106 protein-coding genes, 2 tRNA genes and 1 other RNA gene (2 of these 109 cut by a window edge) are annotated in these 115,343 nt (G+C 39.4%); 61 read left to right on the top strand and 48 right to left on the bottom strand.

Annotated features, from left to right (window positions below):
• Nucleotides 1-668 carry the 5' portion of a 3-hydroxybutyryl-CoA dehydrogenase gene (locus ABXG83_RS05805; protein ID WP_353550541.1) on the bottom strand. It extends 229 nt beyond the left edge of the window, so 668 of the gene's 897 nt are visible here — the first part of the coding sequence; it begins with the start codon at nucleotides 666-668; its stop codon lies off the left edge, out of view.
• A gap of 89 nt (nucleotides 669-757) precedes the next feature.
• Nucleotides 758-1,405, bottom strand: coding sequence for a carboxypeptidase-like regulatory domain-containing protein (locus ABXG83_RS05800; protein ID WP_353550540.1), 648 nt, complete (start codon nucleotides 1,403-1,405; stop codon nucleotides 758-760).
• Nucleotides 1,406-1,548: 143 nt separating this feature from the next.
• Here ABXG83_RS05800 and ABXG83_RS05795 point away from each other — a divergent pair, with 143 nt between their 5' ends.
• The 7 genes from ABXG83_RS05795 (at nucleotide 1,549) to ABXG83_RS05765 (ending at nucleotide 8,188) form a co-directional block, all read left to right on the top strand.
• Nucleotides 1,549-2,643, top strand: a complete 1,095-nt coding sequence (locus ABXG83_RS05795) for an Mrp/NBP35 family ATP-binding protein (RefSeq protein ID WP_353550539.1) — start codon at nucleotides 1,549-1,551, stop codon at nucleotides 2,641-2,643.
• A gap of 90 nt (nucleotides 2,644-2,733) precedes the next feature.
• Nucleotides 2,734-3,366, top strand: a complete 633-nt coding sequence (locus tag ABXG83_RS05790) for an FMN-binding negative transcriptional regulator (protein ID WP_353550538.1) — start codon at nucleotides 2,734-2,736, stop codon at nucleotides 3,364-3,366.
• Nucleotides 3,363-4,253, top strand: a complete 891-nt coding sequence (locus tag ABXG83_RS05785) for a glycerophosphodiester phosphodiesterase family protein (protein WP_353550537.1) — start codon at nucleotides 3,363-3,365, stop codon at nucleotides 4,251-4,253. The genes ABXG83_RS05790 and ABXG83_RS05785 overlap by 4 nt, the downstream gene beginning before the upstream one ends.
• A gap of 55 nt (nucleotides 4,254-4,308) precedes the next feature.
• Nucleotides 4,309-4,878 (top strand): fasciclin domain-containing protein, encoded by a 570-nt coding sequence (locus ABXG83_RS05780; RefSeq protein WP_353550536.1) that lies wholly within the window; start codon nucleotides 4,309-4,311, stop codon nucleotides 4,876-4,878.
• A 128-nt stretch (nucleotides 4,879-5,006) separates the two neighbouring features.
• Nucleotides 5,007-5,552 (top strand): fasciclin domain-containing protein, encoded by a 546-nt coding sequence (locus ABXG83_RS05775; protein WP_353550535.1) that lies wholly within the window; start codon nucleotides 5,007-5,009, stop codon nucleotides 5,550-5,552.
• 95 nt (nucleotides 5,553-5,647) lie between these two features.
• On the top strand, nucleotides 5,648-6,328 hold the full coding sequence (cmk, locus tag ABXG83_RS05770; RefSeq protein WP_353550534.1) for a (d)CMP kinase: 681 nt from the start codon (nucleotides 5,648-5,650) through the stop codon (nucleotides 6,326-6,328).
• A 309-nt stretch (nucleotides 6,329-6,637) separates the two neighbouring features.
• Nucleotides 6,638-8,188 (top strand): hypothetical protein, encoded by a 1,551-nt coding sequence (locus tag ABXG83_RS05765; protein WP_353550533.1) that lies wholly within the window; start codon nucleotides 6,638-6,640, stop codon nucleotides 8,186-8,188.
• A 2-nt stretch (nucleotides 8,189-8,190) separates the two neighbouring features.
• Here ABXG83_RS05765 and ABXG83_RS05760 read toward each other — a convergent pair whose 3' ends face one another.
• The 5 genes from ABXG83_RS05760 to ABXG83_RS05740 form a co-directional block, all read right to left on the bottom strand.
• Nucleotides 8,191-9,390, bottom strand: coding sequence for a hypothetical protein (locus ABXG83_RS05760; protein WP_353550532.1), 1,200 nt, complete (start codon nucleotides 9,388-9,390; stop codon nucleotides 8,191-8,193).
• A gap of 75 nt (nucleotides 9,391-9,465) precedes the next feature.
• Nucleotides 9,466-10,311, bottom strand: a complete 846-nt coding sequence (locus tag ABXG83_RS05755) for a GMP synthase (protein WP_353550531.1) — start codon at nucleotides 10,309-10,311, stop codon at nucleotides 9,466-9,468.
• Between the two features lie 80 nt (nucleotides 10,312-10,391).
• Nucleotides 10,392-11,513 (bottom strand): M42 family metallopeptidase, encoded by a 1,122-nt coding sequence (locus tag ABXG83_RS05750; protein WP_353550530.1) that lies wholly within the window; start codon nucleotides 11,511-11,513, stop codon nucleotides 10,392-10,394.
• 31 nt (nucleotides 11,514-11,544) lie between these two features.
• Nucleotides 11,545-12,465 (bottom strand): hypothetical protein, encoded by a 921-nt coding sequence (locus tag ABXG83_RS05745; protein WP_353550529.1) that lies wholly within the window; start codon nucleotides 12,463-12,465, stop codon nucleotides 11,545-11,547.
• Between the two features lie 35 nt (nucleotides 12,466-12,500).
• Nucleotides 12,501-12,959, bottom strand: a complete 459-nt coding sequence (locus tag ABXG83_RS05740) for a hypothetical protein (RefSeq protein WP_353550528.1) — start codon at nucleotides 12,957-12,959, stop codon at nucleotides 12,501-12,503.
• A gap of 28 nt (nucleotides 12,960-12,987) precedes the next feature.
• On the opposite strand from ABXG83_RS05740, the gene ABXG83_RS05735 reads away from it, so the two are divergent.
• The 6 genes from ABXG83_RS05735 to ABXG83_RS05710 all read left to right on the top strand — a co-directional run bounded on the left by ABXG83_RS05735 (nucleotide 12,988) and on the right by ABXG83_RS05710 (nucleotide 18,985).
• Nucleotides 12,988-13,971: an acyl transferase gene (locus ABXG83_RS05735; protein ID WP_353550527.1), complete on the top strand. Its 984-nt coding sequence runs from the start codon at nucleotides 12,988-12,990 to the stop codon at nucleotides 13,969-13,971.
• Nucleotides 13,972-14,058: 87 nt separating this feature from the next.
• Nucleotides 14,059-14,142, top strand: a tRNA-Leu gene (locus tag ABXG83_RS05730).
• Nucleotides 14,143-14,427: 285 nt separating this feature from the next.
• Nucleotides 14,428-16,671 (top strand): ABC transporter substrate-binding protein, encoded by a 2,244-nt coding sequence (locus ABXG83_RS05725; RefSeq protein ID WP_353550526.1) that lies wholly within the window; start codon nucleotides 14,428-14,430, stop codon nucleotides 16,669-16,671.
• The gene (locus tag ABXG83_RS05720; RefSeq protein ID WP_353550525.1) at nucleotides 16,664-17,068 is read left to right on the top strand and encodes a response regulator; all 405 of its coding nucleotides are present in this window, start codon (nucleotides 16,664-16,666) and stop codon (nucleotides 17,066-17,068) included. The genes ABXG83_RS05725 and ABXG83_RS05720 overlap by 8 nt, the downstream gene beginning before the upstream one ends.
• A gap of 595 nt (nucleotides 17,069-17,663) precedes the next feature.
• The gene (locus tag ABXG83_RS05715; RefSeq protein WP_353550524.1) at nucleotides 17,664-18,290 is read left to right on the top strand and encodes a response regulator transcription factor; all 627 of its coding nucleotides are present in this window, start codon (nucleotides 17,664-17,666) and stop codon (nucleotides 18,288-18,290) included.
• Between the two features lie 275 nt (nucleotides 18,291-18,565).
• A complete protein-coding gene (locus ABXG83_RS05710) occupies nucleotides 18,566-18,985 on the top strand; it encodes a response regulator (RefSeq protein WP_353550523.1) in 420 nt (139 codons plus the stop codon).
• 8 nt (nucleotides 18,986-18,993) lie between these two features.
• Here the strand turns inward: ABXG83_RS05710 and ABXG83_RS05705 are convergent, their stop codons facing one another.
• From ABXG83_RS05705 to ABXG83_RS05680, 6 genes are all read right to left on the bottom strand, one after another.
• Nucleotides 18,994-19,731, bottom strand: coding sequence for a response regulator (locus ABXG83_RS05705; protein ID WP_353550522.1), 738 nt, complete (start codon nucleotides 19,729-19,731; stop codon nucleotides 18,994-18,996).
• Complete coding sequence (locus ABXG83_RS05700; RefSeq protein WP_353550521.1) at nucleotides 19,712-20,773, bottom strand: histidine kinase; 1,062 nt, start codon at nucleotides 20,771-20,773, stop codon at nucleotides 19,712-19,714. Before ABXG83_RS05700 ends, ABXG83_RS05705 begins: the two co-directional genes overlap by 20 nt.
• Nucleotides 20,774-20,776: 3 nt before the next feature.
• Nucleotides 20,777-21,136, bottom strand: a complete 360-nt coding sequence (locus ABXG83_RS05695) for a DUF4288 domain-containing protein (RefSeq protein ID WP_353550520.1) — start codon at nucleotides 21,134-21,136, stop codon at nucleotides 20,777-20,779.
• A gap of 17 nt (nucleotides 21,137-21,153) precedes the next feature.
• Entirely contained in the window at nucleotides 21,154-21,912 is a 759-nt protein-coding gene (locus tag ABXG83_RS05690; protein ID WP_353550519.1) for a hypothetical protein, read from the bottom strand.
• 111 nt (nucleotides 21,913-22,023) lie between these two features.
• Nucleotides 22,024-22,995, bottom strand: coding sequence for a DMT family transporter (locus tag ABXG83_RS05685; protein WP_353550518.1), 972 nt, complete (start codon nucleotides 22,993-22,995; stop codon nucleotides 22,024-22,026).
• A 10-nt stretch (nucleotides 22,996-23,005) separates the two neighbouring features.
• On the bottom strand, nucleotides 23,006-23,818 hold the full coding sequence (locus ABXG83_RS05680) for a 2,3,4,5-tetrahydropyridine-2,6-dicarboxylate N-succinyltransferase (RefSeq protein WP_353550517.1): 813 nt from the start codon (nucleotides 23,816-23,818) through the stop codon (nucleotides 23,006-23,008).
• Nucleotides 23,819-23,906: 88 nt separating this feature from the next.
• Between ABXG83_RS05680 and ABXG83_RS05675 the strand changes: the two genes are divergently transcribed.
• From ABXG83_RS05675 to miaA, 6 genes are all read left to right on the top strand, one after another.
• Nucleotides 23,907-24,479, top strand: a complete 573-nt coding sequence (locus ABXG83_RS05675; protein WP_353550516.1) for an L-threonylcarbamoyladenylate synthase — start codon at nucleotides 23,907-23,909, stop codon at nucleotides 24,477-24,479.
• A 153-nt stretch (nucleotides 24,480-24,632) separates the two neighbouring features.
• Entirely contained in the window at nucleotides 24,633-24,848 is a 216-nt protein-coding gene (locus ABXG83_RS05670) for a hypothetical protein (protein WP_353550515.1), read from the top strand.
• A gap of 37 nt (nucleotides 24,849-24,885) precedes the next feature.
• Nucleotides 24,886-25,884: a glycosyltransferase family 9 protein gene (locus tag ABXG83_RS05665; RefSeq protein WP_353550514.1), complete on the top strand. Its 999-nt coding sequence runs from the start codon at nucleotides 24,886-24,888 to the stop codon at nucleotides 25,882-25,884.
• Between the two features lie 20 nt (nucleotides 25,885-25,904).
• The gene (locus tag ABXG83_RS05660; protein ID WP_353550513.1) at nucleotides 25,905-27,323 is read left to right on the top strand and encodes an HD domain-containing protein; all 1,419 of its coding nucleotides are present in this window, start codon (nucleotides 25,905-25,907) and stop codon (nucleotides 27,321-27,323) included.
• Nucleotides 27,324-27,396: 73 nt separating this feature from the next.
• The gene (locus ABXG83_RS05655) at nucleotides 27,397-27,960 is read left to right on the top strand and encodes a hypothetical protein (RefSeq protein ID WP_353550512.1); all 564 of its coding nucleotides are present in this window, start codon (nucleotides 27,397-27,399) and stop codon (nucleotides 27,958-27,960) included.
• A gap of 41 nt (nucleotides 27,961-28,001) precedes the next feature.
• Entirely contained in the window at nucleotides 28,002-28,916 is a 915-nt protein-coding gene (gene miaA, locus ABXG83_RS05650) for a tRNA (adenosine(37)-N6)-dimethylallyltransferase MiaA (protein WP_353550511.1), read from the top strand.
• A gap of 5 nt (nucleotides 28,917-28,921) precedes the next feature.
• Here miaA and ABXG83_RS05645 read toward each other — a convergent pair whose 3' ends face one another.
• Together ABXG83_RS05645 and ABXG83_RS05640 are read right to left on the bottom strand one after the other, a co-directional pair.
• A complete protein-coding gene (locus tag ABXG83_RS05645) occupies nucleotides 28,922-30,451 on the bottom strand; it encodes a hypothetical protein (RefSeq protein ID WP_353550510.1) in 1,530 nt (509 codons plus the stop codon).
• 76 nt (nucleotides 30,452-30,527) lie between these two features.
• Nucleotides 30,528-31,304, bottom strand: a complete 777-nt coding sequence (locus tag ABXG83_RS05640; protein ID WP_353550509.1) for a hypothetical protein — start codon at nucleotides 31,302-31,304, stop codon at nucleotides 30,528-30,530.
• Between the two features lie 138 nt (nucleotides 31,305-31,442).
• On the opposite strand from ABXG83_RS05640, the gene proS reads away from it, so the two are divergent.
• Both proS and truB read left to right on the top strand, forming a co-directional pair.
• Entirely contained in the window at nucleotides 31,443-32,921 is a 1,479-nt protein-coding gene (gene proS, locus ABXG83_RS05635) for a proline--tRNA ligase (protein ID WP_353550508.1), read from the top strand.
• 36 nt (nucleotides 32,922-32,957) lie between these two features.
• Nucleotides 32,958-33,689, top strand: coding sequence for a tRNA pseudouridine(55) synthase TruB (truB, locus tag ABXG83_RS05630; RefSeq protein ID WP_353550507.1), 732 nt, complete (start codon nucleotides 32,958-32,960; stop codon nucleotides 33,687-33,689).
• On the opposite strand, the gene ABXG83_RS05625 is transcribed toward truB, so the two are convergent.
• The gene (locus ABXG83_RS05625; RefSeq protein ID WP_353550506.1) at nucleotides 33,660-36,050 is read right to left on the bottom strand and encodes a BamA/TamA family outer membrane protein; all 2,391 of its coding nucleotides are present in this window, start codon (nucleotides 36,048-36,050) and stop codon (nucleotides 33,660-33,662) included. The genes truB and ABXG83_RS05625 overlap by 30 nt on opposite strands.
• Before the next feature lie 5 nt (nucleotides 36,051-36,055).
• Between ABXG83_RS05625 and ABXG83_RS05620 the strand changes: the two genes are divergently transcribed.
• The gene (locus ABXG83_RS05620) at nucleotides 36,056-36,781 is read left to right on the top strand and encodes an RNA methyltransferase (protein WP_353550505.1); all 726 of its coding nucleotides are present in this window, start codon (nucleotides 36,056-36,058) and stop codon (nucleotides 36,779-36,781) included.
• Here ABXG83_RS05620 and ABXG83_RS05615 read toward each other — a convergent pair whose 3' ends face one another.
• Complete coding sequence (locus ABXG83_RS05615; protein WP_353550504.1) at nucleotides 36,782-38,059, bottom strand: FtsX-like permease family protein; 1,278 nt, start codon at nucleotides 38,057-38,059, stop codon at nucleotides 36,782-36,784. It abuts the gene before it with no gap.
• A gap of 53 nt (nucleotides 38,060-38,112) precedes the next feature.
• Between ABXG83_RS05615 and ABXG83_RS05610 the strand changes: the two genes are divergently transcribed.
• The 3 genes from ABXG83_RS05610 to fsa all read left to right on the top strand — a co-directional run bounded on the left by ABXG83_RS05610 (nucleotide 38,113) and on the right by fsa (nucleotide 40,252).
• Complete coding sequence (locus tag ABXG83_RS05610) at nucleotides 38,113-39,396, top strand: DUF5103 domain-containing protein (RefSeq protein ID WP_353550503.1); 1,284 nt, start codon at nucleotides 38,113-38,115, stop codon at nucleotides 39,394-39,396.
• A gap of 59 nt (nucleotides 39,397-39,455) precedes the next feature.
• An RNA gene (gene ffs / locus ABXG83_RS05605) (signal recognition particle sRNA small type) lies at nucleotides 39,456-39,555 on the top strand.
• A gap of 46 nt (nucleotides 39,556-39,601) precedes the next feature.
• The gene (gene fsa / locus ABXG83_RS05600) at nucleotides 39,602-40,252 is read left to right on the top strand and encodes a fructose-6-phosphate aldolase (RefSeq protein WP_353550502.1); all 651 of its coding nucleotides are present in this window, start codon (nucleotides 39,602-39,604) and stop codon (nucleotides 40,250-40,252) included.
• A 66-nt stretch (nucleotides 40,253-40,318) separates the two neighbouring features.
• On the opposite strand, the gene ABXG83_RS05595 is transcribed toward fsa, so the two are convergent.
• Nucleotides 40,319-41,362, bottom strand: a complete 1,044-nt coding sequence (locus tag ABXG83_RS05595; RefSeq protein WP_353550501.1) for a Gfo/Idh/MocA family oxidoreductase — start codon at nucleotides 41,360-41,362, stop codon at nucleotides 40,319-40,321.
• A 150-nt stretch (nucleotides 41,363-41,512) separates the two neighbouring features.
• On the opposite strand from ABXG83_RS05595, the gene ABXG83_RS05590 reads away from it, so the two are divergent.
• The 3 genes from ABXG83_RS05590 (at nucleotide 41,513) to ABXG83_RS05580 (ending at nucleotide 44,486) form a co-directional block, all read left to right on the top strand.
• Nucleotides 41,513-42,202: a response regulator transcription factor gene (locus ABXG83_RS05590; protein ID WP_353550500.1), complete on the top strand. Its 690-nt coding sequence runs from the start codon at nucleotides 41,513-41,515 to the stop codon at nucleotides 42,200-42,202.
• Nucleotides 42,199-43,563 (top strand): ATP-binding protein, encoded by a 1,365-nt coding sequence (locus tag ABXG83_RS05585; protein ID WP_353550499.1) that lies wholly within the window; start codon nucleotides 42,199-42,201, stop codon nucleotides 43,561-43,563. The genes ABXG83_RS05590 and ABXG83_RS05585 overlap by 4 nt, the downstream gene beginning before the upstream one ends.
• 194 nt (nucleotides 43,564-43,757) lie before the next feature.
• Nucleotides 43,758-44,486 carry a hypothetical protein gene (locus ABXG83_RS05580; RefSeq protein ID WP_353550498.1) on the top strand — a complete coding sequence of 243 codons (729 nt, stop codon included), beginning with the start codon at nucleotides 43,758-43,760 and terminating at the stop codon, nucleotides 44,484-44,486.
• Nucleotides 44,487-44,577: 91 nt separating this feature from the next.
• Here the strand turns inward: ABXG83_RS05580 and ABXG83_RS05575 are convergent, their stop codons facing one another.
• The gene (locus ABXG83_RS05575; protein WP_353550497.1) at nucleotides 44,578-45,000 is read right to left on the bottom strand and encodes a hypothetical protein; all 423 of its coding nucleotides are present in this window, start codon (nucleotides 44,998-45,000) and stop codon (nucleotides 44,578-44,580) included.
• Nucleotides 45,001-45,216: 216 nt separating this feature from the next.
• Between ABXG83_RS05575 and ABXG83_RS05570 the strand changes: the two genes are divergently transcribed.
• The gene (locus ABXG83_RS05570; protein ID WP_353550496.1) at nucleotides 45,217-45,642 is read left to right on the top strand and encodes a hypothetical protein; all 426 of its coding nucleotides are present in this window, start codon (nucleotides 45,217-45,219) and stop codon (nucleotides 45,640-45,642) included.
• 71 nt (nucleotides 45,643-45,713) lie between these two features.
• On the opposite strand, the gene ABXG83_RS05565 is transcribed toward ABXG83_RS05570, so the two are convergent.
• Nucleotides 45,714-47,981, bottom strand: coding sequence for an aconitate hydratase (locus ABXG83_RS05565; RefSeq protein WP_353550495.1), 2,268 nt, complete (start codon nucleotides 47,979-47,981; stop codon nucleotides 45,714-45,716).
• A 268-nt stretch (nucleotides 47,982-48,249) separates the two neighbouring features.
• Between ABXG83_RS05565 and ABXG83_RS05560 the strand changes: the two genes are divergently transcribed.
• Complete coding sequence (locus tag ABXG83_RS05560) at nucleotides 48,250-48,471, top strand: PspC domain-containing protein (RefSeq protein WP_178886775.1); 222 nt, start codon at nucleotides 48,250-48,252, stop codon at nucleotides 48,469-48,471.
• A 141-nt stretch (nucleotides 48,472-48,612) separates the two neighbouring features.
• On the opposite strand, the gene kdsA is transcribed toward ABXG83_RS05560, so the two are convergent.
• Nucleotides 48,613-49,437, bottom strand: coding sequence for a 3-deoxy-8-phosphooctulonate synthase (gene kdsA / locus ABXG83_RS05555; RefSeq protein WP_353550494.1), 825 nt, complete (start codon nucleotides 49,435-49,437; stop codon nucleotides 48,613-48,615).
• 128 nt (nucleotides 49,438-49,565) lie between these two features.
• Here kdsA and ABXG83_RS05550 point away from each other — a divergent pair, with 128 nt between their 5' ends.
• Nucleotides 49,566-50,516 carry an NAD-dependent epimerase/dehydratase family protein gene (locus ABXG83_RS05550; RefSeq protein ID WP_353550493.1) on the top strand — a complete coding sequence of 317 codons (951 nt, stop codon included), beginning with the start codon at nucleotides 49,566-49,568 and terminating at the stop codon, nucleotides 50,514-50,516.
• 150 nt (nucleotides 50,517-50,666) lie between these two features.
• Here ABXG83_RS05550 and ABXG83_RS05545 read toward each other — a convergent pair whose 3' ends face one another.
• From ABXG83_RS05545 to ABXG83_RS05515, 7 genes are all read right to left on the bottom strand, one after another.
• Nucleotides 50,667-51,404 carry a hypothetical protein gene (locus tag ABXG83_RS05545; protein WP_353550492.1) on the bottom strand — a complete coding sequence of 246 codons (738 nt, stop codon included), beginning with the start codon at nucleotides 51,402-51,404 and terminating at the stop codon, nucleotides 50,667-50,669.
• Between the two features lie 24 nt (nucleotides 51,405-51,428).
• Nucleotides 51,429-51,839 (bottom strand): Rrf2 family transcriptional regulator, encoded by a 411-nt coding sequence (locus ABXG83_RS05540; RefSeq protein ID WP_353550491.1) that lies wholly within the window; start codon nucleotides 51,837-51,839, stop codon nucleotides 51,429-51,431.
• Nucleotides 51,840-51,927: 88 nt separating this feature from the next.
• Nucleotides 51,928-52,644 carry a 4-hydroxy-tetrahydrodipicolinate reductase gene (gene dapB / locus ABXG83_RS05535; RefSeq protein WP_353550490.1) on the bottom strand — a complete coding sequence of 239 codons (717 nt, stop codon included), beginning with the start codon at nucleotides 52,642-52,644 and terminating at the stop codon, nucleotides 51,928-51,930.
• A 66-nt stretch (nucleotides 52,645-52,710) separates the two neighbouring features.
• Nucleotides 52,711-53,370 carry a DUF5683 domain-containing protein gene (locus ABXG83_RS05530; protein WP_353550489.1) on the bottom strand — a complete coding sequence of 220 codons (660 nt, stop codon included), beginning with the start codon at nucleotides 53,368-53,370 and terminating at the stop codon, nucleotides 52,711-52,713.
• Between the two features lie 7 nt (nucleotides 53,371-53,377).
• Entirely contained in the window at nucleotides 53,378-54,301 is a 924-nt protein-coding gene (locus tag ABXG83_RS05525) for a ParB/RepB/Spo0J family partition protein (protein WP_353550488.1), read from the bottom strand.
• Between the two features lie 37 nt (nucleotides 54,302-54,338).
• A complete protein-coding gene (locus tag ABXG83_RS05520; RefSeq protein WP_353550487.1) occupies nucleotides 54,339-55,139 on the bottom strand; it encodes an AAA family ATPase in 801 nt (266 codons plus the stop codon).
• A gap of 39 nt (nucleotides 55,140-55,178) precedes the next feature.
• Nucleotides 55,179-55,859 (bottom strand): metal-dependent hydrolase, encoded by a 681-nt coding sequence (locus tag ABXG83_RS05515; RefSeq protein ID WP_353550486.1) that lies wholly within the window; start codon nucleotides 55,857-55,859, stop codon nucleotides 55,179-55,181.
• A 258-nt stretch (nucleotides 55,860-56,117) separates the two neighbouring features.
• Here ABXG83_RS05515 and ABXG83_RS05510 point away from each other — a divergent pair, with 258 nt between their 5' ends.
• Nucleotides 56,118-57,368, top strand: a complete 1,251-nt coding sequence (locus ABXG83_RS05510; protein WP_353550485.1) for a metallophosphoesterase — start codon at nucleotides 56,118-56,120, stop codon at nucleotides 57,366-57,368.
• 104 nt (nucleotides 57,369-57,472) lie between these two features.
• On the opposite strand, the gene ABXG83_RS05505 is transcribed toward ABXG83_RS05510, so the two are convergent.
• Together ABXG83_RS05505 and ABXG83_RS05500 are read right to left on the bottom strand one after the other, a co-directional pair.
• The gene (locus tag ABXG83_RS05505) at nucleotides 57,473-58,048 is read right to left on the bottom strand and encodes a DUF2911 domain-containing protein (RefSeq protein WP_353550484.1); all 576 of its coding nucleotides are present in this window, start codon (nucleotides 58,046-58,048) and stop codon (nucleotides 57,473-57,475) included.
• Between the two features lie 36 nt (nucleotides 58,049-58,084).
• Nucleotides 58,085-58,360 (bottom strand): TIGR03643 family protein, encoded by a 276-nt coding sequence (locus ABXG83_RS05500; protein ID WP_353550483.1) that lies wholly within the window; start codon nucleotides 58,358-58,360, stop codon nucleotides 58,085-58,087.
• A 116-nt stretch (nucleotides 58,361-58,476) separates the two neighbouring features.
• Here ABXG83_RS05500 and ABXG83_RS05495 point away from each other — a divergent pair, with 116 nt between their 5' ends.
• On the top strand, nucleotides 58,477-59,067 hold the full coding sequence (locus ABXG83_RS05495) for a porin family protein (protein ID WP_353550482.1): 591 nt from the start codon (nucleotides 58,477-58,479) through the stop codon (nucleotides 59,065-59,067).
• A 68-nt stretch (nucleotides 59,068-59,135) separates the two neighbouring features.
• Here the strand turns inward: ABXG83_RS05495 and ABXG83_RS05490 are convergent, their stop codons facing one another.
• Complete coding sequence (locus tag ABXG83_RS05490; RefSeq protein WP_353550481.1) at nucleotides 59,136-61,364, bottom strand: DUF4954 family protein; 2,229 nt, start codon at nucleotides 61,362-61,364, stop codon at nucleotides 59,136-59,138.
• Nucleotides 61,365-61,426: 62 nt separating this feature from the next.
• Nucleotides 61,427-63,265: a glutamine--fructose-6-phosphate transaminase (isomerizing) gene (gene glmS / locus ABXG83_RS05485; protein ID WP_353550480.1), complete on the bottom strand. Its 1,839-nt coding sequence runs from the start codon at nucleotides 63,263-63,265 to the stop codon at nucleotides 61,427-61,429.
• 95 nt (nucleotides 63,266-63,360) lie between these two features.
• Between glmS and ABXG83_RS05480 the strand changes: the two genes are divergently transcribed.
• From ABXG83_RS05480 to ABXG83_RS05465, 4 genes are all read left to right on the top strand, one after another.
• Nucleotides 63,361-63,969, top strand: coding sequence for a GNAT family N-acetyltransferase (locus ABXG83_RS05480; protein WP_353550479.1), 609 nt, complete (start codon nucleotides 63,361-63,363; stop codon nucleotides 63,967-63,969).
• Nucleotides 63,970-64,078: 109 nt separating this feature from the next.
• Nucleotides 64,079-66,502, top strand: coding sequence for a TonB-dependent receptor (locus ABXG83_RS05475; RefSeq protein ID WP_353550478.1), 2,424 nt, complete (start codon nucleotides 64,079-64,081; stop codon nucleotides 66,500-66,502).
• A gap of 24 nt (nucleotides 66,503-66,526) precedes the next feature.
• Nucleotides 66,527-67,654, top strand: coding sequence for a PepSY-associated TM helix domain-containing protein (locus ABXG83_RS05470; protein ID WP_353550477.1), 1,128 nt, complete (start codon nucleotides 66,527-66,529; stop codon nucleotides 67,652-67,654).
• Between the two features lie 162 nt (nucleotides 67,655-67,816).
• Nucleotides 67,817-68,242: a hypothetical protein gene (locus ABXG83_RS05465; RefSeq protein ID WP_353550476.1), complete on the top strand. Its 426-nt coding sequence runs from the start codon at nucleotides 67,817-67,819 to the stop codon at nucleotides 68,240-68,242.
• Between the two features lie 10 nt (nucleotides 68,243-68,252).
• On the opposite strand, the gene mgtE is transcribed toward ABXG83_RS05465, so the two are convergent.
• A complete protein-coding gene (mgtE, locus tag ABXG83_RS05460) occupies nucleotides 68,253-69,644 on the bottom strand; it encodes a magnesium transporter (RefSeq protein WP_353550475.1) in 1,392 nt (463 codons plus the stop codon).
• 106 nt (nucleotides 69,645-69,750) lie between these two features.
• Between mgtE and ABXG83_RS05455 the strand changes: the two genes are divergently transcribed.
• Nucleotides 69,751-70,134, top strand: a complete 384-nt coding sequence (locus ABXG83_RS05455; protein ID WP_353550474.1) for an SET domain-containing protein — start codon at nucleotides 69,751-69,753, stop codon at nucleotides 70,132-70,134.
• Here ABXG83_RS05455 and ABXG83_RS05450 read toward each other — a convergent pair whose 3' ends face one another.
• Nucleotides 70,135-70,833 (bottom strand): response regulator transcription factor, encoded by a 699-nt coding sequence (locus ABXG83_RS05450; RefSeq protein WP_353550473.1) that lies wholly within the window; start codon nucleotides 70,831-70,833, stop codon nucleotides 70,135-70,137.
• A gap of 397 nt (nucleotides 70,834-71,230) precedes the next feature.
• Between ABXG83_RS05450 and ABXG83_RS05445 the strand changes: the two genes are divergently transcribed.
• Nucleotides 71,231-71,689 carry a DUF6265 family protein gene (locus tag ABXG83_RS05445; protein WP_353550472.1) on the top strand — a complete coding sequence of 153 codons (459 nt, stop codon included), beginning with the start codon at nucleotides 71,231-71,233 and terminating at the stop codon, nucleotides 71,687-71,689.
• 7 nt (nucleotides 71,690-71,696) lie between these two features.
• Here ABXG83_RS05445 and ABXG83_RS05440 read toward each other — a convergent pair whose 3' ends face one another.
• Nucleotides 71,697-72,578: a bestrophin family ion channel gene (locus ABXG83_RS05440; RefSeq protein ID WP_353550471.1), complete on the bottom strand. Its 882-nt coding sequence runs from the start codon at nucleotides 72,576-72,578 to the stop codon at nucleotides 71,697-71,699.
• Nucleotides 72,579-72,710: 132 nt separating this feature from the next.
• Here ABXG83_RS05440 and ABXG83_RS05435 point away from each other — a divergent pair, with 132 nt between their 5' ends.
• The 3 genes from ABXG83_RS05435 to ABXG83_RS05425 all read left to right on the top strand — a co-directional run bounded on the left by ABXG83_RS05435 (nucleotide 72,711) and on the right by ABXG83_RS05425 (nucleotide 76,365).
• Nucleotides 72,711-74,072 (top strand): GH1 family beta-glucosidase, encoded by a 1,362-nt coding sequence (locus ABXG83_RS05435; RefSeq protein WP_353550470.1) that lies wholly within the window; start codon nucleotides 72,711-72,713, stop codon nucleotides 74,070-74,072.
• Between the two features lie 66 nt (nucleotides 74,073-74,138).
• Nucleotides 74,139-75,806 carry a DUF3472 domain-containing protein gene (locus ABXG83_RS05430; protein WP_353550469.1) on the top strand — a complete coding sequence of 556 codons (1,668 nt, stop codon included), beginning with the start codon at nucleotides 74,139-74,141 and terminating at the stop codon, nucleotides 75,804-75,806.
• Between the two features lie 148 nt (nucleotides 75,807-75,954).
• Nucleotides 75,955-76,365, top strand: a complete 411-nt coding sequence (locus ABXG83_RS05425) for a hypothetical protein (RefSeq protein WP_353550468.1) — start codon at nucleotides 75,955-75,957, stop codon at nucleotides 76,363-76,365.
• Between the two features lie 27 nt (nucleotides 76,366-76,392).
• Here ABXG83_RS05425 and treF read toward each other — a convergent pair whose 3' ends face one another.
• From treF to ABXG83_RS05410, 3 genes are read right to left on the bottom strand one after another with little or no spacing between them, the layout of a single operon-like run.
• On the bottom strand, nucleotides 76,393-77,892 hold the full coding sequence (gene treF / locus ABXG83_RS05420; RefSeq protein ID WP_353550467.1) for an alpha,alpha-trehalase TreF: 1,500 nt from the start codon (nucleotides 77,890-77,892) through the stop codon (nucleotides 76,393-76,395).
• Between the two features lie 2 nt (nucleotides 77,893-77,894).
• The gene (locus tag ABXG83_RS05415; protein WP_353550466.1) at nucleotides 77,895-79,142 is read right to left on the bottom strand and encodes an MFS transporter; all 1,248 of its coding nucleotides are present in this window, start codon (nucleotides 79,140-79,142) and stop codon (nucleotides 77,895-77,897) included.
• Nucleotides 79,143-79,158: 16 nt separating this feature from the next.
• On the bottom strand, nucleotides 79,159-80,280 hold the full coding sequence (locus ABXG83_RS05410; protein WP_353550465.1) for a lactonase family protein: 1,122 nt from the start codon (nucleotides 80,278-80,280) through the stop codon (nucleotides 79,159-79,161).
• A gap of 160 nt (nucleotides 80,281-80,440) precedes the next feature.
• Between ABXG83_RS05410 and ABXG83_RS05405 the strand changes: the two genes are divergently transcribed.
• Nucleotides 80,441-81,664 carry a TlpA disulfide reductase family protein gene (locus tag ABXG83_RS05405; protein WP_353550464.1) on the top strand — a complete coding sequence of 408 codons (1,224 nt, stop codon included), beginning with the start codon at nucleotides 80,441-80,443 and terminating at the stop codon, nucleotides 81,662-81,664.
• 36 nt (nucleotides 81,665-81,700) lie between these two features.
• Here ABXG83_RS05405 and ABXG83_RS05400 read toward each other — a convergent pair whose 3' ends face one another.
• Together ABXG83_RS05400 and ABXG83_RS05395 are read right to left on the bottom strand one after the other, a co-directional pair.
• Entirely contained in the window at nucleotides 81,701-84,115 is a 2,415-nt protein-coding gene (locus tag ABXG83_RS05400; RefSeq protein WP_353550463.1) for a prolyl oligopeptidase family serine peptidase, read from the bottom strand.
• Nucleotides 84,116-84,156: 41 nt separating this feature from the next.
• Entirely contained in the window at nucleotides 84,157-84,930 is a 774-nt protein-coding gene (locus ABXG83_RS05395) for a glycoside hydrolase family 16 protein (RefSeq protein WP_353550462.1), read from the bottom strand.
• A 245-nt stretch (nucleotides 84,931-85,175) separates the two neighbouring features.
• Here ABXG83_RS05395 and hisG point away from each other — a divergent pair, with 245 nt between their 5' ends.
• From hisG to hisB, 6 genes are read left to right on the top strand one after another with little or no spacing between them, the layout of a single operon-like run.
• Nucleotides 85,176-86,030, top strand: a complete 855-nt coding sequence (gene hisG, locus ABXG83_RS05390; protein WP_353550461.1) for an ATP phosphoribosyltransferase — start codon at nucleotides 85,176-85,178, stop codon at nucleotides 86,028-86,030.
• Nucleotides 86,031-86,043: 13 nt separating this feature from the next.
• Nucleotides 86,044-87,315, top strand: coding sequence for a histidinol dehydrogenase (hisD, locus tag ABXG83_RS05385; protein WP_353550460.1), 1,272 nt, complete (start codon nucleotides 86,044-86,046; stop codon nucleotides 87,313-87,315).
• 25 nt (nucleotides 87,316-87,340) lie between these two features.
• A complete protein-coding gene (hisC, locus tag ABXG83_RS05380) occupies nucleotides 87,341-88,405 on the top strand; it encodes a histidinol-phosphate transaminase (protein ID WP_353550459.1) in 1,065 nt (354 codons plus the stop codon).
• Between the two features lie 43 nt (nucleotides 88,406-88,448).
• Complete coding sequence (locus ABXG83_RS05375) at nucleotides 88,449-89,735, top strand: PQQ-dependent sugar dehydrogenase (RefSeq protein ID WP_353550458.1); 1,287 nt, start codon at nucleotides 88,449-88,451, stop codon at nucleotides 89,733-89,735.
• A gap of 7 nt (nucleotides 89,736-89,742) precedes the next feature.
• Entirely contained in the window at nucleotides 89,743-90,174 is a 432-nt protein-coding gene (locus ABXG83_RS05370; RefSeq protein ID WP_353550457.1) for a cytochrome c, read from the top strand.
• A gap of 3 nt (nucleotides 90,175-90,177) precedes the next feature.
• The gene (gene hisB, locus ABXG83_RS05365) at nucleotides 90,178-91,308 is read left to right on the top strand and encodes a bifunctional histidinol-phosphatase/imidazoleglycerol-phosphate dehydratase HisB (RefSeq protein ID WP_353550456.1); all 1,131 of its coding nucleotides are present in this window, start codon (nucleotides 90,178-90,180) and stop codon (nucleotides 91,306-91,308) included.
• 69 nt (nucleotides 91,309-91,377) lie between these two features.
• Here hisB and ABXG83_RS05360 read toward each other — a convergent pair whose 3' ends face one another.
• Together ABXG83_RS05360 and ABXG83_RS05355 are read right to left on the bottom strand one after the other, a co-directional pair.
• Entirely contained in the window at nucleotides 91,378-92,769 is a 1,392-nt protein-coding gene (locus ABXG83_RS05360; protein ID WP_353550455.1) for a sugar transferase, read from the bottom strand.
• A 3-nt stretch (nucleotides 92,770-92,772) separates the two neighbouring features.
• On the bottom strand, nucleotides 92,773-93,747 hold the full coding sequence (locus ABXG83_RS05355; RefSeq protein ID WP_353550454.1) for a Gfo/Idh/MocA family oxidoreductase: 975 nt from the start codon (nucleotides 93,745-93,747) through the stop codon (nucleotides 92,773-92,775).
• Between the two features lie 239 nt (nucleotides 93,748-93,986).
• Between ABXG83_RS05355 and ABXG83_RS05350 the strand changes: the two genes are divergently transcribed.
• Together ABXG83_RS05350 and ABXG83_RS05345 are read left to right on the top strand one after the other, a co-directional pair.
• Nucleotides 93,987-94,631 carry an FkbM family methyltransferase gene (locus tag ABXG83_RS05350; protein ID WP_353550453.1) on the top strand — a complete coding sequence of 215 codons (645 nt, stop codon included), beginning with the start codon at nucleotides 93,987-93,989 and terminating at the stop codon, nucleotides 94,629-94,631.
• Nucleotides 94,631-95,794, top strand: coding sequence for a glycosyltransferase family 2 protein (locus ABXG83_RS05345; RefSeq protein ID WP_353550452.1), 1,164 nt, complete (start codon nucleotides 94,631-94,633; stop codon nucleotides 95,792-95,794). The genes ABXG83_RS05350 and ABXG83_RS05345 overlap by 1 nt, the downstream gene beginning before the upstream one ends.
• A gap of 78 nt (nucleotides 95,795-95,872) precedes the next feature.
• Here the strand turns inward: ABXG83_RS05345 and ABXG83_RS05340 are convergent, their stop codons facing one another.
• Nucleotides 95,873-97,381 carry a RagB/SusD family nutrient uptake outer membrane protein gene (locus ABXG83_RS05340; protein ID WP_353550451.1) on the bottom strand — a complete coding sequence of 503 codons (1,509 nt, stop codon included), beginning with the start codon at nucleotides 97,379-97,381 and terminating at the stop codon, nucleotides 95,873-95,875.
• 21 nt (nucleotides 97,382-97,402) lie between these two features.
• Nucleotides 97,403-100,369 carry a SusC/RagA family TonB-linked outer membrane protein gene (locus ABXG83_RS05335; protein WP_353550450.1) on the bottom strand — a complete coding sequence of 989 codons (2,967 nt, stop codon included), beginning with the start codon at nucleotides 100,367-100,369 and terminating at the stop codon, nucleotides 97,403-97,405.
• Nucleotides 100,370-100,978: 609 nt separating this feature from the next.
• Between ABXG83_RS05335 and ABXG83_RS05330 the strand changes: the two genes are divergently transcribed.
• From ABXG83_RS05330 to ABXG83_RS05305, 6 genes are all read left to right on the top strand, one after another.
• Complete coding sequence (locus tag ABXG83_RS05330; RefSeq protein ID WP_353550449.1) at nucleotides 100,979-103,957, top strand: T9SS type A sorting domain-containing protein; 2,979 nt, start codon at nucleotides 100,979-100,981, stop codon at nucleotides 103,955-103,957.
• A 176-nt stretch (nucleotides 103,958-104,133) separates the two neighbouring features.
• Nucleotides 104,134-105,282 carry a hypothetical protein gene (locus tag ABXG83_RS05325; RefSeq protein ID WP_353550448.1) on the top strand — a complete coding sequence of 383 codons (1,149 nt, stop codon included), beginning with the start codon at nucleotides 104,134-104,136 and terminating at the stop codon, nucleotides 105,280-105,282.
• A 66-nt stretch (nucleotides 105,283-105,348) separates the two neighbouring features.
• Nucleotides 105,349-106,206 carry a hypothetical protein gene (locus tag ABXG83_RS05320; RefSeq protein ID WP_353550447.1) on the top strand — a complete coding sequence of 286 codons (858 nt, stop codon included), beginning with the start codon at nucleotides 105,349-105,351 and terminating at the stop codon, nucleotides 106,204-106,206.
• Nucleotides 106,206-106,748: a sigma-70 family RNA polymerase sigma factor gene (locus ABXG83_RS05315; protein ID WP_353550446.1), complete on the top strand. Its 543-nt coding sequence runs from the start codon at nucleotides 106,206-106,208 to the stop codon at nucleotides 106,746-106,748. The genes ABXG83_RS05320 and ABXG83_RS05315 overlap by 1 nt, the downstream gene beginning before the upstream one ends.
• A gap of 1 nt (nucleotide 106,749) precedes the next feature.
• Nucleotides 106,750-107,376 (top strand): hypothetical protein, encoded by a 627-nt coding sequence (locus ABXG83_RS05310; protein WP_353550445.1) that lies wholly within the window; start codon nucleotides 106,750-106,752, stop codon nucleotides 107,374-107,376.
• 34 nt (nucleotides 107,377-107,410) lie between these two features.
• Nucleotides 107,411-107,614 carry a hypothetical protein gene (locus tag ABXG83_RS05305; RefSeq protein ID WP_353550444.1) on the top strand — a complete coding sequence of 68 codons (204 nt, stop codon included), beginning with the start codon at nucleotides 107,411-107,413 and terminating at the stop codon, nucleotides 107,612-107,614.
• 7 nt (nucleotides 107,615-107,621) lie between these two features.
• On the opposite strand, the gene ABXG83_RS05300 is transcribed toward ABXG83_RS05305, so the two are convergent.
• Nucleotides 107,622-108,473: a hypothetical protein gene (locus ABXG83_RS05300; RefSeq protein ID WP_353550443.1), complete on the bottom strand. Its 852-nt coding sequence runs from the start codon at nucleotides 108,471-108,473 to the stop codon at nucleotides 107,622-107,624.
• 482 nt (nucleotides 108,474-108,955) lie between these two features.
• On the opposite strand from ABXG83_RS05300, the gene ABXG83_RS05295 reads away from it, so the two are divergent.
• Nucleotides 108,956-109,801: a metallophosphoesterase gene (locus ABXG83_RS05295; RefSeq protein ID WP_353550442.1), complete on the top strand. Its 846-nt coding sequence runs from the start codon at nucleotides 108,956-108,958 to the stop codon at nucleotides 109,799-109,801.
• Between the two features lie 178 nt (nucleotides 109,802-109,979).
• Here the strand turns inward: ABXG83_RS05295 and dapA are convergent, their stop codons facing one another.
• Both dapA and ABXG83_RS05285 read right to left on the bottom strand, forming a co-directional pair.
• A complete protein-coding gene (dapA, locus tag ABXG83_RS05290; RefSeq protein WP_353550441.1) occupies nucleotides 109,980-110,861 on the bottom strand; it encodes a 4-hydroxy-tetrahydrodipicolinate synthase in 882 nt (293 codons plus the stop codon).
• Nucleotides 110,862-110,993: 132 nt separating this feature from the next.
• Nucleotides 110,994-111,971, bottom strand: a complete 978-nt coding sequence (locus tag ABXG83_RS05285) for an acetyl-CoA carboxylase carboxyltransferase subunit alpha (RefSeq protein ID WP_353550440.1) — start codon at nucleotides 111,969-111,971, stop codon at nucleotides 110,994-110,996.
• A gap of 126 nt (nucleotides 111,972-112,097) precedes the next feature.
• Between ABXG83_RS05285 and ABXG83_RS05280 the strand changes: the two genes are divergently transcribed.
• From ABXG83_RS05280 to ABXG83_RS05270, 3 genes are all read left to right on the top strand, one after another.
• A tRNA-Asp gene (locus tag ABXG83_RS05280) sits at nucleotides 112,098-112,171 on the top strand.
• A gap of 138 nt (nucleotides 112,172-112,309) precedes the next feature.
• Complete coding sequence (locus ABXG83_RS05275; RefSeq protein WP_353550439.1) at nucleotides 112,310-113,494, top strand: site-specific integrase; 1,185 nt, start codon at nucleotides 112,310-112,312, stop codon at nucleotides 113,492-113,494.
• 27 nt (nucleotides 113,495-113,521) lie between these two features.
• Nucleotides 113,522-114,049, top strand: coding sequence for a hypothetical protein (locus ABXG83_RS05270; protein WP_353550438.1), 528 nt, complete (start codon nucleotides 113,522-113,524; stop codon nucleotides 114,047-114,049).
• A gap of 424 nt (nucleotides 114,050-114,473) precedes the next feature.
• Here the strand turns inward: ABXG83_RS05270 and ABXG83_RS05265 are convergent, their stop codons facing one another.
• Nucleotides 114,474-115,343 carry the 3' portion of a hypothetical protein gene (locus ABXG83_RS05265; protein ID WP_353550437.1) on the bottom strand. The gene runs 156 nt beyond the window's last position, so 870 of the gene's 1,026 nt are visible here — the last part of the coding sequence; its start codon lies beyond the right edge, outside the window; it ends in the stop codon at nucleotides 114,474-114,476.

Below are 115,343 nucleotides of genomic sequence, written 5' to 3'. Positions count from 1 at the left end.
ATTCCCAACTTCATGATGGTGTCAATGGCTTCAACATCTGCGATACCTTCATATAAGCTGCAGATGGCTTCATTGATCATAGGCATTAAGATCTTGTTCGCAATAAAGCCCGGATAATCATTCACCACACAAGGCACTTTGCCCAATGTTTTGCTAAGTGTTACAATGGTATTTGTTACCTCTTTTGTAGTCGCATACCCGTTGATGATCTCTACTAGTTTCATCACAGGAACCGGATTCATAAAATGCATACCGATCACTTTTGCCGGTCTTTTTGTTACAGAAGCTATTTTGGTGATCGAAATGGATGAAGTATTGGATGCAAGAATCGCATTTGCAGGAGCTGCTTCATCTATGATTTTAAAAATGGAGAGTTTCAATTCTACATTCTCAGTGGCCGCTTCCACCACCAGATCTGCTTGTGAAACTCCTTTTTTTAGGTCGGTCTCAGTTTGAAGGTTAGAAAGAGTGGTCTTCTTTTGTTCCTCGGTCAGTGTCCCTTTTGAGATCTGGCGATCGAGGTTTTTAGAGATGGTTTGTAAAGCTTTTTCCAGTTGAGCAGCATTCACATCAATGAGCTGAACAGAAAATCCATTTTGAGCAAATACATGTGCAATTCCATTACCCATGGTTCCGGCACCGATCACACTAACATTTGTAACTGGCATATTCAATCGTTTTAAGTATGCGCAAAAGTAAAGCCGCTACCCGTAACGAAAGAAAATCTGTAGAAAAAACAATAAATAAAACCGGAATATCAGTCCTTACGTTTGAAATCACCTCTTTTCCAGGCTTTGATAAAATCAGCCCATGCTGCAGGATTCAGGATATTCATCGGAGGCAGTTGTCCTGAATAGTAATATTTATTGGCTTGTTGCCTTAATTGATAATTGATGGCTTCTCTGCCGTCTGCAGGTAAACTATTGATCAGAATACGTCTCTGAGCCTCATCGGTATTCTTTCTGGCGATCTCATAAGCATCATCAGCGATCTTCATATTCACAAAGTCCCGCTCGAATTGCTCTCGTGTAGGTCGGGGTTTTAGGATGGTAGCAGGTAAATAAGCAGTATCACTCACCAATAATTGGATCACGCTGTATTGATTATCAGCAAGATCTCGCGGAATCTCAATACTTCTATTTTTGAATCCAACACAGGAAAATGTAATACGATCCCCCTTTAATACTGCTATAGAAAATACCCCGTCAGGATTGGTAATGGTACCTCTGCCTTTTCCTTCAACGATGATACTGGCTGAAGGAATAGCCATCAGACTATCTGCTGTCATAACCACACCATACAGTTGTACAACTGAGTCACGGTATTCATTTCGCTGAGACATGGCTTTACCAGCAATGAGCAAAAAGAACGCGGTAATAACAGATAATCGTAGAAATATTTTCATCTCGGTAAAAATACAAATGGTTTTCCCAAAATCGACAACAACCAACGGTACAGATTGTTGAAAACTAACCTGAATTCTGACAAAGTAAGGTTGCGAGCGGTTAACTTTGCAGCCAAATTGATTTTTTAACAAAAACTTGCGTGATGACAGAAGCTGCTATACTGAGTGCACTGAGTAATGTACAAGAACCTGATCTAGGAAAAGATCTGGTGACATTGAATATGGTAAAAGATATTCAGATCAAGGATAAAGAAGTGAGCTTTACGATTGTACTCACAACCCCGGCTTGTCCAATGAAGGATATGATGAGAACGGCCAGTGAAAACGCAGTTAAATTATTAGTAGATAAAGAAGCAAAGGTTACTGTGAACTTTACTTCTAATACGTCTTCTACTCGCAAAGACAATCAACAGGTATTATCCGGGGTAAAGAATATTATCGCAGTAGTGAGTGGTAAGGGTGGCGTTGGTAAGAGTACCGTATCTGCTAATCTGGCACTTGCTTTAGCAGAAGGAGGGGCATCAGTTGGATTAATGGATGCAGATATATATGGACCTAGTGTTCCCATCATGTTCGGCGTTCGAGGGGAGCGTCCTATGATGAAAGATGTGAATGGAAAAGGAATGATCATTCCATTGGAGAAATATGGAATCAAACTGATGAGTATTGGATTACTGGTGGATGAAAAGAATGCAGTTGTTTGGCGTGGTCCGATGGCCAGCAGTGCTATACGTCAGTTTGTGACAGATGTTGATTGGGGTGAGTTGGATTATCTGGTGATCGATATGCCACCGGGAACGGGTGATATTCACCTGACATTGATGCAAACAGTACCTGTTACTGGAGTGATCATTGTAACAACCCCACAAAATGTGGCATTAGCAGATGCGAAAAAAGGGATCGCGATGTTCGGACAGGCTCAGATCAATGTACCGATCATTGGATTAGTTGAGAATATGGCTTATTTCACTCCTGCAGAATTACCCCAAAACAAGTATTTCCTTTTTGGAAAAGATGGTGGTAAGAACCTGGCTGAAGAGTACGACCTGCCATTCCTGGGACAAATTCCGTTGGTACAGGAAATAAGAGAAGGCGGTGATTTGGGAATACCTGCCATGGCCGGAAATGAAGAAGTAAGTAAAAATGCACTTCGTCAGTTTGCAGGCAATGCAGTTCGAAATATTGCAATCAGAAATGCGAGCACCCCTAAAACGCAAACTGTTCAGGTGACAGAATAATGATGCTCAATCGTTCATAATGGTATGAATGGTACATCTGAACGATCTAGGTGCAATAATTTTGTTCGAAACCTAAATCAGATCTGTTGTATGTACCATCTTCCCAGTTTTCAGGAAAAAAATCAAGATGAAATCATTGCATTCATCAAAGCGCATCCATTTGCTACTCTGATCGGAGTATCGGCAACTAATGAGCCTGTTGCTACACAAATTCCGGTTTTAGTGAAAGAGAGAGCAGGTGTTTTTTTCTTGCAAGGTCATTTTATGAAGCAAACAGATCATCATCATGCATTTTTGCAAAATGACCATGTATTGGTTTTGTTTTCTGGTCCACATGCTTATGTAAGTGCCAGCTGGTATGAAAATACAAAGCAGGCTTCTACCTGGAATTATATGACTGTTCATGCCCGTGGAAAAATGCATTTACTTGGCGATGAAGCATTGCCTGAAATGCTGGAAGAACTAACAGCACACTTTGAACAGAATCCATCTTCGCCTTCACAGTATAAAGAACTTCCTGAAGAGTATATCAGTCGTCTATCAAAAGCGATCGTTGCATTTGAGATTAAATTATTGCAAACAGATGCTGTTTTTAAGTTAAGCCAGAACAGGGATGAAAAAAGTTTTGATAATATTGTATCGAAACTCAGTTCCGGTAATTGGGAAGAGAAAGCAGTTGCAGAAGAAATGAGCAAACGCAAACAACAATTCTTTACATCATGAATAAAGCTTGGTTGCTGATATCGTTGTCTCTGTTCACTTCTTGTTTTTCCTCTAAAAAAAGTCAAACCATATCACAATTATTCGATAAGCAAGGACATCGCGGATGCAGAGGGTTAATGCCTGAAAATACAATACCTGCAATGCGGAAAGCGATCGATTTGGGTGTTACGACCCTAGAGACTGATGTGGTGATCACAGCTGATAATCAAGTCGTATTGAGTCACGAGCCTTTCTTCAGTCATGATATTACTACTAAACCTGATGGAAGCTATGTGACTGCTGCAGAAGAAAAACAGCTGAATATTTATCGGATGGATTATGCAACTGTTCGTAAGTATGATGTTGGATTAAAGCCCTTCTCACGTTTTCCCAAACAACAAAAAGTAGCTGCTTACAAACCACTATTAGCGGAGATGATCGATTCTGTGACTGCTTATTGCGAAAAAGTGGGTAAGCCAATACCCGCATTTAATATTGAAACAAAGTCTCAACGAGCAACTGATGGCATATATCATCCAGCACCGGCATTATTTGTAGACCTTATCATGGAAGTGATCGAGCGAAAGCAAATACAAAACAAAGTCACGATCCAGTCATTTGATATTCGCACACTTCAATACTTACATCAAAAGTATCCATCCATTCAAACTGCTTTATTGATCGAAGAGAATCACCCTCAAACATTTGCACTCCAATTGAAAGAGCTGGGTTTTGTGCCTACAATTTATAGCCCATATTTTTCGCTGGTAACCCCATTGCTCATAAAGCAATGCAAGGATATGGGTGTTAAGTTGATTCCTTGGACAGTCAATGACAAAACAAAGATTCAGGAGCTTCGAAACCTGGGTGTTGATGGCATTATTTCAGATTTTCCGGATCTTTTTTAAAGAGACAACAGCTCTTTGTAAAATTCTCCCTAAGTTAGATGTTAAATAATGTGCCATGAAGAAATTAATTTTTTTCCTGTTAACCTTTTTCAGTCTAGTTACCGTGCATGCGCAAATGGTGGTCATGCGCGAAATGTCCATGGCAGGTGGAAATAGTGCAAACTCCGCTGCGTTAAACATGTCATCTCAAAAAAATATAATTGAAAATCTGGGTTCTTCGGGCGGGTATACAAGTCTTGTTATGGCAATTCAATCGGCAGATTTGATTGAACTGTTACAAAAAGAGGGCCCCTATACTTTTTTTGCGCCATCCAATGAATCTTTTACGAAGTTTATGCAAGCTGATATCGGTTCTACAGATGATGACAAGAAAAAATTGAGTTATTTGATCAAAAGTCATATCGTCTCCGGCAAATTTGATGTGGACGCATTAACAAAAATGATCAAAGAAGCTGATGGGCCGGTTTCTCTAACATCCTTATCAGGAGAGGTTTTGCAAGTAACTAAAAAAGGGAAAAAAATTATTGTGACCGATGCGAAAGGGAAACAATCTACAGTAGTTACATCCAATTTGGAACAGAGCAATGGTGTTATCCATATCATAGATAAAGTACTTACTCAATAATATATTCATCTTACTGAATACTCAAAGCCTCAAGATAATGAGGCTTTTTTTATGATTTGTAAAACCGATCGGTAACGTACATCGTATGTAGACTGTACATATCAATCAAGAAATAAAATCAACAGATCATGAAAAAAATTCTTTTTATTCTTTGTACCGTATTGGGTACGCAGTTCGTAATGGCTCAGGAAAAAACAGTAGAAGTAGGAGGTGCACCTATGTATCCTTCCAAAAATATTGTTGAAAATGCAGTAAACTCAAAAGAGCATACCACATTGGTTGCAGCGGTAAAAGCCGCAGGATTAGTTGAAACACTTCAAAGTGCGGGACCATTCACAGTATTTGCACCTACCAATGCAGCTTTTGGAAAATTACCAGCCGGAACGGTTGAGACGTTGATCAAACCAGAAAATAAATCTACCCTTACAAAAATATTGACATACCATGTGGTATCAGGTAAGTATGATGCTGCAGCAATTGCTCAGTTGATCAAAGAAGGAAAGGGTACAGCGGTATTGAAAACGGTTTCCGGTGGATCATTGAAAGCTTCCATGAAGGGTAAAAAGCTGATATTGACTGATGAAAAAGGATCTAGTGCTGAAGTAACCATTAGTAATGTGTACCAAAGCAATGGAGTGATACACGTAATTGACAGTGTTGTTCTTCCAGGATAATAGAAGCAGCTTAATAATAAAAAGGTCGGCAGTACTGCCGACCTTTTTTATTAATAATCGGTTTTTTGGTGCAATTTTGCGGCATACACATATTCATGAGGAAAATCATCATAACATTAGACGGGTATTCATCTTGTGGCAAGAGTACACTGGCCAGACAATTGGCAAGGGAGCTGAATTATGTATTTATAGATAGTGGTGCGATGTATCGTGCGATAACCCTCTATTTCCTCAGAGCGCATATTGATTGTGCAGATACCGAAAAAGTGATCAAAGCACTTTCAGAAATAGCGCTATCCTTTGAATACAATCCTGTAACAGGTCAGAGTGATATGTACCTGAATGATGAGAATGTGGAGTCTCTGATCCGTGAAATGGTCGTAAGTGAACATGTTAGTGAAGTCGCTGCTTTAAAAGAAGTGCGAGAGTTTGGTGTTACACAACAGCAACTAATGGGAAAGAAAAAGGGTATTGTAATGGACGGCAGAGATATTGGTACTACCGTTTTTCCGGATGCGGAACTTAAAATATTCGTTACTGCCGACCCTGCTGTGAGAGTCGAGAGAAGGTTTAAGGAGCTTTTTGAAAAAAATCCATCCATTACCATCGAAGAAGTAAAGCGTAATCTGGAAATGAGGGATTACATGGATAGCAACCGTGAGTTTAGTCCACTCAGACAGGCCCCCGATGCTGTAATTCTGGATAATAGTAATCTGACAAGGGAAGAACAATTGCAAGTAGCATTGGCCTGGGCAAAAGAAAGGATCAATGCTTAAATAATATTGGCTGATTTCAGTATATTGCAAAAAAAGGGTCCCTCCGTGGAAACGGAACGACCTCTACGATTGCTTGCCATACGAAAATTCTTTTGGGATGAAAGTCCCGATATTTTGAACGCAACTGCGTTAATTACGATTGTTTGTTACTCTTCGATTGTCTTGCTATATGAAAGAAATCTTCTAACCGAAGGTACAATACCATTATGGTGGTATGAAGACAAGTTTTTAGTTTCTTTTTTATCTTAAAAAGGATATAGGCGGTCTGAAATACCTGATTTTATTGGTTTTTTGGTAAAAAATGATATGATGCCCAACCGTTCGCAAGACCCCTTATTTCAATTGATCAAGTCGCTTCAAAAAGCGGAAAAAAGGCATTTTAAACTTTATATCAAACGTAATTCTGCAAAAGATGATCTTAAGGTTATACAATTGTTTGATGCGTTAGAAAAGCTATCTGATTTTGATGAAAAAAATCTACTCAAAAAGATACCGGGTATTGAAAAGCCACAACTCGCCAATTTAAAGAATCATTTATACCGTGAACTACTTTCCAGTTTAAGACTATTGAAGAGTAATGACAGTATTGATATGCAATTGCATGAGCAGATCGATTATGCCCGTATTCTTTATAATAAGGGGTTGTATCATCAAAGTCTCAAAATACTGGACCGGGCCAAAGAACTCGCACATCAATATCATCAGGATAGTTTTTTGATTCAGATCATATCTCTCGAAAAAAAGATTGAGACCCTCCATATTACCAGAAGTATGCAAGACAGGGCTGAACAATTAACAGCCGAAGCCAATGTAGTGAACGAGAAAAGGAGAGTGATCACTCAATTATCAAATCTTGCATTGCAATTGTACAGCTGGTATGTTAAAAATGGTCACGCAAGAAATGAAGCTGATGAAAAAGATATTAAAGCTTTTTTCAAGCATCAATTACCTCTTCATGCGGATAAGCTTGTCGGTTTTTATGAAAGATTGTATCTCTATCAAAGCTATTGCTGGTATGCCTTTATTCGACAAGATTTTTTGATGTACTATCGGTATAGTCAAAAATGGCTGAGTCTTTTTGAGAAAGAGGCATTTATGATTGAAGTTGAAACAGGTCATTACATTAAAGGGTTGCACAACTTACTGAATGCGCATTTTGATCTAAGAAACTTTAAAGAATTTAGTACTGTTCTAAAAAAGTTTGAACTGTTTGCAGCAAGTGAAACGGCAAATAAGCATGATATTTTTCGAGTCCATAGTTTTATCTATATCAATAGTGCTAAACTGAATCAGCATTTGATGCAGGGAACATTTCAGGAGGGGCTGACCTTAGTAGCTGATCTGGAAAAACAACTATCAGCAAATGCATTGTATATTGATCAGCATCGCATATTGGTGTTCAATTATAAGATTGCTTCGCTTTATTTCGGTAGTGGAGATTATAATACCTGTATTGATTATTTAAGAAGGATCATTAATGATCATGTTGATTTACGTAACGACTTACAATGTTATGCACGTCTTCTACATTTGATCGCACATTATGAGTTGGGTAATGCAGAGTTGATCGAAACTTCATTGATCAAATCTGTTTATCGATTCATGGCAAAGATGGATAATCTAACCATCGTAGAAGAAGAGATGTTCCGTTTCCTAAGACACTCTTTTCAAATACCTGCCAAACAGGTAAAAACTGAGTTACGATCTTTTCTGGAAAAGATCAAACAGTATGAAAAGAGTCGATTTGAGACCAGATCCTTTGCTTATTTGGATGTGATCTCATGGGTTGAAAGTAAAGTCTATGGAAAGACCATGAGTAAGGTCATACACGACAAATACTTATCGAGTAAACATCGATAGTTTTATTGCTGAAAGTAAGCCAGACTTCCACCGACCCATTCTTTATCCTTGTTGTAACGAACGCCAATCATCTTGCCTTTACTTAAACGAGCCAGATTGTTGGTAGCAATTGGTCTGCTTTCACCATCTTTCCAAAAATAAAAAATGCGGATCTCTACTTTAGCCGGTGAATCAGGTGTTTCGATCACCTCGGCATATTGTACCTTCTTTTGTAATATCCAGTTTTCCGGATCTGTGATCTTATCAATATCGGCTTTCGTCACATCGATCACTACTCCCTGACCCGCAAAGGAGAATAAAGGTTTCAATACATACTGATCAAGATCCTGCGGGATATCTTTAAGTTCACTCAAGAACACTGTTTTGGGAACATAAGGATGGTCAATAAAGGGGAGTGTGTATTTACTGATGCGATAAAACCAATTCGGATGTGGAACCCATTCTACATCGAGATCTTCCAGCATCAATTTTCCTTTGTTGCGCAGTTCTTCAGTTTGTTGTTGCAGATCATCAAAAATGATGCGGTTATAGATTCTGTGAACTTTGATCTTTTTACCTGCTGCATCATGATAGAATAATTGCCTGCCTTCTTTTTGTAACTCAGTCAAGCATACAACAGGTATACCTGTATATTCACTCGTACAGTAAAAATCTATTTTTGTTTTTTGCTGATGTGGCAGTAGTTCCAGTAATATTACATTTTCAGCTTTATGGTTGCCAAGAATGATCTCTTTCAATAATGATAGATAGCTGGTGCGATCAAATCCATTGAGATAAGTACTGTATCCTTCGGGTACGGCAAAGTGATTTCTGGTTACATCATCCTGCCAGACCTGGTAGCCAAACAAAGTAGGGAAACCTTGCATTTCAATCAGCTGGGGTTCATATTCTCCTGCTTCATTGATGCAAACACCAAAATCAAAAGCGATAAAATGAGTATGATCGTTTTCATTCGGAACATTTAAATCTGCAGGAATGGCATGATAGCTTAATGTTTTAAAATTATATTGAGTGATCACATCTACAATATGTTCACAGGCAGATAATATTTTGTCTTTGAAATCACGATCAATGAATACCGGTGTTTCTGCAACACGAAACTCGATTGCATCAGGAAACTTGCTATTCAATTCTTCCAGATAAGCTTTGTATTTATCGGTAGTGAACTGTTGATTGAATGCCTGTCTGATAGTAGATACCATACATATGAAATTAGGTATTTGAAAGTAAAAAAACCTTTTGATACCTGAAAGAGAATCAACGGGATAAACGTTAATTTAACCTTGTTGTGATAAGATTGATTCCTGAACAGACAAATTCAGAAAGTTGGGAAGAATGGTATGATAGGTAAAAAGTATTTTTTCCGGGTCTTGTAGTTGTTCAACCATACTTTGCCATTTGGCTTCACCATGGTTATCGATAACAGTTTTCTTTTTATCCTCACGCATTAAATACATGTGCATACCCACTGCATCTGCTTCAGGATGAAACTGTGTACCAATAAAATGGTCATTGAATCGGATGGCCATCACAGCACGTTCATAAGGTACATGGGGTCTGTTCTTTTCGATCGCCAATATGGAGGCTCCCATTGCAGTAAGCTTGCTGATATCCGGCTCTATCACCTGGTAATCTCTGCTGTCTACACAGTAAAATGGATCTCTCAATCCATCGAATACGGGCTCTGTTGTGCCTGGGTCTAGCATGTGTACAGGAAATACACCGAATGCAGTAGATCTTCTTTTACAAACATTCCCTATTCCATAATGTCTGCATACCAATTGAAAACTATGACAGATAAAGAATACGTTTTTCTTATCAGCTTCCGAAGCCGTTTTATTAAAGCCTTCTACATTACTCAGCCAACCGAAATAAGCTGATTCCCATGCAGAGCCTTCTGTTTCCAATGGAGAACCGGGACCACCACTCGAAATATAAATATCGAATGAGGTATCGGGTACGGAGAGATTTTGTCTGACATCGAATTCTTGATAGACAAGTTCAAATCCTTTATCTGAAGCCCAGGCATGTACAATTTCTTTGATACAACGCATACCCTGATTGGCCTGGCCTTCATACAGATCCAGTACCGCTATTCTTATTTGTTTTTTTTCAGACCACATGGGGGGAGGAAGTTTGATTTTTGATCTTTGATTGCTTGATTTGTTTTGAATCAAAAAATCAAAGACCATCAAATCATCGATCAAAGATAACTCAGGTTTGTTTTCGGTGTCAATGTTAAAAGGGTATGATACATCAGTTTGATCGTTTCTTCAATATCATTTTTATGCAACATCTCAACTGTTGTATGCATATACCTTAACGGAATTGAGATCAATACTGATGGACAGCCATCATTTGCATAGGCAAAGCTATCGGTATCTGTTCCGGTACTTCTGCTCAGTGTTCTAAGTTGAACAGGTATCTTGTTTTTTTCTGCAACATCCTCCACGATTTTCAATAGTTTGTTATGGATCGCAGGTGCATAGGCCAATGATGGTCCTTTACCACATTGAATATCTCCTTCAATGATCTTACTGATCATAGGTGTACTGGTATCATGTGTAACATCTGTTACAATAGCAATATCCGGTTTGATTCTTCTGGCGATCATCTCAGCGCCTCTTAGCCCGATCTCTTCCTGAACCGCATTCACTACATACAAACCAAAAGGTAGTTTCTTTTTGTTTTCATGTAATAAGCGAGCAACTTCTGCGATCATAAATCCACCGATACGATTATCAAATGCGCGTCCGATAAAGAAATCATTCGCGAGTTCATCAAATCCTTCCTGATAGGTAACAACTGCGCCAATATGGATGCCGAGTTCTTCTACTTCTTTTTTACTGCGTGCACCACAATCGAGACAAAGATTATCTACTTTAGGTTGAGGTTCTTTGGCATCTGGGTTACTTAAACGAGTGTGAATAGCAGGCCATCCGAAAACGGCTTTTACCGGTCCTTTTTTACCGTGAATGAATACACGCATCGCAGGTGCGATCTGATGGTCTACGCCACCATTTCTTTTCAAATAGATCAAACCCTGGTCATTGATATAATTTACAAACCAACTGATCTCATCGGCATGAGCTTCGATCACAACTTTGAATGGAGCTGTCGGATTGATAACACCCACTGCTGTTCCGTATGGGTCCGTAAAGAAACTGTCTGTATAAGGTTTTACATAATCGAGCCAAACGCGTTGCCCGCTGCTTTCAAAGCCAACAGGGGAGGGCGTATTGATATATTTTTTCAGAAAATCAAGGGATTTATCTGTTAAGATAGATTTGGGCTTTGTCTTAGCGACTGTTTTTACTTTTGCCATAATTCTTCAATTAAAAAATGATTGGTTCTGTTCAGGAGTGGTGGATAAAACTTCCGCAAATACCACAAAGAGCTTTCACCAGCATTAACCCGTCAATGATTGCAAGATAATAGAGAATGCTTTTACGACGGTGCATCTGGTAGGTCACAATTATCAACAAAATAAATGGGATAGTGTTGATGATCATCCTAGACGCCGGAAAATGATGTGAGAAACCATAGGTTAGAAATGTACCTAAGCCAATGGTGGTCAAGGGTATAATGATAAAAAAAAGTGTTTTACGAAGACCAAATCGTACCACAAATGTCTTTAGTTCCTCATTGTAGTCCGTTGCGTAGTCTTTTATATCAAAAAGAATACATAACATGGCAATGAACATTCCATTCTTTAGAAATAGTAAAAAATGAAAGATGTCAGGCTCATAACTGCTATGGGTTTCCATTGCAGAAAGAATGGACGGATAAGTATTAACCGTGCCTGCCCAGATAAAACCAATCACAAAAGGTTTGATCCATCCTTTGGATCGTAAACTTGATCTGCGAAACCAAGGAATCGCATCACTATAATACCAAAGCGCCAACAAGGGAAATAAGAAGATGGATATTAGCTGCCATCCATTAATGAACTGAAGACCTGATCTATTTTGAATCAGTAAATAAATCCCAGCCGACAAGCCTATAAGAATGAGGATCTGCTGAGATGTCTTGATCCATTGCTGATGTTGTTTATACCAAATCGTTCTTGGATTGATGCTGGTAGTTTTTTTCTCATGTAGATAAGCAACAGTGTAATAGACGACAGTGCCTGCAAATAGCAGTACATACCATAATGGATGATTGAGTGGATGATTTTGTTGCAGAGAAGCTTCTATCGATAATGCTACGGCACAAATGCCATAGAAATAATTACCGAAAAAAAAAGTATTGAATAATCTTTCAGACGCTTTCAACATAATCTATTGAGCCCATGCAGTTGATCACTGCAAGATCATCTTCTGATGATAATATTGGGCGAAACAACTGTATCACTTTTATTTTTTGCGATATCACTGGCCCAAAAACGGAAAAAACAAGTGTCAGTCTTGCTGCAGGTTGGGATAACGGTAAAATTGCTTCCAGGTACATTGCCGGTACTATACCCGATCTCGAAAGTACCTTTTAGATTATTGGTAGCTGTGAAGGACGGAATTTTTACACGGTCACTGAAATTGTTACATCCGCTTACTCTTGTTACTTTCTGAACCCAGATGCTGTCCTGAATATCCCCTTCCTTGTCTGTAAATTCAATGGAAAAAATAATGGCCGAGTTAGGGCCAAAACTGGTACCATTCACACTTTTAAAGGTCAACTGAGGTTTGGTGGTATAGGTATCTTTCTTGCAGGCAGCCAATGCCAGCATAATTGTACTTATTATCAATAATTTTGCCTTCATTCGTACTGCTTTCATATCAAATTTAGTTAAAACATCACAATAGATGACCGGATTACCATTCGATGTTAACAATATTTTCTCTCTTTCTGTTGACCATTTTGATGAAGTGTGCATGGATATTTTCCGTTTTCAGTACCAACACAATCCGGTATATCATCAGTGGTGTCAATTGATCGGTAAAGATCCGTCTGTCGTTAAGACACCCGAACAAATACCCTCGTTGCCTGTGTCTTTCTTTAAACAGAAAAAAGTATTAACCGGTGGGGATGCCATTCAATTCTTTGAAAGCAGTGGTACCACCAATACCCAAAACAGCCGACATTGGGTACGTGATATGAGTCTTTACAGACAAAGCTTCATCGCAGGTTTTGAAAGATTTTATGGAAATCCGGATGAATGGTGCATACTCGCACTTTTACCTGCCTATCTTGAAAGACAACATTCATCATTGGTAATGATGGCGGAAGAATTGATCCGGATGACCGGACATCCCAAAAGCGGATTTTATCTCTACAATCACGAGGAACTTGATCATACATTGAAAGAACTGGAAGCTGCAGGCCAAAAGACCCTTTTGCTAGGCGTGACCTTTGCACTGCTGGATTTCGCAACTGCATTTCCTCAACAGTTGAAACATACCATTGTGATGGAAACGGGTGGAATGAAAGGAAGACGAAAAGAGATGACGAGGGTTGAAGTACATGCTTTTCTTACCCAACAGCTAGGGGTTGCACAGATACATTCTGAATATGGGATGACTGAATTGCTGAGTCAGGCTTATTCAGCAGGAGAGGGCATTTTTGAATGTCCGCCTTGGTTGAGAGTGATGGTAAGAGATGAAGAAGATCCTTTGGGAACAGGACAAATGGGGAGGGGTGTGATACAGTTGATCGATTTGGCTAATGTGTATAGTTGTTCATTTATTGCAACCGAAGATGTGGGGCGGGTATTTGAAGACGGGCGATTTGAAGTTTGGGGACGATTGGATCACAGTGATATCAGAGGTTGTAGTCTGATGGTACTTTAGATAATTCTAAAATTTACTTTGGCGGAAAGGCTGCTTTGCTATTATATTTGCAGCCCTGAAACGATAGCCTGATGGCTATAAACACCTGCCCAGGTGGCGAAATTGGTAGACGCACTGTGTTCAGGTCGCAGCGCCTTCACGGGTGTGCTGGTTCGAATCCAGTCCTGGGCACTTTAAAATGGCCGCTAAAAATAATTAGCAGCCATTTTTATTTTAGGCTCAACCGCACTGATGTTCGACGCGATTGTCTTGTACCTTTTATCTGTAATCTAAAACTGTTTTGATACACGAGGCCTACGGTGCTATTTAAAAACTATCTTGATACAGGATGTCATAGCATCAAAATTTGCAATTTCAATTCCTGATTTTGAGGACACAAGCAGACAATTGAAATTATTTTCGGATATAAAAATAAGTGGAACAAAAAAAGTATATTGAGTAAGTAATTCGATAAACGTGTTTGAAGGACGTCTTTACAATCATAAATGTCTTATTGGTTTTTTGCTGGTTTTGATCAGCGCTTCACCGTTATTCGCAGCAGATGATACTGTTCGTGTACAGTTAAAGTGGTGGCATCAGTTTCAATTTGCAGGATATTATGCGGCAGAAAAAAAAGGGTTTTATAAAGAGCAAGGACTCAATGTAAAACTGATATCGGGAGACCCATCCCATGCGCCTGTGCCACAAGTATTAAACAACAAGGCTGATTTTGGAATCACAGGTTCGGATCTGGTGGTTGAGTATACAAACGGAAAACCATTGGTAGCTCTCGGTGCGATCTTTCAACATTCTCCCTACACCATTTTATCGCTTAAAGAGAAAGACATCCATGTGCCCTCGGATTTGATCGGTAAGCGTTTGATGGCATCACCTGATCAGGGTTGGACCGAATTAAAAGCTGTATTTCTTCGTGAAGGCATTGCTACTGATTCTTTAAAGCTCTTATCGCATAGCTGGAAAAATACAGATCTGATAGAGAATAAAGCAGATGCGATCACGGCTTACACAACTGTAGAGGTGAATCAACTTCGAAAACTAGGTGTTGAGCCTTCTTATATACTTCCGATCAATTATGGTATCGATTTTTATGGGGATGTGTTGTTCACCAAAAAAAACCTGGCCGAATCAGAACCCTTACTCGTCAAAAAATTCACGGAGGCGAGTTTCAAAGGATGGGAATATGCCATGAGCCATACCGGAGAGATAGCCGATTATATTCTCACATTACCGGGTGTCAAGGAAAGAGGTGTTACCAAAGATGATTTATTGGTTGAAGCAGAAGCCATGCGTAAACTGATATTGCCTGATCTTGTTGAGATCGGTCATATGAATGATGGTAGGTGGAGACATATTATTGAGGTTCACAGACAGTTAGGACTTATTAAAGAAGTGCCTGATCTCACCGGTTTTCTGTATGATGGTACCCAGAAAGTGAGCTCCAAATTTTTCAGGAATGCAGTTTATATCTCGATCATCGTTCTTTCTTTATTATTGATATCAGTGTTGTATGGTTTTTCTCTTCGCAAAGCGGTTAAGAAAAGAACACAACAACTAGAAGCAGAAATCGCCGAAAGAGCACATGCACAACAACTATTGCGCATGAGTGAACAACGATTGGAAATGGCTACCGTAGCTGCCGGACTTGGTATATGGGATTGGAATATCAAAAATGATGATGTCTATTTTAATGATCAATGGAAATTGATGTTGGGATATCAGCCGAACGAATTGGCAAATCGATTCTCCACTTTTGAACAGTTATTACATCCCAATGAGAAATCAGGCCTGATGAAACTGCTCAATGACCATTTGGAAGGCAAGAGTGAAGTGTATCAGGCAATGATTCGAATGCGTACAAAGGATAGGAGATGGAAATGGATACTTACCATGAGTAAAGCAAGTATGCGGGATGAAGCTGGTAAGCCCATTCGTTTGTCGGGGATACATTTAGATGTGGATGATATCAAACAAAAAGAAATTGAATTAAGGCAGTTGTCACAGGAATTGATGCATAGTAACAGAGAGTTGCAACAATTTGCATACATCACTTCTCATAATTTAAGAGCACCTGTAGCCAATCTGATTAGTTTATTGAGTTTGTTTGATAAAGAACATTTATCAGAACGAAACCATGTCTTTCTTGAAAAAATGGAAATGAGCGTAGAAAGATTACATTCAACACTGAATGATCTGAATGAAATCTTGTCTTCACGAGCGAATATGACAGAAAAAGATGAGGTTTTGTATTTCGATCAAGAGTTGAAAAAAGTGGTAGAATTGATTTCAGAGGAAATACGATTGAAGGAAGCTGTGATTCATGTTGATTTTTCCAAAGCGCCGGCCATTTTGTTTTCACGAAAGGTTTTGCACAGTATTTTATTGAATTTATTGACGAATGCCATCAAGTATCGTAAACCTGATGTTCCTCCTGAAATTACTGTCAGCACTGAAGAAGACGGTGAATATGTCATACTTTATGTAAAGGATAATGGTATGGGAATCGATTTAGAAAAATATGGCAACAAAATATTTGGACTATATCAGCGTTTTCATGACAATAAAGACGGAAAAGGTCTGGGATTGTATATCATTAAAAATCAGATCGAAGCATTAGAAGGTAAGATCGCCGTTGAAAGTATTGTGAATAAGGGTAGCATGTTTCATGTGTTCCTGAAGAAAAAAAAGTTATCCTATGAGTAAACCTGCTCATCATATTTTGCTGGTGGATGATGATGATGTAACCAACTTTCTGAGCAGGGAAATGTTGCGGATCTACATGCCTTCCCCTAAAATCGATACGGCCTTGAACGGACAAGAAGCCATCAATTTCTTGAGTTCCAGGGCTGATCAGCCTGAAGAATTGCCGGATATTATTCTACTGGACATTAATATGCCTGTCATGGACGGCTGGGAGTTTCTGGCAGAGTTTGAGAAACTCAAAAGACCCGGATTTGAAAAGATCCATATCATTATGTTCACTTCCTCGGTATATTATGAGGATATCGACCGGGCCAGAACCTATAGCATCGTAAAAGACATTTTCTCGAAACCTCTGGATGAAGGCAAGATCAAAGCAATTATTGCCTGTTGTGAATGATCCTCTTCGATTTTCAAATTCTCTATTTATTGAATATAATCATTATTCTTTTTATAAATAATTAATAATTAATGATTTGTGTTCATTTTTACCATATCTCGGATTTATTTTTGGATTAAAATTCGGTGTTTTTAACGGGATAAATCAGTGAAATAAACACATGACTACGCCTCAGACGAATGTATCTTGCATATAGTAAATGATTCGAAAGAGTTGTTTCGCCGATATCCAAAAAACCAAAAAAATGTAATAATCTCTTATTACATTTTTCCTTCGATCCAATTTCCTTTAGCATATTAATCCTATACCTCGTTGTAAAGACCAGAGAGTGGGGCAATCAGTTGCCCCACTCTCTTTTTTTCATTCATCTTCAAATTTCTTTTCTTCTTAAAAAAGAAGTAATTTACTATTACTGTTCACGGATATTGAATGAAGGATCATTTGATTTTCGCTTTTGATCGGATATGATTAGCTGTTGTTAAAATAATTATGTCCGTTAAAACAATAATCCCATTTAATAATCCGTGTATAGATAGAATAGATGTGTATTTTTGAATGCATAGTTTAACCATTACTTACTGAAAAGGAAATATCAATGAGAATTTTGATTGCAGATGATCATAGTTTAATCAGAGAAGGTTTGCGAAAGATACTGATGGAAGCCATGCCTTTAGCTGAAGTGCAAGATGTTGCTGATTCTGCTGATCTTTTTAAAAAAGCAATTAGTGAGAAATGGGATATTATCATTTCTGATATCAGCATGCCGGGATATTCCGGTATTGAAATTCTCAAGCAGATCAAAGAGCATGCTCCTAATACACCCGTGCTGATGTTAAGCATGCATACTCCGGAACAATATGCAGTAAGGGCTATTAAAGCCGGTGCATCCGGATATCTTACAAAAGAAAGTGCTCCTTACGAGTTGGTTAAAGCTGTTCAGCAAATTATCAGTGGTCGTAAATACATTACTAGTGAAGTTGCAGAAGTACTGGCAGGATCTCTGGAACAAAAAGACCAGCGTGCTCCACATGAGCAGCTATCTGACCGCGAATTTGAAGTGTTTAAAATGATCGTAATGGGAAAGAGTATTTCCGAGATAGGTGAAATACTGTCTCTGAATGTAAATACAATTAGTACTTATCGGGCCAGGATCATGGACAAAATGAAATTGCATAACAATGCAGAACTGGTTAAATATGCGATCCAAAACAATATTGTCTAACCTGAACCCATGCATGATTTGTAGTGATATCACTACGCAGATTTCACGATTCATGGTATAGGACCTTACCATTTATTACCAGTCCTTTGTATGATCGAGCTTTCCCCCACCAGTAGCCGATTATCTTTTTAAAATTCCTCTATCCTTATCAAAATCCAAAACTGTCGCCTGTAAAGGTTGATATTAACTTATTGTCCTGGAAAAACCTTATAGCCTTAGGCTATATGAGCTTTGCAGGTATTTTCCTGCAAAGCTCTTTAAAATTTTTTTGAAAGATGTCTGTATCCGTTATGATAGGGAAAATGCTGAAAATATTACTGGTGGACGACTCAGAATTTATTCTGCAGCGTGTTCAGCATTTGTTATCCGGCATGGGGCAGGTTCAAGAAGTAAGAACTGCTACCAGTGCTGAAGAAGCAGATGGTTGGATTGAAGCATATAATCCCGACTTAATTTTTCTGGATATCAATCTGCCCGGTAAAAATGGTTTACAGATGTTGAAAGATATCCGTACAAACAAAGCCATAGATCCTGTCATAGTCATACTCACCAATAATACTTTATCAGGCTACAGAAATGAGTGCATGCAAGCCGGCGCTGACTACTTTCTAGATAAAGCCAAAGATTTCGCCAGCATCCCTGATATCATCATTGAAACAGCGGAGAAATACTCTTTCAAGAACAGGTCTAATTGAGTACCCGATTAGATACCTAGTACCGTTTTTAGTTTGCTATAACCACTTTTGCTTACCGGTAATCGAATACCGATGCTAAGAATAGCCAGATGGCCATCTTTTTCATAAGGCTCTATTCTGCTTATCAGGTGGATGTTGACCAGATAAGAACGATGAATCCTCACAAAATTGCCAGCATCCATTTTTTGCTCGAAAAATTGCATCGTTTTATTTTTCAGAAATATGCCTTCTGCAGTATGAATCTTTACATAGTCATCTGCTGCTTCAAAATATTGTACTTGTTGGGTTGGAATAATTTTAATCTTACCATTATCCTTCAAGACAATACGATTTTGTTGTTGAGGTGATATAGCGGCAGCATCGATCAATTCATTGGTTTGACTTTGCTGATGTCCATTTTCAGCCTGTTTCCATTTTTCAATTGCTTTCTGAAATCTTTCCTTGCTAAATGGCTTTAACAGATAATCCACAGCATGTGTTTCAAATGCTTTGATGGCAAACTCTTCAAAGGCTGTAGCAAAAATAATAGCAGGTGGATTTTCAATTAATTCCAACATCTCAAAGCCATTGATCTTTGGCATCTGAATATCCAATATCACAAGGTCAGGTTGATGTTGCTGAATGGCTTTTACACCTTCAAAACCATCACCACATTCCTGCACCACCTCTAGGTCAGGATATGTTTGTAAGTATTCTTTAACAATGCCTCTTGCGAGTGGCTCGTCGTCAATGATGATTACTTTCATGGTGGAATTGTGGGATAGAAATATAGGTTGAAAATAATTGGTCTTGTTTCTCAGTTCGGATCAGATCTTGTCGCGCATACATCAGGTAAAGCCTTCGTGCAATAGATGCCAGTCCAAAACCGGTTCCATGCGTATGAACCGTTGTTAACGGGTCAAATGGATTCTGAATCAAGATCTCTAATAACTGATCATTGCTTGCGTCTGCTTTGATCCGTATCAATACTTCTTCTGTAGTATCATACAATCCGAATTTGATGGCATTTTCTACAACCGGCTGTAATAACAAAACCGGTATCAGCATGTTTGATGCTTTTTCATCTACTTCTAGGATCGTTTGCAAGCGATGACCGAAACGTACTTTTTCAATATCGAGGTACAGCTGTAAATGATGGATTTCTTCGTGCAGACTTACCAGCTGATGCTCTTCTTTTTTTAATGTGCCCCTTAAAAAATCTGATAATTGCTGAATCATATGTCTTGCTTTTTCCGGTTGTGAACCTGCAAGTGCACTGATTGAGTTTAAACTGTTGAATAAAAAATGCGGTTGTAGTTGTTGTCTGAGTTTCAATAACTCAGCATCTTTTGCAATTTTTTCTGCTTCTTCTTTTCTTTGTTCATTTTCCTGTTGTTCTTTCAGCGTATACCATAACAAGCTGATCATTGACATACAACCGATCATCAGAAATCCGGTGATATACCTGATATAAAAGGATTGTTTCAGTAAGAGCAAATACACTTCATCTTCCTTGAAAATGAATCGAAGGATCAGTCTGCTGATGAAAAGATACATGCTGCTCAATACAAGGCTCACGATCAGGATATACCAATACCTTTCTTTTCGTGGGAGATAGTATTGCATATTGTTTACGACCAACAAACAGAACGAAGCCAATAGAAAATTCGAAATGAATGCATCAGTAAACGCCGATAATAAAGGGATCTGGTATTCATCCAAAACCCATATATGAATGATGGTCCATACAACCCACCAGGAAGTAAAAGCCAGATAAAAACTTCGTCCTTTTGTGATGGATGTGACCATGGATTATCTTGATTGAAGGAATTGTTCGGTACAGTTTGCTAACAAATATCCTGCTTTTAACCTGATATTTTTCTGATATACTTCCGGCTCAGTTGTTTTGTAAGATTGTGAAAGTACTTCAGCGCCATCCATCATTTGTTGGAGTTTTAAGAGTTCTGTTACATCAATAAAGTGCCAATGAATATTGCCGGTGGAGTCATCTTCTAAATGGCATTCTTCCTGCGTACCTATTTGTTGGGCTTTATGAAAAGCATGTAAATCATCTTCCGCCTCAACAAGTCTGATCTGTTCCTCAAAATGAACAGTGCCATTGATTGTGTTGGGTTGAAAGCGATAGACAAGTTTGGCTAGATACCATTCCATGATGAAAGCAGGTTAGATTAAAAACTTTTGATCTCAATACCACCAAATACCGAGGTTCCTTTTATGATCAGTACTTTATTGGGATCAAATCTGCTACCGGGTAATAAGTTTCTTTTGTCTTCAATACCGGCAAAAACAGCTACCGATTCTGATCTCACTTCCCAATTCGGTGGTACGACCAATTTGGTTCCTCCGAATACGATGGTCACTTCTAAAAATACAGGGCCATGTATGTCTGCCTGTGACAGATTGATCTGGGAACCTCCCATAAAACATACGATCTCTCCTCCTTTGAAACTTTTTGAAGTGACCATTTTCTTTACCTCACCAAAAACGGATGTACTGTCTATATAGTCATCTGTCGCCACATTTATTTCAGTATCATAAGGTTTTATTTCTGTTACAACCGGTGGTATCCCTTCCTCTGCATCTTGAATATTGATGGTTTTTCTTTTTGGTCTGAATAAGAAAATAAGTCCAATGCCAATGATGAGGGCAGGCCAGATGAATGGACGAATATTCATGTCTTTTACGAGTTCGTCGAGCATAAAAAATACACCGATAGCGGTAAAAATGATCCATGACACACCTTTGAATCGGACTTTAATACCTGAGATCAAACCGATCAGGATCATGATCGCTGACCAATCATACAACCAACCGGGAATTGGAACTCCTAATCGTTTTAAAAGGATGGTTCCACCTACTAGTATCAGTACAACACCTGTAAAAAATCGGTCATTATAGTTTCTGATATCGTAACCATTATTTTTCATAACATTCATATTTAGCACGAAACTAATGCTGTTATGATCCGGTTAAAAGTGGAAATAGGTAATATGAAGCAAGGGGGCGGTAAGTGGCGGAAAAATGTCGGTAAAAAAAGATCAGCTAGGTTCTGTAGCAATTTTTGATTGCCATCCGATCAATATCACTCCAATAATGACAAGAGCAGTTCCTATTATTTGTTCCGGTATGATGTTTTCGCCCAGGAAAAAGTGAGCCTGGAGGATCGTAGACACGGGGCCGATACTTGTTATTATGGCTACATTATTACTACCAATTTTTTTCATCCCGACACTCATCATGAATGATGGTAAAACAGTAGCAACAATCGCTAGTGCAATTCCATATCCAGCTAATGAAGAAGTCATTTCAATACTGCTGATAGGGGTTACAACTATAAAATGGATGAAAATGCCAAGTGTAGCGGCGAGCATGGCATATGCAGTATATCTGGTGGCACCAACAGCGTTTACAAGTCTGCCTGTACCCACGAGATACAATGAGTATGTAACTGCGCATAAAAAGATCATGAATGATCCGAAGAAAAACTGAGGGCCATACTGTGCCAATCTGATCTCGCCCCAATACGCAGTTCCAATACCGATATAAGTCAATACCAATGCCAATAATTGTATACGACTTAATCTTGTTTTGAAATAAAAAGTATTGATCAAGACAGCAAATGTGGGATATAGAAAAAGGATCAATCGTTCCAATCCAGCGGATACATATTGCAGCCCTATGAAATCAAATAGACTGCTTAGGTAGTAACCCAATATTCCCATGGTTAGTACCCATATCCATTGTTTTCTGGTAAGTTTTACAATGCCTTCTTTTCGATGAACAATCCAGGCTGCGCCAATATAAAAAGGAAGAGAAAAAAACATCCGTAAACACAATAGTGTCACGGCATCTACTCTTGTATCCTGAAAAGCCAGCTTCACAAAAATGGCCTTGGTTGAAAAGAAGATAGCACCACTAATGGTGATGAGGAAACCGAGGGTGTTTATTTTTTGAATTTGATTATTCACTCGCGTAGTTAAGAAGACCATGGTCCATAGTCCATGGACCATGGTCTATGAACTAAACACTCACATTAAAATCTCTCAATGCATCATTCAGACTAGTTTTCAGATCTGTGCTGGCTTTGCGTTGTCCGATGATAAGAGCGCAGCTTACCTGATATTCTCCGGCATTGAATTTCTTGGTATAACTTCCGGGAATCACCACACTTCTGGCAGGTACTCTTCCTTTGTACTCAATAGGTTCCGGACCACTTACATCAATGATCTTAGTAGATTGAGTCAGCACAACATTTGCGCCTAACACAGCTTCTTTCTCAACGATCACACCTTCTACTACAATACATCTGCTGCCAATAAAACAACCATCTTCTATGATCACCGGGCTAGCCTGTAACGGTTCCAATACACCACCAATACCCACACCTCCACTTAAGTGTACACCTTTACCGATCTGTGCGCAACTTCCAACGGTGGCCCAGGTATCCACCATTGAACCTTCATCTACATATGCACCAATATTGACATAGCTTGGCATCAATACCACATTACGCGCCACATATGCACCATAACGTGCAACAGCATGCGGAACAGCTCTCACACCTAATTCTTTATAATTGCTTTTCAGCAACATTTTATCATAAAACTCAAATGGAGGAAGAGTCCATGTTTGCATTTGTTGGATACCGAAATACATAAGGATGGCTTGCTTCACCCATTCATTCACGACCCATTTATCTTCTTCAGGAGATGCTACTCTTAATCTCCCTTTATCTACCTCTTCAATTACTGCTCTAACCGCATCACTATATGTATTGTTTTGTAACAACTCCCTGTTTGACCAGGCTTCTTCAATGAGTTTTTTCAGTTCCATTACCTAAAATTTTTGCAAACATACAGGTTCATAAGAAAGTATGAGACTTGAAAATCATATTGGGCACAATTTGTACATTGCAATGACAATGCTTCCGTTTCAAAACGATATTGATGCCTGCCTGGATATTTTGGATAAAGGAGGACTTATCCTTTATCCCACTGATACCATTTGGGGAATTGGATGTGATGCTACCAATGAATTGGCTGTTGAAAAGATCTATCGTTTGAAACAACGTCCTGATCATAAACCGATGGTAGTATTGATGGCAGATGAAAGAGAGATCCTTCAATATGTAACACAGCCCGATCTACAGGTATTTGACTATATCAAAGGGGTGAGTAAGCCGATTACAGTCGTTTATGAAGGGGGTGTTGGGCTTGCTGATCAACTATTAGCAGAAGACAGATCGGTTGCTATACGCATTACAACAGATTCATTTTGTAAACACCTGATCAAACGTTTCAGGAAGCCAATTGTCAGTACTTCAGCCAATCTTTCCGGATACCCGGCGCCCAGATCCTTTCAAGACATTGATCCATTGATCAAAGAAGGTGTCGATTATGTGGTTCGTTACAGACAGGCAGACGATAACTATTATAAGCCCTCTTCAGTAGTTCGATGGGATAAAAATGGCGAATTGATCATCATTCGGTCCTAATTGTGCATAAACCTGTGTGAAAGTCTCAAAAATTGTTAATTAGCTGTAATTGAGCGTTTTAGCCTGTTTTCGCTGATTTTCGGCAAAAAGTTTGTTGAACTTTTAATTGCTTTTCTTGTAATAAAGTACAAACTTAAAGTAAGCAAATAAACTATGGCACGTGTAATACTTGATGTTCCTAATGAGAAAATGCAGCCTTTTCTGCAGGCCATCCTCAATTTGGGGCTAGAGCGCCATGCCATTAGCTCCGACAAATTCAATCGAACTACCGTTTCAGCAAGAAGAAAAAGAAGAGGGTTTAGACAGCTCATTTCTACCTATCTACTATTTGATTGGGAGTTCTTCAGTAATGAACTCGAATACGAGTAAAGAATCGATACAAGTTCCTTTGTATTAGCTTTGTGCCATGCAGCGCATTCTGGTCATTCAAACTGCTTTTATTGGTGATGTGGTACTTGCCACTGGTCTCTTAGAAAAAATTCATCAACATTATCCTGATGCTGAATTGGATATCGCCGTACGAAAAGGCAATGAATCACTTTTTGATGGACATCCTTTTTTACATAATGTATTGATCTGGAATAAACGATCGTCGAAATACCGACACCTCTTTCAATTATTAAGAAGTATACGCCAAAGAAAATATGATCTGGTGATCAATGTGCAACGTTATTTCGCTACAGGATTTCTGACTGCTTTTTCCGGCGCAGACAAAAAGATCGGATTTGATAAGAATCCGTTTCGTCTTTTCTTCACAGATGTTATTCCGCATCAATTTTCAGGGGAAGGAGATGCGGTACATGAAATACAACGCAATCATGCACTCATTCGTTCTTTAACAGATAACAGTGCTGCCAAGCCGGTATTGTACCCAACGAAAGAAGCTTTTGAGAAAGTACAACCTTATCAACAGTGTCCTTATATCTGTATAGCCCCTGCATCGGTTTGGTTCACGAAACAATATCCTGCAGACCAATGGGTGCAATTGATCAAACAACTACCTACTAATTATACTATTTATCTATTGGGTGCACCCGGTGATAAGATCCTTTGTGATCAGATACGAGTAGCGTCGGGAGATAAAGCGATCGATCTTAGTGGACAACTATCTTTTCTTGAATCAGCGGCATTGATGAAAAATGCAATGATGAATTATGTCAATGATTCAGCACCAATGCATTTCGCTTCTGCTATGAACGCACCTGTAACAGCCGTTTATTGTTCAACCATACCCGCATTTGGTTATGGACCACTTTCTGATAAAAGTATTGTGGTGCAGAGTGCGGAAAAGCTTACCTGCAGGCCTTGTGGCTTACATGGTCATGCGGTTTGTCCGGAAAAACATTTCAAATGTGCCCGTACGATCCAAACAGAACAGTTATTGAATAGCCTCACTTCTTTATAAACAAATTACCTTTGCAGCGCATGGATATTGTTTGTACCGATAAAGAAGCACTTATTTTTCAGCAGATAGGAAAAGCAGCGGCGTCACTGAATATGCCCTGTTACCTGATCGGTGGGTTTGTGCGTGATAAGATCATTGGCAGGGCTACCAAGGATATTGATATTGTTTGTATCGGAGATGGGATCACCCTGGCTCATAAAGTGGCAGAATCATTCCACCCTAAACCCTATGTTTCTTTCTTCAAAAATTTCGGAACGGCACAGATCAAGATCGAAGACTTGGAAATTGAGTTTGTAGGTGCACGTAAAGAAAGTTATGCGCAAAACAGTCGTAAACCTGAAGTGGCACCCGGAACTATTGAAGACGATCAAAACAGACGTGATTTTACCATCAATGCGATGGCTATTAGTTTGAATGATCATGATTATGGTTCACTCATCGATCCGTTCAACGGTATTCAGGCCATCCAAGAAAAAAAGATCATCACTCCATTAGAACCATCTCAAACATTTAGTGATGACCCTTTGCGTATGATGAGGGCTATTCGGTTTGCGGCACAACTTAACTATACGATCGTGCCTGAAACATTGGCCGCCATCTCATCAAATGTGCATCGGATCAGTATTGTATCCCAAGAGCGGATCACAGATGAACTGAATAAGATCATGCTTTGTGAAAAACCTTCAGTAGGATGGGATCTCTTATTCAAAACCGGTTTGCTGCATAAGATCTTTCCTCAAATGGTGGATCTGCATGGAGCAGAATATATTGATGGCTTGGGGCATAAGGATAATTTTTATCATACACTACAGGTATTGGATAATATGGCTGCATCAACCGATGATCTTTGGTTACGATGGGCAGCTCTTTTGCATGATATCGGCAAGCCCGCAACAAAAAGATTTGAAGAAGGTCATGGCTTCACGTTTCATGGACATGAAGTGGTAGGTGCCAGAATGGTTCCTAAGATCTTTACAAAATTGAAATTGCCTTTAAATGAAAAGATGAAGCAAGTGCAGAAGCTCGTACTGCTTCATCTGAGACCGATAAGTCTTACAAAAGAAAATATCACGGATAGTGCTGTGCGAAGATTACTCTTCGATGCCGGTGAAGATATCGATGCATTGATGATGTTATGTTCGGCTGATATTACCAGTAAGAACAAGCATAAGGTAAAAAGGTATCTTCAAAATTTCGAACTGGTGAAAGAGCGACTGTTGGAAGTAGAGGATGCGGATCGAATCAGAAATTGGCAGCCACCGATCACCGGGGAAATGATCATGGCAACATTTGGATTAACCCCGGGCAGACAAGTAGGCATCATCAAAGATGCTATCCGCGAAGCCATATTGGATGGCCTGATCCCCAATGAATATGAAGCGGCAAGGAAATTTATGTTGGAAAAGGGTAGGGAGCTGAACTTGGAAGCCGTTGAATAAATTGTATTTTAGCATTTCTGATAACAGCAATACGGTTGTTATCCATTATTATTAATTGACTTAAGCATTTGGAATGGCTGTTCTGAAATTCAGGGTTTATTTGGAAGAAGATGATGCGGTGTATCGCGATATTGTGATCAAGCATACACAATACTTTATTGATCTACATTTTGCGATCCTGAAAGCCTATGAGTTTGATCAGAAGCATCAGGCTACTTTTTTCCGGAGCAATGATAACTGGCAACGTGGTCGTGAGATCAGCTTTGAGCGATACGATAAATCTTATATAGCCGAGCCACTCCTGATGAGTGAGACAACCATCGGTAGTGAGATCCGTGATACCAATCAAAAGTTTATTTATCTCTATGATTTCGCAAAAAACTGGACTTTCCTTGTTGAGCTGATCAATGTAAGTAAGGAAGAGAATAATAAACTCAGCTATCCTGCAACTTCCAGAGTAGAAGGTATTGGTCCACAGCAATATGGTACCAAAAGCCTGTTGGGCGATAAATTCGCAGATATTGAAGAGAAATATGATCTCACAGAAGCATCGGATGGTTTTGGCGAAGAAGGTGAAGAGGGTGAATCCGATGGTGATGATTTTGGAGCGGAAGAAAGTACAGAAGAAGATTTTTAATAAAGACATCTTTTAGCAGTAGTCAAGATATTCAGTAATCATTGTCGTCTCATACAGCCATATTGATTGTTGGTCCAACGGCTGTAGGTAAAACTGCGGTTGCCATTGCATTGGCGCAAGTCTTTCAAACAGAGATCCTATCTGCCGACTCAAGGCAATGTTATCGTGAAATGAATATTGGGGTTGCGCGTCCTTCTGTTGACGAACTTAAATTGGTACCTCATCATTTTATTGCTTCTCATTCGATTCACGAAGAGGTAAATGCAGGTTTATATGAGACCTATGCATTGGAAAAAGCAGCTAATATCTTCCAACAACATGCTACACTGGTGCTAACCGGTGGCACGGGGTTATACATTAAAGCATTTTGTGAAGGGATAGATGATATGCCTGAAATAGATCCATCTGTCCGGAAGCAATTGAATGATCATTATCAAACAAAAGGATTGACCTGGCTGCAAAATGAAGTGGCAACACGCGATCCTCTTTTTTGGCAAATAGGTGAACAGCAAAATCCACATCGCTTATTGCGGGCTTTGGAAGTGTTGGAGGGTACTGGTACATCGATCACAAAATTCAGGATCGGTAAAAAAGTTGAAAGACCTTTTCGGATCATCAAGATCGGACTTGAGATGGAAAGGGCTGCACTGAATGAAAGAATCAATCTTCGTGTCGATCAAATGATGAAGCAGGGATTATTGAATGAAGTAGAAGCATTGTATCCGTACAAACAGCTGAATGCATTACAAACCGTCGGATATCAAGAACTCTTTGATCACTTGGATGGCAAATTATCTTATGAAACAGCCGTTGAATTGATCAAGCAACATACCCGGCAGTACGCTAAAAGACAAATGACCTGGTTTAAAAAAGACAGCAGCATTCACTGGGTAAATGCTGCTGCAGATCCTGTTCTGCAGATCCAAAAAATACTGCATGAACAAGGTATTGTTTAATGCGATCAGAACTTAAATCCAAATGTCAACATCACCGAACCTCTAGATCCTCTTTGCTCAGCAAAAGTGTTGGGTTTATCATTGAGACGATATGCAAACTGTACATCACGATTAAATGCATGTGCATAGCTAAGGTCGATGAAGATACCTTTATCACGATACCCAATACCACCGGTAGCCAGGATGCGATTGGCTTTTAGTTCATCCTCTGCATATGGACTTCCGTAAAATGCACCACCCAAACGGAACATAACGGTATGAAATTTCAATTCACCCCCTAAGCGGAAATTGATGTTTCCTTTATATGTGTCTTTGATAACATCGTTTAAGAGGTTATAATAATTTACAAGTGCCTGATCATTCTTGTCTTCTGCTGAAAATCTTGAACCACGATAGTTCACATATTCCAGATCTGCACTGATGAATGCTCTTTGTCTGCGTGTATCCTTGATCTCTCTGAATACATAGCTGGCACTTACAATGGCTCTCCAGGGTGTAACCAGATTGTAGTTGCTGTTGCCTGGATTACCGCTATTCAGGTTATCGCTATTCTCTGAACGTATACCGGCATAGCTTTCTGTATTGGCTGTCATAGAAGCACGCACCCTGTCTTTAAAAGTGATGAACTGTGGCGTGTGAAACGCAAAACCAATTCTCCAGTGCTCTTTGGGTTTATAAATGGTACCAATTTTGGCTCCAATACCTAAACCCTGGGACGTAAAATTTTCACGAAATTCAAAACTGCTAAACTGATTATTAGGATCGTTGGTTGCATCTGTTTCACGGTAAACAAGGTCGCGTGAATAGCTGATCACGGGGATGGTAAGACTACCACCAACATACATTTTATCTTCCATATTACCTGCCACACCAAGTGCGATCTCATGGTATCCGCCTCTTGTCGTAGCATCATAAGATTGATTTACGCCGGTTGAGATCGGAACCAAACTCTGATAACCGATGAAGTTACCACTGGCATTATTCGCTGTATCCACTAAGAAGGTCCTGAAAGCCAGAGAAGAACCGAAAATGTAGTTGCTCAATGCTGCATTGGTATCGGCAAGATCACGCGTCAGTTCTTCGAGATATTGTTCTGAGAAAGAACTCATGTTATTGAATCCCTTGAACTGTATTCTGTTGTTATAACTAGCCAGTTGATTTACAGAGAGGGCAAAGGCACTACTGGTCCATTTACTTTTTCTGTTAGTACCGGTGCTTAAAATGATACCGGAAGCACCATACCCAAAATTATTTTTGTTATTGAGTGTATCCGTACCGCGGTACTTGAATTTATTATTGTTCAATAAAAATCCTGGAGATAAAACAAATTCATTGGTTTTGAATAATCCAATACCTGCAGGGTTTACGTGGTTGGCTGTGATTTCGCCTCCTAATGAACCCATCACACCACCTGTTGCAATGTTTCTGGCAGAACCATTCTGTGTGAACCATGCAGTTCTTAATGAGTAATCAGGATTTTGTGCTGATGCAAACAATGTTATCATCAGCGTCAGGGATAGTAAATATATTTTCATGTTATAATCTGTTTGGGTATAGGTTTAGTATTAGGTGAGTTGCACCTGATGTTTGTTATTGCCCTAAGAATAAATGTTAATTACCTCTTCCTCCTCGACCGGAAGTAGCGCTACTACCTGAACTTTTCACACCGCCGCTATTACCCCCTGCAGAACTACTTGGAGTTGCAGATGAGCCATTGCTGTTTGAGAAACTCCTTACAGGTCTGTCGAAACTAGAACCTAAATCTGAGTTTGCTGGACTGCTGGTGAATACACGTTTCAATAAACTTCCAAAACTGGATGAGCCATTGTTAGTATTCATGTATGATCCTGTTTTGGCATTATAGTATCTGCCATTGGTATTACTGAATCCTTTGGTATTGCGGTAAGCAGAAAGATTGCTTCCTGAAGTTCGTCCACCTGAGTAGAATTTAGGTGATGCATAAGCTATTACAGTATACATTGGATTGTTCCATCCCCATCCAAATCCAAATCCCGGCTGCATTCTCCAGAAGCCATAGTTGAAAGAAGGATTCCATGGATTGTTCCAGGTATAAAAACTATTCCAATTACTAAAGCCATTGTATCTGCCAAAGTCATATCGGCTATCGTGCCAATAATCAAAATCATCGATGCCTGACCAACGATTTCTGTTCGCTACTTTCATACGCAGGTAGCGGTCATCCTGGCTGCTGAGATATTCTTCATAGCGTTCCTGCTGCTCTTTAACCTTCTCTTCTTCACGCTTATTGCCGCCATCTCTGCCGGGTGAATAATAAACATCATCAGGGGTTTGTCCACTCTGATAAGCTGTCGAACATCCCGAAAGGAGTCCGATGGTGAGTAATGAGCCAAGTAGCATTCTTTTCATAACATCGGTATTGAGAAGGTTATATAATGCGAAGTTACATACATTTGCGCTGTTGCAGACTTCGTGTAAATAGCGGCAATTAGTTTGCCAACTAACAACTGTAAGCAATCTATTTTGTTAAGAGAACTATAAATTATTATGAGTAAGGAAATCACTTCCCGGGCGCAAGACTATTCTCAGTGGTATAATGACCTGATTATTAAAGGCGGATTGGCAGATTATAGTGCCGTTAGGGGTTGTATGGTCATCAAACCATATGGCTTTGCACTTTGGGAGAATATGCGTGATGTTATGGATCGTATGTTCAAGGAAACGGGTCATCAGAATGCGTATTTCCCACTCTTTATTCCCAAAAGTTTATTTGAAGCTGAAGAAAAGAATGCAGAGGGTTTTGCAAAGGAATGTGCGGTTGTTACCCACTATCGTTTGAAAACAGATCCTGCTAATAAAGGAAAGCTGATCGTAGATCCTGAAGCTAAGCTGGAGGAAGAACTGGTCGTTCGTCCAACCAGTGAAGCTATTATCTGGAATACTTATAAAACATGGATTCAATCTTACCGTGATCTTCCCATTCTGGTGAACCAATGGGCGAATGTGGTGAGATGGGAAATGAGGACTCGTTTATTTCTTCGTACAGCAGAATTTCTGTGGCAAGAGGGACATACGGCTCATGCCACAAAAGAAGAAGCTGTTGAGGAAACAGTAAAAATGCTGAATGTATATGCCGATTTCGTAGAAAATTGGATGGCTGTTCCTGTGATCAAGGGTGTGAAAACCCCGAATGAACGTTTTGCAGGAGCAGAAGATACTTATTGTATTGAAGCTATGATGCAAGATGGGAAGGCATTACAGGCTGGTACCTCTCATTTTCTTGGTCAGAATTTCGCAAAAGCATTTGATGTAAAATTCAGTGATAAGAACAATAAACTGGAATATGTGTGGGCTACCAGTTGGGGTGTGAGTACCCGTTTAATTGGTGCCTTGGTGATGGCGCACAGTGATGATAGTGGCTTGGTTTTACCGCCACGCATTGCACCATTACAGGTGGTGATCGTTCCAATTTTTAAAGGAGAGGAGCAGAAAGCACAGATCGATGCACGTGTACATCAGTTGATGAAAGAACTCAAGGCCTTAGGGATTTCTGTTAAGTATGATGATAGTGATAATTCCAGACCAGGATGGAAATTTGCAGAATATGAATTGAAAGGGGTTCCTGTTCGCGTGGCAATCGGCGCTCGCGATCTTGAAAACAATGTAGCAGAGATAGCAAGAAGAGATACCAAGGAAAAGAATACGGTTTCTTTGGAAGGACTTTCAAACTATATTCAAAATCTGTTAGAAGAGATCCAGCAAAATATTTATAACAGAGCAAAGCAATTTCGTGATGAACATATTACTCCTGCGAATAGTTGGGATGAATTTGTACAATTGCTGGATACCAAAGGTGGATTTATTGCTGCTCATTGGGATGGTACCGCTGAAACAGAGGATAAGATCAAAGAATTGACCAAGGCTACGATCCGTTGTATCCCATTGGATAATCAACCTGAAGCAGGTGTTTGTATACTCACCGGAAAACCATCGGCACAAAGGGTTTTATTTGCAAGAGCATACTAGTATTCACGGCATTCGTGCAAATAAATCAATCCGCTGATGCGACAAAAAGAAATACATCCTGCATTACAACCTTATCTTGATGGTAAAGTAATTCTGATAGATAAGCCATTGGAATGGACTTCTTTTGATGCCGTAAAAAAAGTGCGTATCCTCACGCGCATTTCAAAAGTTGGGCATGCGGGTACCCTAGATCCACTGGCCACAGGTTTATTGATCATATGTACCGGAAAATTCACGAAGAAGATCAATGAATATATGGGGATGGAAAAAGAGTACACCGGAACATTTACGCTCGGTGCTACAACTCCGACCTATGATCTGGAATCAACTCCTGAAAATCTGAAAGACATCAGCCATCTAACAGCGGAACAAATAAATAATGCCACAGCATTATTTACAGGTCCTATCATGCAGGTTCCACCTGCGCATTCCGCCATAAAAAAAGATGGGAAACCGGTATACCTGGCAGCACGAAAAGGAGAGAATGTTGTTTTAGAACCTCGACCTGTTACGATTCATCAGTTCGTGATCGAAAAAATAGAGTTACCCATCCTGCACTTTCGCGTTGTATGTTCAACAGGTACATATATCAGGAGTTTGGCAAATGATTTTGGCGCCGCTTTAGGAGTAGGTGGCTATATGAGTAGTTTGCGTAGAACCAGAATCGGGATCTTTTCTGTGGAAGATGCACTCAGTCTTGATGCTTTTGAACAAGAGATCGCAACACTCAAACAGCAATCAGAAGGGAAGACCAATACCGAACTGTAACGCCATATTATTGATCTTGAGTCCGGAAGGTCTCGTCTCCGACCATACAAAATCTTTAATGCTCATCCAACCACCATTACTATTTCTAGCAGGGTCTTTTACCCGATAAGCAAAATCAAATCGTATCAGAAAATAAGAGAAGTCGAACCTGAGTCCTGTACCTACACCAATGGCAAGATCACGAGCCAGATTACTGAAAGAGAATTTTGAATCAGGATCCTGATTGTTTCTTTTGATGTTCCAGATATTGCCAATGTCTGCAAAAAAGGCACTGCCCACTTTGAACGATCCCAATGACAATAGTGTGAAACGATATTCGATATTACTCTCCAATTGAATATCTCCAAAACGATCACGATAGGAACTGTTTACGGTATCACTGAAAATAGAACTACCCAGTCCTAATTGTCTAAGCCCCCATGCACGCATGCTGTAAGGTCCACCAGCAATGAACTGTTTGAAGAATGGTAATGTTCTTCCGATACGTGGATCATTGCCATAATTATATCCTACACCTGCAAATGCTCGATAGGCTAATTCAGATTTATCATAACGGGTCACAGAACGATATTCTGTTTCGGTTTTGATATAGCGGTAAATGTTATTTTTTAACCCGGGTAATAGTCCAAATAATCCACCGGCTTCTTCTATACCGACTCTGAAATAGTGACTTCTGTTTCTGTTAACTCTACTGGTACCTGTGCGGATGAAAGATAAACTTTGACTAACAATATTTCCTTCATTGAAGGATGCTTGGAGGAATGGATTTTTTTGAATCAGAGTGTCCAATCCGGCCAATCGGGTAATACCATACAATTCAACATTCAAAGGCTTATACAGCCATAGATGATCACCATTTCTTTTTCTGCTTCTCCACTCATAACCAATACTGGCAGTAAAGGAATTTACTTTGTAAAAATTTCTTCGATCAATATAAGAGCTATTAAGGGTCAGTAAGGTCTTTTTATTTTCTATTTTTTTTGAAGTACCCCAATTACGAAAAGGAGTGAGGATACGTGGAAAAGCATAAGTATGACTTGCGCTAACCAAGAATGTCTGCAAGAGTGGATTGTTGGCCTGATTGAGTAAGTTCAGTTCAACACCAGTTCTCAGTACTGTTTGTTGCTGTATGGCTTGTCTCCATCTGTTTTTATTGTTATAACTAAGATTCATGGAAATACCGAGTGTATTACCCGTTATGACATCTCCTGAATTTCGACTGCCTTCCAGTTCCGCTGCTACCGATTGTTTGATGGCGGGTACCATGAATAAATGAACATCCAGCGAGTCTTTGTCTCGAGGTTCTAGAATGGCATCTACCTGTTGCCAGGCACCCAATTGTCCAAGGGTATTGATGGTTTTGAAGTAGTCAGCCTCATTATATTTATCTCCTCTTTTGAAGTACGTATGTTCACGCATAGGTCTGAAGCGAAACAATCCTTGCTTGTATTTAACGATGCCACTTCTAAAAGTATCTACAAGGAAATCAGTTTTTCTCTTTACACTATCAGGAATATCATACAGATTGGTTTCAGGATAATAATAAATGTTACCGAAACTGAATTGTTTCAATCCTGTTGAATCAATCTGATTGTTTGTGCTCGTGATGGTGATATCCCAACTGGGATTTTCATTTCTTTTCTTTGCTGCATCAGCAATCAGTTGTGCTTGTTTGAAAGGATCCAATGTTAATTGTAACAGTTCGCTATCCAATGTATCAACAATTGCTCTCAAGCCATCTCTGCTAAAATTGTAGTATCCATTTTGGCGAAATAAATTTGTAAGCCTGTCTAATTCATCACTGATCACTTGTTTGGTATACCGCCCGCCTTTTTTTAAAAGGCTTTTTGAAATTTCAGCGTCAACCAACTTTTTTAATCCAGAATCTTGAAAATTATAGGAAACAGAATCGATCGTTATGTTCTTTCCTGTAGTAATGTCCATTATGACATTTGTTCGTAATTGACTTTTAACTGTGTCAATAAAAACAGAATCCTTGAAATTTGAATAGAAATAACCCTGACTATTCAGGTAGGCTTTCATGAAGTTGATCGAACGATCGATATTGCTGCTATCGAATACCGGTGGCTTTTTAAGTAAATAGCCTACCAGATATCGCTGCACTAATCTGACTTGCAGACTATCATCCCAATAATTCTCTAGTTCATAAGTTAATCGTTTTTTCTCATCTTTGGGAAGGTCATTGACGATATTGATCTTGTTGCTATAGACAAAAGGTTTATTTGTGGGGTAGTCTCTAACTGTGGTACGTTGCTGAACGGAACAGGAATTGAGCAGGATCATTAACAATACAGTCAAGATGCCATATTCTAAAACAACTCTTTTTCCGATCAAAAGCATAATCAATGTTAAGCAAGAATGAACTCAAATATATTCAATCTTTGTGCCACAAAAAACAAAGAACGGCTGAGCGGTTATTTATTGTGGAAGGGGTGAAATTGGTTCAGGAGCTGATCAGTGCAGGTTATCCTATTCGGAATATCTATGCAACTGACCAATGGGCAATACCTGCGGGCAATTATGATGTCACCCGAATTTCAGAACAGGAATTGGAAAAGATCAGTACCCTGCAAACGCCCAATCAGGTGCTCGCCATCGCTCAACAACAAGAACCTTCTGATGAGCCTCAATGGAATCATAAACTCACACTGGTACTGGATGGTATACAAGATCCGGGCAATATGGGTACAATTATCCGCATAGCAGACTGGTTTGGGATCGATCAGATCATTGCCAGTCAGGATACAGTGGAGTTGTACAATCCGAAAGTCATTCAGTCAACCATGGGAAGTTTTATGCGTGTGAAAGTATGGTACCGTGATCTCGCACCTTTATTGGGTCAGATAGCAGTACCTGTATACGGCGCTTTTCTCGATGGAAAATCAATGTATGAAGTACCGCCACCTGATACAGGCGTGTTGGTTATTGGCAATGAGTCTAAAGGGATCAGGGATACGTTACAATCTTTGATCAATCATCGTATCACTATACCCAGGATCGGACAGGCGGAATCTTTGAATGCTGCGGTGGCATTGGGTATCTTATTGTCACAATTCAGAAGACCTCATTAATTATCTGAACTGAATGGCTTTCACCGGATTGAGTTTGCGGATCAAAAGTGAAGGGATGATCAGTGAAGCATAACATACGATCGCAGTGCCCGCACTAATTGCCAAAACCTGCCACCATATAATGATCATAGGTGCTTCGCGGACATAGTATGAAGTTTCGTCTAATTTGATGAATCCTGTTTGCTGTTGTAGTAAACAGATCCCAATACCTAATAACAACCCCAGGACAATACCCATTACTGTGATCACTGATGCGTGATAGAGAAATATTTTTTGGATGGTCCAGTTATTTGCACCCAATCCTTTCAAAATACCTACCATTCTGGTTCTTTCCAAAATGAGAATGAGTAAACAAGTGATCAGATTAATAATAGCTACTGCAGACATTACAATAAAGATCACATCCCGGTTTACATCCTGAATACTTAACCAATCGAATATATTCGGATAGACATCGCGGATGGTTCTGCTCATCCAGGTTGGAGGTAACTGATCTGATAGCTGCTGATTCACAGAATCCATTTTTGTATAATCATTTACAAAAATTTCATAACCACCAATTTGATCATCATTCCATTCATTAATACGTCTGATCAACCTGATATCTCCGATTACAAACAACTTATCATATTCTTCAATACCTGTGTTATAGATGCCGGTCACTTGCAGCTTACGATAGGTGCGACTATCATCAATTGAAGAAACGAAATGTACTTTTAAAGTATCATTCAATCCAATATTCAACTGATCAGCTAAAGCTTTTGAAACAATGATTTGTTTGCTGTAATTACTGTCTTGAAACTGAAGCCAATTTCCTCCGGTAAAAAATGATTTTAGATCAGAGCTGTCATAGCCTGCATCAATTCCTTTCAATAGTACACCCTCGATCTCACCTTTGGATTCAATAACTGCTGATTTTGTAGCAAAAGCCTGTATGCGAGAGATCTGGTCATTCAACCGAATGGTACGGGTTATACTGCTATCATATGTAAAGGGGGTTTCTTCTGCAATGAGTGATTTGCCTGATTCATATTGTTGTACTCTGATATGTCCCCAAAAACTGAAAATCTTCGAAGCAACTGTTTGTTGAAACCCATTTACAAAAGCGAGGGTAATGATCATAGCAGCAACGCTCAGTGTTGTAGCGGCAACTGATAAACGTATAATGAACCTCGAAAAAGACTTCTGTCGGTTAAATGCAATCCGTTTCGCTATGTCAAATGCAAATCCCAATGGCATGATTTTGGTAAAAATACGAATGGCAGAGCAATCCGGCATGTTTAGATGCTGCTAATAAAAGTCTTTGTATTATTACATTATCATCTTCTTACATGAAACAACGATTTTTTTTATTCTTTCTCCTTTTCAGTACTTATCATGTATCTGCTCAGCGTGAGCCTGACCGCATTTATATGGAGGGGATACAGTCTGTCAAACTCTTTCAGCAAAATGATCAGCAATCTGTTCCTCTCATTCGTTTGGGTAGCAGTGATCTGTTGGAATTGCATTTTGATGATCTCAGTGGTACTGTACGAAACTTCTTTTATACCTATGAATTGTGTAATGCTGATTGGAAACCGGCTTTATTGAATCCATTTGATTATCTGAAAGGGTTTACACAGAATCGTTTAACACAGTATCGGATGTCTTCCATTGCGATGACCAAATACATGCATTACCAGGCATTGCTTCCGGAAAGAAACTGTTTGCCTATAAAAAGCGGTAATTATCTGTTAAAGGTGTTTCTGAATGGAGATACTTCTAAATTGGCATTTACCAAAAGGATCATGGTCGTAGATGACAGGGTCAATATCGGAGCCAGAATATCTCAGCCCTTTAATAGTTCGCAGATCCGAACGCATCAGAAAATACAAGTAACTGTTGGAACGAAAGATCTGAATATCATGAGTCCGCAGCAGCAAACCAGATTGGTGATCATACAAAACAATAGATGGAGTGATGCTACTTATAATTCACAACCGAGTTTTATTCGTGGAAATGCATTGGAATATAATGGAGAGCAGGATGCTGTTTTCCCTGCAGGTAAAGAATTCCGGTGGGCAGACCTCAGGAGTTTTCGCTTTGAAAGTGATAGGGTAGAAAGGGTTGATCGTACTGAATTTCCGCATCACATTTACATACGACCCGACTTGCAAAGAAATGATCTGCGGTATGCTTTTTTCAATGACCGCAATGGATGGAATGAAATATCTACGACTGAATCCATTAACCCATGGTGGCAAGGTGATTATGCGAAAGTAGAGTTCACACTGGTACCATCCGGAGGAAAGCCATATGTTGGAAAAGATGTTTTCCTGGTTGGTGAGATGACCGGAAACCAGGCAGGTGATAGTTCCCGAATGGAATTTGATACCGAAAAAGCGGTCTATAAAAAAACACTCTTTTTAAAACAAGGCTATTACAGCTACCAATACCTGACCAAGGATATCAGGGATCGTCTTGCAAAAGCAGACCCTTCACTAACAGAAGGGAATTATTGGGAAACGGAAAATGAATACCTTATCCTGTTTTATTTTAGACCATTCAATGGGCGGCATGATGAATTACTTGGTGTAACCAGACTTAATTCGCGAAATTTTGGCAATGGCTTCTGAGGATCGGTGTATTGATTCAAAAAATTAGGGAAAATAGGTCTCAACCCTTACTTTTGCACCGGCAGGTCTTACACGACCAGCTCCTGCTGAACCTCCCCAGGGCAGGAATGCAGCAAGGATAGGCGGTTGTAGCGGTGCGATGTGAGTAGCCTGCCATTTTTTCTTTCTCCCCGAAGTGATCACTGAGGGGTTTAATACAAACTATATGAAATTTTTCATCGACACCGGTAATCTTGCGCAAATCAAAGAAGCCAATGATTTAGGGATCTTAGATGGCGTTACTACCAATCCTTCCTTAATGGCCAAAGAAGGCGTAAAGGGAGAGGAGGCGATTGCCAATCATTACAAAACCATTTGCGAATTGGTGGATGGAGATGTGAGTGCAGAAGTATTATCTACTGATTTTGCTACGATGGTAGAAGAAGGTAAGAAACTGGCTGCTATTCACCCGAATATTGTTGTAAAGGTGCCGATGATCAAAGACGGTGTAAAAGCCATCAAATGGTTTACTGATAATGGTATCCGTACCAATTGTACATTAGTATTCTCTGCCGGACAAGCTATCTTGGCTGCTAAAGCAGGCGCTACTTATGTATCACCTTTTATTGGTCGTGTTGATGATAGTGGTTGGGATGGTATGGATTTGATCGGTCAGATCCGTCATATTTACGACATTCAAGGATTTAAAACTGAGATCCTCGCAGCATCTATTCGCAATGCTTTACATATCACTAAAGCAGCGGAATTGGGTGCAGATGTTTGTACTTGTCCATTGGATTCTATCCTCGGTCTGTTGAAACATCCGCTGACCGATATCGGATTGGCCAAATTTTTGGAAGATGCTAAGAAAATGTAATTGAATAGTTGATATTAGTGAAAAGCCATCCGCCTTAAACGGATGGCTTTTTTTTGGAGAAGTCTTTTATAGTGTAATGACTGTTTGTGTTTCATGACTGTGCATGGCTGCTTCGAGTAGCTGCATTACATGGATACCTTCATTCGCTGTTACAGGCGCAGTTGTGTGATGAATTATTGACTGATAAATTCGATCATAATAAATACCATAATTACCAGTTAGGGTTCTCACTTTTTCTTCATGATCTTTCCCATCGATCATAGTATATATCGATCCATCAGCAGTTTCCGGTTCTATTCCCCAATCAGCACTGCCGGGTTGTTTACCCGCAATAAGATCTGCTTCTTGAACATCACCACGATTTTTTATAAAAGATCCTTTGCTACCATGTAGTATGAAAGAAGGAATCGGCTTTTTTACCAATAAACTCGATATCAATCGAACCCTTAATGATGGATAGTATAATAGCAAATCAAAATAATCATCTACCAAAGAATCCGGCCGAAGTATTCTGATATCGGCGAAAATTTTTTCAGGCTTTCCAAATAACACCAATGCCTGATCGATCAAATGAGGCCCCAGATCATTCAACAGGCCTGCTCCCGGACCAGGTTGCTCCTTATGTGTTTTATTACCGATGGTATTTTTGAAACGATCAAAACGGAAGGATACTTCTTTGAGTTCTCCTAAAACGCCATCTTGTATGATCTTTTGTACAGTTTGGAAATCGCTGTCCCATCTTCTGTTCTGATACACCGATAATAGTAATTTTTTTTCTTTCGCTAATGCAGCAAGTGATTGTGCTTCTGTTGTTGTTGTGGTAAATGCTTTTTCAACTATGACTGATTTTCCTGCCTCTAACGCTTTTTTGGCATATTCATAATGTGTATGAGTAGGTGTATTGACTACGATCAACTCAATACTATCATCTTCTAACAATGCTTCCAGTGATCTGACTATTTTGATCGTAGGATATATTGCTGCAGATTCAGACTTGGAGCGCTCCCAAACCGCGTAAAGTTCAAATCCGGCATGTTGATCAAGAAAAGGGGCATGGAATACTTTTCCTGACATTCCAAAAGACAATAAGGCAACTCTTATTTTTTTCATGATAGTATCTTTAATCGAACTTGTTGATCTGTCAAATTTCTGTATGGTTCTAAAAGTTCAACAAGATTCGAACAGTTGTCAATATAAAGTGTTTCAGTGTTTTCTTTTAAAAATTCTTATTTTGTTGGTGTGCAAACAAGCGAGTAACAAATGAAGATATTGTTGATTGAAGATGAAGCTGCCGTTATTTCATTGATTGAGAGAGGGTTGAAGGAGATCGGTTTTGAGGTGAGTGTAGCAATGGATGGCCATACCGGACTGCAGATGGTACGAAACCATGATTTTAACATGGTGATTTTGGATATCATGCTTCCCGGTGTAAATGGTATTCAGGTGTGTAAGGAGATGCGATCTCAGGGTATTTCCATCCCTGTACTGATGTTGACGGCATTGGGTAGTACGGAAAATATTGTCACCGGTCTTGACAGCGGTGCAGATGACTATATGGTAAAGCCTTTTAAGATCACAGAACTGGTAGCAAGGGTGAATGCTTTAGGAAGACGCATGACGCGAAACACCACTGTACCGGATACGCATATCTTAAAAATATCGGACCTGCGGTTGGATACAGATGCCAAAACAGCTTTCAGAGGTGACGAAGCTATTTCTTTGACTTCTACGGAATACAAGTTATTAGAGTTCTTCATGAAAAATCAATCCAGGGTATTGTCTAGGATGGAGATACTGGAAAATGTATGGGATATTGATTTCAATATGGGTACGAATGTTGTAGATGTATACGTCAATTATCTCCGTAAGAAGATCGATAAAAACAAAAATGATAAACTCATACATACTATGATTGGTATGGGTTACATGATGAAAGAAACAGCTTCATGAACATCCGTAATAAGATCACCACCTTATTTACTTTACTTACTGGTGTCATTATCTTGATGCTGAGTGTTTTTATTTATCACTTCTCAAAACGTTCTATTGATCGTGAATTTTTTCATCGCCTGACCGTTAGGGGAGGTATTGCAGCACAAGCGCATTATGAAGAAGGAATTCTCGGACCTGTCGTGTATAATGAGATCCGTCAAAAACACTTACAACGGTTACCGGATGAGAAGGAATACTTCTTTGATAAGATCCCTGATTCCTTATTTCTATCCTCACATCATATAACGCTTCCTCCCAATTTTGAAGAGCAACTCAATGCGGGAAAAACCGTACAGTTCATACAGGGGTTGACTTATTACTCAGTGATCCCATACAAGTATAGCGGGAAGCGGTATATCGTGATGATGTCTGCACGTAATGATTATGGTGAAGAAGGATTACGGGATATGCGTCAAAACCTGATCCTGGGGATCATACTGGCCGTCATTATAGTATTCGTAGTAGGAATGCTTTTTTCTGCAGAGATCGTGAATCCTATTTCCAATATCATTCAGCGGGTAAAACGAATCAGTGTTACGAATCTGGATATGCGATTACCTGAGCAACCCATTAAAGGTGAGATCAGTGATCTTACACAAACCTTTAATGATATGCTCGATCGTTTAGAGACCTCTTTCGAGACCCAAAGAAATTTCGTGAATAAACTCTCTCATGAGCTGCGAACACCTCTTACAGCGATCCTTGGAGAAGCTGAATTGGCATTGAGTAAAGAAAGAGATCCCGGTGAGTATCGTGCTGCATTGGCAGTGATCGCCCGGGAAGCAGATCAACTGCATCATTTAACTACCAGCTTATTAGAGCTAGCACAAGCAGGTAATAGCGTTAAGGAAGAATTCATGGGATCGATCCGTTTAGACGAATTGATCTTATCGGTCAAAAAGATCATCGATTTTACAGATCCCGGAAATCATATACAGATCAATTTTGAAAGTTTGCCGGAAGACACTGAATACATCACCATTTTTGGGAATCAGAATTTATTGAAACTGGCGCTTACGAATGTGGTGCAAAATGCTTGTAAGTACTCGAACAATGATAAAGTAACGATCTCATTGCACGCGACCGATTCACAGTGTATTGTGGTGGTAGAAGACAGGGGAATCGGAATTCCTGAAAAAGAACTGCGTTATATTTTTGATCCATTCTTTAGGGCATCTAACACTTCAGCTTACAAAGGGTATGGGGTAGGTTTACCGCTTGCGCAGAAAATCATCCGCATACACCGGGGCGAGATTCGTTTTACATCCATGGAAGGCGCCGGCACCCGTGTTGAAATGCGGTTCCCTATTCGTTCATAACCCTATTTCCTTGTGCTTGGCACAGCTTGTAAAAAGTTGTTAGAACGGCATTAGAATTTCTTAGATTTTCTAATGCCACTCTTAAAGACTTCTAACGGTCTCTTAATATGTCTCTTAGACCGTCCCAATACTCCTCATGTAGGTTTGCAGGATGATACAGTATCATCTGTTATCATCACTCAAAAACTACAGGTATGAAAAAGATCATTATTCCAACCAGATGTACTGAGCATGCAGTTAATCTGTTCCGATTGGCTACAAGATTGTACAAATCGGAAAGTTTTTATTGCACTTTTTTGCAGGTGGTACCCATACCTGACAATGAGAGTGATTTGATGACTTTGAGCAGACAAGCACATGGCTACAAGTTTTCTCCTGAAGCACTTGAGTCTATCCGCAAGATCGAAGAAGAAAATCCGCAATCGGTTAAAGGATATAGTATCGACAGAATATTTGGTGATTCACCTGCTGTATTCAAGCAATACATTGATGAGTTTGGCTGTGATATTGCATTTTATTCAAGAGAAGAATGGTATGAGACAGGAAAGTCTACCGGATTGGATGTTTTTAGAATGTTGTGTCGCTCTCGTTGTACAGTGATGTATATCGCAAAATCTGATCTTGCTAATATCTCCGAAGAGTTGTTACAACCAGAAACAAGAGCATTCCATACCGCCAGAGAAATGTCAGAAGCAGTTTCATTACTGGATGCTCCCAACACAGAGCAGCAGCATGTTCCATCTTCATTGGTATATCAATTCAATGCAGTAGAAAAAAAGTTATCCAATTTTTCAGAAATGATGCAGTCGCAGAATATTCCTACTGTTAAGATGGGGACTTTGTCGAGCTACTTTATGCGCGAACAAAGACTGGAAAGAATTCTCATGCAGTCTAATATGTCTTTGCTATTGTTGACTATTTAGGGGGTTAACCAATAGTATATGGTCGATGGTCCATAGCCCATGGGTAAGATATGATACCATGGACTATGGACCATTGGCTATTTACACTCGTTTAAATTAGTTTCAATCCGTAATATCCGATCGCAGTAAATAATGCACAACGGGTAATTACACCGATACAGCACCAGATCAATAATTTTTGCAAAGGCACATTAAAGCCAACACCTACTCCGATACTAACGGGAGCTCCAACGGTCATGGTTCCGAAGAAACCCAATCCAATGATCCCATATTTATCCCATAGCGTATAGATCAATCCTGTCTTTGGTTTTTCCGGCTTGGGTTTACGGTATTTTGCAAGAAACTTTTTGATCTTATCTCCCAAAAATGTAGCAACAAAAACACCTACTAATCCGCCCGTCATGCTGGATAAAAAAATGGTCCATGCCGGTAGTCCAAATGCAAAACCCGCAGGTATGGCTGCATAAACTTCAAAGGTAGCCAGACCTGCAACAGTCAATATTTCCCAAATCATAGTTCTAAATAATAGATTTTCAATACAATGGGTGAAAATAAGTACAGTTACTGTTGCAACATTCATTTAAATGATAATTGTTTGTGAATGCTTTCATTTATGGGTTATCCCCTGATTATAAACAGTAGGCATTTGGGTTCTTGCGCAATACTTGCATTTGCGCAAACTGATGTCTATTTTGTTCAGTAAATTTTTTCCCCCTTAAAACGATTGCTTATGAACACCACAAAAATGTTGATTTCCGGCATCGCCGGAGGAGTTGTCGCCTTCTTTGCAGGATGGCTGATTTACGGAATGTTATTGATGGATTTTATGGCTGAGAACAGCGGTACAGCGACCGGTGTGATGCGCCCAGATGCTGAAATGGTATGGTGGGCACTGATACTCGGAAATATTTGTACAGGTATTCTGTACTCTTACATTTTCAATCGCTGGGCAAACATCAGTACCCTTTCAGCCGGACTTTCAGCAGGTGCTGTGCTTGGATTGATCATGGGAGCATCCTTTGATCTCACCATGTATGGAACCAGTAATATCATGGCTATGAAAGCAGTCTGGGTTGACATAGCCGCTGCAGCCGTCATGGGTGCTATTGTTGGCGGTGTTGTTGGTTGGGTCAATGGTATGGGTAAAAAAGCCTGATGTAAGAAAGTGATGCGTAATAAAAAAGCTCCGAATACATTCGGAGCTTTTTTTATTGTAAGAGCAGTTGATTATCCTGCCACTTGTTTGCGAATAATATTCAACGCACCACCGGCTTTAAACCATTCGATCTGTTGTTGATTATAGGTATGATTCACACTGATCTTGTCAACGCTTCCATCTGAATGATGTAATACAATGGTAAGCGGCTGACCCGGTGCAAAAGTGGTCAGTCCTTCAATGTCGATCGTATCATCTTCCTGAATCTTATCGTAATCATTTTTGTCATTGAAAGTCAATGCCAGCATACCTTGTTTCTTAAGGTTGGTTTCATGGATACGGGCAAATGATTTTACCAATATTGCACGAACACCTAAATGACGAGGTTCCATAGCCGCATGCTCTCTGGATGATCCTTCACCATAGTTTTCATCACCTACGACGATCGATCCAATACCTTTAGCTTTATAAGCACGCTGTGTAGCAGGCACCGGACCATATTCCCCTGTCAGTTGATTTTTTACCAGATCGGTCTTCTCATTGAAGAAATTCACAGCACCGATGAGCATGTTGTTACTGATGTTATCGAGGTGACCGCGGAACTTCAACCATGGACCCGCCATAGAGATATGGTCTGTGGTACATTTTCCTTTTGCTTTGATCAACAGCTTCAATCCTTTCAAATCTGTACCTTCCCAAGCAGCGAAAGGATCTAATAATTGCAAACGTTTTGATGCAGGATCCACGGCTACTTGTACAGCAGTTCCGTCAGCAGCAGGTGCCTGATAGCCGGCATCTTCTACTGCAAATCCACGTTGTGGTAATTCCTGTCCACTAGGCTCATCTAATTTTACTTGCTCACCTTTTTCATTGGTCAATGTATCCGTGATCGGATTAAAGGTCAGATCACCTGCAATCGCAAGTGCTGTTACCAATTCAGGTGAAGCAACAAACGCTAAAGTATTTGGGTTGCCATCAGCACGCTTGGCGAAGTTTCTGTTGAAAGAGTGAACGATGGTATTTCTCTCAGCTTTTTCAGCACCTACACGATCCCACATACCGATACAAGGTCCACATGCATTGGCGAAAACAGTTGCGCCGATCTCAGAGAAAATATCCAAAAATCCATCACGTTCAATTGTATAACGTACTTGCTCACTACCCGGAGTAATGGTGTATTGAGCTTTTGTTTTCAACCCTTTTTCTTTTACCTGACGGGCCAGACTTACCGCGCGACTGATATCTTCATAAGAACTGTTGGTACAGCTGCCGATCAAACCTACTTCTACTTTTGTAGGCCATCCGTTGGCTGCAGCCATTTCTTTCATTTTAGAAATAGGAGTAGCCAGATCCGGAGTGAAAGGACCGTTCAAATGTGGTTCTAGTTCACTCAGGTTGATCTCGATTACCTGATCGAAATATTTTTCAGGAGAAGCATATACTTCTGCATCTGCATTTAAGTAAGCTTTGATACCATCAGCCATTACAGCTACTTCTTCGCGACCGGTAGCTTTGAGGTAACGACTCATGCTATCATCATAACCGAAAGTAGAAGTAGTAGCACCTATTTCAGCACCCATATTACAAATGGTTCCTTTACCGGTACAGCTCATGGCTGTTGCACCTTCACCAAAGTATTCTACGATTGCTCCGGTACCACCTTTTACAGTGAGGATACCTGCCACTTTCAGAATAACATCTTTAGGGGCGGTCCATCCACTTAGTTTACCCGTAAGTTTCACGCCGATCAATTTTGGCCATTTCAATTCCCATGGTAAACCGGCCATCACATCACAGGCGTCAGCACCACCGACACCAATGGCGATCATACCCAAACCTCCGGCATTCACAGTATGAGAATCGGTTCCGATCATCATACCGCCGGGGAATGCATAGTTTTCAAGAACTACCTGGTGAATGATACCGGCTCCTGGTTTCCAGAAACCGATGCCGTATTTATTGGAAACAGAAGCAAGGAAGTCATATACTTCTTTACTTTCTGCGTTCGCTACTTCCAGATCTTTTTTAGCTTCTAATTTGGCAGTGATCAGGTGATCACAGTGTACAGTTGAGGGAACCGCTACTTTTGGACGACCAGCTTGCATAAACTGCAAGAGCGCCATTTGTGCAGTCGCATCCTGCATCGCAACACGGTCTGGTGCAAAATCAACATAGGATTTACCTCTTTCAAAATTACTGAGTTGCTGATCCTGATGCAGATGTGCAAAAAGGATTTTTTCAGACAGTGTCAAAGGGCGACCGAGCGCCTTGCGTGCAGCATCTACCTTAGCAGGCATCTCAGCATACACTTTCTTGATCATTTCAATGTCAAATGCCATGGGTCTACGATTTAAAGATGTATGATTTCTGATATCTGATTTGAAAACCTACTATGGAGAATTTCCAGAGAACAGTTGGTTCAAACAGATGTTTTATTGACTAAAATCTGCGCGAATTTACGGAAAAATAGGGTGGGGGCAAAGACTGAAATATATGCGTTATGATCTGTTTATTCAGGTATGTCATCCCTCACATACATTCTTAACCTTTTTTCACTAAAATTTGTCTAATTTGCCATACAAAGCCCCCTATTCAACTACCAGATATATGCAAAAGATCAGAGAATTTCTTGAAGTAAGGGCGTTTGGTGTTTGTACCGCTATTGGAGAAAAACTAGGTATCGCCAGCTCTCGTATCAGGATGTGGTTTATTTACATCTCTTTCTTGACCATGGGATCTCCGGTAATCATCTACATGATCCTTGCTTTTTGGATCAATATCAAGAATTATATCCTTGCCGGAAGAAGAAATCCGTTGCGCAATTGGTGAGAATTCAAGGAACAAGAATTATTACATAAGTAACACCTAAGCAATCCAGCACTGCTACTAGTGCTTCTTAAAATGTATGTGAAGTTTGTCCGTATTTCCTGTATTCTTTCTTGAATCCTGAGTCTTTATTCTTGACTCTTCCTATACTATTGCTTTTCTTAGGCGAACCAATTCCTGTAACAAAGGTTCTAAGCGATCGAGTTGTAACATATTGGCTCCGTCACTCTTCGCTATGGCAGGATTTGGATGTGTTTCTATGAAGAGACCATCTGCTCCGGCTGCAATAGCAGCTTTTGCAATGGTTCCAATTAGTTGAGGATTTCCGCCCGTTACTCCCGTTGTTTGGTTCGGTTGTTGTAAAGAATGTGTACAGTCCATGATCACAGGGCAACCGTGTTCTTGCATCCAGGGAATATTTCTATAGTCAACCACCAGATCCTGATAACCAAAAGTAGTTCCGCGTTCTGTTAGCATGACCTTATCATTACCTGCTAGTTTGATCTTATCTACTGCAAATTTCATGGACGGTCCACTGAGAAACTGTCCCTTCTTAACGTTCACGATCTTTCCAGTATCTGCTGCAGCTAACAGCAAATCTGTTTGTCTGCATAAGAAAGCAGGTATCTGCAGGATATCAATATATGGAGCAGCCATAGCAGCTTCATCATGCGCATGAATATCAGAAGTGGTAGGCAACTGATAAGTATCACCCACTTTTTTGATCAGTGATAAACCATTGTCATCACCAATACCGGTGAATGAACTGGCACTGGTTCTATTTGCCTTTCTATAACTGGCTTTAAAAACATAAGGGATGCCCAGATTTCTACAAATACCCGATACCTTTTCACCTATTTCCATCACCAATTCCTCACTCTCAACCACACATGGACCTGCGATCAGAAAAAAGTTATTGGCATCGTACTGTTGTGGCTTGAAAAGTTCTGAGAGATAAGCTGGGATCATGAATGTATTATTTGAGTAGCGAAATTAGGGATTTGTTGGGCAATAGTTGATAGTCCATGGTCCATAGACCATGGACTATCAACTATTGCCCTTTTTTCTCTTTCTTTGTTCCACTAAAAAACGATTGCATGTCTCCGCAAAAAGAAAAAATTCTCGTTATTGGGGCTTCGGGTCAGATCGGAGTTGAACTAACATTGGCGTTGCGTAAACTCTATGGGAATAACAATGTCATCGCTTCAGATCTTCGTGAACAAAATCCATTGTTAGAAGGTACTGGTCCGTACGTGAGTATGGATGTGATGAATAAAGAGATGTTACATGTGCAGGTGATTCGTCAAAATATTACACAGATCTATTTATTGGCGGCGATATTATCTGCGACAGGAGAAAAGAATCCGAACCTGGCATGGCATCTGAATATGCAGGGCTTATTAAATGTACTGGACATTGCACGGGAAGAAAAATTGACCAAAGTGTATTGGCCTAGTAGTATTGCAGTATTTGGTCCTACTTCTCCCAAACAAAATTGTCCGCAGCAAACCATTATAGAGCCTACTACTGTATATGGTATCAGTAAGTATGCCGGTGAGTTTTGGTGTAACTATTATTTCCAGCGATATGGAGTAGATGTTCGCAGTATTCGATACCCGGGTTTGATCAGTTATAAATCTGCTCCGGGTGGAGGTACCACTGATTATGCGGTAGAAATTTATCATGAGGCATTGGAGCACAAAAAATACCAATGCTTTCTTAAAGAAGATACTTATTTGCCCATGATGTATATGCCTGATGCGATCAGGGCTACACTTGAATTAATGGAAGCGCCTGCAGAAAAAATATCAGTTAGGACTTCTTATAATTTATCAGGTATGAGTTTTTCACCCAAAGAAATCGGTGCTGAAATCATTAAACATATTCCTGAGTTTAAGATGAGTTATGCGCCTGATTATAGACAACAGATCGCAGATAGTTGGCCTCAAAGTATTGATGATAGTGTTGCTACCCATGATTGGGGATGGAAGCCGGAGTTTGATTTGGCGAAAATGACCGATGATATGCTAAAAAATCTGAAGAAATAATTGGTATAAAAGCAACGAAATTGAACCAAACGGTATCTAATAATACGATGGCAGTGTAAAAGCTGCTGATCATTTACCGGGGGGTAAACACAATAAAAGAGCCGCAACATTTAGATTGCGGCTCTTCTTTTATACGTTCTTCGTATGTTTTTAGAATCTGAAACCTAGGTTAATGCCTAGTCCGCGAATACCAGCCCATGGTCCGTCTGATTGAATGCTAGCGCCAGTAGCTGTTACAGTAGCATTTTTAAATTTAAAAGGAGGGGCGTCGATATCATCCAACTCTTGTTTTAAAGCGTCACGCTCTTGTTGAGTAGAGAAGTTTCTGGTTATTGCAAGTGTTCCTTTGCTGCTGCCATAGTGACCTCCAATGATCCAAATATCGAGTGTCAATACTTTGAAGATTCTGTGTTGTGTACCAAACATGATACCACCACTTGTAGAAGTGATTTTACCTGTCATGGGTGCTTCTGTAGTAGTGTTACCACTTCCACTGTTGTAAGTATATTTAATTGGAGCCGTAATATCGAAAGATGCAAAACGCATGTATGGGGCTACATAAAAGCCTCTGAGATTGCCTTTGCCTAAATATAATCTCACTTCAGGCGTGAAAGCGGTATTCCCCATTTTGAATTCATTAAAATTGAAGTCGGCGCCATCCAATAAATTTTCAACAGTGCTTTTGAATGGAATGGTACTTTTTGCCATGGTTCTGAAGCCCAGCGAAGCAGATACACGACCTGTTAATTTACGCTCGTAAGTGATGTGAAAGTTTTTAGCTACCAGTGAGCTAACATTCAGTTTAAAAATATTCTTCCCGCTTAATACAGGAATCTGTGCTTCACTGATAAAAGGAATGCACAGTAAGAGAATGAGCAATTTTTTCATTTCAGTTTTGTTTTAGAGGTTTGGTTATAATACTGCCAGATCGGCAACAGTTTTGTTTTCCAATACTTTCAGGGTATTATCACGCACTTCAATCATCACCCTATTCAGACCGCATTTTCGCTCATTGCAGTCGTGACATTTTTCATAGAAATTGAGACTTACACAAGGTAGTAAGGCAATCGGTCCTTCGATCAATCGCATTACTGTTGCGAGAGGGATTTTATTAGGTTCTACATTAAAAAAGTATCCTCCACCTTTACCTTTCTTACTGTCCAACAAACCGGCCTTCTTAAGTTCCAGCAAAATGTTTTCAAGAAATTTTAAAGGGATCTTCTTTTTGCTAGCTATTTCTGCAATCAGAATCGGACCTTCTTTTTTGCGTTCTGCCATAAAGGTAAGGGCTTTGAACGCATATTGAGTTTTTTTAGATAACATGTGGCATCATTTTACAGGAGTCCTTTCCTTGATACAAATTATAAAAAAAACAGAATATTGTATGCTTTCATACAATGTATGGAACAGTTTACAGCCCTAATACATCTTTCATACTCCAAATGCCTTTATGTTTTGATGCATATTCTGCAGCTAGAACAGCGCCTCCGGCAAAGCCAGCCCGGTTATGGGCAGTATGGATGATTTCAATATCATCGATAGCAGAAGTATATTTTACCTTATGTGTTCCGGGTGCCGGATCTATTCGTTCGGAAACAATGGATAAAACGGAAGGATCAGTTGATAATTCATTCACCCATTTTTGCTTTTGGGGCATTGATGCCATTATTTGTTCAGCCAATGTGATAGCTGTTCCACTAGGAGCATCTTTTTTCTGTGTATGATGGATCTCTTCCATGAAGACATTGTAATCCGGATGTTGACTCATCAATTTGGCCAGTTGCTTATTCACTTCAAAAAAAAGGTTCACACCGATACTATAGTTGCTTGCATATACCAAGGTTCCATTTTTTGCTTCGCAATATTGTTTTGCTTCTTCATATCGGTCGAGCCAACCGGTTGAGCCGCACACAACAGGCAAACCCAATTCAAGACATTTCATGACATTGTCAAAAGCACTATGTGGACCTGTAAATTCAATGGCGACATCTGCTTTTGCTGCATTGGTCGCATTCAATTCATCTGCGTTATTGATATCTACCTTAAGGGAGATGGTATGTCCCTTCTTCACTGCAATTTCTTCAATGGCTTTACCCATTTTACCATATCCTACGAGAATGATATTCATGATGTGTGCTTTTGCAGCAAACTTATTTGTAAATCGGCAAGAAAAAAATTTTAATGAAGCTTGGTGTTAACGAACCTGCCTTGGTTTTTTATCAGGATTTTTCAGGCTCATGACCAATCCAAAACCCGGTGTTCTTGTTTGTGGGTTAAATGTAGGGCTGATTTGCATGGTCAGGTCATCGCTCACGTCGAATTCTTTCAAATGGGCGAATACCGTTGCATCTGCAACCTGTAGACCCCAGGCCAATACAAACCAAAGAATCGAATAATCCCTGTCACGACGAAAAGCATTCCGATAACTCTGTACGGAAGAGATACTTAGTCCGCGAAGTTGGGGATCGATTAATCTGTAATCTGTACTATCGGGTTGGGGGAGTTGAGCTTTGAACAAAGCTTCATATGCAAACTTTGTTTTTTTGTACATATTGTTGTTGTACACAAAAGCTACGCTTGGTATGGCTAATATGCCATATACTACCGGTATTTTCCAGTATTGTTTATTGTATGCTTGACCCCAGCCCGGTATTAACCAAGAGCGGTTGGTCGCTATTCTAGGAATATGTTTTTTCGCGACATTTTTTTTCTGTGTGCTGTCTTTTATGACAACGCTGGTATCCCGGCCTATCAATTGGGTATTCGCGAGTTGCTCTTTATCAGACTGTGCTGAAAGAGTCGATACAGTAAAACAAGTCAATAATGATAGTATGAATAATCGAAATACACTCATGTATTTATTAACTCACCGTTACATTCATGGCTTCGAGAATTTTATTCAGTTCTTCCAGTGAAAAATACTCGATGGTGATACTGCCATATCCCTTTTTGTTATGAACCATTTTCACTTTTGTAGCGAAATGTGATGCTAAGTTATCTTCAATCTTTTTGTAAGCGGGTGGCAGATCGGTTTTTGCAGAAGTTTTAACAGTATCCACTTTCTCTGCTTGATACATTTTTCTAACCAACTCTTCTGTTTGTCTCACACTCAAACCTTTCTGCTGGATTTCTTTATAAACAAAAAGTTGTTTATCAATGGTGTCAATGTTGATCAAAGCTCTGGCATGCCCCATGCTCAATTGTCCGCTGCGAACAGCCAACTGTATATCGGGTGGTAATTTTAATAAACGGATATAATTTGTTACGGTACTTCTTTCTTTACCCATTCTTTCCGCTACTTGCTCCTGTGTATAGCTTAACTCATCCATCATTCGTTTATAGCTCAATGCAATTTCAACGGCATTGAGATTTTCACGTTGTAAGTTTTCCAACAGTGCCAATTCCAATAACTGCTGATCATTGGCTTGACGAATATAAACGGGCACATCTTTGAGTCCTGCAATTTTTGCTGCACGGAAACGACGTTCACCTGCGATCAGTTGGTATTTATTATTGGCTAACTTGGAAACAGTTAAAGGTTGAATGATATCGTGGATTTTTAATGACTCCGCCAATTCATTCAAAGCTTGTTCGTCAAAATCACGTCTGGGCTGCTTGGGATTGATCTGAATATCACTCAAAGGAATTCTGTTGATCGTAGTTACTTGTTCTACGACATCCGTTTTCAAAGCGCCACTGGTAGTTTTCAGATCGGCATCAATATTCTGTAATAAAGAGCGAAGCCCTTTACCGATCAATTCTTTATTTTGTTTTGGGTTGGTCATGGTATTGATTTTTAGACCTTCGTCCATGGTCTATAAACTATTCAATAATTCTCTCTTCATTAGACATTTTGGTCAAACCATTGTTCTGTAAGATCTCTTTGGCCAAATTCAGATAATTGATAGCTCCTTTACTTTCAGCGTCATACAGGATCACAGGTTTGCCCACACTTGGTGACTCACTCAGACGAGTATTTCGGTGGATGATGGTAGAAAAAACCATTTCATCAAAATGTCTTCTCACTTCACTTACCACTTGGTTGCATAAGCGCAAGCGACCGTCATACATGGTCATTAAGATACCTTCAATTTGTAATTCAGGATTCAGACGACTCTGCACAATTTTGATGGTATTCAATAGTTTTCCTAATCCTTCCAAGGCAAAAAATTCACATTGTACAGGCACGATCACACTATCAGATGCAACGAGTGAGTTTACGGTAATTAATCCCAATGAAGGCGAGCAGTCAATGATGATAAAGTCATAACGATCTTTTACTGCATCTAAAATTCCCTTCATCACATTCTCACGATTCGGGTAGTTGATCATTTCAATCTCAGCACCTACAAGGTCAATATGTGAGGGAATGATATCAAGATTGGGGATCTCACTTTTAAGTATCACATCCGCTGCAACTGCATTATTCACCATGCAATCATATAAGCTGCTTGTAATATTGTGCAGGTCAAATCCAACACCTGTAGTACTGTTGGCCTGTGGGTCAGCATCTACCAATAATGTTTTGAATTCAAGCACCGCTAAACTCGCAGCGACATTGATAGCAGTAGTAGTTTTACCTACGCCCCCTTTCTGATTGGCAACTCCGATTATTCTCGCCATAATGATTCTTAAGCTTCCGTAGAACGGAATATTTTTATTTTAAAGGTCAATGGTTGTTCCGATACCCGGTAATAACAATTCTTTTCCGGCTGATTTAAATGTTTGAATCGCAGCTTCAGTATCGATCTTAATAAATCCGAATGTATTGTAATGTACGCCAACTACACGGTTACATTGTACAAAATCAGCACAACGAACGGCATCTGTCACATCCATGGTAAAATTATCACCCAAGGGTAGTACTGCGAAATCAAGCTGGGTCCAGGCCGGGATCAATTGCATGTCCAATGTGAGGGCCGTATCACCACTATAGTAAAAGTTAGCTTCTTCTGTCATGAATAAAAAACCCATGGGATTACCACCATAACTGCCATCGGGTAAACCACTGCTATGCTGTGCCACCACACATTTTACGGTTCCAAAATCGAAACTCCATTTTCCACCCGTATTCATCGGATGAGATTTCTCAATGCCTTGTTTTGTGATCCATTCATGAATTTCCCAAGCACTCACCACCGTGCAGCCTGTTCTTTTGGCAATACCTACCGCATCGGCAATATGATCAGCATGTCCATGAGATAAAAAGATGTAGTCGGCTTCAATACTATTCACATCAATATCTTTCGCCAACTCATTGTAGGTAATAAACGGGTCAAAAAGGATCTTTTTTCCTTTGATCTCCACTTGAAAACAAGAATGTCCATAATAAGTCAGTTTCATAGCCACATTTCTTTGAAGGACGCCAAAAATACGGTTTCAAAGACATCTTTTGAAAGAATCTTATCCATAGAAAATGGTTCATGGTTCGGGGCTCATGGCCGATGGTTTGATTGCTTCATTTTTGGCAGAAAAAGGGTATCTAAACAGTTTGGCTAACCCATATGTTAAATGTTCATTGTGGATGAGTGGGAGGGCTTCTTCTCCTAAAATGCAATATTTTTATCAACTATACGTCTACATACACATTAAAACTTTTTCATGCGTAATGCCGGTACTCTGTGGGTGATCGCCCTCATCATGCTTTTACTTGATTTTTATGTATTTCAGGCTGTTAGAACGGTCACACAGACCCTTTCAGATAAAACCCGAATGATCATCCATATCGGATATTGGGTATTATCAATATGTACACTGGTTGCATTGTTATCTTTCCCGTACATACAGGGTTTACAGAACTCAAAATTTTACCGGAATTATGTTTTTGCGATTCTGGTTGGGTTATTTTTTGCCAAACTGATTGCCGCACTTTTTTTCCTGACCGATGATCTCAGACGTATGGCTCTTTGGCTGATGAGTAAGATATTCCCGGGTACCGGCGCTCAGTATATGAGTAATAATGGTGGAGGCATTCCTCGTTCTACTTTTTTGAGTTGGTTGGGACTGGGAATAGGAGGGTCATTGTTTGGTACTTTATTATACGGGTTCAGTAACAAATACAATTACCAGATCAAAAGATTAAAACTTTCATTTCCCAATCTGCCGGCGGCTTTTCGCGGAATGAAGATGGTTCATATCAGTGATATTCACAGTGGCAGTTTTCAAAACAAAAAGGCAGTTGATCATGGAATTGATATGATCCTTCAGGAAAAGCCGGATCTGATCGTATTTACAGGAGATCTGGTCAATGATCGTGCTTCTGAAATGGAAGAATATAAATCCGTCTTTGCCCGTTTAAAGGCTCCGATGGGTGTGTTTAGTACATTAGGTAACCATGATTATGGAGATTATGTTTCATGGCCCACACGTGAAGAAAAAGCCGCCAATCTGGAGGCGCTGAAAAAAACTCATGCAGATATGGGATGGCGTTTGCTGATGAATGAACATGTGACATTTGAAAGAACAGGTCAACAAATTGCATTGTTAGGTATAGAGAACTGGGGTGCTAAAGGACGTTTCCCAAAATATGGGAAAATGGATCTCGCGTATCCCGGAACTGAAAATATTCCCTTCAAAATATTGCTAAGTCATGACCCCAGTCATTGGGATGCACAGATCAGAACAGAGTATACAGATATTGATCTGATGCTATCCGGACATACGCATGGGATGCAATTCGGATTAGAGAACCCTTACTTCAAATGGAGTCCCGTTCAATGGATGTACAAGCAATGGGCTGGATTATATGAAGAAGGAAAACAAAAATTATACGTGAATAGAGGCTTTGGTTTTATCGGTTATCCCGGCAGGGTGGGGATATTGCCGGAGATCACAGTGATTGAGTTCGCGTGACGGGGCTTAGATATTGGTGAATAGTCCATGGTCAATGGTCAATGGTTTCTGTTGAGTAATCTATAGGTTATACTTTATTCTGACCCTCACTACTCATGATCCACTTAATGGACCTTTATTGGCAAGGTCACGATCAGGTATTCCCATTCGATCATCACACCTGCATCTTTACCTGAAGGAATTACTGAATAGGTTAGTCGCTGGGTAACCTGTTGCTTTCTCACCGGTTTTACTTTTACGCGTACAATATCTTCCGATATGTTGTAAGCATCAGCAAGGTGTTGTTGATAGTTGGTATTCAAGATGATGGTCCATTCGGTTTTACCAGGAATGGTGAATAGGGCATATTTTCCTTTTGGAATTTTCTTGCCTCCAATGGTCACATCCTTAGAAAAATCAATGGAAGTAGCATTATGGGCACCGGTAGCCCATACCTGATCATAGGCCACCAATCCACCCCAGATCATTCTTCCTTTTACACCCGGAGAGCCATATTCGATATGGATATGTGTATCTCCGATCGTTTTCATCGATACTCTTTTCGGACTACCCTTCATCGTATCCTTAGCGATTAGGCCTTTGTTGACACTATCAGCATATCCGTCTCCAGAAATGTGTTGATGTTGAGCCTTGAGTGAATAAAAACATAGCGTAAGTATCAATAGAGGAAAAATCCGCATAATGATTGATTTGATACAAAGTAATGTGATAATCCATCACCTTTTAGTGATTTTATTCATGCTGATGGTTCTTTGGCGGGAGCATTTGAACCGGCTAACATCTTCTGTTCTGAGTTTGGCGTGTTTGGTGAATCTACCAGCCATTCTTTTACGCCACATTTTAAAGCTGCTTTTTTTACTATTGGCACGCATCAGTTCAATCACTTCCTTTTCTTTCAGACCGAATTGGAATAAAATGGCCTCAAAAGGGGTACGGTCTTCCCAGGCCATCTCGATGATGCGGTCAATATCCTTATCTGTTAAAAGTTCCATATAACGTTAAACAATTACAATAATAAATGGTTGTGCAGCGTTACGGCCTTGATTTGCATCTTGTATCTGATTTTTGGCACGGTGCTTGAAAAGGAATAAGTATTAAAATAAACCTTATGAAGAAATTATTTGTAGCAGTCGTTGTATTGTTCGGTACCATCAACTTGGTATATGCTCAGGGAGCAAGGGTTGGCGTTAAACTAGGAACCAACCTGAATAAAATATCCGGTCAATCATTTAAAGATGGATTTGACCTATCTTATCATGTAGGTGGCTTTTTAGAGCTGGATATCAATCGTAAATGGGGAATTCAGCCGGAAGTACTTTGGAGTCAAACAAGTACCAAGAGAACGAATTTTAATGCGATTTATCCTACTGAGATCAACCCTTTCAATAATAATGAAAAGATCAAGCTCGATTATTTATCTATTCCCGTTTTATTGCGCTATTCAGTAGGAGGTATTCTTACATTGAATGTGGGCCCTCAGTTTGGTATTCTACTGAATCAGGATAAAACTTTGTTGCAAAATGGTGAAACGGCTTTTAAATCAGGTGATTTCTCTATGGTAGCCGGGGGGCAACTAAATTTCAAATTCCTCCGTATCTATGGAAGATACAATATCGGCTTACAAAATATCAATGACATTGATAATAAAGATAAGTGGACCAACCAGCAAATTCAACTGGGTTTAGGTTTGCGGTTTTAAGATCCAATATCCATCAGGATTTTAAAACAGGGTAACCAGTCTTTCTTCCGAAAGATGGTTACCTTTTTTTATGCTTTCATTTTGAAGGATCTCTTAAGCGATTGGATCTTTTGCTTGAAAGACAACAGCTCCTGCATTTGTTGATTGATAAAGCTATTCTCTTCCAATTTTCCGAGAATGGTATTCATCTCAGCAAAGCTTTCATAGACCATCTTTCTGAAAGGATTTTGATAGTCCTTTGCCCTGGATTCATGAATACCTTTTGTCATCCATTCTTTAACGGTCACTGTATGATCGAGGAATCGTTGTAGTGTTTGTGGTGTCAATTTTCGAAGCGGATATTCTTCTATCTCTTCTAAAGATGCCAATGCATGTAATGCCTTTTGTTTATTGTAGCGGCTTCCCAGTTGTTGATAGTTTTGATGTACATCTTCCCAAGACTTGATCTTCCCTGTTTTGATTTTTTCTTTCAATTGTGTCAGCTCAAGTTTAGGAATCAATTGTCCGCCCAGATTCACCCATTCATTTCTGCTATTTTTAGCAGGGATCATTTTTTGAATAGCTTCAATGGTACGCACTTTTTGGTCTTGTATCATCTCGATCAAATGGAGGGAGCCATAATAACGGATCAGATCTCTGAATAAATGATAAGCAGTTCTGGTTTTTAAGAGAATCACTTTTCGCTTGCTATTCTCAAATCCATCCACGGTTATTTCTAATTGATCTACCATTTTATCAGCACTCAAGAGAAGTTGTTTGCCGGTTAGAATTGCTTCTTCTTTACTTAAGGCTTTACGACTCGTATGCTGGGCTTTATGATAAGCATGTCCTGTCGCTTCTTCCATAATGGCAAGTGCTGCAAACATTTCGTTGATGGTATCTGGAGCCAGATAGTCGTATTCTATTAATTGAATACGCTCAGTTCTTTTATCCCTGTCTACATATTTCCATGCATTTCTTGCCAATGCATACATATTATATAAGAACCAGTATCCCGGCATCACCATTAACTGATCATTGCTAACATCATTACTCACCAACGAGAATGGTACCTTAATATTCAATTCCGATGGATAATCACCTTTGGTCAAAATGGTAAACCCGGCAAATACAGAATTGTGTTTCAGACTTACACATAATCCAGGCCAGAAACCACGCCCCATAATGATCTCACCATCTGCACCTCGGCTATTGTGGTTCGATCCAATAGTAGCACCTGCAGCAATATTACTTTGCCCCATTACTAGTGCAGCACATAAGAAAGAATTATTATGGTGTTGCTCATGTGCCGGAAAGATCAAAGAATTTAATACTTCACAACAAGAGATCGTTGCATTGTGTCCGAGATAAGAGTTGATCAATCGGGCTCCATATTTCAATTGAGAATGCGAAGCCATGATAAAGCGAACCGCTTTAACACCATAAAACATTTTACAACCAAAACCAATGATACCATTCACTGCTTCACAACCTTCTCCAATCTGTGTTTTACCTTCTTCACCTGAGTTGATCGTCAGGTTCTTGAGCTTGTTGGCTCCTTTGATATAAGCATCTGTCCCAACCCATACATCTTTAATGATACTACAGTTTTTGATCACCGTTCTATCACCAACCTTTCCATAATATCCTCTTTTATTATCAAATCTCGCTTCTGTAAATTGTCTGAACTTATCCTGCAATACCTTGTCATCTTTATCCCGACTCCACAACAATGCATCGCCTGCCAGCATACCATTGAATGGCAAAACCCTTCTGCCGGTATTTTCATTACAGATCTCCATCCAGATTCTCACATCTTCTGATTCGCCTTCCTTAATAATACCATTTCCGAATTTCGCATGATTGGTAGATACTAATTCATTCACATTTGTAATGATGACCTCACTGCCAATAATATAATGAGATAAATAGTTGACATTGTCGATGCACACGTTATCGCCAAAATCACAACTGATAATAGTAGAATTGTATAAACCAACCGGCACTTTCAGATCACTAAAGCCCAAGCAAAATGGTTCGAGCTTACCAATACGAACAAGTCCGAAAAACTTACAGTTTTTTACGAGCTCAGGATTGAAAGCGTCTGATACCAATATCTTATTCCAGTCATCGCTGGTATTTCGGTTTCTAACCAAAACCTCAATTTCATAAGCGTTCAATGTGCGATATACAATACCATTTCGGTTTTGCATATTGCGCAGGTAATATTCATCTTTTCCTTTCGGTAAGAAAGGTGCAGAGACAAACTGATAACCCAAAGATGACAATGGGGTTTTTAATATGACGTTTTGTGGCATGTTGCAGATGATTTGTCTTTACCGCTGTATCTTTTTTTTACTGAAACAGACATTGTGATCTTTTATTCAACCGTAACACTCTTAGCCAAATTTCTAGGTTTATCTACATCAAGTCCTTTCGCTACACCCACATAATAACTTAGTAATTGCAGTGGGATGCAACTCAATAATGGTGCAATCACTTCATCCGTATCCGGAACAAACATTACATCATCCGCCATACCGGGGATGATCTCATCATTTTGAGTGGCGACAGCGATCACCATTCCCTTTCTAGCTTTGATCTCCTGTACGTTTGAAACGATCTTTTCGTAATAAGAATCTTTTGTTGCTACAAATACCACGGGTAATTTATCATCGACTAGGGCAATCGGACCGTGTTTCATTTCCGCAGCAGGATATCCTTCTGCATGGATATAAGAGATTTCTTTCAATTTCAAAGCGCCTTCTAGTGCCACCGGAAAGTTATATCCACGTCCGAGGAATAGAAAATCACTTGCATCTTTATACTTCACAGCGATTCGTTGAATATTAGATGTGTCTGCAAGTATTTCTTTTACTTTTTCAGGAATGGCTTCCAGTTCCTTCATTAATCCGAGATAGCGTTTTTCATCAATGGTTCCTTTTGCATATCCGATCTTCAATGCCATCATGGTGAGAACAGCGAGCTGTCCTGTAAATGCCTTGGTACTCGCAACGCCGATCTCTGGTCCGGCGTGTGTATATGCGCCGGCATGACTCAATCGAGCGATACTACTTCCAACTGCATTCACAACACCAAAGATGAAAGCACCTTTTTCTTTTGCGCTTTCCAGTGCCACTAATGTATCAGCTGTTTCACCACTTTGAGAAATAGCGATGATCACATCACCTTTATTCACTACCGGATTTCTATACCTGAATTCAGATGCATATTCAACTTCAACGGGTATACGGCACAATTCTTCGATCTGGTATTCAGCGATCAAACCTGCGTGCCAGCTGGTTCCGCAAGCCACGATCAAGATACGCTGTGCACTTTTTAATGCTTCAATATGGTTGTCAACACCACTCATAATGATCTGTCCCGTCTGAGGCAGTAATCTTCCGCGCAAACAGTCAAAAATAGTATCTGGTTGTTCATGAATTTCTTTAATCATGAAGTGATCATATCCACCTTTCTCGATAGCAGCCAATTCCATATCCAGTTTGGTGATGAAAGGTGTTTGTTTCTCGTTACCCAGATTTTTTAAAATCAATTCATCTGGACGAACAATCGCGATCTCATAATCATTCACATATACCACTTCTTTTGTGTATTCAATGATCGGAGAGGCATCACTCGCAAGAAAATGTTCGCCTTTGCCGATTCCGATTACCAGTGGACTACCTTTTCTGGCAGCGAGGATGGTTTCCGGATCATCTTTTGAGATCAATAAAATACAATATGCACCCACGATACGTTTCAATGCAATGCGTAATGCCTCTTCGAGTGAACAGTTATTATTGATCTTGATGTCTTCGATAAAGTTTAGCAATACTTCTGTATCAGTATCACTTTTAAACGTGTAGCCTTTTGTGATAAGCTCCTGTTTGATATGCGCATAATTCTCAATGATCCCATTATGGATCATGGCTAATTCACCGCTCTGCGATAAATGAGGATGCGCATTGCGATCACTGGGTTCACCATGTGTAGCCCAACGTGTATGACCAATACCAATGTGGGACTGAACATCTTTTCCCACGGTATCTTCTTCCATTTCCGCTACTTTACCTTTTTTCTTGTAAACATTCAGTTTGCCGTTATTCAGTAAAGCCACACCTGAACTGTCATAACCCCTATATTCCAGTCTTTTAAGTCCTTTTAATACTATTGGGTAGGCTTCTCTATGGCCTACGTATCCAACGATACCGCACATACATTTTTCATTTAAGAGTTCAATAATCAACGGTAACTTACTACCGTATTCGTATAAAAAGTTACAAATATTCAATATAAACTCAAATAAATTCAATGCATTACATATTTGATCTTTCGAAAGAGTATGTTTTAGAAAATGAATGCGTGTTATTGCGCCCTTTACAACGGAATGATTGCGATAATTTGCGGCATTTTTCGCTGAATCAACCCGAGATATGGACTTATTCCTTGCAAAAAGCAGCAGGAGAGGAAAACCTTAAAAACTATATAGAATTCGCTGTTAGGGCTCGTGAAAAGGGAACCGAATATCCTTTCATTGTTTTTGACAAAAAGAATCAGGCATATGCAGGAAGTACAAGATTTTATGATATTCAGTTACAGCATCAAACACTGCAGTTAGGTTTTACCTGGTATGGAAAAGAATTTCAAGGCACCGGACTGAATAAACATTGTAAGTTCTTGCTCTTACAATTCGCCTTCGAACAGATAGGAATGGAACGTGTAGAGTTTCGAGCAGATTTTAATAACAAACGTAGCATCGCCGCGATGAAAAGTATAGGATGCGTAGAAGAAGGAGTGTTAAGAAGTCATGCAAATAAAGTTGAAGGTGGAAGAAGAGATTCAATAGTCTTGAGTATACTAAAAAATGAATGGTTCAATACCGTAAAAGAAAATCTGTTTCAGAAACTGCATGACTTATGATGATTTGTCACTCTAAAGTCAGTTTCCCGATTGCGTAAAACGAATTCCGTTTATCTACAGGTTATGTTTTTCACAGCGCTGAGTTTTGCTCCACAAAATAAAAGCGTTCATGAAAAGAATAGGAAATACAACTGCTCGTTTTATCACATTCGTTCTAGTCTTACTGATCACTCTTACACCCCGATCAGTTTTTGCATCCGGAGATGAACCAGGATCAGCCATCATCAAAGGGAAAGTATTGACCAATCATGGTACTCCGATCATCTATGCTACCATTACCATTAAAGAGAATAATAGAACTGTATTGACGGATGAAGAAGGTTTTTTTGCCTTCAGAAACATGCATGCAGGAACCTATTCATTGATCGTAAGTTCTTCAGGATTTGGTACTGCTACAAAAGTTGTTGAGGTACAAGAAAAAGAAACCAGTGTTATATCCATTACCATTGAAACCGGTATTACAGAACTAGCAGAAGTTACAGTAAACAGTGGCAGAAGAAAGTTTTACCGTGTATCGAGTGAATCAGTGGCGCGTATGCCCTTGAAGAACCTGGAAAATCCGCAAGTATATAATACCATCACTGCCAGTTTGCTGCAGGAACAAGTGATTACACAATTTGATGATGCTTTAAAAAATGCCCCGGGCATTGATAAATTATGGAGTTCTACCGGAAGAGGTAGTGATGGAGCGGCTTATTTCTCTTTGCGTGGATTTAGCGTACAACCTTCGATGATCAATGGAGTGGCTGGATTAACCAATGGTGGATTGGATCCTGCTAATATCGAAAGGATTGAGGTCATTAAAGGTCCTTCGGGAACTTTATTTGGAAGTAGTCTTGTGTCTTTTGGTGGATTGATCAACTTACAAACAAAACGTCCATATGATACTACAGGTGGAGAGATCAGTTATACCGGGGGAGGTTTCGGATTGAATAGATTAACTACAGATATCAACTCACCGTTGAATGCTTCTAAAACAGCTTTATTCAGACTGAATACTGCCTATCATGCTGAAGGAAGTTTTCAGGATGCTGGTTTTAGAAAATCTTTATTCATAGCACCTTCCTTTTCTTTCAAAGCCAATGAGAAACTCTCTTTTTTATTGAACACTGAATTTTACCAGTCAGAATCAACCAACCCGTTGATGTTGTTCTTAAATAGAACCAGAAAGCTCAACGCCACCACTGTTAATGAATTAAAGGTAGACTTCAACCGATCCTTCACCAGTAATGATATTACGATCAAAACTCCAACAGTGAATTTATTTGGACAAATGACGTATAAGTTTAATAGTATCTGGACCTCGCAAACCAATATTTCAAGAAGTACTCGTAAGTCAGATGGTTATTATTCTTATGTCATGTATATTCTTCCCGGTGATTCTTTATTGAATCGTTATGTCAGTAATCAAAATGCAACAGGGTATTCTACCAGTTTTCAGCAAAACTTTATGGGTGATTTTTATGTTGGTAAGATGAGAAATAGAATGGTTGCAGGGATTGATGTATTACACCTCTCGGCTCAAAACAATAGCTCAGCTTATGTATTATTTGATACGGTGAATGCTATCAGATCAGATAGTAAGTATACACAACTAAATAAGGCAGCTTTAGACAACAGATTTGCCCAAAACAATAATCCAACCAGAAATACAACCAATAGCTACACCTATAGTGCCTATATATCCAATGTGTTAAATATCACAGATCAGCTAATGGCAATGATGAGTGTGCGATTAGATCGTTTTGATAATAAAGGTACTTTAACCCATCGAACCAATACCATCGCAGGAGCATTTGCGCAAACAGCTGTATCACCCAAATTCGGATTAGTGTATCAGATCCTAAAAGACAAAGTCTCCTTATTTGGCAATTACATGAATGGATTTAGAAATGTAAATACTGTTACACAGCCTGATGGAAGCGTCAGTAATTTCAAGCCTCAACAGGCTAATCAGTGGGAGGGAGGTGTAAAAGCAGAATTGCTGAATAGAAAGATCACAGCTTCATTATCATACTACAATATTTACGTAACCAATATTACTCGTCCAGATCCATCGAGAGCAGGCTTTACGATTCAGGATGGAAATATGTCGAGTAGAGGATTCGAAGCCGATATTTCTGCCAATCCACTACCCGGATTGAACCTGATAGCAGGTTATAGTTTCAACAAAAGTTTGAATGATAAAACAGATGCGGCAAGTAATGGCAGACGCCCGGTAACTGCGGGTCCTGAGCAGCTTATGAATTTGTGGGCGAGTTATCAGTTTGTTCAAGGGAAATTAAAAGGCTGGGGTATCGGATTCGGTGGCAACCATGCGAGTGAAAATATCATCACTAATAACAGTGTGAACGGACTGTTTACCATTCCTGCGTATACTGTTGCTCATTCAACTTTATTTTATAATGCCGCTTCGTTTAGAATTGCATTGAAAGTAGATAATGTTTTCAATGAGCGTTATTTCAAAGGGTGGACAACCGTAGAACCTCAGTTGCCACGCAGAGTATCTGCGAATATTAGTTTCCGTTTTTAATTCACCATTGAATACATATCTATTGTGTTTCTAAAACTACCACCAGCGATTCGGAAGATCATTTTACAAATACATCTCTGGCTCGGACTTATTACCGGGCTAGTGGTATTCATTGTTTCGATTACAGGCGCTATTTATTGTTTTGCACCCGAATTACAACAACTAACACAACCATACAGATCTGTAGAAGCTAAAAGAGACCGTTTTTTACCAGCTTCTACATTAATAGCAATTGCTGAAAAGCAGATACCTGATAAAAAAGCCAAGCGACTGTATTATGGTCAGCCAAACAAAGCTGCCTATGCTTTATTTTTTGAAAAGGGCGGATACTACCATACTGTATTTATGAACCCTTATGATGGTACGGTGCTGAAGACAAAAAATATGCGGAAAGATTTTTACAACATCATTCTGTATTTGCATTTTACATTATTGATTCCTTATGGTCAGGAAATTGTAGGCTGGAGTACACTCATTTTTTTCATTATGATCATTAGTGGAATCATTTTATGGTGGCCAAGAAATAAAGCAGCAACAAAAGCAAGATTTCAAATCAAATTGAAAGCTTCTCCCAAGCGATTAAATTATGACTTGCATAACGTGCTCGGCTTTTATAGTAGTTGGGTACTCATATTCACCGTTTTTACCGGACTGATTTGGGCATTTGATGGTTTTGCTAATACGATATACAAACTTACCGGTGAAAAACATTCTATCATTCAACAAAAACTACCTGTATCTGATACTAGCCAAAAAAATATGCTAACTCCACAAAAAGCAATTGATAAAGTTTGGTATCAGGTTGAAAATGAGATGCGTAGTACGTATAAAGCAGTAGAATTGATTTTACCACAAACTGATAGTGCCGCAATTTTGTTGAGGGCTAACCCGTCTGAAAAAACATTTTATAAAACAGACTACCGCTACTTTGATCAATATACAGGCAGGGAATTTGATAATGCATATGGCTGGGGTAAATACAGTGATGTGACAACATTATCTGATCGTATCCGTAGAATGAATTATGATATACATATCGGAGCTGTAATGGGTTATCCGGGCAGGATTGCAGCTTTCTTAGCTGCACTGATTGCAGCGAGTTTACCAATAACAGGTCTGTTGATTTGGTTAGGCAAAAGAAAGAGAAAATAAACTACCTGAATAAGTCGAGATATTTAATATGCTATAAAATCTTTGGTTGGCTTTAAGAATACCTATTTATCAGTATTGCGTCTTTTCGCAGTTTTTTTTGAAAAGATTAGTTGTATTTTTACTGCTCAGTTCCCCCCGCTGATAAATAAATTTATTGTAACCATGTCACAGCGGACTGTTTTATCAGATACAAATGATATCAGAATTGTAGCAAAAGATATCAGTGTTTTTTCTTGTAGAAAACGAATATTCAAAGCGAGGTTTCATCATTTTACAGATGCTCAGAACATAGAACTGGAAAAAGCGGTTGTTCGTTACTATTCCCTGAATCAACACAGTTTTTGGAATATACTGCCCGGCTATACATTCATCTTGTATTTGTTTTTAGTGGTTGCAAATATTATTTCTTATACCAAGTTGGGGTTAATACCTATTATCCTTTTATACATTCCCTTTGCACTAGTTTCTGTGTATCTCATCAGAACAGCGATTACTTGGTATGCAAAAAAATCTTTGCTGAAACTGGCGCATGATCTTGAATTGCAAAATGCTCAATACTCTTTTGCGATGTCTGCGAGACAAAAATGATCTTAAGGTATTAGAGTAAGAGTCCTTGTAAAAAGAAATACGCGAAGCTGAAATAAATAATCAGTCCGGTAACATCCACTAAAGTTGCAACAAAAGGAGCGGAAGAAACTGCGGGGTCAGCCCCTAGTCTCTTCAGAAAAATGGGCAACATAGATCCTGAAAGTGTTCCCCAAAGCACTACACCTACCAATGAAAATCCAACCGTGAATGCGATCATCATCCAATGGTCTCCATAGATATCGGGAAAGAAGGAATGCCATACTGCAACACGAACAAAGCCGATGATACCTAATACGGCTCCAAGTAAAAGTCCGCTTAAGATCTCTCTTCTTAATACACGCCACCAATCACCGATCGTAATTTCTCCCACGGCCATGGCCTGTATAATTAAGGTAGAGGCCTGTGAACCACTGTTACCGCCACTGGAAATGATCAAGGGAACAAATAATGCCAATACAACAGCTTTGGCAATTTCATCTTCGAAATATCCCATCGCGGTAGCCGTGAGCATTTCTCCCAAAAAAAGAACGATGAGCCAGCCCACTCTTTTTCTGAACAGTTTGAATAAAGGGATATCTAAATAAGGCTCATTTAAAGCTTCTGTACCCCCGATCTTCTGCATGTCTTCACTGAATTCTTCATTTGCTACCCACAACATGTCATCAATGGTTACGATGCCAAGCAGGATATTATTGTCATCTACTACAGGCAAAGCAACGCGGTTATTCATTTTGAAGATCTGATTGGCATGTTCTTGGTCATCATGCACATTCAAGGAAACCACCCTTCCATCAATTACTTCATCCATGCGCTTATCAGGGGCTGCCAGGATCACATCTCTGATCCTGATATCATCGATCAGGGCTCCATGTTCATCGATCACATAGATGACATCAATGGTTTCACTATTCTTTCCAAATTTTCTAATGGTGGTAAAAACTTCTGATACAGTATTGTGTGCATACACATATACATAATCAGGGGTCATCAGTCGGCCCACACTGTCTTCCGGATATCCCAACATGGACAGTGTGATCTTTCTTTCTTCGGGGTCTAATAATTTGATCAGGTCTCTGATAGCTGCTTTGGGTAACTCTTCCAAAAAGTCTGTACGGTCATCTGCAGGTAACTCATTGAGTAGTTCGGCTGTTTTGGAAGAGGGCAGTTCTTTTACAATATCTTTCTGTTGTGCAATGTCTAAGATCTTGAAAACGCTGGCAGCACGGTGTATGGCCATATTGGCGATGATCTGTGCCTCATACTCAGGAAAGTCATTGATGAGTCCGGCAACATCACTGATATTCTGATGATCCAGAAATTCTCTGATCTCCAGCTTATCCTCTTTTTCGATCAGTTCTTCAAACTGCTCATTTAAATCCGGTTGTTCCAATTCCAATGACATGTGTGCAATTTAATAAGTTATACCGAAAGCTCCATTAGAAGGACTATTAGCATCCAAACTTTTCAGATGTAGCGGTATCTTTACCTGAAACCGAAATTTGTAGGCTATGATTCTACCTTTTCTTACCATAGGTCCATCTGAGAACAGAGGCAGAGGTGTTTTTACAACAGAAGACATAGCCATCGATACGGTTATTGAAATATCTCCGGTATTGGTACTAACTCCGGAAGAACGAAAAAATGTAGAACAAACGATATTGTTTGATTATATTTTTGAATGGGGGGATGAAATGAAAGGGGCCTGTGTTGCATTGGGATATGTATCGGTGTACAATCATTCCTATGCAGCCAATTGTATCTATGAGATGGATTTCGAACATGAACTGATACAGATCAGAACTGTGAAACCTGTCAATGCAGGAGAAGAACTTTTTATCAACTATAATGCAGATCCGGATGATACCAAACCTATATGGTTTGAAGCTACCTGATCATAAAGGTTGTTCATATTGATAGAGCCCGTTTTTGATGGCATATACGGTCATACCTGCTAAACTATTGACATTCATTTTTCTAAAAATAGCAGAACGATAATTTTCAACAGTTCTAACACTTAAAGAAAGCTGTTGTGCGATCTCTTTACTGCTTTTGTCATCACAGATCAATGCGATCATTTTCTTTTCTGTATCTGAAAATATCTGTTTTTGTTTTTGAGAAAAGGGGTTATAAATACCTTTTCTCACCATCAATGCAAGTTTATGGGAAGTACTCTTACAGTAATAAGTAAGGTTTTTATGAACAGCATCTATCGCTTGGAATAATTCATCTTTGTTCACCCCTTTTGTTACATATCCAGTTACACCTGCATCCAATGCAGATGCGATCATAAATTCATCGTCAAAATGGGTGAGTGCGAGAAAGCGAATCTCGGGTTGGTCAAGGTGAATGCTTCTGATCGCGTCAATTCCATTCATGCCTGGCATTTTAAGATCGCTGATAATTACATCAGGCTGATGATTTTTGGCAGCTTCGATCAAGCTTGTTCCGTTCCGACAACTAGCTATTACCTGATAGTGAGAAACTGTTTCGAGGATATCCTGTAAACCATGTCGAAATATATCATGATCATCAGCAATAATGATCTTAATGTTGGCCATATTGGCGACAGCAGTAGTAGAGAAGCTTTTCATGCAAAGGGTAGTTTACGGTCAACAAGTTTTCTCGATGTGATCAGTAGCAGTCAGCAACTGTTGCTGCTTCTAATAAAATGTAGCAATGCAGTCACGCCTATAATTGGGGGATTGGCTTATAGTGCAAGATGATCTGACCAGATTACAAAGATAAATAGTAAGAATATGTGATGATACTTTTCTCAAGAACCGGCTTGCTTTTTTGATGTAAAAAAGTTCTGTTTGATTTTTACAAGGTTATTGATACAACGATTCATTTATTCTATACGTTGAAAATATGTTTCTGTAAGTGACAATCCTAATATATTGAAATTTGAACGGAGAAAAACTACTTTAGTAGTAAGATTTTGTGTTATTGTATATAAAATCGATCAATTAATTATTTAGTCAATACCCTATGAAAAAAAGTACAATATTGATTCTGCTCTTGATGGGAAGCATTATCAGTTATGGTCAAAACAATTCTGCCGTTCAGTGGATGATCGGGACCTGGAAGATCAGCACTCCACAAGGAACAATCTTGGAGATATGGCAAACAAAAAATGACAGTACGTTACAGGGGCGTAGCTTATTTGTAAAGTCAAATGGTGACAGTATTCCACAGGAAACAATCGAACTGGCTTATCGAAAAGGGGACTGGTATTATTCACCTACAGTGATGAATCAGAATGACGGGAATGCGGTTCCTTTTAAAATTATATTCATGCGGGGTACAGAATTCATTAGCGAAAACCCTACCCATGATTTTCCACAACGTATTGCTTACAGGAGAATCAAACAACATATGTATGCAAGTATTGAGGGAAAAAGAAATGGAAAATACAGTAAACAGAATTTTGACTTCACGAATGAATAAGATCGTATCAGGTTAAAATGTCGTGAATATTTTTTCCAATGTTTGCCGCTATTTTTTGCATCGGCAGATCATTATCATCTTTTCCAAAAGGATCTTCTATTTCTTCTGCGATGATTTCAAGACTTGCCAGCACATAGAAAATAAAAATCACTACCGGAATTGTGAGATAACCCAAACTCAACGCAAAGCCTAAGGGTAATGTGATGACATAGAAGAAAATGAATTTCTTAATAAATGCACTGTAGGAATAAGGAATAGGCGTATTTTTTATTCTTTCACAGGCGCCACAGATATCGAGAAAAGATTGTAACTCATGATTCAAGAACAGCAATTGATGATCAGAAATATGTTTGTCTCGGTGGAGTAGATGAACTTTGTTCATCATCAATGCTACTATCTGATTAGGGATATGTTTACTACTGTCAAAACCTGCAATCTCAGGATGAGGATCAGCATCTAATGCCAATCTGGTTTTTTCATTTTGAAGATGGATGCACAATTCACTTGCGAAAAGCGGGATGATCTTTTTGAAGAAACTTCTGTTTTTCTCATCCTCTCTTGAAAGAATACTATTCATTTTTACGGCAAGGTTGCGACTGTTATTCACCAGTGCACCCCACAATTTTCTCCCTTCCCACCACCTGTCATAAGCGGTATTGGTGCGAAAAACCAATAGCATAGAAATCGCAAAACCCAATAAGCTATGCATGGTCGTAATATTTTTTGCATAGCTGTTTTGTGTCAGCTTCAGATAGTTGGCTTCCAGGTATACGATTCCCCATGAGTAAAAGCCAATGAAAATAATCAGTGGGAAAAGTTGTCGGACCGTATCTGTCCGATGTAAAGTGAATAAAAAGCGAAGCCAATCTTTTGGGTTGTAACTGATCATACACTAAATGTACAAATACCATGGAAATTATAATAGAATAGTATCATTTGATGGCTAAAGGCTTTTAGCTCGTAACAAATCCTTAATATGAATGATTGGATCAATAGATGAATTTCGTGTAAAATTCTTCTTTTGCATCAGCAGCACGCATTACTCAAACAGTCATTCGGTAAAGATTTCTTATGGGGAGTTGCGATCTCAGCTGCACAAAACGAAGGTGCGTGGAATATAGATGGCCGGGGTCCATCCATCTGGGATCAGTTTTCAAAACGACAAGGTAAGATCAAGGGCAATGCAAAACCCAACACAGCCTGTGATTTCTACTATCGTTATAAAGATGACCTCATGCTTGTAAAGGCAATGGGCTTTAACTGCTTTCGATTCTCTATTTCATGGAGCCGAATTTTGCCGGAAGGAACCGGTAAGATCAATAAAGAAGGTGTTGCCTTTTATGATCGCATTATTGATGAATGTTTACAACTTGGATTGGTTCCTTTTATAACCCTTTATCATTGGGATCTTCCGGCAGCACTACAGAAAGAAGGTGGTTGGGCAAGTCATCAGATGCTTAAATGGTTTACACGATTTGTACAAGTTTGCACTGATGCTTATGGAGACCGTGTTAAAAACTGGATCGTCTTGAATGAGCCAATGGGTTTTACTTCACTGGGTTATATGCTTGGTAAACATGCTCCGGGCAAGACAGGACTCAGTAATTTTCTACCTGCTGTACACAACGCTGTTTTATGTCAGGCAGAAGGTGGAAGAATCATCAGGGCCAATATTTCAAGAGCTAATATTGGTACCAGTTTCTCCTGCAGTGAGGTAATGCCGTACACGCAAAAAGAAGAAGATATAAAGGCTGCGCGAAGGGCGGATATCTTATTGAATCGATTATTCATTGAGCCACTACTTGGCAGAGGGTATCCACAGGAACCAGGATTTACACTACTCGATAAATTACATCTCTATAATAAAGCATGGAAATACACTGAACAAATGCAGTTCAATTTTGATTTTATAGGAATACAAAATTATTTCAGTACGACTGTAAAATATAATCCGTTGATACCGTTTGTACAGGCTTCTGAAGTCAAAGCATATACTCGTAAAGTTCCTCATACGGCTATGGGGTGGGAGATCAATCCTGAAAGTTTTTACAGAATGATCAAACGATTTTGGTTATACGGTGGCGTTAAGCAGATCATTATTTCAGAAAGCGGTGCTGCATTTAAAGATCGGTTGATGCAAGGTGAAGTCAATGATATTGATCGTATTCAATATTTTCAGCAATACCTGACAGCTGCTTTGCGTGCCAAAAAAGAAGGGGTCAATATTGGTGGATACCTCGCATGGACACTCACAGATAATTTTGAATGGGCCGAAGGATACCAGGCTCGTTTTGGGTTGGTTCATGTGGATTTTGCCACCCAACTTCGAACCATCAAACAATCAGGATATTGGTTCAGAGACTTTCTGACCGCAAAAAGCTGACCTCGAAAGTTTATTCTGTAAAATACTCAGGTGGTTTCGTAAGTTTGGTTACCACAAACAACCATCATGCGAAATATCTTCTTTTTATGTCTTTTTTTAGGCATTAGTTCCTCTGTTCTAGCTCAATCTAAGCATACGATCCCTGTTCATACTGCCTATCTTTTACCTGCAACTGAGGAAGAGCCTTTCATCAGTGAAAATGGGAAACAAGTTTATCAATGGTCAGATGCAAAACAATCTATCAGCTTCTTTTTTTATCATACAAAGCCCGGTACACTCATGTTATCATTGAATGGTGCGGCTGTCAAGATCAATCAACAAATACAAGTAACTGTCGGCGGAAAATTATTCAACGTATTGGTGCCTGTGAGTACAAGATCGAAAGAGATCAGGATTGGCTCCTTGCCTGTTACAGATAGTGGGTTTATGGAAGTTGTAATCTCGGCAAAAAAATTGGTATCGAAAGGTATCAAGATTGAGTCTTTGATCGTTGCCGGAAATGGAGCTGAAGCACTTCGATACAATGCTAAACCAAGAAGAAATGCGGCTTCTGTACATCTTAGATATCCATTAGCAGATAGCATTCGTGCGATCGGATTTTATAATGAAGTTACTGTTCCAAAAGGATATGATCCTGTTCATAGCTTTTATATGGCCAACGGTTTTTCGAGAGGCTATTTTGGAATACAGGTGAATAGTGAAAAAGAGCGAAGAGTGATTTTTTCTGTATGGGATGCAGGCAACGAAGCCATCGACAGAAATAAAGTAGCAGAAGAGAATAAAGTTAAACTACTGGCAAAAGGTGATGGGGTGATCACCAATGATTTTGGAAATGAAGGTACAGGCGGTCATAGCCATTGGGTATATGATTGGAAAACCGGAGAAACCTATCAGTTTATGTTGACAGCATTACCCGATAGTGCTTCACAAACTACTATTTATACGGGATACTTTTTTGTTCCTGAATTGAAGCGTTGGAAACTGATCGCCGCCTTTCGAGCTCCAAAAGATGGGAAACGTTTATCGAACCTTTATTCTTTCAATGAAAACTTTGTAGGGAGTAATGGTCACTTGCAAAGAAGGGCTTTATTCGGTAATCAATGGGTGCAACAGCAAAATGGGAGATGGGTGCCATTAACAGAAGCGATATTTTCAACAGATGCAACCGGCAAAGCAGGAGATCGTTTTGATATTGGAGCCGGTGTTGCCAATGAACAGTTTTATCTGTGGAATGGTGGTTTTATGGCTCAGGAAGGGAAACCTGGCGATTCCTTCAAAAGAAACAATACTTCAAAAGCACCCACTATTGATTATACAAAAGATGCCGATAGTCTGGCACAGGCAAAAAAAGATATCGAAGAGATAGCCACTGCTGTTCAAGCAGGTAAAATCGATACAACAGGCAGTATTGAATCTGTTTATTATCATATTCTCCAACAGGGCACCGGCGATTTTGTGTCAGTCACAGATACCGTCACTGTTCATTATAAAGGGTCATTGTTGACGGATGGAAGCATCTTTGATCAGACAAGAGATAATCCCGCTACTTTTCCGTTAAGAAGATTGATACGTGGATGGCAACTGGCACTTCCAAAATGTAGAGTAGGAGGTAAGGTAAGAGTGATCATTCCATCTGCCCAGGCTTATGGAATCAGAACCAGAAGCAAAGATATTCCCCCTAATAAAGTATTGGTTTTTGATATTGAAGTAATCAGTACAAAAAGGCAGCAGTAATCAGCTGATCGGTATCTCTGGTTGGTAGGACGGCGATAATGCCTTATGAAATTGACATTTTATGCAGGTTTTTGAAGGAACACTTGCAGGAGGCTTTATTTCTGTCTAACTTAAAGTCATCTACTTTTCGTAACGCCAAACCCTGTCTATGAAAGCGGCTCGTCAATTGACCATTGCTATGCTCGTATTGGCTGCAAGTGCAGCATTGTTTGTGGGATATCATCTCATTACAGACCCTACGGGTAGCACACTGAGTATACCGGTTTATTTTCTTAATGGAAGTATGTTCACAGATTTCGCTACTCCAGGTTGGATCATTTTAGTATCCATAGGTTTATTAGGGATCATTACCATTATCACGGTCGTAAAAAGAATTCGCCATTTTCATACCGTAGTTGTTATTCAGGGTGCGATCATTTGTGTGCTTGTGATCGCTCAAATGATCATCATAGGAGAAGAATACATTTTACAATACCTCTTCCTCATGTTGGGTATGGCGATTGCTATCGTAGGTGGCTTATTAAGTCAGGTGGATAAGAAAATTGAAAATAAGAAATAAGGAATGTGTGAAATTTTATATCGGATTTTATTGCTCCGTTCCTTTCTTTAGCGTAAGATAAACACCATTTGTCCAACCAAATCCATCTTGATTCGGATATTCACCACCGCCGGCCTTAGTATGTATATCTTGTACATTGTATTTCTCCATCATCTTACCAGTTTCTTCATACGTGTGTTCATTTAGGCGCATCCATCTCTTTTTGATTTCATTGGCCAATTCATCATGCCGGTAATTACACAATCCTTTATAAGCAACCCATTGCAGTGGTGCCCATCCATTGGGCGCATCCCATTGCTGACCTGTTTGAAGAGTAGTGGTTAATACACCTCCATCTGCAAGCAGTTGTTCTTTTATCACCTTGGCTGCTGCATCTGCTTGATGCTGATCAGCTACTGCAAGGAACAACGGAAAGCAACCAGCCATGGTAATGCGTTCGGTATTTTTCTGCTGTTGGATGTGGTAGTCAAAATAAAATCCATATTCCTTATTCCAGCAATAGAGCTGAATGGCTTTTTGACGACTTTCTATCTTTTGTTTGAATTGATGTATCGCTGTTTCATTTTTATTCTGCTGATAACAAGCCAATAAAGTTTTCTCCAGGTTCAATAACAAACAATTCAGATCAACAGGGATGATATCTGTTGTCTGGATCGTATGCATATGTTTTTCATCTGCAAACCATCTGCTGCTGAAATCCCAACCCGATTCTGCTGCTGCGCGTATATGCCTGTACACATCCTGTGGTTCTTTATTGGAAGCTTTTGCTATATGAAGATCTTCAATGTATGCTTCAGGTCTGGGTGTAGAATTGTCATCCCAGTACCTGTTCAATATTGATCCGTCGGGCATCAGTACGATCCTTCGAAATATCGGAGCCTCAGGTGAAATTTGATCTGCGCCATCCATCCAAAAAGCATATTCTTTCTCAAGTGCTGGTAGATAAACATCAAGTATTGTATGCCCTTTGGTATTTTGTAACAATCCTACCATCATACTGAAAAAAGGCGGTTGCGATCTGCTGATATAGTATGTTCGGTTGCCATTGGGAATATGTCCAATGGTATTGATAAGAAAGGCGAAATTATTCACCATATGTTCTATTAGGTCGAGTCTGCCACTCTCTTGTAAACCTAACATAGTGAAATAACTATCCCAATAATAGATCTCCCTGAACCTTCCTCCTGGAACAATATATGGGTAAGGAAGCGATATCAATGTGCCCCCTGTTTCATCCGGAGTTCTTTGTAAAATATTCCACAGCTCATTCAAGTGTGTATCAATAGGTTTATTGGCAGATGAATAGTCATCTGTTTGTACATCTGGTAATATGAAATTTTCCTGGATGAATTTTAATAAACTAAACAAAGGCTGTGTACGCTCATGGGCGTAACGCGCTAGAATATCAGTGACACTTGTTTTAGGTAAAGCATCTACAAAATATTTTGAATCAGCAAAAATGCCCGCTTGTTGTACATCTTCATATAAGGGGGATAAAGTTTCGATATGCAAGTATGCATTGCTCATGATCAGTTCGATTGAATAGTGTTCTTTTCTTTTCGTTGTAGTCTGTTAAACAGTAACAGACATACAATCAATATAGCCATTGGGATCAAGGAAAAATAGAAAGCTTGTTTTCCGTCATAATGCTCAAATATATTTCCTGTAATGATAGAGCCGGTTGTGCCACCTAAGGCTGAAAAAATAATGATCAGACCAGACATTAATCCATGTTGCTTTACCGGTAATGTGCTGAGTATGACCGAATTCACAGCAGGATAAATTGGAGCCAACAATAAACCGATCATTGGAAATACAAAGGCAGCGATCGGTGCAGTAGACCAACCTGAGATGGGGTGCCCTGTTGTTTTTTCAGCCAATGGGATCGCTACTAAAACCAATACTGCAGCCAATACCAGACAAGAGATCAATACGATCAGCCAGTTTAGTTTTTTCAATACCAAACCCGCAAAGAAACGACCCAGGGCTGTGGATCCGGCAAGAATACTTGCCATCTGAATACTCAATGCTGCAGGTAGTAATAATACTTTGTTATTGAAAGTGGGTAGCCAACTCATGATACTTTGCTCGATCAAAACATAAAAAAAAGCACATAGTACAAAGACCAATACGATCGGTTTGATCATCAGCTTGAACATTTCCTTAAACTCATCTATCATTGACTTCTGTTCTTTTACTTGTATAGATGATTCATCCAGCGAAGCAGATAGGAGCAACAGAAAAGCAAGAAATGAAATGCCCCCCAGTAAATAATATACATTTAACCAAGCAGTAGATTGAGGATTCGTATCATCAACGAAGTAGCTAAAAATAAAATAGCCTGTCAGAATCCCGATCATGAAAAAGGATTCAATAAAATTCATAAGGCTGATATGTTCTTTTTCATTTTTAGTAACGAGTCCGATCGTGCTGTATACAGACATTTTGATCAAAGCAAAAGAAGACCCAACCGCTGCAAACAATAATTTGGTCGTAAGAAAACTAGCAGTAAAAGGCATAATGAAACATATCACACTGATAAATCCTAGTGCAATCAGCATGGCATTTTTATATCCAATGCGAACAATATAAGAGGAGATCAGAAAAGAAACTGCTGCAATGCTCAAATCTTTGAAAGCTTCTAAAGTTGAAGCAGCACTTTCAGTAACGCCAAAATTTTGTTGCACTTGCAGGATAACAGTACCTACACTGTTTAAGAGTATCGCAAAAACAAAATAATTGAGGAATAGGGATACTTTTATTTTCCAGTTTTGCATAGAATGGTTTTAATAATTATTGAACGGGAATAAGCTTTAAACAAACAGGATTTGGTACTTCAGTTTGTCTTAGCAGTTGTTGTAATAAACCTGTTTTTTTATCAATACGATATGTAACAATATTATTGGTTCGCTGATTGGCTACTAATAGAAAATTGCCATTGGGTTCAATGATAAAATTTCTAGGTCCGGCGCCGGGTATGGGTTGGTAACCTACAGCGGTAAGTTTCCCACTATTTTGATCGATCGAAAATATTGCCAGATTGTTTTCTTCTCCACGATTCGAAGCATATAAAAATTTTCCGTCGGGTGAAACATGTATATCTGCACTACCTGCTTGTCCTGTAAATTCTTTTGGGTGCGTTGCTATTTGCTGTATCCCGCTCAGAAAACCATTTGTATACCGGTATGCTTTTATTGTACCTGTCAGCTCTTCCAATAAATACACAAATTTTTGGTTGGGATGAAAATCTAGATGACGGGGGCCACTACCAGGGGTTGATGCTGCAAAAGGCATAGCTGCTGGTTTTAATGGCTGTTTAGCAGTTGGATTAAAAAGATACATCATCACTTTATCAGTTCCAAGGTCAGGTACTAAGAGATATTTATGATCAGGTGAAAAAAAAGTTCCGTGCACATGTGGTTTATCTTGTCTGCTGGTATTGGCACTACTACCCGTATGCTGGATTTTTTGAACATAATGTTTCAGGCTACCATCCGCAGCAACAGGAAACACACTGATATTACCTCCGGTATAATTTCCTGTGATCACCCATTTCCCTGTTGCATCAACTGTTACATAACAAGGATGGTCACCACCTGTAGGTTGACTATTGATATAGTACAACTGTCCTGTAGCTGCATCAAATTCATAAGCACTTACATAACCAGGTTGATCTCCTCCGGTTTCATTGACTGTATACACTTTTTGTTTATCAGGCGATACTGCCAGGAAAGAAGGATTGGTAGCACTATCGGTACTACTCACCCATTGTACTTCTCCATTTTGGGAGTTGAACCTGAAAACATACACGCCCTTACTCTTGCCGGTAGTATAAGTACCAACCAGCAAGTAATGATCTTGGGCAAACACCAATGAACAAAAAAGACACATGACGAACAATAGACAAGCTCTCATGATGGGTTGGATTTTCCGTAAGATAAACATTGCATCGCATTTTTTAACTCAATCCTGATGATATCTCCTGATTCACTGTCTTTTACGATTTCGGGAGTCTGTTATCATTAACATAGTTGTTTAGTAGACTATTTGTATTTTCGCCCGGCAAATAAGCGTTATGAAATATATATACTTGGGAGTGATACTTTTTATGATGGGTTGTGGAATCAAACAAAATGAAAAATTACAGATAGGTAAGTGGCAAGCCAAGCTGCTCCGTGAAGATGGTAATAATATCGTCTTCAACTTTGAAGTGATCAGTGCAGGAGATAGTCTCCGATGGATCATCAAAAATGGAAAAGAGCAGATCGAAGTGAATGATATATCGATCAAAGGTGATTCGGTATTCGTAGCGATGCCGGTTTTTGAATCCTATTTTAAGTTGATCAAAAAAGGGAATGATCAACTAACCGGTATCTGGACAAAAGCTGCCACAGCAGGATTTATTGATATGCCATTTGAAGCAGTTGCAGGCACAAGCAAAAGATTTGAAACAACCAATCAGCCAATTGCAAATATTTCGGGTAAATGGGAAGTCACATTTTTTAGAGCAGATGGTTCGCCAAGACCTGCTATCGCTGAGTTTGTTCAACAAGGTGAAACGCTTTCCGGCACCTTTATCACACCAACCGGTGATTACAGGTATTTGTATGGAGTGGTAGATGGCAATCAGGTCAAGCTGTCTACATTTGATGGTAGTCACGCTTATTATTTCAATGCAACGATCAATAGTGATACTTCAATCAGTAATGGAAATTATTATTCCGGAGCCACTAGCATTGAACCTTGGAAAGCGGTAAAAAATGAGCAAGCAACTTTACCGGATGTAGCTGCAATGTTCTTAAAGGAAGGCGAGGAAAAGTTGAGCTTTAGTTTTCCTGATTTAGATGGGAATCAAGTTTCGATCAATGATGAACGTTTTAAAAATAAAGTGGTCATTGTTCAGATCATGGGATCATGGTGTCCGAATTGTATGGATGAAACAGCTTTCTTAAGTGACTATTACCAAAAGAATAAAGATAAAGGCGTGGAAGTAGTGGCGCTTGCTTATGAGTATTACGAAGACCGTGCTTTGGCAAGCAATAGCGTTAGAAAATTTCAAAAAAGATTCAATGTGCAATATCCGATGTTACTGACAGGCGTTACTGTATCTGATACATTGAGAACAGAAAAAACATTGCCTCAGCTTACCAAGATCAAATCATTTCCTTCTACTATTTTTATTGATAAACAAGGTAAGGTAGCCAAGATACATGCCGGCTTTGAAGGTCCGGGAACGGGAGTACGATATGAGTTGTTGAAAAAAGAATTTGAAGCAACGGTAGAACGTTTATTAAAATAAAAAAAGCACGGGGTTCAACCCCGTGCTTTTTTTATTTTATTTGGCTCCTTTTACATATTTATCTAGCCATTGTTGCTGTTCCCATAATGTGTGTAATACATTTTCCTTTCCTCGATAGCCGTGCGCTTCATAAGGTAGAAAAACGAAACGAACAGTTCCACCATGACCTTTGATCGCAGCGTATAAGCGCTCGCTGTTGATAGGATAGGTACCGGTGTTATCATCACTATCGCCATGGATCAATAAGATAGGAGTCTTGATCTTATCAGCATAGCTGAATGGACTCATCTCATAATACAATTGAGGCGCTTGCCAGTAAGTGCGATCTTCATTCTGAAAACCAAATGGAGTCAGTGTTCTGTTATAAGCACCACTTCTTGCAATACCTGCTTTGAATAAATTAGTATGCGCTAACAAATTAGCAGTCATGAAAGCTCCGTAGCTATGTCCGCCAACACCTACACGATTCTTATCTGCAATACCCAATCCTGATAAATGATTGATGGCAGCTTCAGCATTCATTTTTAGCTGTGCTACAAAATTATCATTTGGCTTTTTATCAGCAGAGGTGGCAACGATGGGCATTTCGGCATTATCCAATACAGCATAACCTTGCGTTACGTAGTAAATGGGTGATCCCCAGCTCAAAGTAGTGAAACGATATTGACTACCTCTGATCTGTGCGGCATCAGCAGCACTGTTAAACTCACGCGGATAAGCCCAAATGATCAATGGCAACGGGCCATCTTTGTCTTTATTATATCCTTTTGGCAAATACAGTTCTCCTGTAAGATCTACGCCATCTGCTCTTTTATACTTTACTTTTTCTTTGATAACACCTTCCAATTGTGGATATGGATTGGTGAATTTGGTAATAGCTCTGTCCGCAACACGTAGAACCAGATTTTTGATATAATAGTTGGGCACTTCTGTTTGTGATTCGCGGCGAGTGAGCAACACCAATTTATCAGCATCGATCACATCATTCACAGTTTCATATACTCCTTCTGTACAACGCCAGATGATCTCATTTTTCTTGGTAGACAGGTCGAATTTAGCGAGGAAAGGAAGGTCGCCTTTTGGAGATGATCCGGTAGTATTGTTCATCAGAATTTTACTACCATTATCTGTGGTTTGAATAACAGGTCTGCCAAATTTATTTCTTGTCAGAACCGGTGCTCCCGGGTTATTGTAAGCATCTGTTTGATTTCTTTCGATCAGTAATTCAAGAGAACCAGTAGTGCTGTTGTATCTGCTTAAACGGAAAGTTTGTTTCGATCTTAATACTTCCTGTACCAATGCTAAAGTAGCATCACCCCAGGTAGTACCTGCATAACGGGTTTTTGTTTTGAACAATTCTTTTGCTTCGCCTGTGAATGGTGCACTTAATGCATACACTGCATCGTGGTATTCCACCTGCTTTTTGATCAAACCACTATCCAAAGGCATAGCCCATGTAATGGTAGCAGCTTCATCATCTCTCCAATCAAAACCCCTGGGTACATTTTGTGTATTGTCATAACCGGAAGGTGTTCCTTCAGTAGAAGGTAATTCAGCCAACACCTTTACCACTTTACCTGTCAGATCTTGAATACTGATGGTAGAAGGAAATCCGTTAGCAGTCACTAGATAAGAGAATGGCTTACGAATGGTTCTAACCATCATGTATTTTTTATCCGGCGATAAACTGAATGTTGAAACAATACCCGGTTTACCGATATTGGTTTCCACACCATTTTTATGTTGTACGAGTTGACCTGTTGCATAAAACTCAAACAGTTGCTCATCAAAAGGAGATTTGATCAGATCCTGGTAAGTAGGACTAGGAGCCGCTTTACCTAAATTCTGTTGAATGGTGGGACCTTTCGGAGTGATTGGACGTTTAGGGGCATTTGCAGCTGATTGTGTAGCCGCTTTATAAATGATGGTATTATCATCTACCCAGGTATAAGAACTGCCTAATACAGTATTGAGTGCTTGCTTATTGATCTTCATAGCTTTTTTTGTAGCCACATCGATCACATACAAATCTACTCTTGAACCTGTTGTGTGCGTAAATGCGATCTTGGTTTCAGAGGGACTCCAACTGACATTACCTGCCAATAAATTTGCAGGCAAACCGGTCACCTGAGTACTTACGCCTGTTTTAATGTTTTGCAGTGAAAAATTATTGATAAAATTTTGTCTGCTAGGTGCAAAGTTGTTTGGATTGATCCTTAATCCTGCAACGCGGAGTTCGGGTTGTCCGAGTTCCTCTACTGTTGGATAGCTGTTACGTTCACTTAATAACATCCATTCTGCTTTGCCATCAATGCTTACAGAAGGAGTTGGTTTTGCGAGTAACAATTCCATGACTTCTTTGGCAGGTGTGCGATAGCTGTTATCATCCTGTGCATACAATGAAGTAAAAGATGCACCAGCGATAAGAAAACTAAAGAACCACTTTTTCATAATAGTTGGTTTTATCGGTGTTGATTTTTGAAAATTTATCATTATTGGTAAACACGTACATAATCGATCCACATTTTCTGCGGGAATACTTTTTCATCTACACCTTTTTGTCCACCCCATGATCCTCCTACAGCGATGTTCAAGAGTAAATGAAAAGGTTTATCAAATGGCCAGGCATCATTGCCGGTATGTTCATTCTTAAAAGTAAAATAGGGTTTATCATCTACCAGTACCGTGACTGTTTCTTCATTCCACTCCAATGCATATACATGAAATTTTTCACTGCAATCAGGAACACTAACAGTCGCTGTTTTTTGTGTGCCAATGCTATGAAAATATTTCTTTGTATGAGTCGAAGCATGAATGGTGCCTTGGTTATAACCCACGTGTTCCATGATGTCGATCTCTCCATCATCAGGCCAGGTGATTTTTGGCGTTGTGCCCAACATCCAGATAGCGGGCCAGGTACCTACACCTTTTGGTAATTTCGCTCTGACTTCAATACGTACATATTTCCAGTCAGCTTTCCCTTTCGTTACCAGACGGGCAGAAGTATATTCATTTTCACCCATTTTTTCTTTATGGGCTTCTATGATCAACATGCCTTTTTCTACCCTGGCGTTTTTCAGTTGTTTAGCGGTATAATATTGTAGTTCATTATTACCCCAGCCATGTCCGCCAACATCATAGCTCCATTTGGTGGAGTCGGGCAATCCGTTTTTGTTGAATTCATCACTCCAGATCAATTTTCTTTTTTGGGAAGTGGCTGTCAGACAGATCATTGACAGCATGGCGAATACCATTGTTTTAAACATAGGTTGCAATTTGGGATACGTAAGTTAGGCATTATAGAGGAGGAAAGAAGGCTTTAAGGATGGTCGGGTGAAAAAAATTTGTGTATAAATACAGATGCCTGTACTTTTGCATCTCATGAAACAATTCGCACATATCCACCATCATCATTACTTACCCATTGGGTAGGCTGTTGGTGTTTTGTGCCAAACATAAAACATTGAAGGGCTTACCAACAGGTAGGCCCTTTTTATTTTAACTGAATACTATGAAACTAAAGCTCGCAATCCAAAAAAGCGGTCGTTTGCATGATGACTCCATTCGTTTGTTAAAAGAATGTGGTATTGATATCAGTAATGGCGTAAACAAACTCAAGGCAGAGGCAACAAACTTTCCTTTGGAAGTATATTTCCTCAGAGACGATGATATTCCACAATACGTTGAAGATGCGGTGGCCGATATCGGCTTTGTAGGGGAAAATGTGGTCTATGAGAAGAAAAAGAAAGTAACTGTGGTCGAAAAACTTGGTTTTGGCAAATGCCGTTTGAGTATGGCAGTTCGTCGAGGCGAAGAGTATACAGACGCCTCTTTTCTCAATGGGAAAAAGATCGCGACCAGTTATCCGGTTATTGTAGAGAATTTTTTAAAGGAAAAAAATGTGACAGCTGAGATCCACGAGATCAGTGGTAGTGTGGAGATCGCGCCGGGCATCGGATTGGCAGATGCGATCTGCGACCTGGTCAGTAGCGGTTCTACGCTTTTTATGAATGGACTGAAAGAAGCAGAAACGATCTTACAATCACAGGCAGTATTGATCCGTAATAATGGATTAGATGAAGCTAAAACACAATTGCTGAATCGGTTGTTATTCCGTATTCAGTCTGTGAAGAAAGCAAAAAACAATAAATACATTTTGCTGAATGCACCCAATGATAAACTGGCTGAAATCATTTCCTTATTACCTGGTATGAAAAGCCCAACAGTATTGCCTTTGGCTGATCCGGGTTGGAGCAGTGTACATAGTGTGCTTAATGAAAACGAGTTCTGGGATATCATTGAACAACTAAAATCTGCCGGAGCTCAAGGGATATTGGTGGTGCCTATTGAAAAGATGATCGTATAGTTAAAAGAGAAGTATGAAAAAGATAGAATTGCCTGAAAAAAATACGTGGAAACAAATCCTTCAACGCCCGGTGATCGATACTGCTACTTTAGAGCAACAAGTAAGAGGTGTTTTAAATGTGATCAAGCAAGATGGTGATACAGCGGTTTTTCAGTTTACACGTCAATTTGATGGTGTACAGTTATCATCGCTTGAAGTAACAGAAGAGGAGATCGCTATCGGAATACAAAAAGTTCCCGATGAGCTTAAACGTGCTATTAAACAGGCGGCAAATAATATTCGTGTTTTTCATGAAAAGCAGAGATCGGGTATTGAAGTTGTTGAAACCATGGCAGGGGTGAGATGCTGGAGGAAATCGGTGGGTATCGATAAAGTTGGACTATATATTCCCGGTGGAACCGCACCTCTTTTTTCTACCATATTGATGTTGGCCATTCCTGCGCAGATCGCTGGATGTAAGGAAGTGATTCTTTGTTCACCACCAGATAAAGAAGGGAATCTTAACCCGGCAATTTTATATGCAGCAAGTTTGACCGGTGTTCATCGAATTTTTAAAGTAGGTGGTGTACAAGCAATAGGGGCCATGGCTTATGGTACAGTAACCATCCCTAAAGTATACAAGATATTTGGCCCGGGAAATCAGTATGTGACTTGTGCCAAGCAATTGGTACAACAAGAGGGAACAGCCATCGATATGCCTGCAGGCCCCAGCGAGGTTTGTGTATTGGCTGATACTACTGCTAATGCCTCATTTGTAGCCGCTGATCTATTGAGTCAGGCTGAACACGGCACTGATAGTCAGGTATTGTTGGTCTCAACCGATACTCAACTCATCGATGATGTGATGAAAGAATTGAAAGTGCAGTTAAATGATTTACCGCGCAAAGATTTGGCCGCTAAAGCTTTGGAAAATAGTAAAGCTGTATTGGTAAAAAATATGGATGATGCGATAGCATTGGTGAATGAATATGCTGCGGAGCATTTGATCCTATCCTGTGAGAATGATGAATCAGTAGCAGAAAAAATCACCAATGCAGGTTCTGTATTTCTTGGAAACTATTCCCCTGAAAGTGTAGGTGATTATGCAAGTGGTACCAATCACACTTTGCCAACCAATGGTTTTGCGAGAGCTTACAGTGGGGTGAGTTTGGATTCATTTGTAAAAAAGATCACCTACCAGCGTCTTACAAAAGAAGGTCTTTCAGCAATTGCTCCTACAGTAACAGCGATGGCAGCGGCGGAAGGTTTAGAAGCACATAAAAAAGCAGTCACGATACGTTTATAAATTCCGATCATTATAATTCAATAATATGTTCAACCTGGATCAACTCACCAGAGAAAATATTAAAAAGTTAACTCCCTATTCATCAGCACGTGATGAATTCAGTGGAGAGGCTAAGGTCTTTTTAGATGCTAATGAAAATAGTTTGGGATCACCATTATTGAAATGGTATAACCGTTACCCAGATCCGCATCAGCAACTCATAAAGCAGAAACTGAGCACGATCAAAGGTATTCTGCCCGAACATATTTTCCTAGGTAATGGTAGTGATGAATGTATTGATATTTTATTTCGATGCTTTTGTGAACCGGGAAAAGACAATGTGATCATTTGTCCGCCAACATATGGGATGTATGAAGTAAGTGCGCATATCAATGATGTTGAAATTCGTAAAGCGCCGCTACTCCCGGATTTTCAGTTAGATCTTGTTCATCTTGAAAATTTGATGGATGCGAATACCAAACTGATCTGGCTTTGTTCGCCAAACAACCCAACCGGTAACTCTTTGAATCGTGTAGATATTGAAATGGTACTCAATAATTTCAATGGTATTGTGGTGATAGATGAGGCCTATATCAATTTTGCCAGACAAAAATCATTTGTACAAGAGCTGAAAGAATATCCGAATCTGGTTGTATTACAAACACTCAGTAAAGCATGGGGGCTTGCAGGTTTAAGACTTGGGATGGCATTCGCATCACAGTCGATTATAGAAGTCATGAATAAAGTGAAGCCACCTTATAATATTAATCAGGCAACACAAGAGCTTGTTTTAAAGGCATTGGAAGAGGTTGGTCAAGTCAATGATATGATCAAATTACTGGTAGATATGCGTGAAGCATTGGCAGAAGTTTTTGCATCTATGCCAACCGTAGAAACAGTATATCCGTCTGATGCCAACTTTATATTAGTTAAAATTGCGGATGCTCGAAAAGTGTATGAGTTTTTATTGACAAAAGGTATCGTTTTGCGTGATCGAAGTAATGTGCAATTATGTGAGAATTGTTTACGTATTACGGTAGGCACGGAACAAGAGAATACCCAATTGGTAGATGCCATGCAGGAATGGTATAATTCACACGCAAACGGATAACTCTGTATTTTCATTAGTATTTTTATTTCAAATTCAGAACCATATGAAAAAATTGTTTCTCATTCTTATCACTGCTTCATTATCACTTGTAGTAACAGCAAATGATTCAACAAAGGTTAGTGCGAATAATCAGGTAGTAGCTGATGCAGATAATGCAGGTCTTAACCTGCCTTCAGGATTTGGCGCGTTGATCGCTGCTGATAATCTTGGAAGAGCCAGACATATAGTAGCTACCAAGCAAGGAGGTATTTATGTAAAGCTGGAAAGGTTGGTAGGTGGAAAGGGTATCGTCTATCTGACAGATGCAAATAAAGATGGTAAGATGGAGATTGAGACCAGTTTTGCGAATTTTATAGGAACAGGTATTGCTATTAAAGATAATTACTTGTATGCATCATCAAATGAAGATGTATTTCGCTATCAGTTAGATGAAAATGGAAAGGTTATCAATCCTGATAGTCCTCAACGAATTGTCAAAGGACTGTGGGATAAGCGTCAGCATGCTTCAAAATCTTTGGCTTTGGATAATGCAGGCAATATTTATGTGAATATTGGTGCGCCCTCTAATTCTTGTCAGGAAGTAGATCGCACGAAGGGTTCTAAAGGAATGTATCCATGTCCGATTCTTGATTCGGCGGGTGGTATTTGGCAATTTAAAGTTGATCAGACAGATCAAGGATATCATAATGGAGTACGTTACGCAACCGGTTTAAGAAATGTCGTAGGACTCGATTGGAATGATCAGCAAAACAAATTATATGTGACCATGCATGGAAGGGATATGTTGTACAATTTATATCCTGAGATGTTTGATACCACTGTAAGTGCAGAATTGCCTTCAGAAACCATGTATGCGATCAATAAAGGTGATGATGCGGGATGGCCATATGTTTATTATGATCATTTTCAAAAGAAAAAAGTTTTGTCGCCTGAATATGGGGGAGATGGAAAGAAAGCCGGTGGTGAAAAAGCCATTGATCCGATCGTAGCATTTCCCGGTCATATGGCCCCGAATGCATTATTGTTTTATACAGGAAACCAATTCCCTGCTAAGTACAAAAACGGCGCTTTCATTGCATTTCATGGCTCATGGAATCGTTCACCTTTACCACAGGAGGGATACTATGTAGTGTTTGTTCCATTTGAAAATGGTAAACCATCCGGACAATGGGAGGTATTTGCGAATGGGTTCTCAGGAACTGAGGTCGTTAAAAATCCGAGAGATGCCAAACACAGACCCTGTGGTTTGACACAAGGACCAGACGGATCATTGTATGTATCTGATGATGTGAAAGGAACTATTTACAGAATCATGTATAACTCCAAATAATCTTGGTATGAAATATGTTTGTTGCTTGACTTTGATCTTGGTTTTCGGTTCTGCATTCATTAGCAGACCGTCATTGGAAGTGCACCAACAACCCGCTGTTAAAGCCTCTATGGATCGTGGTAAAACCATTTATCTACAGCGTTGTATGGCTTGTCATCAAGTAGATGGCAGTGGTGTTCCAAGGCTTAATCCCCCACTGGATGGAGCTTCAACAGTGAAAGGAAATGATAAATTAAAATTGGTTCGAATTATCATAAAGGGTATGACAGATAGGGTAGAGATCGATGGTGAGTATTATGATAATAATATGTCTGCAAATCCGGATCTGACCGATACACAAATTGCAGATGTGTTAACCTATATCAGAAATAATTGGAGTAATAAAGCTTCTGTTGTAACTGCCGCAGAGGTAAAAGCAGCCAGAGCAAAAATCAAATAAACAATGAGACCGGTATTATTTATAGATAGAGATGGAGTGGTACTGCAGGAACCACCCATCGATTTTCAGGTAGATAGCATAGATAAAACTTCTTTCGTCAAAGGAAGTATTACTGCATTGGCGCAGATCGCAGCTTCATTTGATTATTATAAGGTAATGGTCACCAATCAGGACGGATTAGGAACTGATAGTTATCCGGAAGAAACCTTTTTCCCGTATCACAACATTATGCTGCGTACACTTGAAGGAGAGGGATTTGTTTTTGATGAAATGATCATAGACAGAACCTTTGCTGTGGATAATCAACCAACTCGTAAGCCGGGTACTGCTTTGTTACAGCATTTTTTTGATAAAGATCGATTTGATCTGAGTAATTCATATGTGATCGGAGATCGATGGAGTGATATTCAGCTTGCTAAAAACCTAGGCTGTAAAGCCATTTATCTAAAGTCGCCTTTACATACATTGACCCCCGAGCAAGAACAGGAGTTAAGACCCGTGATTGCATTGGAAACGGATAGTTGGCAGGAGATATTTAGCTTTTTGAAGCTGGGTATGCGTGTAGTGAATCATGAACGTAATACCAATGAAACCAAGATCAATGTTACATTGAATCTGGATGGATCAGGACGTTCTGATATTCATACTGGTCTTGGTTTTTTTGATCATATGCTTGATCAGATCGCTAGACATGGAAAGATCGATTTGACCATTCAGACAGATGGCGATTTGCATATTGATGAGCATCATACCATTGAAGATACCGGTATTGCTTTAGGTGAGGCTTTTGCAAAGGCACTTATTGACAAGCGCGGCATGGAGCGTTACGGATTTGCTATACCGATGGATGAGGCAGACGCAAAAGTATTGATCGATTTTGGTGGAAGAAACTGGATCGTTTGGGATGCAGAATTTAAAAGAGAGAAGATCGGTGAAATGCCTACTGAGATGTTTTTTCATTTCTTCAAATCATTCAGTGATGCTGCAAAATGTAATCTGAATATATCCTGTAAAGGTGATAATGAACATCACAAGATCGAAGCAATTTTCAAAGCATTTGCAAAAGCCATTCGGATGGCGGTGAAGAGAGATCCATTTTCGAATCATTTACCTTCTACTAAAGGGGTTTTATAATTTTTATTGCCACTGGGGGCACAGAGAAGCACTGAAAATTCTGTGTATTTCTGTGCCCTCAGTGGCAATCTATTTACCTTTTCCCGAGAGAATAATCCTCAAAGTATGTATCATGATCTTAAAATCAAGTAATAGGGAGGCATTCTCGATATAAATAAGATCATATTTCATTCGTTCGATCATTTCATCAACTGAAGATGCATAACCAAACTGTACCATACCCCAGGAAGTAAGTCCGGGTTTCATTTGTAATAAATAACGATAATAAGGTGTTTTGAGGTTGATTTGATCAATATAAACCTTTCGTTCAGGTCTGGGACCGATCAGACTCATATCACCTTTCAGAATATTCCACAGTTGTGGTAACTCATCTAATCTCCATTTACGCATGAATTTCCCCCATCTGGTAATGCGTGGGTCATCATCACTGGATAGCATAGGTCCGTCTTTCTCTGCATCTGCTACCATGCTTCGGAATTTATAAATGAGAAAGGGCTTACCCTTATATCCGATTCGCTGTTGCACATAAAAGATACCGCCTTTAGAAGAAAGTGCTGTTCGAATAGCAATGAATACATAAAGAGGTGACAATACGATTAAGGCAAATAAGGAAATAAGAATATCTGTTAATCGCTTTACATTCTGCTGCCAAGCACTTAGTGGGTTGGATCGGATATCGATCAATGAAGCAGTGAAAACATTATTGGTTTTGACAGATCCTGAAAGAATATCCAGGGTATCAGCTACCAGTTTGATATCGGTTTCACTATCCGATAATCGGTACAGTATATCGTTGATGACTGCATTTTCATTTTTATCAAGTGCCAAGATCACTTTATCAATCTGTTTTTCTCTGATCAAGACTTGCAGGTCTGTGATGGTTCCAAGATTCGGCAGCCATTTACTGAGTCCATTTCCTTTATCAATACCTGTTGTGATATATCCTGTTACACGAATGCCCAGATACCTAAAGTTTTTCTGAACTTCTTGGTATGCTTGAACAGCATATTGGTTATTGCCAATAATAAGAGCATTAAAAATAAGTTTGCCATTCAGAATCGCTCTTTTAAAGGTGTGGAGTATGATGAGTCTGCCACTAAACAATAACAGAAAACTAATAGCAAAATAGTATAGTAAGTAGGTAAAGAAAACAGATGCTTCTATAGAAATGAGAATACAAGAAATCAATGTTCCCAATAGAACGTGAATGAAAGTAGCGGTCATTTCATTCAATCTGGATTTTTCATACAATGATTGCTGATAACTTCCTACGAATGCAAAAAATAAAAGCCAGCCAAAAGGGATCAGTATTAGCGTATATAATAAAGGACCTTCCTTTATAAAAGAGGTTGTTAGGAGGTCTTTTGCAACATAATGAAAGAATAGATAAGTACTGCAAGCTGTAAACAAGTAGTCGGACAGAATATACCACCAGGCTATTTTCTTGTTAGTACTGTACATGTGTTAGACCAGAATGCTGGTATTATTGATTTTCTCCAGTATCTGATGAGCCACTTCCATAGCAAGGAAGCCATCAATTTCACTTACAACTGTAGGCTTATTGTTTAGGATTGCGTCTGTAAATGATTCCAGCTCCAATTTGATCGCATTGGCTTGCGGAACAATCGGATTAGCGATCGCAATGGTTTTTTTGCCATGTTGGGTGTCAATATCAAACGAAAAAACATGCTGGTCATCCGGTTGTTTCAACTTGATGATCTCAGTTTTCTTTTCCAGAAAATCAATACCGATATAAGCATCTTTCTGGAACAGTCTCATCTTGCGCATTTTTTTCATGCTGATGCGACTGCTTGTCAGATTGGCTACACATCCGTTATGAAATTCAATACGGACATTCGCAATATCTGGGGTTTCAGTCATGACAGCGACACCACTTGCTGAAATATGTTTTACATCACTTTTAACCAGGCTAAGAATGATATCAATATCGTGTATCATCAGATCCAATATCACACTTACTTCAGTTCCTCGCGGATTGAATTGAGCCAAGCGATGTACTTCAATGAACATCGGATTTAATTGGTGCTGTTGAATAGCAAGATAAGCCGGGTTGAATCTTTCGACATGTCCAACTTGTAATTTTACATTTGCCTCACGAACCATGTTCACGATATCTCTTCCTTCCTGAATGGTATGCGCCAAAGGTTTTTCAACAAAAACATGTTTCCCTTTTCTGATCGCCATCATGCAAATGGCGAAATGATGATCGGTAGGCGTTACGATATCGATCGCATCACAGGCATCGATCAATTTCTCTTCATCCGAGAATCTCTTCAAGCCATATTCTTCCACTGCAATTTTTGCATTGTCATTATTGGGATCAAAGAAACCAACGAGTTTTACATCTTTGATCTCTTTCCAGTTATTGAGGTGAAATTTGCCCAGATGACCAACGCCGAATACGCCTACTTTAAGCATAGCAAAAGTTAAGTTTAGTGGGTAAAGATAAATAAAGACAGGGCCCGAAGTAATAGCCGGCGCTTTATGTGGATATTCTTCAGGAAGGGTTGCTTTTGCCAGTTAAACTCCTGAAATCTTACTTAATATTGTTGATGCTTAAAAACGGGCATTTTAAGACTTTACTTGTTAAAGCAGGCCAGAGGATATTTGGCAGGGAGAAATGGCTTTATGGGATGGCTCAATTCAATTTGCTAAGAATGAGTAGGGGGCGTTATGAAAGAGATTTTCGCAATTTTGCCGATCTGGTACCGGGTCATGGGTTGATCTTGGATATTGGAGCAAATTTGGGTGTTATGTCTGCTTATTTGGCTCAAAAAAAAGATTCACTGCGAATAATAGCGATTGAGCCTATACCATTACATGTAAAAGTGATGAGTAAACTTTTCAAACATAAGCGGATTGTAAATGTGGAGATAGTTGAGAAAGCGCTAAGCAATAAAAATGGATTTGTAGAGATGAAAGTTCCATTACGAAATGGTGTTTTACAACATGGATTGGCTTCGCTTGAAATCGATAATGAAACGGGAGGTGATATCTATCAAGTATCAGCGATCACGTTGGATCAGCTAATGGAAAATTATTCGGATGAAATTTTAGTAGGAGTGAAGATCGATGTAGAAAACCATGAGTGGGAGGTACTGAGTGGCGGTATTCAAACCATCCAGAAATATTATCCCATCATTATGGCAGAATTATGGAATGATGCAAAAAAACAAGCCTGTTTAAGTTTAATGAGATCATTGGGCTATCGCGTTATGTATGTGAATGCAGATGGGGAACTTGTAGTTTATCAAGGAGAGGATGTATTGAATTATTTATTTATTCCAACATCTGTAAAATAATGACGATACTCCTTTACATATCATTATTCATCATTGCTTATGTCTATATCGGTTATCCTTTGATGATCCTTTGTATTGGGCAACTTGTAGGACTATTTCGTAAAAAGTTCCATAGCACAAATACGCTTTCGCAAGATTTACCGCATGTAACCATTCTAATTGCGGCCTACAATGAGGTCGATTATTTAGAAGCAAAGATCAAGAACACATTATCCTTGGTTTATCCAGAGGATAAGAAATCCATCATCGTAGTAACGGATGGATCAACAGATGGGTCGGAAATATTGGTGTCTCGTTATGCTCAAGTACAACTATTTCATGCACCAGAGCGAAAAGGAAAAGTAGCGGCGATCAGTCGTGTTCTTTTTTCTGTGGTATCTGACATAGTATTATTTACGGATGCTAATGTTTCATTGAATGAAGATGCGCTACATCATCTTGTACCTCATTTTGAAGATCCTTTGATCGGGGCTGTGGCGGGGGAGAAGAAAGTTTCAGATGGTAAAGAGAAAGGAGCGGTGGCTGTGGAGGGCTTGTATTGGAAGTATGAATCTATGATACGCAAAGCAGATGCTTATGTTCATTCTGTTACGGGAGCAGCAGGTGAGTTATTTGCAATTCGTACTGAGCTTTTAAAGCAAATGCCTGAAGGACTTATTTGTGATGATCTGTATATGAGTTTACAAGTAATCGATCAAGGTTTCCGGATCGGTTATGCTGATAAAGCGTATGGGGTAGAAAGTTATTCCTTTTCGATCATGAAAGAATGGAAAAGAAAAATAAGGATAGCGGCAGGAAGTATTCAAATGCTTGGTATGATTGATTGGTGGAAGCTTTTAAGGCAAAGACCGGTTCCTGTTTTTCAGTTCGTGAACAGAAAGATAGTGCGTTGGATCGTTGTTCCGTATTTGGTCATACTCATACCTTTTTTTGTAGTGTTCGTGGGTCTAAATAATGCTGGGGTTCTATTGACTGCGGCCATTTTGTTGAGTGTAGTCTTTTATTCATGGGCATTATTAGGAGGCGTGTTGATATCGTTGAAATTCATACCTCGCTTTTTTTATTTACCCTTTTATTTTGTGTGGGCGAATCTGGCCATGATCGCAGGTACCTGGCAATATTTGTTTGGAAGATCATTTTCGGTTTGGGAAAAAGTAAGATGATTGTTTTCATCGCATATGATAAAAAAGAAACCCCTTTCAATTTGAAAGGGGTTTCTTTTTATGATCAAGGTATCAAAATTAATAACCAGGATTCTGAGCGAGGTTCGGATTTGCGTTACGAACTGTTTCAGGAATAGGCAGTGCCCACTCTCTAGCTGTAGGAGCAAGTGTACAATTACCTGCAGCAGAAATAGAAGTACCACAAACTGAGCTACGAGTGATCTGACGAGTTGTACGCTTCAGATCAAAGAAACGATGACCTTCGCCAAACATTTCTCTTCTTCTTTCATCAGCGATAGCGTTGATCAAAGCTGTACCAGTTAATACTTCAGGAGTATATCCGGCGATACGAGCAGCGCGCAAAGTATTCAGATCAGCCAGTGCAGATACTTCATTTGCACCGCCTAAACGAGCGTTTGCTTCAGCACGGATCAAATACATTTCACCACTGCGGAATACAGGGAAGTTAGCGTTACCATCAACTAATGTTCCTTTACCTCTATACTTAGTAAGTGTAAGGTTAGGAGTAGTTGTACCTGCAGCAGGAACGTTAGAGAAATAAGCTTGATAACGCAAGTCATTGCTCTGAATCAAACCAGTAGTACCTGCAGCTGTTGCGATCTCAGGTACGGGTCTGAAATAACTACGGTTAGAAGTTGCAAAGAATACCAGGAAAGTAGGGCTAAATTGTCCAGCTTCGAATTGTACGTTCCAGATCAATTCACCTCTATCAGTCTGCTTATACATACCTGTAAACGCAGCTTGAGTTGTAGCCAGCGGGCGACCATTCAATGCGTTGGTAGCGGCAGTTGCAGCTTCAGCCCAGTTACCGGCATACAAGTTCACACGAGCCAATAATGCATAAGCAGCATTACGGTCGATGAAAGGTCTTGTTAAACCAGAAGCAGGGTTAGGTTGCTGATCAACATTTCCCAACAAAGTGATCGCTTGGTTGATATCAGCAAAAATATTGTCGTAATAATCTTTGTTGTTACTACGAGCAGGTTTTACTGATGTAGAAACAGTGAAATCTTTAATGTAAGGCATTGCCAATAAAGTAGTACTGTTTCTGTCATAGTTAGTAGCGAAATAACGGAACAGGTCGAAGTGAGCCAAAGCACGCAAAGCATAAGCTTGTCCTTTGATTCTGTTAGACTGACCTTGGTTAGCCGCAGTTGTAAACTTATCTACATCTCTCAGGATGATGTTCGCATGAGCGATCGTACTGTAAGGAGATGAGTAAAAAGTACCGATCTGACCAGTAGATTGGTTATAGATCCAATCAGCCATGGCTCTTGAGTTTGCTAAAGTTTCAGCAGAAACCTCATACAGGTTATCACTCATTACATCCGGCATCAAAGACCAACCGGCACCGGTACCACTACCAGATCCATAATAGTTATCTGCTCTTAAAGTACCATATGCACCTGTTAATACTTCTTCCACTTGTCTCATGCTGGAAGGGTTATTCAAGGCGTCGAGAGAGAATTCAGGAGTCAACTCAATGACTTCTTTTTTTGAACACCCTTGCACCAATGTAAATGCTGCAAAGGCGACGATTGTATTTTTTATGATTTTACTATACATAATTAGCATTTTGAAGGGTGATTAGAATCCAACGTTCAAACCGATGGTTGTTTGTACCAGTGCTGGGTATTGTGCACCCACCAGTGAAGTACCTGTTGCTTCAGGATCGAAGCTTTGGAATTTCGTACCAGTCCACCAGTTTTGACCCTGTACAAATACTCTCGCTGAACGGATACCAGTTTTAGCCAGCATTTTCGCAGGGAAAGTATATCCCAAAGTCACGTTACGTAATCTCCAGAAACTTGCATCTTCCATAAAGAAAGTAGTCAGCGTCTGGTATGGATTTGCTGGAGCTGTACCACCCAAAGTACCTTGAGAAGGTCTTGGAATGTTGGTAATGTCACCCGGATTTCTCCACTCTTTCAACAATTCAACCCACATGTTATCGAAATAGTAAGTTGGGTTTACTACGTTGTTTTTATCGTTGTTGTATTGAACACGATTCAAGAAGAAGTTCAGTTGAGCACTCAGGTCAAAACCTTTGTAAGACCAAGATGAAGTGATACCACCGAACCATGGAGCATCAGATGTTCCATGATATACTCTATCAGCTGGACTAAATACCATTGTGATAGACTTATCTCTTTTCTGGTACTGAGCATTACCATTTGCAGGGTTAACACCAGCGTATGGAACCAGGAATAAAGTATTCAATGGTTTTCCTTCTTTCAGGATTGTCAAACCACTAACTACAGAGTCTTGAGGTAAGTCTAAGATTCTGTTTTGGTTGTAAGTAAGGTTAGCAGCGATAGTCCAGTTGAAGTCTTTGGTTTTGATCACATCGCCTTTCAATGAAAGTTCGATACCACGGTTTCTCAAGCTACCGAAGTTACTTGGGATGCTTCCGAAACCACTGATAGATGGGTCAATTGGAAGTGCATAGAACAGATCCAATGTTTTTCTATCATATAATTCAATAGTACCGCTCAATCTTCTTTTCAGAATAGCGAAGTCAATACCAAAGTTGATGGTACGGTTGGTTTCCCAACGGTAATCCAAGTTACCCGGAGATCCTGGAGACCATCCGCTTACACCTGCATAAGTTGAACGACCAAAAATTGGAATTGGGAAGTCACCCGCTTGTGTTTGGTTGTTACCGGTAGTACCGATACTAGCACGAACACGCAGATCATCGAACAGTTTGCTGTTTTCCATGAACTTCTCAGAAGATACTGCCCATGTCAAACCTACTGATCCAAAGTTTGCAAAACGATTGTTCACACCGAAACGAGAAGAACCATCACGACGACCGACTAAGGTTACATAATATTTGCTATCATAACCATAGTTGAAGATACCGAAGTATGAAAGGATACCGTTTCTAGTACCACCACCACCGATGGTAGGAATAAAGTTAGCGTTAGCAGTACTACCTTGTGTCAAACCAGCTTCGTTATTGAAACCATTGGTAAAACCATAACCGGTATAACCAAAGTTTCTGAAGTCAGTTCTAACCACCTCAGTGAAGATACCTCCATCAACTTCATGCTTACCAAAGCTTTGCTTATAGTTTACTGAAGTAGTTCCGGTATAACGGAAGTTCCAGTTAGAGTTTCTTGCCAAAGAACCCTGACGCGCTTGTGCACCAGCTGTACGAGGGTCATTGAATGCAGTCGTTTCATTATTGGTATAGTCAATACCCCAGTTTGTTCTAGCTGATAAACCTTTCAGGAATGGGAAATGATATTCAAGATAGGTAGTAGCAACTGTTTTTAACTGGATCGCATTGTTGTAATCCAAGAACAATTCCATTGCACCGTTAGGCTGACCAGAAGTCAAATAACCAGGTCCACCGAATTGTTGGAAATCACCTGTTCTAGGATCTCTGTCGCGCTCATAAGGGTTAGACCAACGAACTGCATTCAGAGGAGTAGCGATACCAGTGTTTCCTTCACCTGTTTGTTTCAGTTTAGAGAAACCTGCTTGAAGGTTAACACCAAAACGCCAGTTCTTAATGGTGTTGTCTACATTGATACGGGCAGTGTAACGCTTCAAACCAGTGGTTTTAACGATACCTTCCTGATCCATATAAGAAAGAGAAGCAAAGAATTTGCTGTTTGCATTACCACCACTAGCACTGATCTGGTGCTGATGTGTCATACCTGTTTGAAATAATGCATCTTTCCAGCTAAAGTTTACTTTACGTAAGCTATCTGCCTGAGCAGGAGTCCAACCGTAAGGGTTACCGCGCTGTAATTCGTAAGTGATTTTTTGATCACTGTTCATCATTACCAATCTGTCTTCTGGTAATGTGCTCCAACCTACTTGTGCATCATAATTCAATTGCAGCGTTCCTGCACGGCCACGACGAGTAGTGATAACAATCACACCGTTCGCACCACGAGAACCATACATAGCAGTTGCAACCGCATCTTTCAATAATTCTACACGCTCGAAATCACCTTGGTTGATACTAGAGAAGTCAGCCGCAGAGATTTCAATACCGTCCATGATATACAATGGAACGTTACCACCACTGATAGAACCATTACCACGGATACGTACAACAGCGTTGGCACCTGGCTGACCAGAGTTCGCAACAACTGATACACCCGCAGCTTGTCCCTGTAAAGCCTGATCAAAAGAACCAAAAGGTTGCTTTCTCACTTCTTCAGGGGGAGCAGTAGCGATCGCACCAGAGAATTTCTTACGCTGAATGCTGGTATAACCTGTTACAACTACTTCAGAAACACTATTGGCTTCAGCTGCAGTTAAGGCAATGGTTAATGCACCACCGGTTAATGTAACAGTACGATCGTTGAATCCGATCGATGAAACAACGATAGATGCTGTAGCGTTTGGAACGCTGATGGAAAAATCTCCGGTAACATTTGTTGCACCGACAGCTTTTCCATTCGCCTTAATGGTAGCACCAGAAATGGGGTTACCATTGGCTTCAGTTACCTTACCGGTAACTGTTTTGTTTTGAGCGGAAGCCGTTGCTATAAATAGCATTAAGACTCCCAAAAGTGATACGAGTTTTCTCATTTGTTCTGGTTTTTAAAAGTTTTAGGCATGTTCATGTAGAATGTAGTGGTTACATTTTGTTTTAGATGAAAAAAAATCTTAGATATGTTGTTTCAACATTCGTAATAACATTCTTGGTCTCATTTCATTGGGATCATTTCCTTCTGAATCATGATCAATCTGACTGTATGGATTTCTCCTCAATTCATGATCAATCATGCTGGCATTAATCGAAGAATCAGCACTTAAATAAAGACCATAAACGGTCTAAAATGCTGCATAAGCGGGTGTAAATGTTAATAAAACTTAAATCATGGCAAAAAAACAGTTATATATTATTTTAATTAATCTATAATAGCTTTATTAATTAGTTATTTAAAAATTATTTTTTTGTTAATTAGAGTTATTTGTTCACCGATTTTGTAGATATCTCGGGGTAGGATAATAGAACAGTCTAGCAAGCAGATGACAAGAAATACATAGTAGCCAATATATTGTGTAAGCCATTGGTTATCCGTTAAAACCTCGGGGTTTTCCCCAAAAAAAACCGTTTTTTCCCCATTGAATAAAAGAATAATATGCAATTGATTGATAGTGCATAGCACTCAACTAACCCCAAATAGAGAACTTATGAGAAAAATTGTACTCAGATTATCGGGTCTTTTATCACTATTGATAATGACCCTTTTTGTTTCTGCCCAAACACATTACTATGTTGCTGTTACAGGTAGCAACACAAATGATGGACTGTCACCTGCTTCTGCTAAAGCCACAATCAACGGCGCATTAGCTGCCGCAATCGCGGGGGATGTCATCAACGTTACACCAGGTACGTACACAGAAAAAATCAACATCAACAAACAAGGCATCAAACTGGTCTCTACAGAAGGTGCGAATCTGACATTCATCAATCCTTCAACTGCTGCTGGTGTAGGCACTGTATCTATTGCAACTGGTATCAACAACGTTACCATCGGTCAATCAGGTAGAGGTTTTACGATTACAGGGTTTGATGGAAATGGTTCCGTAGAAACAGGAGCAATCTACTTAACGGGTGCTCATCAAAATATCCGCATTGAAGGAAATAATATTGTCGCAAATGGGGAGCATGGATTAGGATCGAATAACAATACAGCGATCGATAACATCATCATCAACGATAATATCTTTTCCGGTAAAACATTCATTGGCAACGAACCTGGAGGATGCGGTTTCTCCACTCAGTTTACTACAGGTAACAACGTTCCTCGTCAACTGGTAGTACTAGGCGGAGGTGCAACTGTTACCAACTCCAAAAATGTAATATTCACCAATAATAAAGTTGTTGGTATTACTGGTGGTTACAATAGTGCATCCGGTTGCTTCCAAGGTAATACACAGGTTACGATCGATGTCATTGGCGCAACCATCTCAGGAAATATTTTTGATGGCATCACTAGTAATGGTTCCAATCTTCGTACAAGAGGTGCAGCTACCAATATTAGTTGTAACACATTTTACAATCGTAATCTAGGTGCCAATGCTACACATCTTTTTCTCTTTGATCAAGATCCTTTAACTGGAGCTAATCCCTCATCAATCACAGGTATTCTGGAAGCCAATGCTTTTCCGAATGGTGGTGCAGCATTCACTTCAGGCTACATAGCGGGCAATTCCGGTACATATTTTATTTATCGGGATGCTACTCAAGCTGCTAATGTGAATCAATTACTGGGTAACACATTGTCTATTGCCAATGGCTCATCTGCATTAGCAAGTTTACCAACGCTGTTTGGATTTGGTGTGGTTTCTGATATTAATACTTGTGGTGCCATCGTTCCATTACCTACACCAACGGCATCTGCATTCTGTAATAGTAATATTGTTTCCATTACCAGTGATGCACATAGCAGTAATTTCTTTCCTGTTGGTACAACCAAAGTTATCTGGACTGTAACCGACATTCACGGTAATACAGATACCGCATCGCAATTGGTAACTGTGATCGACAATCAAAATCCAACCATACATCCTGTACAGCCTGTTGTTAGTTGTGCAAATGCCACAGGTTCTTATACTTTGCCGGTTTTAAATGTATCAGACAACTGTGGAATTGCCAGCGTGAATTATGTTGTATCAGGAGCTACTAACAGAACTGGTGTTGGTATGGATGCAACAGGCGTTTTTAATATTGGAGTCTCTACAGTAACTTTTACAGCTACTGATATTCATGGAAATAGCAGAACCTATTCATTCGATGTTACGATCAATGCCGCATCAGCAGCTACTTATTCTGTAAGTAGTCCGGATGCATTTTGTAACCAACTCTCTTTGAATGCAGCAGTTTCTGCAGGGGCATCCTACAATTGGACTTTTGCAGGTACTACTGTTAGTACACAAGCTGTTTTGAATCTCGGTCTTACGAATGCTGACGGAAATTATCAATTGCTGATCACTGATGCAAATGGATGTGTATCATCACCTGCAACGTATCAATATCAGAAGCAAACATTTGCTGGTAATTATACACTACTGGCTACCAATAAACTTTCATTAGGTGTAGGTAACAAAGTTGTCTCAGGTAGTGTTGGTGTATCCGGGGCAAATGGAAAAGCTAGTTTTGAGCGTAATAGCAGTGTAGCATCTTCAGGTTCTTTTGTGAAAGCACCCATCATTATCAGAGATGGATCCAATATTAATCTGGCATCTTTGGTTTATGGCAGAGCATTGGTGACATTACCTGCTATGCAAAACAATACTGTTTCCACACGTAATCTTTCAAACTATACAGTGAACAGAAATGTAGCGGTAACATTATCTGCTAATTATAATAATCTTACAGTTCGTAAAGGAGCAGATGTAGTATTGAGTGGAAATACTTTCGGTCAGATCAATATCGAAGAAGGAGCGAGAGTAAGATTCACACAAACAGTATTGAACATCGGTGAGCTTAACATTCAGGAAGGAACACAAAATAATTTCACCACAGCTCGTTTTGCAAGTGGAACAAGTGTTCGCCTCAGTAGTAAAATTCAAATCGCTGGTAATACACGCATCAATCCTGATCAACATAAAGTCACTTTTTATTTAGGTGATTTGAATAAAGATGACGAACGTTTTTCTGTTAAAGGTTCTAATGTACAGTTCACAGGAAACGTTTATGTACCTAATGGAATGATTCGTTTATCCGGTGAACAAAAAGGCTGGAGTAATAATAATAATACTACAGTCAGCATGACGGGTTTCTTTATTGCGGAAGAAATTGAAAGTAACACCCCTAATGTTGTTTGGAACAGTTATACCTGTGGTACTCAGCCAGTATATGTGGCCAATGGTTGGACTTCTTCTCAATTTGTAACAGAAGATGACAAGAAACAAGACGAACCATTTGCGGTTCAGGTAATGGGTAATCCATCTACTTCATTCTTTACACTTAAATTAGTGAGCCAGCGTCCACAAGCGATTCAATTGCGTGTAACGGATGCAACAGGAAGAATGGTAGAGGGCAGAGCCAATAACCAACCGAATAGTACCATCCAGATCGGACATAACTACGCACCGGGTACATACTTTGTGGAGTTGATGCAGGGTAATGACCGGAAAGTAGTTCAGCTGATGAAAATTCGTTAACCCCCCTTAAACCATACCAATTGCTTAATGTTAAGGCCCGCTATCAGCGGGCCTTTTTATGCGTTTGCCCTTATTTGTTAAACTTCTGTTAACGGGCATTTTCTACCCAACCCTTTTTCATTCAGCTCAGGTACTATGATTATAAAAGCAATTATTCAATCGTAAAAAGAGCAAAAATGACAAAGACGATCATTACAATTTTAAAAGTGCTCATACTGGTACTTGGTATGACAGCCTGTAACAAAAGAGATGTGTTTACTCCAACTCCACCTAAACCTGTACCTGGACAGCCTGCCCAACAACCCGGTAATGGAGGAGATGATCATGCAGAAGACAGTTTGATCACTATTCAGGTGAGAGCCGTGATTCGCATCGGTGATATTACTTATGATAGTGTTCCTGCTCGCCTTAATATCATTTCATGGGATAATGGTAAGGCGCGTGTTCAACAAATTTTATTGAAGCCGGGTGCTAATGAGGTAAAGATCCATAGAAAGTCCTCTCACCATGAACTTGAATTAGAGAAGTGGAATATGAGTGATAAGATGGTGTTGGATAAAGCAAATGTTCAGGAAAACATGTTATACCTCATCGGTGGCGGTAAAGCAGCAAGAAAGCTAAAAAAGGAAATGGAATATGTGTTGATCAATGGACAGTATGTTGCCAAAAGCAGTACAGAATACATTTATGATACCCAAGGCAAATTAGAAAGAGTCATGTATTATAAGAAAAATAAACAAGGTGTTATTTATACTGCGATGTCTGAATGGTTAAGCTATACGAATCAACAAGTGACAAGTATCAATAAGTTTGATTCCGCAGGTACATTGGTGGAGAAACTATTCTTCACTTATGATCAACAAGGTAAAATCATTGCCCTGCGCAAGGATGATATATCAGGAGTGATCACAAGAGGTACCGTTACAAGAATGGCAACCGAAAATGGAATTGAAACCATGATTTCTTACCAATACTCTCATAACTCTATTACCATGGAGTATGCAATGCTGTTCAACAGAGGAAACCTTTGGCAAGGCGTAGCAACTACCAACCATAATAACAGTGAGATCGGAAGATATAACTATGATACACAGATCAATCCTTATGTACACATGAACTGGCCGGATATTTTTCTCTCCAGACAATCGAAAAACAATGTGATCTGGTCATCAAAAGAATACTTTGGCAGTTATCCTATATCTGATCCTGTCAACTACAGATACAAGTATGACGGTGATGGATATCCCATTGAATTGTTAAAAGATCATAAAGCCTACAATTCAACCAATATCTTATACACCACAAAAACCACTTATCATTATTAATCACCCATGAACTGGGAAGTGCTTCCCAGTTCATTTTCTCTCAAATACCTTTGCAAACTCAAAAAAATGAACAAACTAATAACCATACTCATCGGTGCCATTTCACTGGCTTCTTGTACGGCGGTAAAAGTATCCGTACCTGAACAATTCAGTTCGCAAGCCACACAAATGAAAGTATATGGACTGAACGGTTGGAAGTTCAATGAACAACTCAGCTTTGGTACTTACGTGACTTCAACGGTACAAAGAGGATGGGATTTTTCATCCGGTAATCGATTCAGCAGATTTAGCATTAAGCCTGAAGATATTATACTGAGTGCATTTGATATTCATTCAGATAAAGCCCGCTTTAATGAAAAAAATCGTTTTCAGTATACGATTCAGGATGCAAAACTGATCACAGAAGTATTTGCTCAGGAAAAATTTTCTGAGAAGCAGATCATTTATAAATCGAATATTGATTGGCTGAATAATATTTCTCGTACCAATAGTTATGATTATGCTTTTTCAGCTACCATCGTTCCGCTCAACTTTAACAAAGGAGAAGCATGGTCATTGGTAATGGTGAATCAGTTTGATGCCAAAAAAGACAAACAGAAATTATTCGAACGCCCACAAACACGTGATCTGGGATATGCTACGAATGGTAAAGATCGCATTGAGATCAAACCCCTGTATCTTAGTAAAAGAGAGACCAAATCAGGCAAAGAAGGAAAGGTATTGGGCGGTCCTATTCACACAGGCTACGAATTAAAATGGGATGATGGGGTAGTAGGTGTGATTGATATCATGGACAATCAAATCTGGATCGTGAATGATCTGGATGCCTCAGATAAAATGATCATTTCTTCACTGGCGTCAGCCATTTTACTAAAAAGAAAGCAGGATGTGTTCCTGGAACGGGATTCTGGTACAATGCAGTAATGGTAACCGCAACAGATGATATCGGCTTATTGATCAAAGACTGTGTCGCCAATAAACGAAAGGCACAGGAAACACTATACCGCGAATTTTATTCATTTGCCATGAATATTGCGCTGCGTTATTCACGAGATGAAGCAGATGCAGAAGATATCATGAGTCATGCTTTTGTGAAAATTTTCAAATACCTCCACACGTTTGATGCTGCTAAAGGTTCTTTACATGGTTGGATCAAAAAAATAGTAGTACATGAGGGATTAGATCATATCAAATCCAGAGAACGATTCAGCGAGAATGTAGAATTGGAGACGGTTGAAGAGCCGGCTATTGACAATAGGGCACTGGAGAAAATGGGTGTCGAGGAAATCATGGAGCTGATACAAAAATTACCACCTGCAACACACGCTGTCTTTGTAATGTATGCAGTAGACGGATACAATCACAGAGAGATCGCAGAAAAACTGCAGATCAGTGAGGGAACATCCAAATGGCACTTAAGTGAAGCCAGAAAGAAATTACAACAAGCGATCACACTTAGTAAATAAAATGAATCAACTTACCACATACGAACAGCTGATAGCAGAAAAACTGCAGGCACTGTCCGCGCCCGCAAAGATCGATGCGATCTGGGCTCGAATAGAACAGCAGCTTGATGTGGAAATGCCTATCGATGAATCCGGTCCAACTGACACCGGGGCTTCATCCAATCCGGGATTTTTCTTCCCTGGGAGTAAATTTTTATATGTTTTTCTTGCTGCTGTAGCAAGTATCTATTTCCTGACACGTCCTTATGCGATCCAAAATGAAGCATCGGAGACCGATCATCAGCAACCTTATGAAATCATTGATTCGGTCAACCGGGTATCGGATCCTGCTGTAATAATATCTAACAGCGAAGAAATCATTACAGATAAAGCTGATATGCCAGTAACTGATCAAGTAATGCCCAATGATTCAGCATCTGTTGTCACAGCAGAACCAACAATCAATGAAGCTATAAAAAAAGAACAGATACCAATCTTACAACCCCCAGTTGCTGCTGCCATCAATGAAACGAAGAAGACCTCAATACCCATAACAAATGATACCACTATCAAAAAAGGGAGAGGTGTAAAGGGGATCAACCTAAATGATTATAAAATAGCACCGGTAAAAAAGGACAATCAGCCCTGAGGTACTTAACTTGCATTCGATCCATGAAAGGTGTATGCGTAATACTACTAAGTTAAAAGCCATTCTAAAGCAGTATCATATCGATCTTTCCATGAAAGAAGATGATATCATTGTATTCAATATCATACATAGAGAAACCGCTGCAATTACCAGTTTTGAAGATGCTTCGTATAGTAAGCTGATCGCGAAAGCTTATTCATTTATGCAGAAACAAATCAAACTTCATCGTAGTTGCTAATCGACGGTCAGGATGGCAAACAAACCTTCAATATTTTTCCTGCTCCTACATGTTTATTGGTTTTAATAAGCTGATCTGTCAATGGAGTGCCAAAAGTAATACCTATGGCTACAGCCAATGTATCTGAAATGTTGATAGGTTCTTCTGTTGCTTTATTCTTTTTATCATCAGATATACTTGTTGGAGGTGGTAATTGAATAGTACAGTTTTGAGCTACGACATTTTTTGTTCCGAATTGCCACTCACTATACCAGGTTTTTGCTACTTGATTGTGTAGATCTCCATTAAGACCAGAACCGTATTTGCCGTCCAATAAATACAAGTCAGGAAGTGTGCCCAAGGTCACCACAATTCTCCAGGCCGCATAGTTGCCAACCGGATGAAAATTAATACCGTGAATCATTTCAGGTAATTGCACCACTATACTACGCTGTGAAGCATTGAACTGCACATCAATACTACCGCGTAGTACAGATTCAAAACTATTTTTCTTATTCAATTGAAAGCCTTCGAGTATGCTACCAAATCTGCTAAAAAGAATGGAGCGTTCTCCTCTTTGGTGAATAGGGTCACGTGTTTGCATATTTTTAGCAAGTGCCGTTAACGGACCGGATAGATTATAATCAGCTACCGGTGCAATATGCACCAAAAGATCCCGTAAACTGCCAGCCGCTTTGGCACAACCGCCCCATTCTGCATTCAATTCACGTGTACGCTCAAATGATTTTGCTGTTTTGATCTTTTTCTTGGTGGCACCACCTTTCATGCGCAAGATCACTTTATCACTGTCTTTACGACGATAGGCACTGATATTGCCTAAACTACCATTGAATTCTGTAAGGGTTATAAGTATAGCCATATAAATGCTCTAAGTTGTTGAATAGATGCCTCCTTTACGCTAAATAGGAGGATAACTCGCACCTAAAGTACATATGAAGAAGGTGGTCAATTAATAAATTCTACAAATAACCATTATCTAAGTCCACTCTTTTAAAAATGGCTTATATAGGGCTTATATAGGGCTTATATCGAACTTATATTGCTTTTATAAGTTGAGTATGCATACAATTAATATGAAGTATCTCTTGAATGTTGCTTCTTAGTGCGAGGAAAATTTTATTCTACGTAGATGATTATGATGTGTTATGATGGATATGAATGAATAACTCCGTCTAAAAAAATCAAGTAATACAAAAAATTCCATTTTTATTGATTTGAATTTCTTATAAAGTTGAGTAATGCAAAATGTTTAACATCATTATACCTTTTAATTTATTTATGCTATACAACCTGTAACTAAATTGCTGGTAAATAGTTTCAAAAGCATCAAATGATGACAACATGAATAGACGCAAATTCATTCAGCGAACTTTATTTGGAGTTGCGGGTGCAGGATTGGTAACCGGTCTGTATAGCTGGCAAATAGAGCCTTTTTGGTTGGAATTTGTGAAGATGAAAATGCCGATCAAACATTTGCCGGATGGTCTTGTTGGTAAAACACTTATGCAGATCAGTGATATTCACGTTGGGAAAAGATTTGATCATCAGTTTATCATCCGCTCATTCAATAAAGCCAAAGCCTTTAATCCTGATTTTGTAGTGTATACGGGCGATTATGTGAGCACTCATCAGGGTAAAGTACAATACAATGAATTAGATGAAGTATTTGGACATTTGGTTAAAGGAAAAATTGCTACGCTTGGTATTTTAGGTAATCATGATTATGGGATCAATTGGTCGGAAAGCCATGTGGCAGATCAGATTGCAGCTAAACTAAATGATCAGGGTGTTCAGGTATTGAGAAATGAAACAGCAGAAGTGCAAGGTTTACACTTGATTGGTTTTGATGATTATTGGGGATTGAATTTCAATCCACAAAAAGCCATGCAAAATTTCGATTCATCCAAAGCCAATATTGTATTGTGTCACAACCCGGATGTATGCGATGAGGATGTATGGGGAGCGTATAACAGCTGGATATTATCAGGACATACTCATGGAGGTCAGGTGAAGCCCCCTTTTCTGCCTCCATTCATACTTCCTGTTAAGAATAGGAAGTATTCAGCCGGACAGTTTTCATTGAGTAATGGCAGAACCTTATACATCAACAGGGCATTGGGACATTTATGGCAGATACGATTCAATGTAATACCTGAGATAACCTTATTTGAGCTGCAGAAGGGGTAAATGTATCTGTGATATACTGATGGAACGCAGATTTTGATGATGGGTTATGATTGTACATCAGCGTTCATCATAATGATCATAAAAAATCCGCGGTCCGTCAACATACATGATCAATGACCAATAAAAAAGCCGCCAACAGTGAGTTACTGTGGAGGCTTTATATCTTATGATTGAAAACTTACTTGCTTAAATATTTTTTCACAGCATCATGTAATCCGCTGCTCAGTGGAACCACAGGTAGGCGCACTTCATTTTGAATCAATCCTTGTTCAAACATAAATGCTTTAACCCCTGATGGATTATTCTCAGCAAACATGAGGTCATATGCTTTCAATAAAGGATCATTGAGTTTTTTGGCAGTAGCCATATCGCTGTTCAATGCTGCACGAACCATGTCAGAGAACTGTTTGGGATAAGCATTGGCAGCCACACTGATCACCCCGTCCATGCCACAGGCTATTTGTGCCATCGCCAAAGCATCATCTCCACTCACTACCAAAAAGTGATCCGGTTTATCACGCAGAATTTCCATGCATTGTACCATGTCACCACTGGCTTCTTTCATACCGGCCACATTTGCTACTTCATGCGCCAAACGTACAGTAGTAGCAGCACTCATATTGCGTCCTGTTCTTCCCGGAACATTATACAGGATAATAGGCTTAGGAGAAGCTTCTGCAACTGCTTTATAATGCTGAAAAATACCTTCCTGCGAAGGCTTATTATAGTATGGTGCAGCACTTAAAACAGCCGTTGCTTTTTCAAGTGGAAAATAGCTAAGGTCTTTGATCACTTCAGCCGTGTTATTACCACCTACGCCAACGACAACAGGCACGCGACCTGCTACTTTTTCAAAAGTATACGTAACAATATCTTTTTTCTCCTGTTTCTCAAGTGTCGGTGTTTCACCTGTAGTACCTAATGTGATGAGGTATTCAACCCCACCTGCGATCATGGCATCAATCACTTTACCGAGTGCATCAAAATCAACACTCAGATCCTTTTTAAAAGGTGTCACCAACGCCACGCCAGTTCCTCTCAATTGAGTTTTTAGAGACATTTTTTTTGTTTTATTGCTAATTGCTAATAGTTCATGGTTTAGAGCAGATATTTAATTTTTGACTTATCACTAATCAATCATTCTATTGAATGAAAAGTTCCTAGCAATATGCCATCAACAATTTGCCATATGCTAAACCACTTCTTCCCAGAATCCCATCTTACCATATTTCTCAATACGGTCGTTGATGCGTTGTTCGGGGTTTTTATCTTTCACTTCTTTCAGGGCTTTGAGAATATAAGACTTCAGAATATCTGCTGCTTCTGTGTAATCCCAGTGTGCACCTCCTAAAGGTTCGTGAACGATCTCATCTACTAAGCCGAAGCCTTTCATGTCTGTAGCAGTAAGACGTAATTGTTCAGCCGCCACTTCTTTTTTCTCCCAGCTTCTCCAGAGAATGGAGCTACAGCTTTCCGGAGAGATCACGGTATACCAGGTATTCTCCATCATGAGCACTTTATCACCTACGCCAATACCCAGCGCACCACCTGATGCACCTTCACCAATGATCACAACGATCACAGGTACCTTTAAGCGGATCATCTCGTAGATATTTCTTGCGATGGCTTCACCTTGTCCACGTTCTTCTGCTTCCAGTCCCGGATAGGCGCCCGGTGTATCGACCAAACAAACGATCGGTTTCCCGAATTTTTCTGCCAGTCGCATTAAACGTAATGCTTTGCGATAACCTTCGGGATTGGCCATCCCGAAATTCCTCAACTGACGCAATTTGGTATTGGTTCCTTTTTGCTGACCGATGAACATGACAGTTTCACCATCCAGTTGTGCGAAGCCGCCTACCATGGCTTTATCATCTTTAAAATTGCGATCACCGTGTAGTTCTACAAAATCGGTACACATTTTATCGATGTACTTTAATGTATAGGGGCGATCGGGGTGGCGACTCAACTGAACACGCTGCCAAGGGGTCAGGTGCTGGGTGATCTCCTTTCTTTTTTCCAGAATGGATTCTTCCAGTTGACGAATGGTAGCGGTATAATCTATTTTAGGGTTCTTTTCAGCCAGTTTCTTGGTATCCTCAATTTGTTCGTACAATTCCTTGATAGGCTTTTCAAAATCAAGGAATTGTCTGTTAGGGTATTGGGGCATAATATTATTTTGATGCGGTAAAATTAGGGGTTCAGATTTTTTCCTGAAAAGATTTGTTTATGAAATTGCTTTACCCTTATCTTTGCCGTCCCGAAAACGGAACAAAGGGGAAGTTTTTGAGGGTTTGGATCGGTAGTTCAGTTGGTTAGAATGCCGCCCTGTCACGGCGGAGGTCGCGGGTTCGAGTCCCGTCCGGTCCGCTAGGTTTCTTCACCTAGATTCTTTAGGCCTTGTAATCCTTATTACAAGGCCTTTTTGTTTCACTACGCTTCGGGAAGATTCGCATTTTTTCGCTAAATTGTTTCAACAAGGATTCAACAAAATCCAAATGTTTCAACATGGCGGCGAAAGTATCTCTCAAATATTACCTGCTATCTACACGAACCACTAAGGGGGAATTACCTATTTATTTGCGTATTACACTCGATCGCAAGAAAGCAGAACTCCATACTGGTTATGTATCCACCACCAAAGACTGGAACCAGGATGAACAGCTTACAAAAGGCAATCATTTGGTGAACCAGGAGCTCGCTAAAAAGAAGGCCAAGGTCTATGAATTGATCATCGACCTGGAAAAGAAGAATAAGCCCGTGTCGGCTGCTATTCTTAAAGAGCTGCTTACCGGCAAGCAAAAGGTCAATATTGGCCTATTGGCCTATTTTCAGCAGCATATCGACGAAATAAAGATCAGAAATGAGATTAAGAAGATCTCGCTTAATAAATACCACCAGTCATTTAAAAGTCTGACCGAGTTTCTTTTAAAAAAGTATAAGTCTCAGGACATATATATAGATCAAGTTGATTATAGTTTTATCAATGCTTATGATCTATTCTTAAAGGAAGAATATGATCTTCATAAGAATACCATCAATAAATATCATTCCAGGCTTAGAACCATTCTTTTGAAGGCCCTAGCAGAAGGTCATATTTTCAAACAACCTTACGCCAATTTTAAACTCAATACTGTAAAAACTGATCGAGAATTTTTGAGTCAAGAGGAAATTGACCTTTTGTTAAAACTAGATATATCTCACAATCAAAGCTTGGATAAAGTAAAAGATCTCTTTTTGTTTTCAGTTTATACCGGCCTTCGATTTCAGGATGCACAAGATCTCACTATGAATAATCTTTCATCCTATAAGAATAAGCCTTCGGTCAAATTTATACAACAGAAAACAAGTAGAGCTATTGAAATACCGCTTTTGCCACAAGCGAAGAAGATCATTGATAAATATAAAGGTTCACCGGAAAGGAAAGTATTGAATAAGCTACTTCCTAAGATCAGTAATCAGAAAGTAAATAGCTATCTAAAAGTAATAGGAGATATAGCTGGAATCAAAAGAAGTATTACGCATCACGTAGCCAGGCACACATTTGCAACAACTATTTGCTTAAATAATAATATGCCCTTAGAAGATGTGAGCATGCTTTTAGGACATTCTAGTATCAAAACTACTCAGATCTATGGCAAAATAACTCAAGAAAGATTGTTCAATTCTATTAATAAGATTAAGGGTAAGTAGTCATTTTTAATCTATAAATTTTTCACAATGACCTTTAAAGAAATTGTCGATTTTCAAAAAAGAATACTAGATTCTATTTTAGAAAATCCAGAAAATGGCTTTGCTTCATTTAAAGCAGAATGGATGAAGCTAACATTTGAGGACAAGCGGCTTGCGGCCCCTCTTCTTATTAAATATTGTATGGATAAAGTTAATGAGCCATTCGATGAAAAGTATAAAATGGATGATTATGAGTATAAAATCAAAACGGAAAAGATAGCACTTTCAGCAATGTATAATTTTATCGATGATGAATTTCGTGGGAGATTAGATTTTGGGCACTTGAAATTCGGTCCTAAAATTAAACCAGTCGATATAACAGCCGTATTTAAACTCTTATATGACCTTAAGTATTTAGATAATACCCTTTCAGATATTGAGCAAGTGATAGTTAGATTATTTGATTTACCAGACAATACTACGATTTCTTCATATTTAGCTGATAGCCAAAAAATAAAAGGTGCTGCAGTAGAATTTAAAAATGCTATCGCGGGATCAGTATTAGCTTCAGAATAGCCTTTTCTTTTGACCTTTACTAACATTTTCAGGGCTATTTTTTCAATTTCAATTCATATGTATATGAATTGAAATTGAAAAAGCACTGCGTTAAAAAAGCAGTCAATAAAGGTCAAAAGAAAGACTGATTTTTTTCAAATGAAAATTTCAATGCTAAATTGAAAAGATTGTTCTTGTCCTGCTTAAAGAAACGTTAGAAATTTGAGATGAAAAGAAAGGGATAGCTTCCTGGCCGGCCTAGCCGGCTTCTTTATTTATATATACCCTCTTTAAAAAAGACCTACTTTCTTTTTGGTAGACATTAAAATACTCTGCTCCTAAAAATTGGGCAAATTTGTAAAATCTATTCAATGAGCTAATATTCCTATATTTTCTAATTGATAAAGGTGATTCTTTACTGAAAAATACGATGCAGGTATACAGCTTATCTTGTCTCATTTTCTATAATTTTCTTTGCCTTATCAGAAAGAATCATTTCTGATCCTTGGAATTCAATTAACTCTTTCATATAGTTTTTGTAAAAAGTATGAGCACTGGAAGAGGTTGACTCCCATTCGTTAGCTAAACTTATTAATTCTAGTAGTTCTTTTTTTGTTTTATAATCCTGTTGAATAAAACTTATCAGAATTTCACTAGCTAGTTGAGATTTATCGGAATTCTGCTTTTGAGTGATTAATAAAGGAGTCAAATCAGTATCAATGTTTCCTTTTTGATCTTTAAAAAAGGTAAAAGTCAATTTATTTTTAGCTGATATACGAGACTTTATATGTTTGATATTAAAGCCATTTCCTTCATCATTGTTATTAATGTCTAACACAAATGACGCGAGTCTATGTATAGTCCCCCCAATATGTCCTAAGCCTTTACTTATGCCTGTATTGGGCTTATGTATACTAACAATAAGGATATGTCGCTTTGAGATTAGTGATTTAAGAAATTGATCAATTTGCGTTCCTTCAGTTGTGCTATTCATATCCAAAACCATATTTAAAATGTGATCAATGATGACTATGTACTCCTGATCTGGTGATTGTTTTAAATGGTCATTTATAGCTCCAATAATTTCAGGCGGGTATAAATCAATCACTGACAGTAACTCTAAGGAATTGAAAATAGTGTCTGGTTCAAGATTTGATTTTTCGAGAATATGGTTAATTGTGTATGCGTATTGGGATTCAGGTCTTTCTGTATCTACAAGAAGAATTTTTCTTTTATAAAAGGGGTCATCCTTATTATTGACTCTATCTAAAAGTTTACCAATTACGAACGTTAAAAATTTTGTCTTCCCATTTCC

It is taken from the genome of Sediminibacterium sp. KACHI17 (genome assembly GCF_040362915.1).
In the GTDB taxonomy this organism is placed as follows: Bacteria; Bacteroidota; Bacteroidia; order Chitinophagales; family Chitinophagaceae; genus Sediminibacterium.
This window is presented reverse-complemented; position numbering and strand designations above follow the sequence as displayed.

Excerpts from the sequence above, each read along its gene's own strand:
- ABXG83_RS05800 (WP_353550540.1), bottom strand. The coding sequence starts at position 1,405 with ATGAAAATATTTCTACGATTATCTGTTATTACCGCGTTCTTTTTGCTC.
- ABXG83_RS05795 (WP_353550539.1), top strand. The coding sequence starts at position 1,549 with ATGACAGAAGCTGCTATACTGAGTGCACTGAGTAATGTACAAGAACCT.
- ABXG83_RS05790 (WP_353550538.1), top strand. The coding sequence starts at position 2,734 with ATGTACCATCTTCCCAGTTTTCAGGAAAAAAATCAAGATGAAATCATT.
- ABXG83_RS05785 (WP_353550537.1), top strand. The coding sequence starts at position 3,363 with ATGAATAAAGCTTGGTTGCTGATATCGTTGTCTCTGTTCACTTCTTGT.
- ABXG83_RS05780 (WP_353550536.1), top strand. The coding sequence starts at position 4,309 with ATGAAGAAATTAATTTTTTTCCTGTTAACCTTTTTCAGTCTAGTTACC.
- ABXG83_RS05775 (WP_353550535.1), top strand. The coding sequence starts at position 5,007 with ATGAAAAAAATTCTTTTTATTCTTTGTACCGTATTGGGTACGCAGTTC.
- cmk (WP_353550534.1), top strand. The coding sequence starts at position 5,648 with ATGAGGAAAATCATCATAACATTAGACGGGTATTCATCTTGTGGCAAG.
- ABXG83_RS05765 (WP_353550533.1), top strand. The coding sequence starts at position 6,638 with ATGCCCAACCGTTCGCAAGACCCCTTATTTCAATTGATCAAGTCGCTT.
- ABXG83_RS05760 (WP_353550532.1), bottom strand. The coding sequence starts at position 9,390 with ATGGTATCTACTATCAGACAGGCATTCAATCAACAGTTCACTACCGAT.
- ABXG83_RS05755 (WP_353550531.1), bottom strand. The coding sequence starts at position 10,311 with ATGTGGTCTGAAAAAAAACAAATAAGAATAGCGGTACTGGATCTGTAT.
- ABXG83_RS05750 (WP_353550530.1), bottom strand. The coding sequence starts at position 11,513 with ATGGCAAAAGTAAAAACAGTCGCTAAGACAAAGCCCAAATCTATCTTA.
- ABXG83_RS05745 (WP_353550529.1), bottom strand. The coding sequence starts at position 12,465 with ATGTTGAAAGCGTCTGAAAGATTATTCAATACTTTTTTTTTCGGTAAT.
- ABXG83_RS05740 (WP_353550528.1), bottom strand. The coding sequence starts at position 12,959 with ATGAAAGCAGTACGAATGAAGGCAAAATTATTGATAATAAGTACAATT.
- ABXG83_RS05735 (WP_353550527.1), top strand. The coding sequence starts at position 12,988 with ATGACCGGATTACCATTCGATGTTAACAATATTTTCTCTCTTTCTGTT.
- ABXG83_RS05720 (WP_353550525.1), top strand. The coding sequence starts at position 16,664 with ATGAGTAAACCTGCTCATCATATTTTGCTGGTGGATGATGATGATGTA.
- ABXG83_RS05715 (WP_353550524.1), top strand. The coding sequence starts at position 17,664 with ATGAGAATTTTGATTGCAGATGATCATAGTTTAATCAGAGAAGGTTTG.
- ABXG83_RS05710 (WP_353550523.1), top strand. The coding sequence starts at position 18,566 with ATGTCTGTATCCGTTATGATAGGGAAAATGCTGAAAATATTACTGGTG.
- ABXG83_RS05705 (WP_353550522.1), bottom strand. The coding sequence starts at position 19,731 with ATGAAAGTAATCATCATTGACGACGAGCCACTCGCAAGAGGCATTGTT.
- ABXG83_RS05700 (WP_353550521.1), bottom strand. The coding sequence starts at position 20,773 with ATGGTCACATCCATCACAAAAGGACGAAGTTTTTATCTGGCTTTTACT.
- ABXG83_RS05695 (WP_353550520.1), bottom strand. The coding sequence starts at position 21,136 with ATGGAATGGTATCTAGCCAAACTTGTCTATCGCTTTCAACCCAACACA.
- ABXG83_RS05690 (WP_353550519.1), bottom strand. The coding sequence starts at position 21,912 with ATGAAAAATAATGGTTACGATATCAGAAACTATAATGACCGATTTTTT.
- ABXG83_RS05685 (WP_353550518.1), bottom strand. The coding sequence starts at position 22,995 with ATGGTCCATGGACTATGGACCATGGTCTTCTTAACTACGCGAGTGAAT.
- ABXG83_RS05680 (WP_353550517.1), bottom strand. The coding sequence starts at position 23,818 with ATGGAACTGAAAAAACTCATTGAAGAAGCCTGGTCAAACAGGGAGTTG.
- ABXG83_RS05675 (WP_353550516.1), top strand. The coding sequence starts at position 23,907 with ATGCTTCCGTTTCAAAACGATATTGATGCCTGCCTGGATATTTTGGAT.
- ABXG83_RS05670 (WP_353550515.1), top strand. The coding sequence starts at position 24,633 with ATGGCACGTGTAATACTTGATGTTCCTAATGAGAAAATGCAGCCTTTT.
- ABXG83_RS05665 (WP_353550514.1), top strand. The coding sequence starts at position 24,886 with ATGCAGCGCATTCTGGTCATTCAAACTGCTTTTATTGGTGATGTGGTA.
- ABXG83_RS05660 (WP_353550513.1), top strand. The coding sequence starts at position 25,905 with ATGGATATTGTTTGTACCGATAAAGAAGCACTTATTTTTCAGCAGATA.
- ABXG83_RS05655 (WP_353550512.1), top strand. The coding sequence starts at position 27,397 with ATGGCTGTTCTGAAATTCAGGGTTTATTTGGAAGAAGATGATGCGGTG.
- ABXG83_RS05645 (WP_353550510.1), bottom strand. The coding sequence starts at position 30,451 with ATGAAAATATATTTACTATCCCTGACGCTGATGATAACATTGTTTGCA.
- ABXG83_RS05640 (WP_353550509.1), bottom strand. The coding sequence starts at position 31,304 with ATGAAAAGAATGCTACTTGGCTCATTACTCACCATCGGACTCCTTTCG.
- proS (WP_353550508.1), top strand. The coding sequence starts at position 31,443 with ATGAGTAAGGAAATCACTTCCCGGGCGCAAGACTATTCTCAGTGGTAT.
- truB (WP_353550507.1), top strand. The coding sequence starts at position 32,958 with ATGCGACAAAAAGAAATACATCCTGCATTACAACCTTATCTTGATGGT.
- ABXG83_RS05625 (WP_353550506.1), bottom strand. The coding sequence starts at position 36,050 with ATGCTTTTGATCGGAAAAAGAGTTGTTTTAGAATATGGCATCTTGACT.
- ABXG83_RS05620 (WP_353550505.1), top strand. The coding sequence starts at position 36,056 with ATGTTAAGCAAGAATGAACTCAAATATATTCAATCTTTGTGCCACAAA.
- ABXG83_RS05615 (WP_353550504.1), bottom strand. The coding sequence starts at position 38,059 with ATGCCGGATTGCTCTGCCATTCGTATTTTTACCAAAATCATGCCATTG.
- ABXG83_RS05610 (WP_353550503.1), top strand. The coding sequence starts at position 38,113 with ATGAAACAACGATTTTTTTTATTCTTTCTCCTTTTCAGTACTTATCAT.
- fsa (WP_353550502.1), top strand. The coding sequence starts at position 39,602 with ATGAAATTTTTCATCGACACCGGTAATCTTGCGCAAATCAAAGAAGCC.
- ABXG83_RS05595 (WP_353550501.1), bottom strand. The coding sequence starts at position 41,362 with ATGAAAAAAATAAGAGTTGCCTTATTGTCTTTTGGAATGTCAGGAAAA.
- ABXG83_RS05590 (WP_353550500.1), top strand. The coding sequence starts at position 41,513 with ATGAAGATATTGTTGATTGAAGATGAAGCTGCCGTTATTTCATTGATT.
- ABXG83_RS05585 (WP_353550499.1), top strand. The coding sequence starts at position 42,199 with ATGAACATCCGTAATAAGATCACCACCTTATTTACTTTACTTACTGGT.
- ABXG83_RS05580 (WP_353550498.1), top strand. The coding sequence starts at position 43,758 with ATGAAAAAGATCATTATTCCAACCAGATGTACTGAGCATGCAGTTAAT.
- ABXG83_RS05575 (WP_353550497.1), bottom strand. The coding sequence starts at position 45,000 with ATGATTTGGGAAATATTGACTGTTGCAGGTCTGGCTACCTTTGAAGTT.
- ABXG83_RS05570 (WP_353550496.1), top strand. The coding sequence starts at position 45,217 with ATGAACACCACAAAAATGTTGATTTCCGGCATCGCCGGAGGAGTTGTC.
- ABXG83_RS05565 (WP_353550495.1), bottom strand. The coding sequence starts at position 47,981 with ATGGCATTTGACATTGAAATGATCAAGAAAGTGTATGCTGAGATGCCT.
- ABXG83_RS05560 (WP_178886775.1), top strand. The coding sequence starts at position 48,250 with ATGCAAAAGATCAGAGAATTTCTTGAAGTAAGGGCGTTTGGTGTTTGT.
- kdsA (WP_353550494.1), bottom strand. The coding sequence starts at position 49,437 with ATGATCCCAGCTTATCTCTCAGAACTTTTCAAGCCACAACAGTACGAT.
- ABXG83_RS05550 (WP_353550493.1), top strand. The coding sequence starts at position 49,566 with ATGTCTCCGCAAAAAGAAAAAATTCTCGTTATTGGGGCTTCGGGTCAG.
- ABXG83_RS05545 (WP_353550492.1), bottom strand. The coding sequence starts at position 51,404 with ATGAAAAAATTGCTCATTCTCTTACTGTGCATTCCTTTTATCAGTGAA.
- ABXG83_RS05540 (WP_353550491.1), bottom strand. The coding sequence starts at position 51,839 with ATGTTATCTAAAAAAACTCAATATGCGTTCAAAGCCCTTACCTTTATG.
- dapB (WP_353550490.1), bottom strand. The coding sequence starts at position 52,644 with ATGAATATCATTCTCGTAGGATATGGTAAAATGGGTAAAGCCATTGAA.
- ABXG83_RS05530 (WP_353550489.1), bottom strand. The coding sequence starts at position 53,370 with ATGAGTGTATTTCGATTATTCATACTATCATTATTGACTTGTTTTACT.
- ABXG83_RS05525 (WP_353550488.1), bottom strand. The coding sequence starts at position 54,301 with ATGACCAACCCAAAACAAAATAAAGAATTGATCGGTAAAGGGCTTCGC.
- ABXG83_RS05520 (WP_353550487.1), bottom strand. The coding sequence starts at position 55,139 with ATGGCGAGAATAATCGGAGTTGCCAATCAGAAAGGGGGCGTAGGTAAA.
- ABXG83_RS05515 (WP_353550486.1), bottom strand. The coding sequence starts at position 55,859 with ATGAAACTGACTTATTATGGACATTCTTGTTTTCAAGTGGAGATCAAA.
- ABXG83_RS05510 (WP_353550485.1), top strand. The coding sequence starts at position 56,118 with ATGCGTAATGCCGGTACTCTGTGGGTGATCGCCCTCATCATGCTTTTA.
- ABXG83_RS05505 (WP_353550484.1), bottom strand. The coding sequence starts at position 58,048 with ATGCGGATTTTTCCTCTATTGATACTTACGCTATGTTTTTATTCACTC.
- ABXG83_RS05500 (WP_353550483.1), bottom strand. The coding sequence starts at position 58,360 with ATGGAACTTTTAACAGATAAGGATATTGACCGCATCATCGAGATGGCC.
- ABXG83_RS05495 (WP_353550482.1), top strand. The coding sequence starts at position 58,477 with ATGAAGAAATTATTTGTAGCAGTCGTTGTATTGTTCGGTACCATCAAC.
- ABXG83_RS05490 (WP_353550481.1), bottom strand. The coding sequence starts at position 61,364 with ATGCCACAAAACGTCATATTAAAAACCCCATTGTCATCTTTGGGTTAT.
- glmS (WP_353550480.1), bottom strand. The coding sequence starts at position 63,265 with ATGTGCGGTATCGTTGGATACGTAGGCCATAGAGAAGCCTACCCAATA.
- ABXG83_RS05480 (WP_353550479.1), top strand. The coding sequence starts at position 63,361 with ATGCATTACATATTTGATCTTTCGAAAGAGTATGTTTTAGAAAATGAA.
- ABXG83_RS05475 (WP_353550478.1), top strand. The coding sequence starts at position 64,079 with ATGAAAAGAATAGGAAATACAACTGCTCGTTTTATCACATTCGTTCTA.
- ABXG83_RS05465 (WP_353550476.1), top strand. The coding sequence starts at position 67,817 with ATGTCACAGCGGACTGTTTTATCAGATACAAATGATATCAGAATTGTA.
- mgtE (WP_353550475.1), bottom strand. The coding sequence starts at position 69,644 with ATGTCATTGGAATTGGAACAACCGGATTTAAATGAGCAGTTTGAAGAA.
- ABXG83_RS05455 (WP_353550474.1), top strand. The coding sequence starts at position 69,751 with ATGATTCTACCTTTTCTTACCATAGGTCCATCTGAGAACAGAGGCAGA.
- ABXG83_RS05450 (WP_353550473.1), bottom strand. The coding sequence starts at position 70,833 with ATGAAAAGCTTCTCTACTACTGCTGTCGCCAATATGGCCAACATTAAG.
- ABXG83_RS05445 (WP_353550472.1), top strand. The coding sequence starts at position 71,231 with ATGAAAAAAAGTACAATATTGATTCTGCTCTTGATGGGAAGCATTATC.
- ABXG83_RS05440 (WP_353550471.1), bottom strand. The coding sequence starts at position 72,578 with ATGATCAGTTACAACCCAAAAGATTGGCTTCGCTTTTTATTCACTTTA.
- ABXG83_RS05430 (WP_353550469.1), top strand. The coding sequence starts at position 74,139 with ATGCGAAATATCTTCTTTTTATGTCTTTTTTTAGGCATTAGTTCCTCT.
- ABXG83_RS05425 (WP_353550468.1), top strand. The coding sequence starts at position 75,955 with ATGAAAGCGGCTCGTCAATTGACCATTGCTATGCTCGTATTGGCTGCA.
- treF (WP_353550467.1), bottom strand. The coding sequence starts at position 77,892 with ATGAGCAATGCATACTTGCATATCGAAACTTTATCCCCCTTATATGAA.
- ABXG83_RS05415 (WP_353550466.1), bottom strand. The coding sequence starts at position 79,142 with ATGCAAAACTGGAAAATAAAAGTATCCCTATTCCTCAATTATTTTGTT.
- ABXG83_RS05410 (WP_353550465.1), bottom strand. The coding sequence starts at position 80,280 with ATGAGAGCTTGTCTATTGTTCGTCATGTGTCTTTTTTGTTCATTGGTG.
- ABXG83_RS05405 (WP_353550464.1), top strand. The coding sequence starts at position 80,441 with ATGAAATATATATACTTGGGAGTGATACTTTTTATGATGGGTTGTGGA.
- ABXG83_RS05400 (WP_353550463.1), bottom strand. The coding sequence starts at position 84,115 with ATGAAAAAGTGGTTCTTTAGTTTTCTTATCGCTGGTGCATCTTTTACT.
- ABXG83_RS05395 (WP_353550462.1), bottom strand. The coding sequence starts at position 84,930 with ATGTTTAAAACAATGGTATTCGCCATGCTGTCAATGATCTGTCTGACA.
- hisG (WP_353550461.1), top strand. The coding sequence starts at position 85,176 with ATGAAACTAAAGCTCGCAATCCAAAAAAGCGGTCGTTTGCATGATGAC.
- hisD (WP_353550460.1), top strand. The coding sequence starts at position 86,044 with ATGAAAAAGATAGAATTGCCTGAAAAAAATACGTGGAAACAAATCCTT.
- hisC (WP_353550459.1), top strand. The coding sequence starts at position 87,341 with ATGTTCAACCTGGATCAACTCACCAGAGAAAATATTAAAAAGTTAACT.
- ABXG83_RS05375 (WP_353550458.1), top strand. The coding sequence starts at position 88,449 with ATGAAAAAATTGTTTCTCATTCTTATCACTGCTTCATTATCACTTGTA.
- ABXG83_RS05370 (WP_353550457.1), top strand. The coding sequence starts at position 89,743 with ATGAAATATGTTTGTTGCTTGACTTTGATCTTGGTTTTCGGTTCTGCA.
- hisB (WP_353550456.1), top strand. The coding sequence starts at position 90,178 with ATGAGACCGGTATTATTTATAGATAGAGATGGAGTGGTACTGCAGGAA.
- ABXG83_RS05360 (WP_353550455.1), bottom strand. The coding sequence starts at position 92,769 with ATGTACAGTACTAACAAGAAAATAGCCTGGTGGTATATTCTGTCCGAC.
- ABXG83_RS05355 (WP_353550454.1), bottom strand. The coding sequence starts at position 93,747 with ATGCTTAAAGTAGGCGTATTCGGCGTTGGTCATCTGGGCAAATTTCAC.
- ABXG83_RS05350 (WP_353550453.1), top strand. The coding sequence starts at position 93,987 with ATGAGTAGGGGGCGTTATGAAAGAGATTTTCGCAATTTTGCCGATCTG.
- ABXG83_RS05345 (WP_353550452.1), top strand. The coding sequence starts at position 94,631 with ATGACGATACTCCTTTACATATCATTATTCATCATTGCTTATGTCTAT.
- ABXG83_RS05340 (WP_353550451.1), bottom strand. The coding sequence starts at position 97,381 with ATGTATAGTAAAATCATAAAAAATACAATCGTCGCCTTTGCAGCATTT.
- ABXG83_RS05335 (WP_353550450.1), bottom strand. The coding sequence starts at position 100,369 with ATGAGAAAACTCGTATCACTTTTGGGAGTCTTAATGCTATTTATAGCA.
- ABXG83_RS05330 (WP_353550449.1), top strand. The coding sequence starts at position 100,979 with ATGAGAAAAATTGTACTCAGATTATCGGGTCTTTTATCACTATTGATA.
- ABXG83_RS05325 (WP_353550448.1), top strand. The coding sequence starts at position 104,134 with ATGACAAAGACGATCATTACAATTTTAAAAGTGCTCATACTGGTACTT.
- ABXG83_RS05320 (WP_353550447.1), top strand. The coding sequence starts at position 105,349 with ATGAACAAACTAATAACCATACTCATCGGTGCCATTTCACTGGCTTCT.
- ABXG83_RS05315 (WP_353550446.1), top strand. The coding sequence starts at position 106,206 with ATGGTAACCGCAACAGATGATATCGGCTTATTGATCAAAGACTGTGTC.
- ABXG83_RS05310 (WP_353550445.1), top strand. The coding sequence starts at position 106,750 with ATGAATCAACTTACCACATACGAACAGCTGATAGCAGAAAAACTGCAG.
- ABXG83_RS05305 (WP_353550444.1), top strand. The coding sequence starts at position 107,411 with ATGCGTAATACTACTAAGTTAAAAGCCATTCTAAAGCAGTATCATATC.
- ABXG83_RS05300 (WP_353550443.1), bottom strand. The coding sequence starts at position 108,473 with ATGGCTATACTTATAACCCTTACAGAATTCAATGGTAGTTTAGGCAAT.
- ABXG83_RS05295 (WP_353550442.1), top strand. The coding sequence starts at position 108,956 with ATGAATAGACGCAAATTCATTCAGCGAACTTTATTTGGAGTTGCGGGT.
- dapA (WP_353550441.1), bottom strand. The coding sequence starts at position 110,861 with ATGTCTCTAAAAACTCAATTGAGAGGAACTGGCGTGGCGTTGGTGACA.
- ABXG83_RS05285 (WP_353550440.1), bottom strand. The coding sequence starts at position 111,971 with ATGCCCCAATACCCTAACAGACAATTCCTTGATTTTGAAAAGCCTATC.
- ABXG83_RS05275 (WP_353550439.1), top strand. The coding sequence starts at position 112,310 with ATGGCGGCGAAAGTATCTCTCAAATATTACCTGCTATCTACACGAACC.
- ABXG83_RS05270 (WP_353550438.1), top strand. The coding sequence starts at position 113,522 with ATGACCTTTAAAGAAATTGTCGATTTTCAAAAAAGAATACTAGATTCT.